At 65.6% G+C, this 115,343-nt stretch carries 99 protein-coding genes, 1 tRNA gene and 2 riboswitches (2 of these 102 only partly in view); of the genes, 66 read left to right on the top strand and 34 right to left on the bottom strand.

The genetic code is table 11. The annotated features are described in order from the left end of the window. From B0E46_RS01755 to lpxC, 12 genes are all read left to right on the top strand, one after another. Positions 1-141: the final stretch of a penicillin-binding protein 2 gene (locus B0E46_RS01755; RefSeq protein WP_077553970.1), read on the top strand. It extends 1,677 nt beyond the left edge of the window; 141 of the gene's 1,818 nt are visible here — the last part of the coding sequence; its start codon lies beyond the left edge, outside the window; it ends in the stop codon at positions 139-141. Next, positions 138-1,643 carry a UDP-N-acetylmuramoyl-L-alanyl-D-glutamate--2,6-diaminopimelate ligase gene (locus tag B0E46_RS01750; protein WP_077553969.1) on the top strand — a complete coding sequence of 502 codons (1,506 nt, stop codon included), beginning with the start codon at positions 138-140 and terminating at the stop codon, positions 1,641-1,643. Before B0E46_RS01755 ends, B0E46_RS01750 begins: the two co-directional genes overlap by 4 nt. Then, a complete protein-coding gene (gene murF / locus B0E46_RS01745; RefSeq protein ID WP_077553968.1) occupies positions 1,640-3,007 on the top strand; it encodes a UDP-N-acetylmuramoyl-tripeptide--D-alanyl-D-alanine ligase in 1,368 nt (455 codons plus the stop codon). The genes B0E46_RS01750 and murF overlap by 4 nt, the downstream gene beginning before the upstream one ends. Further along, complete coding sequence (gene mraY / locus B0E46_RS01740; RefSeq protein ID WP_077553967.1) at positions 2,997-4,097, top strand: phospho-N-acetylmuramoyl-pentapeptide-transferase; 1,101 nt, start codon at positions 2,997-2,999, stop codon at positions 4,095-4,097. The genes murF and mraY overlap by 11 nt, the downstream gene beginning before the upstream one ends. Position 4,098: 1 nt before the next feature. Beyond that, complete coding sequence (gene ftsW / locus B0E46_RS01735) at positions 4,099-5,334, top strand: putative lipid II flippase FtsW (RefSeq protein WP_077553966.1); 1,236 nt, start codon at positions 4,099-4,101, stop codon at positions 5,332-5,334. Further along, positions 5,331-6,404 carry an undecaprenyldiphospho-muramoylpentapeptide beta-N-acetylglucosaminyltransferase gene (gene murG, locus B0E46_RS01730; protein WP_077553965.1) on the top strand — a complete coding sequence of 358 codons (1,074 nt, stop codon included), beginning with the start codon at positions 5,331-5,333 and terminating at the stop codon, positions 6,402-6,404. The genes ftsW and murG overlap by 4 nt, the downstream gene beginning before the upstream one ends. Beyond that, positions 6,401-7,840 carry a UDP-N-acetylmuramate--L-alanine ligase gene (gene murC, locus B0E46_RS01725; RefSeq protein ID WP_077553964.1) on the top strand — a complete coding sequence of 480 codons (1,440 nt, stop codon included), beginning with the start codon at positions 6,401-6,403 and terminating at the stop codon, positions 7,838-7,840. The genes murG and murC overlap by 4 nt, the downstream gene beginning before the upstream one ends. Before the next feature lie 8 nt (positions 7,841-7,848). Further along, positions 7,849-8,793 (top strand): D-alanine--D-alanine ligase, encoded by a 945-nt coding sequence (locus B0E46_RS01720; protein ID WP_077554162.1) that lies wholly within the window; start codon positions 7,849-7,851, stop codon positions 8,791-8,793. Next, positions 8,790-9,524, top strand: coding sequence for a cell division protein FtsQ/DivIB (locus tag B0E46_RS01715; protein WP_077554163.1), 735 nt, complete (start codon positions 8,790-8,792; stop codon positions 9,522-9,524). Before B0E46_RS01720 ends, B0E46_RS01715 begins: the two co-directional genes overlap by 4 nt. A gap of 10 nt (positions 9,525-9,534) precedes the next feature. Beyond that, positions 9,535-10,767 carry a cell division protein FtsA gene (gene ftsA, locus B0E46_RS01710; protein ID WP_077553963.1) on the top strand — a complete coding sequence of 411 codons (1,233 nt, stop codon included), beginning with the start codon at positions 9,535-9,537 and terminating at the stop codon, positions 10,765-10,767. A gap of 130 nt (positions 10,768-10,897) precedes the next feature. Continuing rightward, positions 10,898-12,088: a cell division protein FtsZ gene (gene ftsZ / locus B0E46_RS01705; protein WP_077553962.1), complete on the top strand. Its 1,191-nt coding sequence runs from the start codon at positions 10,898-10,900 to the stop codon at positions 12,086-12,088. 457 nt (positions 12,089-12,545) lie between these two features. Further along, the gene (gene lpxC / locus B0E46_RS01700; RefSeq protein WP_077553961.1) at positions 12,546-13,460 is read left to right on the top strand and encodes a UDP-3-O-acyl-N-acetylglucosamine deacetylase; all 915 of its coding nucleotides are present in this window, start codon (positions 12,546-12,548) and stop codon (positions 13,458-13,460) included. Positions 13,461-13,702: 242 nt separating this feature from the next. On the opposite strand, the gene B0E46_RS01695 is transcribed toward lpxC, so the two are convergent. Next, positions 13,703-14,167 (bottom strand): DUF721 domain-containing protein, encoded by a 465-nt coding sequence (locus tag B0E46_RS01695; protein ID WP_077553960.1) that lies wholly within the window; start codon positions 14,165-14,167, stop codon positions 13,703-13,705. A 27-nt stretch (positions 14,168-14,194) separates the two neighbouring features. Here B0E46_RS01695 and B0E46_RS01690 point away from each other — a divergent pair, with 27 nt between their 5' ends. Together B0E46_RS01690 and secA are read left to right on the top strand one after the other, a co-directional pair. Beyond that, positions 14,195-15,124: a M23 family metallopeptidase gene (locus B0E46_RS01690; RefSeq protein ID WP_077553959.1), complete on the top strand. Its 930-nt coding sequence runs from the start codon at positions 14,195-14,197 to the stop codon at positions 15,122-15,124. 214 nt (positions 15,125-15,338) lie between these two features. After that, positions 15,339-18,068 (top strand): preprotein translocase subunit SecA, encoded by a 2,730-nt coding sequence (secA, locus tag B0E46_RS01685; RefSeq protein WP_077553958.1) that lies wholly within the window; start codon positions 15,339-15,341, stop codon positions 18,066-18,068. Between the two features lie 49 nt (positions 18,069-18,117). On the opposite strand, the gene B0E46_RS01680 is transcribed toward secA, so the two are convergent. The 9 genes from B0E46_RS01680 to B0E46_RS01640 all read right to left on the bottom strand — a co-directional run bounded on the left by B0E46_RS01680 (position 18,118) and on the right by B0E46_RS01640 (position 27,546). Further along, the gene (locus B0E46_RS01680; protein ID WP_077553957.1) at positions 18,118-18,969 is read right to left on the bottom strand and encodes a symmetrical bis(5'-nucleosyl)-tetraphosphatase; all 852 of its coding nucleotides are present in this window, start codon (positions 18,967-18,969) and stop codon (positions 18,118-18,120) included. A gap of 15 nt (positions 18,970-18,984) precedes the next feature. Beyond that, complete coding sequence (gene apaG / locus B0E46_RS01675) at positions 18,985-19,368, bottom strand: Co2+/Mg2+ efflux protein ApaG (protein ID WP_077553956.1); 384 nt, start codon at positions 19,366-19,368, stop codon at positions 18,985-18,987. 59 nt (positions 19,369-19,427) lie between these two features. Next, on the bottom strand, positions 19,428-20,228 hold the full coding sequence (gene rsmA / locus B0E46_RS01670; RefSeq protein WP_077553955.1) for a 16S rRNA (adenine(1518)-N(6)/adenine(1519)-N(6))-dimethyltransferase RsmA: 801 nt from the start codon (positions 20,226-20,228) through the stop codon (positions 19,428-19,430). Between the two features lie 52 nt (positions 20,229-20,280). Then, positions 20,281-21,291, bottom strand: coding sequence for a 4-hydroxythreonine-4-phosphate dehydrogenase PdxA (gene pdxA, locus B0E46_RS01665; protein ID WP_139350380.1), 1,011 nt, complete (start codon positions 21,289-21,291; stop codon positions 20,281-20,283). A 6-nt stretch (positions 21,292-21,297) separates the two neighbouring features. Then, complete coding sequence (locus B0E46_RS01660) at positions 21,298-22,641, bottom strand: peptidylprolyl isomerase (protein ID WP_077553954.1); 1,344 nt, start codon at positions 22,639-22,641, stop codon at positions 21,298-21,300. 25 nt (positions 22,642-22,666) lie between these two features. Continuing rightward, positions 22,667-25,099 carry an LPS assembly protein LptD gene (gene lptD, locus B0E46_RS01655; RefSeq protein ID WP_139350379.1) on the bottom strand — a complete coding sequence of 811 codons (2,433 nt, stop codon included), beginning with the start codon at positions 25,097-25,099 and terminating at the stop codon, positions 22,667-22,669. A 299-nt stretch (positions 25,100-25,398) separates the two neighbouring features. Continuing rightward, positions 25,399-26,319 carry a histone deacetylase family protein gene (locus B0E46_RS01650; protein WP_077553952.1) on the bottom strand — a complete coding sequence of 307 codons (921 nt, stop codon included), beginning with the start codon at positions 26,317-26,319 and terminating at the stop codon, positions 25,399-25,401. A gap of 8 nt (positions 26,320-26,327) precedes the next feature. Next, positions 26,328-26,900: a cob(I)yrinic acid a,c-diamide adenosyltransferase gene (locus B0E46_RS01645; RefSeq protein ID WP_077553951.1), complete on the bottom strand. Its 573-nt coding sequence runs from the start codon at positions 26,898-26,900 to the stop codon at positions 26,328-26,330. 19 nt (positions 26,901-26,919) lie between these two features. Further along, entirely contained in the window at positions 26,920-27,546 is a 627-nt protein-coding gene (locus tag B0E46_RS01640; protein ID WP_077554160.1) for a hypothetical protein, read from the bottom strand. Between the two features lie 110 nt (positions 27,547-27,656). Between B0E46_RS01640 and ubiH the strand changes: the two genes are divergently transcribed. The 3 genes from ubiH to B0E46_RS01625 are packed head-to-tail and all read left to right on the top strand — an operon-like array spanning position 27,657 to position 30,914. After that, the gene (gene ubiH, locus B0E46_RS01635; RefSeq protein WP_254425001.1) at positions 27,657-28,862 is read left to right on the top strand and encodes a 2-octaprenyl-6-methoxyphenyl hydroxylase; all 1,206 of its coding nucleotides are present in this window, start codon (positions 27,657-27,659) and stop codon (positions 28,860-28,862) included. Next, positions 28,859-30,070, top strand: coding sequence for a UbiH/UbiF/VisC/COQ6 family ubiquinone biosynthesis hydroxylase (locus B0E46_RS01630; RefSeq protein ID WP_077553949.1), 1,212 nt, complete (start codon positions 28,859-28,861; stop codon positions 30,068-30,070). Before ubiH ends, B0E46_RS01630 begins: the two co-directional genes overlap by 4 nt. A gap of 49 nt (positions 30,071-30,119) precedes the next feature. Next, positions 30,120-30,914, top strand: coding sequence for a dienelactone hydrolase family protein (locus tag B0E46_RS01625; RefSeq protein WP_077553948.1), 795 nt, complete (start codon positions 30,120-30,122; stop codon positions 30,912-30,914). Between the two features lie 125 nt (positions 30,915-31,039). Here B0E46_RS01625 and B0E46_RS01620 read toward each other — a convergent pair whose 3' ends face one another. After that, on the bottom strand, positions 31,040-32,506 hold the full coding sequence (locus B0E46_RS01620; protein ID WP_077553947.1) for a GTPase: 1,467 nt from the start codon (positions 32,504-32,506) through the stop codon (positions 31,040-31,042). A 132-nt stretch (positions 32,507-32,638) separates the two neighbouring features. Here B0E46_RS01620 and B0E46_RS01615 point away from each other — a divergent pair, with 132 nt between their 5' ends. Next, the gene (locus tag B0E46_RS01615; RefSeq protein WP_077553946.1) at positions 32,639-36,235 is read left to right on the top strand and encodes a hybrid sensor histidine kinase/response regulator; all 3,597 of its coding nucleotides are present in this window, start codon (positions 32,639-32,641) and stop codon (positions 36,233-36,235) included. Between the two features lie 201 nt (positions 36,236-36,436). Beyond that, positions 36,437-40,000 (top strand): hybrid sensor histidine kinase/response regulator, encoded by a 3,564-nt coding sequence (locus tag B0E46_RS01610; protein ID WP_077553945.1) that lies wholly within the window; start codon positions 36,437-36,439, stop codon positions 39,998-40,000. A 2-nt stretch (positions 40,001-40,002) separates the two neighbouring features. Here B0E46_RS01610 and B0E46_RS01605 read toward each other — a convergent pair whose 3' ends face one another. Both B0E46_RS01605 and B0E46_RS01600 read right to left on the bottom strand, forming a co-directional pair. Continuing rightward, the gene (locus B0E46_RS01605) at positions 40,003-40,425 is read right to left on the bottom strand and encodes a DNA polymerase III subunit chi (RefSeq protein WP_077553944.1); all 423 of its coding nucleotides are present in this window, start codon (positions 40,423-40,425) and stop codon (positions 40,003-40,005) included. A gap of 77 nt (positions 40,426-40,502) precedes the next feature. Then, entirely contained in the window at positions 40,503-41,987 is a 1,485-nt protein-coding gene (locus B0E46_RS01600; protein ID WP_077553943.1) for a leucyl aminopeptidase, read from the bottom strand. 102 nt (positions 41,988-42,089) lie between these two features. On the opposite strand from B0E46_RS01600, the gene lptF reads away from it, so the two are divergent. Further along, on the top strand, positions 42,090-43,193 hold the full coding sequence (lptF, locus tag B0E46_RS01595) for an LPS export ABC transporter permease LptF (protein WP_077553942.1): 1,104 nt from the start codon (positions 42,090-42,092) through the stop codon (positions 43,191-43,193). Then, the gene (lptG, locus tag B0E46_RS01590; protein WP_077553941.1) at positions 43,193-44,293 is read left to right on the top strand and encodes an LPS export ABC transporter permease LptG; all 1,101 of its coding nucleotides are present in this window, start codon (positions 43,193-43,195) and stop codon (positions 44,291-44,293) included. Before lptF ends, lptG begins: the two co-directional genes overlap by 1 nt. Positions 44,294-44,758: 465 nt before the next feature. Here lptG and B0E46_RS01585 read toward each other — a convergent pair whose 3' ends face one another. Beyond that, a complete protein-coding gene (locus tag B0E46_RS01585; protein WP_077553940.1) occupies positions 44,759-46,549 on the bottom strand; it encodes a glucan ABC transporter ATP-binding protein/ permease in 1,791 nt (596 codons plus the stop codon). A 166-nt stretch (positions 46,550-46,715) separates the two neighbouring features. Between B0E46_RS01585 and ltaE the strand changes: the two genes are divergently transcribed. Then, a complete protein-coding gene (gene ltaE, locus B0E46_RS01580; RefSeq protein ID WP_077553939.1) occupies positions 46,716-47,735 on the top strand; it encodes a low-specificity L-threonine aldolase in 1,020 nt (339 codons plus the stop codon). Positions 47,736-47,762: 27 nt separating this feature from the next. Here the strand turns inward: ltaE and B0E46_RS01575 are convergent, their stop codons facing one another. The 5 genes from B0E46_RS01575 to B0E46_RS01555 form a co-directional block, all read right to left on the bottom strand. Beyond that, positions 47,763-49,580: an SLC13 family permease gene (locus B0E46_RS01575; RefSeq protein ID WP_077553938.1), complete on the bottom strand. Its 1,818-nt coding sequence runs from the start codon at positions 49,578-49,580 to the stop codon at positions 47,763-47,765. 186 nt (positions 49,581-49,766) lie between these two features. Further along, positions 49,767-50,477: a tRNA (guanosine(46)-N7)-methyltransferase TrmB gene (gene trmB, locus B0E46_RS01570; RefSeq protein ID WP_077553937.1), complete on the bottom strand. Its 711-nt coding sequence runs from the start codon at positions 50,475-50,477 to the stop codon at positions 49,767-49,769. Between the two features lie 6 nt (positions 50,478-50,483). Continuing rightward, complete coding sequence (locus tag B0E46_RS01565) at positions 50,484-51,284, bottom strand: thiazole synthase (protein ID WP_077553936.1); 801 nt, start codon at positions 51,282-51,284, stop codon at positions 50,484-50,486. Positions 51,285-51,337: 53 nt separating this feature from the next. Beyond that, a complete protein-coding gene (gene thiS, locus B0E46_RS01560) occupies positions 51,338-51,538 on the bottom strand; it encodes a sulfur carrier protein ThiS (RefSeq protein ID WP_077553935.1) in 201 nt (66 codons plus the stop codon). Positions 51,539-51,643: 105 nt separating this feature from the next. Beyond that, complete coding sequence (locus B0E46_RS01555; protein WP_077553934.1) at positions 51,644-53,839, bottom strand: DUF6600 domain-containing protein; 2,196 nt, start codon at positions 53,837-53,839, stop codon at positions 51,644-51,646. Between the two features lie 300 nt (positions 53,840-54,139). On the opposite strand from B0E46_RS01555, the gene B0E46_RS01550 reads away from it, so the two are divergent. From B0E46_RS01550 to B0E46_RS01515, 8 genes are all read left to right on the top strand, one after another. After that, positions 54,140-54,213: transfer RNA gene (locus B0E46_RS01550), tRNA-Gly, on the top strand. A gap of 34 nt (positions 54,214-54,247) precedes the next feature. Beyond that, positions 54,248-54,700 (top strand): RimK/LysX family protein, encoded by a 453-nt coding sequence (locus B0E46_RS01545; RefSeq protein WP_077553933.1) that lies wholly within the window; start codon positions 54,248-54,250, stop codon positions 54,698-54,700. A gap of 10 nt (positions 54,701-54,710) precedes the next feature. Next, the gene (rimK, locus tag B0E46_RS01540; RefSeq protein ID WP_077553932.1) at positions 54,711-55,634 is read left to right on the top strand and encodes a 30S ribosomal protein S6--L-glutamate ligase; all 924 of its coding nucleotides are present in this window, start codon (positions 54,711-54,713) and stop codon (positions 55,632-55,634) included. Between the two features lie 108 nt (positions 55,635-55,742). Then, positions 55,743-56,228: a hypothetical protein gene (locus B0E46_RS01535; RefSeq protein WP_139350378.1), complete on the top strand. Its 486-nt coding sequence runs from the start codon at positions 55,743-55,745 to the stop codon at positions 56,226-56,228. 56 nt (positions 56,229-56,284) lie between these two features. Then, on the top strand, positions 56,285-56,680 hold the full coding sequence (locus B0E46_RS01530; RefSeq protein WP_077553930.1) for a BlaI/MecI/CopY family transcriptional regulator: 396 nt from the start codon (positions 56,285-56,287) through the stop codon (positions 56,678-56,680). Positions 56,681-56,709: 29 nt separating this feature from the next. Then, the gene (locus tag B0E46_RS01525) at positions 56,710-58,359 is read left to right on the top strand and encodes a M56 family metallopeptidase (protein ID WP_168171110.1); all 1,650 of its coding nucleotides are present in this window, start codon (positions 56,710-56,712) and stop codon (positions 58,357-58,359) included. Positions 58,360-58,750: 391 nt separating this feature from the next. Next, positions 58,751-59,437 carry a response regulator transcription factor gene (locus tag B0E46_RS01520; RefSeq protein ID WP_077441131.1) on the top strand — a complete coding sequence of 229 codons (687 nt, stop codon included), beginning with the start codon at positions 58,751-58,753 and terminating at the stop codon, positions 59,435-59,437. Beyond that, positions 59,421-60,704 carry a HAMP domain-containing sensor histidine kinase gene (locus tag B0E46_RS01515; protein ID WP_077553928.1) on the top strand — a complete coding sequence of 428 codons (1,284 nt, stop codon included), beginning with the start codon at positions 59,421-59,423 and terminating at the stop codon, positions 60,702-60,704. Before B0E46_RS01520 ends, B0E46_RS01515 begins: the two co-directional genes overlap by 17 nt. A gap of 72 nt (positions 60,705-60,776) precedes the next feature. Here B0E46_RS01515 and B0E46_RS01510 read toward each other — a convergent pair whose 3' ends face one another. The 3 genes from B0E46_RS01510 to metF are packed head-to-tail and all read right to left on the bottom strand — an operon-like array spanning position 60,777 to position 63,189. Next, a complete protein-coding gene (locus B0E46_RS01510) occupies positions 60,777-61,694 on the bottom strand; it encodes a branched-chain amino acid transaminase (RefSeq protein WP_077553927.1) in 918 nt (305 codons plus the stop codon). Between the two features lie 42 nt (positions 61,695-61,736). Next, on the bottom strand, positions 61,737-62,306 hold the full coding sequence (locus tag B0E46_RS01505; RefSeq protein WP_254425000.1) for a DUF4124 domain-containing protein: 570 nt from the start codon (positions 62,304-62,306) through the stop codon (positions 61,737-61,739). Between the two features lie 58 nt (positions 62,307-62,364). Further along, complete coding sequence (metF, locus tag B0E46_RS01500; RefSeq protein WP_077554159.1) at positions 62,365-63,189, bottom strand: methylenetetrahydrofolate reductase [NAD(P)H]; 825 nt, start codon at positions 63,187-63,189, stop codon at positions 62,365-62,367. Between the two features lie 148 nt (positions 63,190-63,337). On the opposite strand from metF, the gene B0E46_RS01495 reads away from it, so the two are divergent. Further along, the gene (locus B0E46_RS01495) at positions 63,338-64,300 is read left to right on the top strand and encodes a glutathione S-transferase family protein (protein WP_168171109.1); all 963 of its coding nucleotides are present in this window, start codon (positions 63,338-63,340) and stop codon (positions 64,298-64,300) included. 86 nt (positions 64,301-64,386) lie between these two features. Here the strand turns inward: B0E46_RS01495 and ahcY are convergent, their stop codons facing one another. Then, on the bottom strand, positions 64,387-65,829 hold the full coding sequence (gene ahcY, locus B0E46_RS01490) for an adenosylhomocysteinase (protein ID WP_077553924.1): 1,443 nt from the start codon (positions 65,827-65,829) through the stop codon (positions 64,387-64,389). Between the two features lie 43 nt (positions 65,830-65,872). Then, positions 65,873-65,967, bottom strand: a riboswitch (S-adenosyl-L-homocysteine riboswitch). Between the two features lie 96 nt (positions 65,968-66,063). Between ahcY and ppc the strand changes: the two genes are divergently transcribed. Further along, complete coding sequence (gene ppc, locus B0E46_RS01485) at positions 66,064-68,772, top strand: phosphoenolpyruvate carboxylase (protein WP_077553923.1); 2,709 nt, start codon at positions 66,064-66,066, stop codon at positions 68,770-68,772. A gap of 73 nt (positions 68,773-68,845) precedes the next feature. Next, positions 68,846-69,412: a hypothetical protein gene (locus B0E46_RS01480; protein WP_077553922.1), complete on the top strand. Its 567-nt coding sequence runs from the start codon at positions 68,846-68,848 to the stop codon at positions 69,410-69,412. An 8-nt stretch (positions 69,413-69,420) separates the two neighbouring features. Here the strand turns inward: B0E46_RS01480 and B0E46_RS01475 are convergent, their stop codons facing one another. Beyond that, positions 69,421-71,286 carry an ATP-binding cassette domain-containing protein gene (locus B0E46_RS01475; protein ID WP_077553921.1) on the bottom strand — a complete coding sequence of 622 codons (1,866 nt, stop codon included), beginning with the start codon at positions 71,284-71,286 and terminating at the stop codon, positions 69,421-69,423. Positions 71,287-71,623: 337 nt separating this feature from the next. Between B0E46_RS01475 and B0E46_RS01470 the strand changes: the two genes are divergently transcribed. Continuing rightward, complete coding sequence (locus tag B0E46_RS01470; protein ID WP_139350393.1) at positions 71,624-72,697, top strand: D-alanyl-D-alanine carboxypeptidase family protein; 1,074 nt, start codon at positions 71,624-71,626, stop codon at positions 72,695-72,697. A gap of 120 nt (positions 72,698-72,817) precedes the next feature. Here the strand turns inward: B0E46_RS01470 and B0E46_RS01465 are convergent, their stop codons facing one another. The 4 genes from B0E46_RS01465 to B0E46_RS01450 all read right to left on the bottom strand — a co-directional run bounded on the left by B0E46_RS01465 (position 72,818) and on the right by B0E46_RS01450 (position 76,437). Then, complete coding sequence (locus B0E46_RS01465) at positions 72,818-73,735, bottom strand: glutaminase (RefSeq protein WP_077553919.1); 918 nt, start codon at positions 73,733-73,735, stop codon at positions 72,818-72,820. A gap of 56 nt (positions 73,736-73,791) precedes the next feature. Further along, the gene (phaZ, locus tag B0E46_RS01460) at positions 73,792-75,045 is read right to left on the bottom strand and encodes a polyhydroxyalkanoate depolymerase (RefSeq protein ID WP_077553918.1); all 1,254 of its coding nucleotides are present in this window, start codon (positions 75,043-75,045) and stop codon (positions 73,792-73,794) included. A gap of 100 nt (positions 75,046-75,145) precedes the next feature. Beyond that, positions 75,146-75,892, bottom strand: a complete 747-nt coding sequence (locus B0E46_RS01455) for a class I SAM-dependent methyltransferase (protein WP_077553917.1) — start codon at positions 75,890-75,892, stop codon at positions 75,146-75,148. 41 nt (positions 75,893-75,933) lie between these two features. After that, on the bottom strand, positions 75,934-76,437 hold the full coding sequence (locus tag B0E46_RS01450) for an RDD family protein (RefSeq protein ID WP_077553916.1): 504 nt from the start codon (positions 76,435-76,437) through the stop codon (positions 75,934-75,936). A gap of 32 nt (positions 76,438-76,469) precedes the next feature. On the opposite strand from B0E46_RS01450, the gene xerD reads away from it, so the two are divergent. The 6 genes from xerD (at position 76,470) to B0E46_RS01420 (ending at position 84,897) form a co-directional block, all read left to right on the top strand. Next, positions 76,470-77,405: a site-specific tyrosine recombinase XerD gene (xerD, locus tag B0E46_RS01445; RefSeq protein WP_168171108.1), complete on the top strand. Its 936-nt coding sequence runs from the start codon at positions 76,470-76,472 to the stop codon at positions 77,403-77,405. 94 nt (positions 77,406-77,499) lie between these two features. Continuing rightward, positions 77,500-78,279, top strand: coding sequence for a DsbC family protein (locus B0E46_RS01440; protein WP_077554157.1), 780 nt, complete (start codon positions 77,500-77,502; stop codon positions 78,277-78,279). Between the two features lie 91 nt (positions 78,280-78,370). Continuing rightward, positions 78,371-82,234, top strand: a complete 3,864-nt coding sequence (purL, locus tag B0E46_RS01435; RefSeq protein ID WP_077553915.1) for a phosphoribosylformylglycinamidine synthase — start codon at positions 78,371-78,373, stop codon at positions 82,232-82,234. Between the two features lie 29 nt (positions 82,235-82,263). After that, a complete protein-coding gene (locus tag B0E46_RS01430; RefSeq protein ID WP_077553914.1) occupies positions 82,264-83,019 on the top strand; it encodes a hypothetical protein in 756 nt (251 codons plus the stop codon). A 94-nt stretch (positions 83,020-83,113) separates the two neighbouring features. Continuing rightward, entirely contained in the window at positions 83,114-84,001 is an 888-nt protein-coding gene (locus tag B0E46_RS01425; protein ID WP_254425016.1) for a glycosyltransferase family 2 protein, read from the top strand. Then, the gene (locus B0E46_RS01420) at positions 83,998-84,897 is read left to right on the top strand and encodes a DMT family transporter (protein WP_256364037.1); all 900 of its coding nucleotides are present in this window, start codon (positions 83,998-84,000) and stop codon (positions 84,895-84,897) included. The genes B0E46_RS01425 and B0E46_RS01420 overlap by 4 nt, the downstream gene beginning before the upstream one ends. Here B0E46_RS01420 and B0E46_RS01415 read toward each other — a convergent pair. Further along, complete coding sequence (locus B0E46_RS01415; protein WP_077553912.1) at positions 84,885-85,376, bottom strand: DUF2127 domain-containing protein; 492 nt, start codon at positions 85,374-85,376, stop codon at positions 84,885-84,887. The genes B0E46_RS01420 and B0E46_RS01415 overlap by 13 nt on opposite strands. A gap of 188 nt (positions 85,377-85,564) precedes the next feature. Between B0E46_RS01415 and iadA the strand changes: the two genes are divergently transcribed. The 5 genes from iadA (at position 85,565) to B0E46_RS17140 (ending at position 93,709) form a co-directional block, all read left to right on the top strand. Further along, entirely contained in the window at positions 85,565-86,728 is a 1,164-nt protein-coding gene (iadA, locus tag B0E46_RS01410; protein ID WP_217316301.1) for a beta-aspartyl-peptidase, read from the top strand. A gap of 75 nt (positions 86,729-86,803) precedes the next feature. Beyond that, complete coding sequence (locus B0E46_RS01405; RefSeq protein WP_077553910.1) at positions 86,804-87,652, top strand: cyanophycinase; 849 nt, start codon at positions 86,804-86,806, stop codon at positions 87,650-87,652. A gap of 128 nt (positions 87,653-87,780) precedes the next feature. Continuing rightward, positions 87,781-90,576, top strand: a complete 2,796-nt coding sequence (gene cphA, locus B0E46_RS01400; RefSeq protein ID WP_077553909.1) for a cyanophycin synthetase — start codon at positions 87,781-87,783, stop codon at positions 90,574-90,576. Continuing rightward, the gene (locus B0E46_RS01395; RefSeq protein ID WP_254424999.1) at positions 90,573-92,351 is read left to right on the top strand and encodes a Mur ligase family protein; all 1,779 of its coding nucleotides are present in this window, start codon (positions 90,573-90,575) and stop codon (positions 92,349-92,351) included. The genes cphA and B0E46_RS01395 overlap by 4 nt, the downstream gene beginning before the upstream one ends. 572 nt (positions 92,352-92,923) lie before the next feature. Next, positions 92,924-93,709 carry a hypothetical protein gene (locus B0E46_RS17140; protein WP_139350376.1) on the top strand — a complete coding sequence of 262 codons (786 nt, stop codon included), beginning with the start codon at positions 92,924-92,926 and terminating at the stop codon, positions 93,707-93,709. A 221-nt stretch (positions 93,710-93,930) separates the two neighbouring features. Here the strand turns inward: B0E46_RS17140 and B0E46_RS01390 are convergent, their stop codons facing one another. Together B0E46_RS01390 and B0E46_RS01385 are read right to left on the bottom strand one after the other, a co-directional pair. Continuing rightward, positions 93,931-94,134, bottom strand: a complete 204-nt coding sequence (locus B0E46_RS01390) for a YbdD/YjiX family protein (RefSeq protein ID WP_077553907.1) — start codon at positions 94,132-94,134, stop codon at positions 93,931-93,933. A gap of 10 nt (positions 94,135-94,144) precedes the next feature. Beyond that, complete coding sequence (locus tag B0E46_RS01385; protein WP_077553906.1) at positions 94,145-96,217, bottom strand: carbon starvation CstA family protein; 2,073 nt, start codon at positions 96,215-96,217, stop codon at positions 94,145-94,147. A 158-nt stretch (positions 96,218-96,375) separates the two neighbouring features. Here B0E46_RS01385 and B0E46_RS01380 point away from each other — a divergent pair, with 158 nt between their 5' ends. The 6 genes from B0E46_RS01380 to B0E46_RS01360 all read left to right on the top strand — a co-directional run bounded on the left by B0E46_RS01380 (position 96,376) and on the right by B0E46_RS01360 (position 99,410). Then, positions 96,376-96,789 carry a DUF4197 family protein gene (locus B0E46_RS01380; RefSeq protein ID WP_254424998.1) on the top strand — a complete coding sequence of 138 codons (414 nt, stop codon included), beginning with the start codon at positions 96,376-96,378 and terminating at the stop codon, positions 96,787-96,789. Beyond that, positions 96,786-96,869: a DUF4197 family protein gene (locus B0E46_RS17940; RefSeq protein WP_254425015.1), complete on the top strand. Its 84-nt coding sequence runs from the start codon at positions 96,786-96,788 to the stop codon at positions 96,867-96,869. Before B0E46_RS01380 ends, B0E46_RS17940 begins: the two co-directional genes overlap by 4 nt. A 127-nt stretch (positions 96,870-96,996) precedes the next feature. Beyond that, positions 96,997-97,533 (top strand): peptide deformylase, encoded by a 537-nt coding sequence (gene def / locus B0E46_RS01375; RefSeq protein WP_077553905.1) that lies wholly within the window; start codon positions 96,997-96,999, stop codon positions 97,531-97,533. A 1-nt stretch (position 97,534) separates the two neighbouring features. Continuing rightward, positions 97,535-97,816: a DUF427 domain-containing protein gene (locus B0E46_RS01370; RefSeq protein WP_077553904.1), complete on the top strand. Its 282-nt coding sequence runs from the start codon at positions 97,535-97,537 to the stop codon at positions 97,814-97,816. Positions 97,817-97,918: 102 nt separating this feature from the next. Next, positions 97,919-99,115: an acyltransferase gene (locus tag B0E46_RS01365; RefSeq protein WP_254424997.1), complete on the top strand. Its 1,197-nt coding sequence runs from the start codon at positions 97,919-97,921 to the stop codon at positions 99,113-99,115. Between the two features lie 61 nt (positions 99,116-99,176). Then, positions 99,177-99,410: a hypothetical protein gene (locus B0E46_RS01360; protein ID WP_077553903.1), complete on the top strand. Its 234-nt coding sequence runs from the start codon at positions 99,177-99,179 to the stop codon at positions 99,408-99,410. 72 nt (positions 99,411-99,482) lie between these two features. Here the strand turns inward: B0E46_RS01360 and B0E46_RS01355 are convergent, their stop codons facing one another. From B0E46_RS01355 to ettA, 3 genes are all read right to left on the bottom strand, one after another. Then, a complete protein-coding gene (locus B0E46_RS01355; protein WP_077553902.1) occupies positions 99,483-100,457 on the bottom strand; it encodes an MBL fold metallo-hydrolase in 975 nt (324 codons plus the stop codon). A 63-nt stretch (positions 100,458-100,520) separates the two neighbouring features. Then, positions 100,521-101,336 carry an orotidine-5'-phosphate decarboxylase gene (gene pyrF / locus B0E46_RS01350; RefSeq protein WP_077553901.1) on the bottom strand — a complete coding sequence of 272 codons (816 nt, stop codon included), beginning with the start codon at positions 101,334-101,336 and terminating at the stop codon, positions 100,521-100,523. A gap of 198 nt (positions 101,337-101,534) precedes the next feature. After that, positions 101,535-103,202: an energy-dependent translational throttle protein EttA gene (gene ettA, locus B0E46_RS01345; RefSeq protein WP_077553900.1), complete on the bottom strand. Its 1,668-nt coding sequence runs from the start codon at positions 103,200-103,202 to the stop codon at positions 101,535-101,537. Positions 103,203-103,559: 357 nt separating this feature from the next. Between ettA and B0E46_RS01340 the strand changes: the two genes are divergently transcribed. From B0E46_RS01340 to B0E46_RS01270, 15 genes are all read left to right on the top strand, one after another. Continuing rightward, complete coding sequence (locus B0E46_RS01340) at positions 103,560-104,429, top strand: DUF817 domain-containing protein (RefSeq protein WP_139350375.1); 870 nt, start codon at positions 103,560-103,562, stop codon at positions 104,427-104,429. A 77-nt stretch (positions 104,430-104,506) separates the two neighbouring features. Then, positions 104,507-105,760 (top strand): serine hydroxymethyltransferase, encoded by a 1,254-nt coding sequence (glyA, locus tag B0E46_RS01335; RefSeq protein ID WP_077553898.1) that lies wholly within the window; start codon positions 104,507-104,509, stop codon positions 105,758-105,760. Between the two features lie 10 nt (positions 105,761-105,770). Beyond that, the gene (locus B0E46_RS01330; protein ID WP_077553897.1) at positions 105,771-106,469 is read left to right on the top strand and encodes a CTP synthase; all 699 of its coding nucleotides are present in this window, start codon (positions 105,771-105,773) and stop codon (positions 106,467-106,469) included. A gap of 2 nt (positions 106,470-106,471) precedes the next feature. Continuing rightward, positions 106,472-106,981 (top strand): transcriptional regulator NrdR, encoded by a 510-nt coding sequence (gene nrdR, locus B0E46_RS01325; protein WP_077553896.1) that lies wholly within the window; start codon positions 106,472-106,474, stop codon positions 106,979-106,981. 17 nt (positions 106,982-106,998) lie between these two features. Further along, positions 106,999-107,340 (top strand): MmcQ/YjbR family DNA-binding protein, encoded by a 342-nt coding sequence (locus tag B0E46_RS01320; RefSeq protein WP_077553895.1) that lies wholly within the window; start codon positions 106,999-107,001, stop codon positions 107,338-107,340. 35 nt (positions 107,341-107,375) lie between these two features. Beyond that, positions 107,376-108,434: a bifunctional diaminohydroxyphosphoribosylaminopyrimidine deaminase/5-amino-6-(5-phosphoribosylamino)uracil reductase RibD gene (gene ribD, locus B0E46_RS01315; protein WP_077554154.1), complete on the top strand. Its 1,059-nt coding sequence runs from the start codon at positions 107,376-107,378 to the stop codon at positions 108,432-108,434. A 106-nt stretch (positions 108,435-108,540) separates the two neighbouring features. Further along, positions 108,541-108,725: riboswitch (FMN riboswitch) on the top strand. A gap of 132 nt (positions 108,726-108,857) precedes the next feature. Beyond that, the gene (locus B0E46_RS01310) at positions 108,858-109,499 is read left to right on the top strand and encodes a riboflavin synthase (RefSeq protein ID WP_077553894.1); all 642 of its coding nucleotides are present in this window, start codon (positions 108,858-108,860) and stop codon (positions 109,497-109,499) included. 126 nt (positions 109,500-109,625) lie between these two features. Then, the gene (gene ribBA / locus B0E46_RS01305; RefSeq protein WP_077553893.1) at positions 109,626-110,717 is read left to right on the top strand and encodes a bifunctional 3,4-dihydroxy-2-butanone-4-phosphate synthase/GTP cyclohydrolase II; all 1,092 of its coding nucleotides are present in this window, start codon (positions 109,626-109,628) and stop codon (positions 110,715-110,717) included. 82 nt (positions 110,718-110,799) lie between these two features. Then, entirely contained in the window at positions 110,800-111,753 is a 954-nt protein-coding gene (gene ldcA, locus B0E46_RS01300) for a muramoyltetrapeptide carboxypeptidase (RefSeq protein ID WP_077553892.1), read from the top strand. Between the two features lie 44 nt (positions 111,754-111,797). Continuing rightward, complete coding sequence (gene ribE / locus B0E46_RS01295; protein ID WP_077441365.1) at positions 111,798-112,259, top strand: 6,7-dimethyl-8-ribityllumazine synthase; 462 nt, start codon at positions 111,798-111,800, stop codon at positions 112,257-112,259. Beyond that, positions 112,259-112,705 (top strand): transcription antitermination factor NusB, encoded by a 447-nt coding sequence (gene nusB, locus B0E46_RS01290; protein ID WP_077553891.1) that lies wholly within the window; start codon positions 112,259-112,261, stop codon positions 112,703-112,705. The genes ribE and nusB overlap by 1 nt, the downstream gene beginning before the upstream one ends. After that, entirely contained in the window at positions 112,705-113,253 is a 549-nt protein-coding gene (locus tag B0E46_RS01285; protein WP_077553890.1) for a GNAT family N-acetyltransferase, read from the top strand. The genes nusB and B0E46_RS01285 overlap by 1 nt, the downstream gene beginning before the upstream one ends. Positions 113,254-113,279: 26 nt before the next feature. Further along, complete coding sequence (gene thiL, locus B0E46_RS01280) at positions 113,280-114,248, top strand: thiamine-phosphate kinase (RefSeq protein WP_077553889.1); 969 nt, start codon at positions 113,280-113,282, stop codon at positions 114,246-114,248. After that, complete coding sequence (locus tag B0E46_RS01275; RefSeq protein ID WP_077553888.1) at positions 114,245-114,769, top strand: phosphatidylglycerophosphatase A; 525 nt, start codon at positions 114,245-114,247, stop codon at positions 114,767-114,769. The genes thiL and B0E46_RS01275 overlap by 4 nt, the downstream gene beginning before the upstream one ends. A 243-nt stretch (positions 114,770-115,012) precedes the next feature. After that, positions 115,013-115,343, top strand: partial view of a hypothetical protein gene (locus B0E46_RS01270; protein ID WP_139350374.1) — the 5' portion only. It continues 455 nt past the right edge of the window; the window shows 331 of its 786 coding nt (coding positions 1-331); the start codon lies at positions 115,013-115,015; its stop codon lies beyond the right edge, outside the window.

Genomic DNA, 115,343 nt, shown 5'->3' with positions numbered 1-115,343 from the left:
CGTCTGCTCGATATCCCGCCGGACAACATCGGCCGCTGGTATGTCGGTGGCCCCTTGCAGGTGCAGAACGGGCTGACCGGGAACCAGCCGCCCGTCGCGCCGAACATCGAGGAAGCGCCGGTCGACGAGGCGACGCCATGAATACGGGCCACCTCGATCAGCTGCTGCTGGGGATTGCCGACGCGCAGATTGCCGCGACGCCGGGCGCCGGTCGCATCGTGGTGTCCGGGCTGGCGCTGGACTCGCGCCGGGTGCGGCGTGGCGACGCGTTTTTCGCGTTGCGCGGCAGCCAGGGCCATGGCATCGAGTTCGCCGCCAGTGCGGTGCAGCGCGGGGCCCAGGTGGTGCTGGCCGAGGCGCCTGCCGTCGAGGTGGAAGCACTGGATGTGCCGTTGCTGTGGATCGATGGCCTGCACGACCAGGTCAGCGAAATTGCCGCCCGCTTCCACGACCGCCCGACCGAGGCGATGCGTGTGGTCGGCATCACCGGCACCAATGGCAAGACCTCCTGCGTGCAGCTGCTGGCACAGGCGCTGACTTTCCTCGGTCGTCGCACCGCCAGCATCGGCACGCTGGGCGCGGGCGTGCATGGCCAGCTGCGCGAGGGCGAGCGCACCACGCCGGACGCGATCAGCGTGCAGGGCCTGCTGGCTGAGTTTCGCGAGGCCGGTGTCAGCCATGTGGCGATGGAAGTGTCGTCGCATGCGCTGGAACAGGGGCGCGTGGCCGCGGTCGATTTCGAGGTCGCGGCGTTCACCAATCTCACCCGCGACCATCTCGATTACCACGGCAGCATGGAAGCCTACGGTGCGGCCAAGGCCAAGCTGTTCGCGTGGCCGGGCCTGCAGAGTGCGGTGATCAACCTGGACGATGCGTTCGGTCGCGAACTGGCCACGCAACTGCCCGCCGGCGTGAAGCCCTTGCGCTTCAGCATGGCCGACGCGGCCGGGGCCGAGATCACCGCCAGCGCGGTTGCCACTTCGGCCGAAGGGCTGGCATTCCGGCTGCGCACGCCATGGGGCACACATGCGCTGAACAGCCATCTGCTGGGTCGCTTCAACGTGGCGAACCTGCTCATCGTGGTGGCCTGCCTCGGTGCGCTGGGCGAACCGTTCGAGCGCATCGTGGCGGCGGTCGAGCAACTGCAACCGGTCAACGGTCGCATGAGCCGGCTCGGTGGCCTGCATGGCCTGCCGCTGGTGGTGGTCGATTACGCGCACACGCCGGACGCGCTGGAGCAGGCCTTGAACGCGGTGCGCGCACATTGCAGCGGCCGGCTGATCTGCGTGTTCGGCTGCGGCGGCGAGCGTGACGCCGGCAAGCGTCCGCTGATGGGCGCGATCGCCGCGCGGCTGGCGGATATCGCCATCGTCACCGACGACAACCCCCGCGGCGAAGATGGCGACCTCATCGTGGCGCAGATCGTGGCCGGCATGCAGGCGCCACGCGCCATGACGGTCGAGCGCGACCGCGCGACGGCGATCGGCCAGGCGCTGCAGCTGGCGCAGTCCGGCGACGTGGTGCTGATTGCCGGCAAGGGCCATGAAACCTACCAGGAGGGCGCGGCCGGCAAGCGTCCGTTCGACGACCTGGCGGTGGCGCATGCCGCGCTGGAACGGATCAGCCGGGAGCCGCGCGCATGATGCCGCTGAGCGCCATTGCCGTGTGGACCCGCGGACAGCTTTTCGGCAGCGATGTCGAGGTCACCGGTGTCGCGATCGATACCCGCAAGCTCAAGCCGGGCGACCTGTTCGCGGCGTTCAAGGGTGAGCGCGTGGATGGGCATGATTACCTCGCCCAGGCGGCTGCGAACGGCGCGGTGGCGGCACTGGTCGAACGCAAGGTCGACAGCGAGTTGCCGCAGGTGCTGGTGGACAACGTGGAGCTGGCGCTGGGTGACCTGGCCAGCGCGGTGCGCGCGCAGCGCAGCGCACGGGTGATCGGCATCACCGGCTCCAACGGCAAGACCACGGTGAAGACGCTGACCGCGGCGATCCTGTCGCTGCATGGCCGCACCCATGTGAATGCCGGCAGCTACAACAACGAGATCGGCCTGCCGCTGACCCTGCTGGCGATGCCCGCGGACGCCGAATACGCGGTGCTGGAAATGGGCGCCGGCAAGCCGGGCGACATCGCGTACCTCGCTGCCATCGCAAGGCCCAATATCGGCCTCGTCAACATCATCGCGCCGGCGCATCTTGAGCGGATGGGCAGCGTGGAAGGTGTCGCCGAGACCAAGGGCGCGCTGTACCAGGCGCTGCCGGCCGACGGTGTGGCGATCATCAATGCGGACGATGCGTTCGCCAGTTTCTTCAGCGGCCTGGCCGGCACGCGCCGGGTGCTGCGCTTCGGTCTCGAGCACAAGGCGGATGTGGGTGCCGAGATCATCGAGCAGCGTGTGGACGGGTCGCGTTTCGTGTTGAGCACGCCGGTGGGCGATGCCGAGGTGGCGTTGCCGCTGTCGGGACGACACAACGTGGCCAACGCGCTGGCTGCCGCGTCGATCGCGCTGGCGCTGGATGTGCCGCTGGCGACGATCGCGGCCGGACTGGAACAGGCGAGCGCGGTCGCGGGACGGCTCAAGCGCGAGGCCATGCCGGCTGGCTGGACGCTGATCGATGACAGCTACAACGCCAACCCCAGTTCCATGGCGGCGGCGATCGACACGCTGGCATTGGCGCAGGGCGAGCGCTGGCTGGTGCTGGGCGACATGGCCGAGCTGGGCGCGGACGCGCGCGCGCTGCATGCGGAAGTCGGTGCCCGCGCCAGCAAACGTGGCATCGAGCGCCTGTTTGCGGTTGGTCCGCTGGGGGCCGCTGCCGTCGCGGCGTTCGGCATGCATGGCGAGCATTTCGATGACAAGGCGGCGCTGGTCGCTGCCTTGCGGTCGCGCCTGCATGGCGGCGTGACCTGTCTGGTCAAGGGCTCGCACTCGGCGGGTATGGAACAGGTGGTTGCCGCATTGCGAAACCCCGGGCAAGAGGAGGGCGCATCCGATGCTGCTTGAACTGGCGGACTGGATGGCACGGCATTTCACCGCGTTGCATCTGTTCCAGTACATCACCTTCCGCACGATCATGGCGGCGCTCACCGCGTTGGCGATGTCGCTGTTGTGCGGGCCGTGGCTGATCACCCGGCTGGCTGCGCTGAAGGCTGGTCAGGTGGTGCGCAGCGATGGTCCGCAGACGCATCTGGTCAAGGCCGGCACGCCGACCATGGGCGGCGTGATGATCCTGCTCTCGGTCAGCGTGGCCACCTTGCTGTGGGCCGATCTGCATAACCGCTATGTGTGGATCGTGCTGGCCGTGCTGATCAGTTTCGGTGTGATCGGTTTCTACGACGACTACAAGAAACTGGTGTTGAAGGATAGCCGCGGTCTGGCCAGTCGCTGGAAATATTTCTGGCAGTCGGTGTTCGGCCTCGGTGCGGCGCTGTTCCTTTATCACAGCGCGCCGGCAGCGGTTGCCGGCCTGCCGGTGGCGGAGACCGCGCTTTACGTACCGCTGTTCAAGCACGTGGTGCTGCCACTTGGCCTGCTGTTCGTGGTGGTGACCTACTTCATGATCGTCGGCTTCTCCAACGCGGTGAACCTCACCGACGGCCTGGATGGCCTGGCGATCATGCCGACGGTACTGGTGTCCGGCGCGCTCGGCGTGTTCGCGTACCTGGCCGGCAACAAGGTGTTTTCCGAATACCTCGGCATTCCCTCGATCCCCGGTGCCGGCGAGCTGGCGATCTTCTGCGGCGCGCTGGCCGGTTCGGGGCTGGGTTTCCTGTGGTTCAACACCTATCCGGCGCAGGTGTTCATGGGCGACGTCGGTGCGCTGGCGATGGGCGCGGCGCTCGGCTGCGTGGCGGTGATCGTGCGCCAGGAAATCGTGTTGCTGGTGATGGGCGGGGTGTTCGTGATGGAAACCGCCTCGGTGATGATCCAGGTCGCCAGCTTCAAGCTCACTGGCAAGCGCGTGTTCCGCATGGCGCCGATCCACCACCACTTCGAATTGAAGGGCTGGCCGGAGCCGCGGGTGATCGTGCGCTTCTGGATCATCAGCGTGGTGCTGGTGCTGGTCGGTCTCGCCACGTTGAAGGTGCGCTGAGATGTTCTTCGACACCACCCAGGCCAAACGTCGACAGGGTCCGCGCGGGCGCTTCGACCTGTGGCTGCTGGTCGCGCTGATCGGGCTGGCCAGCGTCGGGGTGGTGATGGTGACCTCCAGCTCGATCGCGGTGGCCGACAGCCAGCACCTGGGTGCGTTCTACTTCCTCAAGAAGCACCTGCTCTTTCTCAGCCTGGGCCTGGCCGCCGCCGGCGTGGCGATGCGCACCGAGCTGAAGCTGCTGGAGAAACACGCCTTTCCGCTGCTGGCGGTGGCATTCGTGCTGCTGCTGGCGGTGTTCGTGCCGCATCTGGGCATGCGCATCAATGGCGCGCGGCGCTGGCTGAACCTGCTGGTGACCAGCTTCCAGCCGGTGGAGGCGGTGAAGCTCATCCTGGTCGTGTACATCGCCAGCTATCTGGTGCGCCATCGCGAAAGTGTGGAGACGCGTTTCCTCGGCCTGATCAAGCCGATCATGGTTGCCGGCCTGATCGTGCTGCTGTTGCTGGCGCAGCCGGACTTCGGCTCGGCCACGCTGGTGATCGCGGTAAGCATCGCGATGGTCTGGCTCGGCGGCGCGCGGCCGATCTTCCTGTTCATCATGGGTCTGCCGCTGATGCCGCTGCTGTATGTCGCGGCGACCGGCGAGAGCTACCGCATGAAACGGCTGACCTCGTTCATGGATCCGTGGAAGGACCCGTTCAACGACGGCTTCCAGCTGACCCAGTCCTTGATGGCGATCGGGCGCGGCGAGTGGGACGGTGTCGGGCTGGGTTCCAGCGTGCTGAAACTGTCCTACCTGCCGGAGGCGCATACCGACTTCATCTTTGCCGTGATCGGCGAGGAGCTCGGCCTGGCTGGCGTGATCCTGGTGATCGGCCTGTTCGCGCTGGCGGTCGGACGCGGCCTGTATCTGGGGCTGAAGGGTGTCGAGATCGGCCAGCGCTTTGCCGGTTACGTCGCGTTCGGCACCTCGCTGATGCTGGCGATGCAGGCGATCGTGTCGGTCGGCGTGAATCTCGGCGCGCTGCCGACCAAGGGACTGACCCTGCCGCTGATCAGCTACGGCGGCTCGTCGATGGTGCTGACCTGCGCGATGGCCGGCGTGCTGCTGCGCGCCACCTTCGAAGTGAACCGTGCGCTGGATGCACGGCAGATGGCTACGCGCATGCCGGCTGCGGTCGCGGCGACCGATGCGAGTGTCGCCGTGCCGCCGCGCGAGGCGGTGGCCGCATGACCGCGTCCGCCCCCGTGCTGATCATGGCCGGCGGTACCGGCGGCCATATCTTCCCCGGCCTGGCGGTGGCCGACTGCCTGCGCGCGCAAGGCGTGCCGGTGGTATGGCTGGGTGCGGCCGGCGGCATGGAAACGAAGGTGGTGCCGGCGCACCAGATCGAATTGCATGCGGTGGCCGTTGGCGGCCTGCGCGGCAAAGGTTTCAGGACGCGCTTGCTGGCACCGTGGATGCTGCTGCGTTCATTGCTGGCCTCGCTGGCCGTGCTGCGCAAGGTGAAGCCGCGCAGCGTGCTGTCGATGGGCGGGTACGTGGCCGGCCCCGGTGGCCTCGCTGCATGGTTGCTGCGTCGCCCGTTGCTGGTGCACGAGCAGAACCGCGTGGCCGGTTTCACCAACCGTCGGCTGGCTGCGTTCGCTAAGCGCGTGCTGGCGGGCTTCGCCGATGCGTTGCCGCAGGCCGAGTGGGTTGGCAATCCGGTGCGCACGAGCATCGCATCGTTGCCTGAACCGGCACAGCGCATGGCCGCACGCAACGGAAAACCGCGCTTGCTGGTGCTGGGTGGCAGCCTCGGTGCGCGCGCCCTGAATCTGGCGGTGCCGCAGGCGCTGGCGCAACTGCCACCGGAGCGGCGCCCCGAGGTGCTGCATCAATCCGGCAACCGCGGCCTTGACGAGGCGCGCGAAGCGTACGCGCAGGCCGGGGTCGAGGCGCAGGTGGTGCCGTTCATCGATGACATGGCGGCCAGCTACGGCTGGGCCGATCTCGCGGTCTGCCGCGCAGGCGCGCTGACCCTGGCCGAGCTGACCGCTGCCGGGCTCGGCGCGGTGCTGGTGCCGTTTCCGCATGCGGTGGACGACCACCAGACACGCAATGCCGAAGTATTGGTGGCCGCAGGTGCCGCCGTGTTGATCCAGGAGTCCGATCTGAACGTACAGGTTCTCGCCCATCGACTGGGCGCGTTGTTGAACAAGCCGTCGCAACTCGTCGGCATGGCGACCGCCGCACGCACGCTGGCCAAGCCCAATGCGGCCGAGGTGATTGCGCGCGCCTGCCTGGAGGTGGCCGCATGACGCCGCGCCGCCTGCATGCGCATGAGGATCTGATGAGCACGTTCCGCCGCGTGCACTTCATCGGCATCGGTGGCGTCGGCATGAGCGGCATCGCCGAAGTGCTGCACAACCTCGGTTATGCGGTGTCCGGGTCCGACCGGGCCAATTCGTCGACCGCGCAGCGACTGCAGCAGCTGGGCATCGACGTGCATGTAGGGCATGCCGCCGAGCACATCGGCGATGCCGACGTGGTGGTGACCTCCAGCGCAATCCGTCAGGACAATCCGGAACTGGTGGCCGCGCGTGCCGCGCGCATCCCGGTGATCCCGCGTGCGGAGATGCTCGGCGAATTGATGCGTTTCCGCCGCGGCGTGGCGATTGCCGGCACGCACGGCAAGACCACCACTACCAGTCTCACCGCCAGCGTGCTGGCCGAGGCGGGTTATGACCCGACCTTCGTGATCGGCGGCCAGCTCAACGCGGCCGGCGCGAATGCGCGGCTGGGCACCGGCCAGTATCTGGTGGCGGAAGCCGATGAATCCGACGGGTCGTTCCTGCTGTTGTCGCCGGTGATCGCCGCGGTCACGAATATCGATGCCGATCACCTGGAAAACTACGGCGGCGATTTCGCCCAGGTGAAGAAGGCCTTCGCCGATTTCCTGCACCGGCTGCCGTTCTACGGGCTGGCCGTGCTGTGCGTCGACGATCCGGAAGTCGCCGCGCTGGCGAAGTCGACCACGCGCCGCGTGATGACCTACGGCATCGACACGCCGGACGCCGATGTGCGCGCGCTGAACCTGACCCAGCGCGGCTTCGAGATGCACTTTGACCTGTTGTTGCCGAACCGCGCCGATGCGCTGCCGGTGAAGCTCAACCTGCCGGGCCGGCACAACGTCCTGAACGCGCTGGCCGCGGCCACGATCGGTTGGCAGCTCGGTGTCGAAGCCGATGCGCTGGCGCATGCGCTGGAACATTTCCAGGGTGTCGGCCGGCGCTTCCATCGACGCGGCGAGATTGCGCTCGATCACGGCAATGTGCTGCTGGTCGATGATTACGGCCACCACCCGCGCGAGCTCGCTGCGGTGTTCGCCGCGGCGCGCGGCGGCTGGCCGGAGCGTCGGCTGGTGGTCGGCTTCCAGCCGCATCGCTACAGCCGCACGCGCGACCTGCTGGACGACTTCGCCAACGTGCTGGCCGAGGCCGACGTGCTGGTGCTGACCGATGTCTATCCGGCCGGCGAGGCGCCGATCGCCGGTGCCGACGGCCGCGCACTGGCACGTGCCGTGCGCGCACGCGGCAAGGTCGACCCGGTGCTGGTCGAGCATCCGCGCGATCTGAAGGAAACGCTGCCGGCGCTGCTGCGCGACGGCGACCTGCTGCTGCTGCTCGGCGCCGGCGACATCGGCACGGCGGCGGTGGAGCTGGCCCATGCCGGTCATCTGAGGACGAGCAAGTGAGCTACATGATGAGCGCGAACAAGATCAGCGATCCCGCCCAGTTCGGCCGCGTGGCCGTGGTGATGGGCGGCAGTTCGGCCGAGCGCGAGGTGTCGCTCGATTCGGGCCGCAACGTATTGGAGGCGCTGCTTGCGCGAGGCGTCGACGCCCATGCCATCGACGGCATCCCGGCGCTGCTCGACGCGCTGCGGGCCGGTCATTTTGCGCGCGTGTTCAACATCCTGCACGGCCAGCACGGCGGTGGCGAGGACGGCGTGCTGCAGGGTGCGCTGGAATCGCTCAACGTGCCGTACACCGGCTCGGGCGTGCTCGGCTCGGCGCTATCGATGGACAAGACGCGATCCAAGCGGGTGTGGCAGTCGCTGGGCCTGCCCACACCGAAGTTCGTTGCGTTGCCGCGCGGTGCCGACGTGCACGCGGCGGCGCGTCAGGTCGGTTTCCCGCTGATCGTGAAGCCGGCCTGCGAAGGCTCCAGTGTCGGCGTCACGCGGGTGTTCGCGGAGAAGGATCTGGACGAGGCGGTCAAGCTGGCCGCGCAGTATCCCGGCGACCTGCTGATGGAAACTCTGATCGAGGGCGACGAGCTCACCGTCGCGATCCTCGGCCGCCAGGTGCTGCCCAGCATCCATATCGTGCCCAAGGGTGCGTTCTACGACTACAACGCCAAATACGTGGCCGAGGACACCCAGTACATCTGTCCCGGCCTGGAAGGCGTGGCCGGCGAGGAACTGCGTGCGCTGTCGCTGGCCGCATTCGATGCGCTGGGCTGCTCGGGCTGGGGCCGTGTCGACGTGATGCGCGATCACAGCGGGCGCAACTGGCTGCTGGAAGTGAACACGGCGCCCGGGATGACCTCGCACTCGCTGGTGCCGAAGGCGGCCAAGGCTGCCGGCATCGATTACCAGGAACTGTGCTGGCGCGTGCTGGAAACCAGCCTGCGGGAGGGCGCGTGAAGGGAACCCTCCGCCTCGTTGCCTGGTGTCTGGCCGTCGCGCTGGTGGCGCTGCCGATCGTCGGCGTGCTGCGCGGGTGGTTTGCCGCCGGCCGTTGGCCGGTGACCCAGCTGACGCTGCAGGCCGAGTTCAAGCATGTCAGTGCGGATGAGGTCCGTGCTGCCGTGCTGCCGCGGCTGGGCAACGGTTTCTTTGCACTGGATCTGGATGCCGTGCAGAAGGCGGTCGCTGCGCTGCCTTGGGTGGAATCGGCAGAGGCGCGCAAGCGCTGGCCGGATACCTTGCTGCTGCGCATCTACGAGCGCCAGCCGTTCGCGCGCTGGAACGACAAGCAGCTAATCAGCCGGCAGGGCCTGGTGTTCGACGCGCCGGGCACGGATGGCACCAGCACGTTGCCGAGCCTGCATGGCCCGGATGCACGGCTGGCCGAGGTGGTGAGTTTTTACGCCGAAACTCAAAGGGCGTTCGCCGGCACCCACCTGCAGATCACCGGCGTGGCGCTGACCGAACGCGGCAGCTGGAGCGTCAGCACGGCGAACGGTGCGCAGATCGTGATTGGCGATCGTGCGCAGGCCGGCCGGCGGCTGCGCCGTTTCCTCGATGTCTATCCGCAGCTGATGGCGGGCCACACCGATGGCTTCGCCTACGCCGATCTTCGCTACACCAATGGATTTGCCGTGCGCTGGCCGCAAGCGGCCGCCGCCGACGCTAAAGGTTCATCCCGCACATGACTATCTCCTTATGAAACCGCGCAACGACAAGCAGCTGGTGGTCGGCCTCGATATCGGCACCTCGAAGGTGGTGGCGATCGTCGGCGAGTACGAGCCGGGCGAGCCGATCACGGTGATCGGTATCGGCACGCATGTATCGCGCGGCATGAAGCGCGGCTCGGTGGTCGACATCGAATCGACCGTGCACTCGATCCAGCGCGCGGTGGAAGAGGCCGAGCTGATGGCGGGCTGCGACATCCGCTCGGTCTACGCGTCGATCTCCGGCAGCCACCTGGAAACCCGCAACTCGCACGGCAACGCGGCGATCCGCGACCGCGAGGTGACTGCGGGCGACTTGGAGCAGGTGCTGGAGGCGGCCAGCGCGGTGGCGATCCCGGCCGACCGCAAGGTGCTCTACAAGGAGTCGCAGGAATACCGCATCGACGGCCAGGACGGCATCCGCTCGCCGGTCGGCATGAGCGGTGTGCGGCTGGAAGCGAACGTGCATCTGGTCACCGGTGCGGCGGCCGCGGTGCAGAACATCACCAAGTGCATCCAGCGTTGCGGGCTGTCGGTGGACGAACTGGTGCCCTCGGCGCTGGCCAGCGCCAAGGCCGTGCTGACCGACGACGAGCGCGAGCTGGGCGTGTGCCTGGTCGACATCGGCGCCGGCACCACCGACATCGCGATCTACACCCAGGGTTCGATCCGCTACACCGCCTCGCTGCCGGTCGGCGGCGACCAGGTCACCAGCGACATCGCCTACGGCGTGCACACGCCGACCGCGCATGCCGAGGAGATCAAGATCAAGTACGCGTGCGCGCAGACCGGGCTGGCGCATGCCGAGGAAACCATCCAGGTGCCCAGCGTCGGCGATCGTCCGCCGCGCCGGCTTGCGCGGCAGTCGCTCGCGCAGAGCGTGCAGGCGCGCTACGAGGAAATCTTCGAGATGGTGCAGGACCAGCTGCGCCGTTCCGGCTACGAGAGCCTGGTCGCAGCCGGCGTGGTGCTGACCGGGGGTGCCTCGAAGATGGAAGGTGCGCTGGAGCTGGCCGAGGAGATCTTCCACAAGATGGTGCGCATCGGCGTGCCGCAGCAGATCGAGGGTCTCGGCGAAGTCGTTTCCAGTCCGCTGCATGCGACCGGCGTCGGCCTGCTGCTGCATGGCGCACGTGCAGGCGGCATGCGCGTCAGCGGGCCGGCCGGCGGCAGTGTCGGCGGTCTGGTCGGCAAGTTGCGCGGTTGGCTCACCAAGAATTTTTGATGGTCGTTTTTGACTTTTGGGCGACGCAGGACGCGTCGCTCCGGGCGGAAGGATATCCGCCCACCACCACGGACCGACAGGAGTCGCGATCCGGAGGTTACAACGACAACAACTCTACGGAGGACGGGAAATGTTTGAACTGATCGATAAACTCGCACCCAATGCAGTGATCAAAGTCATCGGCGTGGGCGGCGGCGGCGGCAATGCCGTGGCGCACATGCTCAACTCCAATATCGAAGGCGTCGAGTTCGTCGTCGCCAATACCGATGCGCAGGCAATGACCAGCTGCGGCTCGCGTACCCACCTGCAGCTCGGTGGCAACGTGACCAAGGGTCTCGGTGCCGGCGCCAATCCCGAGGTCGGCCGTCAGGCGGCGCTGGAAGACCGCGAACGCATCGAGGCGATGCTCGAAGGCGCCGACATGGTGTTCATCACCGCCGGCATGGGCGGCGGCACCGGCACCGGCGCGGCGCCGGTGGTGGCGCAGCTGGCCAAGGAAAAGGGCATCCTCACCGTGGCGGTAGTGACCAAGCCGTTCCCGTTCGAGGGTCGCCGGCGCATGCAGGTTGCCCTGAAGGGCATCGAGGACCTGTCGCAGCACGTCGATTCGCTGATCACCGTGCCGAACGAGAAGCTGCTCAGCGTGCTCGGCCGCGACGTCACCCTGCTGAATGCGTTCAAGGCCGCCAACGACGTGCTGCAGGGCGCCGTGCAGGGGATTGCCGACCTGATCACCGCCCCGGGCCTGATCAACGTCGACTTTGCGGACGTGCGCACCGTGATGTCGGAAATGGGTCTGGCCATGATGGGCTCGGGCACTGCCCGTGGCGACGACCGCGCCCAGGCGGCGGCCGAGGCGGCGATCAAGAACCCGCTGCTGGAAGACGTCAATCTCAACGGCGCCTGCGGCATCCTGGTCAACGTCACCGCCGGTCCGAACCTGACCATGCGCGAATTCGACGAAATCGGTCGTATCATCCATGACTTCGCCAGTGAAGACGCCACCGTGGTGATCGGCACCTCGCTCGATCCGGAAATGAAGGACGACGTGCGCGTCACCGTGGTGGCTACCGGCCTCAACCGTGCCGTCGCCTCGCGTCAGCAGCCGCCGATGCGCATGGTCGAGACACAGCAGATGCAGATGCGCCCGCGCCCGGTGGTGTTGCGTACCGGCACCGGCAACGAGGTGGTCGATTACGCGAGCCCGGAGATGATGGTCAACAACCCCAGTCGTTCGGAATCCGCCGCGCCGGCCAAGAATGCCGAGCCGGGCTTCGATTACCTGGATATTCCGGCGTTCCTGCGGCGTCAGGCCGACTGAGGTTGGATCGCTCCGGTTAAGGAGATGCGAAAAAATTGAACGAATGTCCGTTATGCGGGTCAGTCCACCAGCGTGTCCATCCCGGCTGTCTGCAGCCGGGGCGGTGTTGTCCCGGTCGGTTTCAGGTCGTGGGCGGCAGGTAGGGTTGGCTGCAATCGGATCGCTGTTCGTGGGTGAAGCAGCAAGACTGTGCGTCCGGATGGCGCATGATCAGCCGTGCGGCTCTGTGCGCGCCGGCTGGTTCGATATCCCGTGCCGGACTCCCGTCCCTGGCATGGGATGTCGTGTCGATACGCCGGATGGCGGAAGAAACAGCCCTGAAAGTGCACGTGTGTCGAGCATGAAAGAAACATGAAGACTTAATCAGACTGTACGGTGCGGTTTGCTATTGTCACAGGTTAAAACTGTGTTAGCATCCGCCCCTGATTGGCTGCTGCCTCCACGGGTACCAACAAAAATGATCAAGCAGCGTACGCTCAAGAACATCATCCGGGCCACCGGCGTGGGTTTGCACACCGGTGACAAGGTGTACATGACGCTGCGTCCGGCAGCACCCAATACCGGCATCGTTTTTCGCCGCACCGACCTCAGTCCGCCGGTGGACTTCCGCGCCCGCCAGGACAACGTCGGCGACACGCGATTGTCGACCACGCTGGTGAATGGGGACGCGCGTGTATCCACGGTCGAACATCTGCTCTCCGCGATGGCGGGCCTGGGTATCGACAATGCCTACGTCGACCTGTCGGCGCCGGAAGTGCCGATCATGGATGGCAGTGCCGGTCCGTTCGTGTTCCTGCTGCAATCTGCCGGCATCGAAGAACAGAATGTCGCCAAGCGCTTCATCCGCATCCGCAAGCCGGTGAAGGTGCAGGAAGGCGACAAGTGGGCCAGCTTCGAGCCGTTCGAGGGCTTCAAGGTGGGCTTCTCGATCGACTTCAACCACCCGATCATCAGCAAGCGCACTTCGCGTGCCGAGATCGATTTCTCCACCACCTCCTTCGTCAAGGAAGTGAGCCGCGCCCGCACCTTCGGCTTCATGCGCGACATCGAGATGCTGCGCGAGCACAACCTCGCCTTGGGCGGCTCGATGGACAACGCCGTGGTGCTGGATGACTACCGCGTGCTGAATGAGGACGGCCTTCGTTACGAAGACGAGTTCGTCAAGCACAAGATCCTCGATGCGATCGGCGATCTTTACCTGCTCGGCCACAGCCTGATCGGCGCCTATCACGCGCACAAGTCGGGACACGAACTCAACAACAAGCTGCTGCGCACGCTGATGGCCGATGCCACGGCGTGGGAAGAGGTCAGCTACCAGGACGATCCGGCCACGTCGCCGATCTCCTACGCGCATCCTGCACAGGCGGTCTGAATCCGCCGCAGGGTTCAGGCGCAAGCTCCAAACGAAACGGCCGTGTCTTACGACACGGCCGTTTCATTTTTGTGAATTCGCCCGCGGATCTGATTCAGTTGCATATGAATATGCCGGGGCGGCTGTCGGCAGGCGGAACTGCGTGGTATAAACCCAAGCTTCGATTCACGCGTGACGGGTTCGATGCCCCGTCGCGCTGTAGCAGGCCAGGCGACATGGAACGCTTAAGGCGTTCCGCAGGCTCAGGAATCAGTGGTCTCGGCGAGGGACGCCAACTCCAGGAACAGCACTCGCAATTCGGGGTCTGTGAGTGATGCGGCAGCGGCCCGGAGATGGGTGGCTGCCGTTGGCGAAAGCGGTTTCGACCGATCCGGCTCGATGGTGGCCGGTGGTTGGGGGGCCACTTTCACGGTGACTGAACTGGCGCAGGTGCCGATGGCGCCTGCGGTGGCAAGGATCTGCGTCTGCATCAAACGCAGACGCGATGCCCAGGCCGGTGAAGACGCCAGAAAGACGAGGCGGTCGTTGCGCAGGTCGGCGAATCTCACCTGCTCGCGCAACGGCGATGGCAACGTCTGGCGCAGTGCGCGGTCCAGCGCTTCGAGCGCGCCAGCCTTTCTGGCCAGCGTCGCGAAGGAGCCACATTCGGCAAGGGACTTCGGTCCGTTGCCGGTGCGGCGGGAAAGGGCTGGAGCGGCTCGCTGCATGGTGCCGGAATTCGATGTTGGAAAGACATGCAAATCATACTCGTATCACGCGCCAGGAAATTGCCGAAGACCCTCGATCTGGCTGACCGGCGCCTGCGCTGGAAGCTGTTTTCGGCGCTGGCCGTGGCGATCCTCGGCTGTATCGGGGTCGGCGTGGTGCTGGCCTTGACGGTAGCCAGCCCGCGTGATCGGGCACTGGCGGAAATCCGTGATCTCCAGCAGCAGATCAAACAGCAGCACGCGCAGCTGGGCGGCGTGCGCGAGGACGCACAGCGCGGGCTGGATGCGCTGGCGGTCAAGCTGGGCCAGCTGCAGGCACAGTCGACCCGGCTGAATGCCCTCGGCGAGCGTCTGGTGCAGGTCGGCAAGCTCGATGACGGCGAATTCAATTTCGATCAGTCGCCCGCAGTGGGCGGTGTCGAGGATGTCAGCGGCGGCGCCTATGCCTTGCCGCCGGCGCTCGACAGCAGCATCAACCAGCTGGCCAGCCAGCTGGACACCCAGCAGGCGCAACTGTCGGCCCTGCAGAGCCTGCTGCTGGATGCCCGCATCGAGTCGAACCTGAAGCCGACCGGGATGCCGGTGCCAGGCTATATCTCATCCTATTTCGGTGCACGCCCGGATCCGTTCGATGGCCATTCTGCGCGGCATACCGGTATCGATATCTCGACGCCGTTCGGCACGCCCGTGCATGCCGTGGCCGAGGGCATGGTGACCTTTGCCGGTGTGCGCAGCGGCTATGGCAACGTGGTCGAGATCGACCATGGCAATGGCTACATGACGCGCTATGCGCACAACAGTGCGCTGGACGTGCATCCGGGCCAGCACGTGCAGGTCGGCGACGTGATTGCCCAGGCCGGCTCCACCGGGCGTTCGACCGGCTCCCATGTGCATTTCGAGGTCTGGTACGGCGGCCGCGTGGTCAATCCACTCGCTTTTGTCCGCAACCATCGCTAGCGCGAGGGACCAGGCCGCGCCTCCCTTGAATCCTGTCGCGGCTGGCGCCATTGGTCTTCTTGGCCCGGTCCGCAGGGCGGTGTCGGCCGTATGGCGGTGGACGGCCGGTGTCATGGCGGTTCTTTGGCATGGGTCTGCCGTGGTGGGCATGTAGTAAGATGCCCGATTGGCCCGTGACCGCCACGGGTAACCTGTTTCCCTATCCGGAAGATCGATGTTCAATCGTGCCCTGACGAGCCTGTTCGGTAGCCGCAACGATCGCGTACTGCGTCAGCTTTCCCGATCCGTTACCCGTATCAACGCGCTGGAAGCCGAGTTCGAGAAGCTCAGTGACGATGCCCTGCGCGGCAAGACCGCCGAGTTCAAGCAGCGGATCGCCGAGGGCGAATCACTGGACAAGCTGCTGCCGGAGGCGTTTGCGGTAGTGCGCGAAGCGGCCAAGCGCACGCTCGGCATGCGCCATTACGACGTGCAGATGATCGGCGGCATGGTGCTGCATTCCGGCAAGATCGCCGAGATGCGCACCGGCGAAGGCAAGACCCTGGTCGGCACGCTGCCGGTGTATCTCAATGCGCTCGCCGGCAAGGGCGTGCACGTGGTCACGGTCAACGACTACCTGGCTCGCCGTGACTCGGCGCAGATGGGCAAGTTGTACAACTTCCTCGGCCTGAATGTGGGCGTGGTGTATCCGGGCATGGATCACGCCGACAAGCACGCGGCCTACGCCGCCGACATCACCTACGGCACCAACAACGAATTCGGTTTCGACTACCTGCGCGACAACATGGCGCTGAGCAAGGAGCAGCGCTACCAGCGCGGCCTGCACTACGCGATCGTCGACGAAGTCGACTCGATCCTGATCGACGAGGCGCGCACGCCGCTGATCATCTCCGGGCCGGCCGAGGATTCCCCGCAGCTGTATCTGGCGGTGAACAAGATCGTGCCGCAGATGGTCCGGCAGACCGAGGAAGACGGCGACGGCGACTACTGGGTCGACGAGAAGCAAAAACAGGTGCATCTGTCCGAAGCGGGCATGCAGCACGCTGACGAACTGCTGCGCGCTGCGGGCGTGATCGAGCAGGACAGCGGCCTGTACGATTCGAAGAACCTGGCGGTGGTGCATCACCTCAACGCTGCGCTGCGCGCCAACGGCATTTACCAGCGCGACGTGGATTACATCGTGCGCGACGGCGAAGTGATCATCGTCGACGAATTCACCGGCCGCACCCTGCCGGGCCGTCGCTGGTCCGACGGCCTGCACCAGGCGGTCGAGGCGAAGGAAGGCGTGGCGATCCAGCGCGAGAACCAGACGCTGGCCACGGTGACGTTCCAGAACCTGTTCCGCATGTACAAGAAGCTGGCCGGCATGACCGGCACGGCCGACACCGAGGCGTTCGAGTTCCAGAGCATCTACGGCCTCGAAGTGGTGGTGATCCCCACCCACATGCCGATGATCCGCAAGGACAACTCGGACATGATCTTCCTCGCGCAGGAGCCGAAGTACCGCGCGGTGATCGAGGACATCAAGGATTGCCACAAACGCGGCCAGCCGGTGCTGGTCGGCACCACCTCGATCGAGGTGTCCGAGCTGCTGTCGGGCCTGTTGAAGAAGGCCGGCGTGGCGCACGAAGTGCTCAATGCCAAGCAGCACGAGCGCGAGGCGCACATCGTGGCGCAGGCCGGCGCGCCCGGGCAAGTCACCATCGCCACCAACATGGCCGGCCGCGGTACCGACATCGTGCTCGGCGGCAGCCTGGACGCCGCGATGGCGGCATTGCCCGAGGGCGCCAGCGAGATGGATCGCCAGCGCGTCAAGGCCGAGTGGAAGAAGCTGCACGAGCAGGTGCTCGCCGCTGGCGGCTTGCACATCATCGGTACCGAACGGCACGAATCGCGGCGCATCGACAACCAGCTGCGCGGCCGTTCCGGTCGTCAGGGCGACCCGGGTTCCTCGCGTTTCTACCTGTCGCTGGAAGACAACCTGCTGCGCATCTTCGGCGGCGAAGGCCTAATCCGCTGGATGAAGCGCTTCGGCATGAAAGACGACGACGCGCTGGAGGATCGCATGATCAGCCGGCAGATCGAGAAGGCCCAGCGCAAGGTCGAGCAGCACAACTTCGACATCCGCAAGCATCTGCTGGAATTCGACGACGTCGCCAACGACCAACGCAAGGTGATTTATCGCCAGCGCGACGAACTGCTCGAGGGCGACGATGTGTCGGCCACCGTCGCCGACATCCGCGAGGACGTGGCGCAGTCGATGGTGCGCGCACATGTGCCGGCCGAGAGCATTGACGAGCAGTGGGATCTGGCCGGTCTCGACCGCGAGCTGGAAGGTGCCTTCGGCCTGTCGCTCGATTTCAAGCACTGGGTCGAGCAGCAGCACGAAGTCGATGCCGAGATGATCCTCGAGCATGCGCGTGTCGCGATCAACGAGCTGTTCCAGGCGAAAGAGACGCAGATCGGCGCGGACACCATGCGTCAGCTGGAAAAGCACATCATGCTGACCGTGGTCGACAACGCATGGAAGGATCATCTGTCGAACATGGATTACCTGCGCCAGGGCATCTACCTGGTCGGCTATGCGCAGCAGGATCCGAAGCAGGCGTTCAAGCGCGAGTCGTTCAGGCTGTTCTCCGAGATGCTCGACCGGATCAAGGCCGAGGTGGTGCAGATGCTGGCGCGGATCCGCATTCGCAGCGAGGAGGAGGTTGCCGCGATGGAGGCCGAGCAGCAGCGCATCGCCGAGCGCCTGCAGAAGCAGATGCTGGCCACCGGTGGCGGTGCACCTGTCGACGCGTTCGGTGCGGGCGATGCGCCGCAGGCGCTGGCCGGTGGGATGCCGCGGCACTCGCCGCAGGACGGCCCCAAGGTCGGTCGCAACGACCCGTGCCCGTGTGGCTCGGGCAAGAAATACAAGCACTGCCACGGGCAGCTGTCCTGAGTGAGCCATGAAAAACCCCGCTGCGGCGGGGTTTTTCATGGGCGTTGCGTCAGTCTTCGACGCCGGGCGGCCGCTTGCGATGCGGCTCGGCATTGACCGTGATGTATTGCGGCTCTTCGCTGTCCAGCCGCAGTGCGGTGAGCTGGCCGCCCCAGACACAGCCGGTGTCGATCGCATGCACGCCGAGCCCTGCGAAACGGCCTAGTGCCGACCAGTGGCCGCACACGATGCGGGTATCGCGGCGGCGCATGCCGGGCACCTCGTACCATGGGTAGAGTCCGGGCTTCTGCGTGCCGGGAATGTCCTTGGCTTCGAAATCGATGCGGCCGTTGACGTCGCAATAGCGCATCCGCGTCATCGTGTTGATCGTGGCGCGCTGCCGATCCAGTCCCTGCAGGCGGCTCGACCACACCGCGGGCCGGTTGCCGAACAGGTTGCGCAGCAGGCGCGGATGCCGCGGGCTGGACAGTTCGCGCTCGACATCCTGGGCGCAGCGCAGGGCTTGTCGCAATGTCCACATCGGTGCCAGGCCGGCATGCACCATCGTCCAGTTGAGCTGTTCGTCGTGGTGCAGCAGTTTCTGCGAGCGCAGCCATTCGAACAGCACTGGCGCATCCTCGGCGAACAGCACCTCGCGCAGTTCGGGATTCACCCGCGCCTGCGCATCCGGGCGCCGCTGGGCGATCGCCAGCAGGCTCAGGTCATGGTTGCCGAGGGTCACCACGCTGTGTTCGCGCAGGCTGTGGATCAGCCGCAGCGTCTCCAGCGACTGGCCGCCGCGGTTGACCAGGTCGCCGCAGAACCACAGCTGGTCCTGCGCCGTGTCAAAGCGAAGCTTGTCCAGCAGGCGTTGCAGTTCGGGGTAGCAGCCCTGTATGTCGCCGATCGCATAGATGGCCATCTCAGAACAGGGCCATCAGTGCAGCGTACGCGGGATGGACAGGGTGAAGGTCGGAATCGGCGCGTCGAACTGGGTGCCATCGTCGGCCAACATCTGGTAGCTGCCGCCCATGGTGCCCACCGGGGTCTCCAGCACGGCGCCCGAGGTGTACTCGAAATCGTCGCCGGGACGCATCCATGGCTGCTCGCCGACCACGCCGTCGCCGCGTACTTCCTCCACCTTGCCGTTGGCGTCGGTGATCAGCCAGTGGCGGGTGAGCAGGCGCGCCGGCATGTCGCCGGCATTGCGCAGGGTCACGGTGTAGGCGAAAACGTAGCGATTGTCACCGGGCTTCGATTGATCGGGGACGAAGCGGGTTTCGACCTGCACGTCGATCGTGTAGGAAGATTTTTCATTCATGTCCCGATTGTAAGGCCTGTCGTCGCGAATGGGGTGGCGCGACCGACATCGGCGGCGAATCAGTCGGCGGTGCCGAGGCTGCCATAGATCTTGGCCAGTCGCACGAAATCGGCCGGCGCGAGTGTTTCCGCGCGCGCTTTCGGGTCGACGTCGGCGCGACGGATCGCATCGCTGTCCAGCAACTGCTTGAGCGCGTTGGCAAGTGTCTTGCGGCGCTGCCCAAATGCTGCCTTGACCACTGCATAAACGTGCTCGGGGCGGGCGTCATGCAGCTCGTCCGCAGGCAACGGCAACAGCCGCACCACGGACGATTCCACTTTTGGTGGCGGCCGGAAGGCTTCAGGTGGCACGTCGAACAGCGGTTCGACCCGGCATGCCAGCTGCAGCATGACGGACAATCGTCCGTAGACTTTGCTGCCGGGCTCGGCGGCCATCCGCTCGACCACTTCTTTCTGCAGCATGAAATGCATGTCCTGGATCGCCGCGGCGTGCTCGACGCAATGGAACAGGATCGGACTGGAGATGTAGTAGGGCAGGTTGCCGGCGATGCGCAGACGCGGCACGCCGTGGCTGTGGGCCAGCGCGGTGAAGTTCACCTTCAGCACGTCGGCGTGGATGATATGCAGCTCGCCCGCCGAGGCGGCCCGTGCCTGCAGACCGGGGATCAGGTCGGTGTCCAGTTCGATCGCGGTCAGTTTGCCCGCGGCAGCCAGCAGCGGGAGCGTCAGTGCGCCTTCGCCGGGGCCGATTTCGATGATGAAGTCATCCGGCCGCGGCGCGACTGCGCTGACGATGCGATCGATGTAGCGACGGTCGTGCAGGAAGTGCTGGCCGAAGCTTTTCTTGGGGCGGGCGTTCATAGAATCAGGAGTGAGCTGAGAAGTGTGGGAAGTGAGCAAGGGCCGGATTGGTTCACTCGTTTCTGACTCCTCTTGTCTCGTTCCTTCGCTGGACAAGCGCGAGCGCCATGGTAGCCGCGGCGAGCAGGCTGGCCGGATCGGCGCGCCCGGTGCCGGCCAGGTCCAGCGCAGTGCCGTGATCGACCGAGGTACGGATGAACGGCAGGCCGAGCGTGAGATTTACGGTACGGTCGAACGCTTCGCTCTTCAGTACCGGCAACGCCTGGTCGTGATACATGGCCAGCACTGCATCGTAGTGCCGGCGTTGTGCCGGCACGAAGGCGGTGTCGGCCGGCAACGGGCCGAGCAGTTGCATGCCTTCGCGGCGCAATGCTTCCAGCACGGGGATCAGCGTGTCGATTTCCTCATGGCCGAGATGCCCGTTTTCGCCAGCGTGCGGATTGAGACCCAGCACGGCGATGCGAGGGTCTGCCAGGCCGAACTTGCGCTGCAATTCGGCATGCACGATGCGCAGCGTGCGGGCCAGCGACTCGCGGGTAATGGCCGCCGAGACCGCGGCCAATGGCAGGTGAGTGGTCGCCAAGGCCACCCGCAGTTCCGGGCTGGCCAGCATCATCACCACGTCGGCATGGGCGCGCTCGGCGAAGAACTCGGTGTGCCCGCTGAAGCGGATGCCGGCATCGTTGATCGAGGATTTCTGCAGTGGTGCGGTGACTACGGCGTCATAGCGCCCGGCCATGCAGCCGTCGGCTGCCTCGGCGAGCGTGGCCAGAACATGGTGTGCGTTGCGTGGGTCAGGCTGACCGGGCACTTCGGCAACCGCCAGCGGTATCTGGCGCAGTCGCAGGGTGCCGGGGCGACGCTGCTGCTGCGGACTGCCGTCGTCGTCGGCCAGTTCGATGCGCATGCCGCAGCGTACCGCGGCACGTTCCAGCAGGGCGCGGTCGGTGATTGCGACGAGATCGGCTGCCAGCGGGCTGGCAGCCAGATGGATCAGCAATTCCGCGCCGATGCCCGCCGGCTCACCGGCAGTGACCGCGAGCCGGGGGATGTGCGCGCCCAAGCCGGCTTACGGCGAGGTGCCGGTGGCGGCCTGGCTGCCGGTCTCGCGCAGTTCGGGCACCAGGATATTGATGTAGGCGTTGGCGCGCAGGTCGCGCAGGTAGTCGTCGTAGGCCTGGTCAGCCTTGCGATTGCCGATCGCCTGGCGCGCCTGGTCGCGTGCACGCTGCACGGTCTGGTCGCTCTGGCGGGTGCCAAGGCGTTGCAGGATGTGCCAGCCAGCCTCGCTCTGGAACGGTTGCGAGACTTCGTTGTCCTTCATGCCGTCCAACTGCCTGGCGATGATCGAACCCCACTGGTCCTGTGCAAACCAACCCATGTCGCCGCCGACATTGGCGGTGGTGTCGTCCTTGGAGTACTCCTTCGCCAGGGTGGCGAAGTCCTCATGCTTGTTGACGATGCGGTTGTACAGATCCTGCGCCTTCTGCTGGGCCTGGGCCGGAGTGACCAGCTCGCTTGGCTTGATCAGGATCTGTCGTGCGTGGAACTCGGTGACCATCGAGCGATCACTCTTGCGCTGATCGATCAGCTTGAGGATGTGAAAGCCGGTCGGCCCGCGCAGGGCTGCGCTGACTTCGCCGGGCTTCATCGAATCGACCGTGTCCGCAAACGCCGGCGGAATCTCGTCCAGGCGCCGCCAGCCGAGGTCGCCGCCGTCGAGCGCATCAGGTGCGTCGGAGTAGCGGATGGCCGCAGCATGGAAATCCATGCCGCCCCTGATGGCCGCAATGGCTTGTTCGGCCTTGGCCTGGCTGGCCTGGATCGCGGCAGCGTCGGCACCGCCGGGAATGCTGATCTGGATGTGCGCCAGATGCACTTCGCCAGCCTTGTAGGTCGGGCTGTTCAGCAGGTTATCGATCTCGCTGTCGGTGACCGTGACCGAATCGTGCACCACGCTGTCATGCAGGCGCTGCACCGTGATCTGGTCGGCCAACTGCTCGCGGAATGCCGCAAAGCTGTCGCCCGACTGTTCAACGGCCGTGCGCAGCTGGTCGGGGGTGAGCTTGTTTTGCTGTGCCACATTGGCAACGGCCTGATCGACATCCGCGTTGGAAATGCGCACGCCCTGATCGCCGGCCTTCTGCAATTGCAGCTTCATCAGCACCAGGCGATCGAGTACCTGTTGCTGCAGCACGTTCATCGGCGGCAGTTGCTCGCTATGGCCGGCATACTGCTGCTGGATCGAGCGCACGGCGCTGTCCAGCTCGCTCTGCAGGATCACGTCGTCGTTGACGACGGCCACGATGCGATCCAGCGGCCGGCTGGCTGGCGCGTTCGGCGTCAACAGCTGGGCATGAACAGGAACCATGATCGCGAGTGCGAGCAGGAAAGATGCAATGAGTTGCTTCATCAGTGAAAGCCGGTGACTACTGCGATTATTGATAGCCGAGAATATCACGGCGTAGCAGGTTATCGATTTTACCGCCCGACGAGCCGAGTCCCTTGAAGACCACCTCGAACATGACGGCATTATCGCGACGATTGATATTGCTGCCGGTGGGAACCGGAATCAGCCCGTAATAAGCCTGGTTGACGTAACTGCGATCGACCAGTCGCAACGTAATGCAGCAGCTGTCGTATTCCACGCCAGCCATGGCATCGATCGTGCCGGTGGGTGCCTCGATCATGTTCTTGATGGCCACGGAGTAAGTCCAGGACCCAAGCAACCGCCAGCGGTCAGCCAGCGGGTAGACCGCCGAAACGCTGTATTGTTCCATCAGCTGACGACGGTAGTGATACGAGAAATTGATGACGCCGTCGGTGCCCAGCCGGTGCTGCAGCTCGAACGAGGCCATGTCGGTGCCCCGGCTGTTCGGATTCCACTGATACTCGCTGTTCAAGCGCCAGCGGTCGCTGAGCTGCAAATCGAGCTCGGCGACATAGTCCGAGCCGGACCAGTCGGTGACGGCGGGCACGGTGTTGGAGGTGTTTGGCAGTTGCACCCGCTGCGGCGTGAAATAGCGGATCTGCCCGAAACTGGCCGACAGCCGTTCGATACCATCGTCGTCCAGCAGGCGGGTGGTGATCGCCCCGGTGAGGTTGTTCGCATTCATCTGGCGGTCCGCGCCAGCGAACTGGTTGGGCGAGAACAGCTGCCAGTAGTCGAACGACATCAGGCTGCTGTCGAACAGCGGCAGGTCGTTCTGGTTGCGGTAGGGGACATACAGGTAGTACAGCCGCGGCTCCAGGGTTTGCGTGTAGCTGTCGCCGAACAGCGAGGTGCTGCGGTCGAATACCAAGCCGCTGTCGAGACTGACGATGGGCAGCGAGCGGCTTGGCGATTGCTGCGTGAACGGCGAGGCGGTGCCGCTGCCGAGCATCCCGTAGTAACCGTAGTCCTGGTAGTTGCCGTCCAGTTGGTAGGTGGTGTAGCGATAGGCCAGTTTCGGTCGTACGAACCACGCCGACGTGCCGAAATCGGCGGAAAGGTAGGGGTAGATGTCCGCGCGCTGGCCGTCGACGTTGTCGTCCTTGCGGAATTCCGCCACCGAGCTGTCCATGCCGAATTGCAGCCAGTGGTTCAGCGGCACGTCCATGCTGAAATTCGCATAGGGCAGCTGCTCGTAGGGCAGCGAGGAGGCCGTGGCGAACGGATTGGTGTTCTGGAACAACGTGCCGCCGAACGAGGCATTCCACCATTTGCCGCTGCCAATGATGGCGGCGTTGGAGGCAAAGGCGTAGACCACCGTGTGCGACAGTGCATTGCCGTAATCGTAGAGGTAACTGCTGTCGGACGCGTGATTGTAGGAGCCGACGAACTGCCAGCCTTGCCACAGCTGTGTGTGATCCGTGTAGCTGACCAGGTAACGGGACTTGCCCTGGGTATCGGCCAGGCCATCGCTTGCGCCATGGTCGTTCGGCACGTATTCCACGTTGAGCTGGCCGCTGCTGCCCGGGACCAGGTAACGGAATTCGCCGGCCAGCATCGATCCGCGCAGGGTATAGATGCGCGGATCCAGGGTGGCGTCGTAATTGGGTGCCAGATTCAGGTAGTACGGCGTGCTGATCTCGAAGCCGGAGCGGCTGCTTCGACCGAAGGTCGGATAGAGAAAACCGCTCTTGCGCTGGTGGTCCACCGGAAAACTGAAGTACGGCAGGTACAGGAACGGCACCTTGCCGATGCGCATGGTGGCATCGCGCGCCACGCCGACACCGGCGGCCTTGTCGATGGTGATCGTCTTGCCGCGGAACTCCCACACGTGATGGCCGAGATCGCAGGTGGAATAAGTGGCCATGGAGTAGCGGGTGTGCTGGGCGTCCAGCATCTGCCCCTGCTTGGCGACACCGTTGCCGCGCTGATCGAGCATCTGGTAACGCACGTCATCGGCAATGCCACGGTTGGCATCGGTGTTGCCGCGCATGTGGGTGCCCGCCATCAGCTGGCCGGCTTCCTGGTAACGGACGTTGCCACGCGCATCGTAGTCGGTGGTGTCGTCGTTGTAATCGATGGTGTCGGCTTGCACCCGCTGATCCGCCCGGGTCAGCCAGGCGTCGCCAGCGAGGTGATAGACCGTCTGGTTCGAGCTGTCCACGGATCTGGCCCGGGCATACACGGGGCTGGTATCGCGCAGATCGGAATCCTTGCTGAGGGTAGGGTCGTAGAACTCCAGCATGGCGTTGGGGCGGCACATTGCATAGCTGTATGGCCGCGGGGTGCAGTGAAACGAACCCAGGGGGCATACCTGCTCGGAGCCGTCCAGCGAGCTCTTGGGACGGTTCTGGCTATCCTTGGCTTCGGCTTGGCCGCCGACCAGGGCTAGGGCTGCGGCAACCGCCAGCAGGCGGCGCGGGGGGAACTTGGCCATCACGAGGGAAATCTGCCGACATTGAAGGCTGGTAAAGCTAGCAGAAAGCCCCATCAGGCGGCAGGCAAACCTGCAACCGGCCAGTGCGGGGATTCAGTCTGGGTGAGCACGGGTTGACCAGGATCGTCGCCGGGTGGCGTGTCGAACCGAATCCAGCGCAGTTCCGCGCGCGACCGCCTTGGCCAGCCACGACGACCATGGGCATGGCATGCGCGGCATCATGCAGCTCGCATCTGAACCGGGCGCTCTTCGACGGTCCGCTTCCATGGCGTTGGAGTTCAAGGCTGCCTGGGGAAGGTGATTCAGTCGGCAAGCGTGCCGGCATGTGCGCTTGCGCAGGTGCCCAGTGCGGTGAGGTCGTAGCCGCCCTCCAGCGTGGAGACCAGCCGGCCTCCGGCATGGGTATGGGCGAGGGCCGCCAGGCGCTCGGTGATCCAGACATAGTCTTCCTGGCCCAGCCTGATGTCCGCCAGCGGGTCGTTGCGATGTGCGTCGAAGCCCGCGGAGACCAGCACCAGCTGCGGCTTGAACGCCTGCAGCCGCGGCAGCAGCACGCCGTCCCACAGCTCGCGGAATTCGTGCGAACCAGCGCCGGGCGACAAGGTGCCGTTGACGATGTTGCCCACGCCGCGCTCGTCCTCACGGCCGCTGCCGGGATAAAGCGGCGACTGATGGCTGGAAGCGAACAGCACGCGCGGCTCGCGCTCGAAGATCGCCTGCGTGCCGTTGCCGTGGTGCACGTCGAAGTCGGCGATGGCGACCCGCTTCAGGCCATGCGCATCCAGTGCATGCGCAGCGGCCACGGCGATGTTGTTGAACAGGCAGAAGCCCATCGCCTGGTCGCGCGTGGCGTGGTGGCCGGGCGGCCGCACGGCGCAGAACGCGTGCTTGGCCGTGCCGGCCATGACGGCATCGACCGCCGCCACGGCGGCGCCGGCGGCACGCAGCGCCGCCTCGACCGATCCAGGCGACATCGCGGTATCGGCATCCAGCCATTGCCTGTCGGCCTGCACGGTACAGCCGAGGATCCGGTCGACATGGCCGGCGCTGTGCACCCGCAGCAATTGTTCACGACTGACCTGGGGCGCCTCGACGCGATCGAGCGCGGCATGGCGATCATGGTCCAGCGCCTGCAGCACGACCCGCAGCCGCGCCGGCTGCTCGGCATGTCCCGGACCGGGATCGTGCAGCAGACAGGCGGGGTGGGTATACAGCCGCAGCATGTGCTGGCTTACCCGGCAGGCGGGGGCTTGCGACGGCGCTCGTGCTGCCACAGCACCTCGCCGTGACCGCTGGTGCGTGCCAGCACGCGCGAAATCACGAACAGCAGGTCGGACAGCCGGTTGAGGTAGCGCTGTACCTGCGGACGCACGGTCTCGACCCGCGCCAGGGTGATCACCTCGCGCTCGGCACGGCGGCACACGGTACGCGCCAGGTGGCAGCACGCCGCCGCCATGCCGCCGCCGGGCAGGATGAAATCCTTCAGCGGCGGCAGCGGGTCGTTGAAGCGATCGAGCACCTGTTCCAGCCGATCGATGTCGGCATCCTCGATCATCGCCATGCCGGGGATGCACAGCTCGCCGCCGAGGTCGAACAGGGCGTGCTGCACCTGGCCGAGCACGTCGCTTATCGCGGCATCGACGCCATCGGCGGCCAGTACCATGCCGATCGTGCTGTTGAGCTCGTCCACCGTGCCGTAGGCGTTGACCCGCAGCGAGTCCTTGCCCACACGCGAGCCGTCACCGAGGCCGGTGCTGCCGTCGTCGCCGGTGCGCGTGTAGATCTTCGAGAGACGGTTGCCCATGGCGATCCGGCACGCCGGCTCAGTGGGGCAGATTCGGTTGGTCGGCCTGTTTCATGGCGCGCGTCAACTGGATCACCAGGACATGCACGAAGGCGCCGACACCGACATACAGGGCCGTGGTCTGCAGGAACGGCAGGTACCAGTCGCCCAGATTGGCGAACCAAGCCGCAAAGCTGCGCGGCAGCGGCACGCTGTTGCTGAGCCAGTAGAAGCTGCCATTGGACAGCAGGTAGCACATCGCCCAGCTGACCAGCAGGGCCACGGCGGCCATGCCCAGGGTCTGCAGGCGCAGGCCGACCTGGTGGCGTGCCAGCCAGCTGCCGCCCAGCCACAGGCTGAAATACGACGGGATCAGAAACCAGTAAGCCGCCGATACGCAGTAGTGGCTCCAGAAGTCGATGCCCTGGCTGGTGATCACCAGGTAGTCGATCAGCACCGCCTCGGCCATCAGCAGCGGGAACGCCCAACGAAAACCGGCCCAGCGCCCGGCGCCGCGCAGCCAGAATCCGGCCAGGAAGAAAATGCTCCAGGTGGCGTCCGGCAGCGCATCGAAATGATGCAGGAAGGAGTGGTGCACGCGGGTGACCGCCATCACCAGGGCGAGCACCAGCAGGATGCCGAGGCGTTGGGTCAGTGTCTTGACCATGAAGTGCTCCATATGGGCGTCTGCGAGGCCGCTAGTCTAGCCGAATGCACGAGGACGCAGGCAGTCTCCGCGCGTATCATCGACCCATGAATGACCTCGCATCTCCCGCCATGAACGAGCCCGGCGTCCTGATCATCGGCGGCGGCCTGGTCGGCGCCAGCCTGGCGATCGCGCTGGATGCCGCCGGCATCGCGGCCACCCTGGTCGAGACCGCCGCGCCGCGCACCGACGCCCAGCCCAGTTACGACGAACGCAACCTGGCGCTGGCCCGGGCCACCGTCAACGGGCTCGATGCGATCGGCGTGTGGCGCCACGCTGCGGCCCGCGCCACGCCGATCCGGCATATCCATGTCAGTCGATCCGGCGAATTCGGCAGTGCGCGCATCGACGCGGACCGGCAGGGTGTCGATGCGCTGGGCTGGACCTTGCCGGCGCGCGAACTTGGCGCGGCCCTGTTGCAGCGGCTGGACGCATGCACCCGCTTGACCCGGCTGGCACCTGCGACCCTGTCCGCGCTGCAACCGCTGGCCGCTGGCTGGCGTGCGCAAATCGCCATGGTCGACGGCATGCGCAGTCTCGACGCGCCGCTGCTGGTCGGAGCCGACGGCACTGGATCGTTCGTGCGCGCACAGCTCGGCATCGAGGCCGAGCGGCATGACTATCGGCAGACGCTGTTCGTTTGCACGATCATGCCGGAGCGCGACCACGCCAACCGTGCCTACGAGCGTTTCGCCGATGACGGCCCGATCGCACTGCTGCCGCTGGCCGAGCGCCGTTGCGGGCTGGTGCTGACCGTGGCGGCGGACGAGGCGGATGCGGTTGCCGCGCTCGATGACGCGGGTTTCATCGAGCTGGCGCAGCGCCGATTCGGCTGGCGCCTTGGTCGCCTGACGCGGCCTGGTCGGCGTCATCCGTATCCGATCCATCGTGTCGCCGCGGCGCAGTTGATCGGGCCGCGTGCGGTGTTGGTCGGCAACGCTGCGCAAACGGTGCATCCGATCGGCGCGCAGGGTTTCAATCTGGGCTTGCGTGACGCGCTGACGCTGGCCGAACTGGTGGCGGCAGCTCCGGATCCGGGTGCTTCGGATCTGTTGGAGCGCTATGCCGCGCGGCGTGCACCGGATCGCGACGGAACGATGGCGATGAGCCACGGCCTGGTGCGGCTGGCCTGTTTGCCGCAGCCCCTGCTGGCGCCGCTTCGCTCGCTGGCCTTGCTGGCCTGCGACCGGGTGTCGCCGCTGCAGCGTGCACTGGCACGCCGCGGCATGGGTTTTCGCGGTGAACCGCCGCACGCGGTGCTGGAGCGGCTGCCATGAGCGCGTCAATGCAGGAAGTCGCGCCGCGCCGTCGCGCATCGGCACTGGACATCGCGGTGGTCGGCGGCGGCATGGTCGGCGCCGCTGCTGCACTGGCATTGGCACGCGCCGGCTTCAGTGCCGCGCTGCTGGAGGCGCGCGCGCCGACGGCGTGGAGCATGGGCGATGAAGTCGATCTGCGCGTGGTGGGTCTCGCGCCATCCTCGCTGGCGCTGCTGGATGACTTGGGCATCTGGACGTCCATACGTGAAGCACGTGTCGGCCCGTATGCACGCATGCTTGTATGGGATGCCGAAAGTGGTGCGGCGATCGATTTCGATGCGGCCAGCGACGGACACGATCTGCTCGGCTATATCGTCGAGAACAACCTGGTGCAGTGGATGCTGTGGCAGGCGCTAGAAGCCGCCGGCGTGCGTCGCTTGTGCCCGGCCGAAGTAAAGGATTTCGAGGCGCGCGAGGATCGCATCCAGCTGGAACTGGCGAATGGTGAAACACTGGCTGCCGGATTGCTGGTGGCTGCCGATGGAGCGACTTCGCCGCTGCGCCAGCTGGCCGGCATCGCAACACGTGGTCGCGACTATGCACAGCGCGCTGTGGTGGCGCACGTCCGCACGGAGCGGCCGCACGAGAACACCGCCTGGCAACGTTTTCTGCCGAGCGGGCCGCTGGCCTTGCTGCCGCTGGCGGATGGGCGCAGTTCGATCGTGTGGTCGTTGCCCGAAGCCGAGGCGCAACGCGTGCTTGCACTGGCCGATCAGGACTTCATGAACGAACTCGGTGTAGCCAGCGATTTCCGCCTGGGCCGGATCGTTGCCGTGACACGGCGTGCGGCGTTTCCGCTGAAGCTGCAGTTGGCCGAACGCTACCAGGCCGAGCGTTTCGTGCTGCTCGGAGATGCCGCGCATGCGGTGCATCCGCTGGCCGGGCAGGGCGTCAACCTCGGGCTGCGCGACGTGGTCGAGTTGCGCGACACCTTGCTCGCAGCGCGTCATGCCGGTCGCGATATCGGCGCCGCACATGTGCTGCGCCGTTACGCACGCCGCCGGCGCAGTGCCGACACGCTCGATGCGCTGGGCTTCGATGCGCTGGCACGCATCTATGCATGGCAGTCAGCGCCATTGGTGGCTGCGCGTGGACTGGGCGTGCGCCTGCTCGATCGTCTCGCTCCACTGAAACGGCGTATCGCGGAACACGCCGCCGGACTCTGATTTTCCATATCCCGCAGTGCGGGTAAGCCAACACCTGGAGGAAACTGCCATGCGCATCGCCCGACTTTGCTTTCTGCTGTTGCTGGCTGGTTCAAGCCTGACTGCGCAGGCGAAGATGGTGCAGCGTCCGGTCGAATGGACGCTCGACGGTACACGTTTCCACAGCGTGCTGGTCTACGACGATGCGAGCATGGCGAAGCGACCGGGTCTGGTGATGGTGCCGAACTGGTACGGCATCAACGACGCCGCGGTGCGCAAGGCCGAGATGATCGCCGGCAAGGACTACGTGATCCTGCTCACCGACATGTACGGCGCCAACGTGCGCCCGCAGCAAGGCAATGCCGATCAGGCGCAGGCCGCCGTGAAGCCGCTGTACGGCGATCGCGCGCTGATGCGCAAGCGGGTCAACGAGGCACTGGCCCAGCTGAAGGCGCAGGAGGGCAGTGCGCCGATCGATCCCGGCAAGCTGGCGGCGATCGGCTTCTGCTTCGGCGGTTCGGCGGTGCTGGATCTCGCACGCAGCGGCGCCGACGTGGCGGCGGTGGTGTCGTTCCACGGCGGCCTGACCACCGACGATCCGGCGCTGGCGAAGCACATCAAGGCGCGCGTGCTGGCGATGAACGGTGCCGACGACAAGGGCACCATGCCGGACGCCGACAAGTTCATGGACGAGATGCGCATGAGTCCGGCCGACTGGCAGTTCGTGGTGATCGGTCATGCCGTGCACTGCTTCACCGAAGTGGGCGAGAACTCGGCCGGCTGCCGCTACGACGAACGTGCCGCCACGCGCAGCTACCGGCTGATGCACGACTGGTTGCGCACGGCGTTCGCCGGTACGCCATAAAGGCGATCCGCCAGTTCGTATGGCTGAGTTGGTGCCGAAGTGTTTCGCTTGTCGATCACCAGCGAAAACTTCCAGGTAGTTGGATGCACCGAGCGAACAGCCATAAGCGGAGATAGCTCGGCAATTTAGTCGGTGGTATCGCGCTGGCGCACCGCATCCATCGTCAGCGCGGCCAGCTGGCGCAGCCGCTTGCTGTCGGCGTCGGTGAGCAAGACCCTCAGGCGGGCACCGGCGTCGTGCTGGTCCAGCGCGTGGCGTTCGGCCAGCGAGGCGGCCAGCGCGCGGCCGATCGAATCGAAGATCAGCGCGTAGGCGAATGCATGCAGCACGCCGCCGCCGAGCGTGCCGAGGCCGGGGAAGGCCTTCAGCGCATTGCCGGCGACGGCCAGCACGATCGAGCTGCCGGTGCGCAGGGTAAGCCGGGCTTGTTGCACGAAGTCCTCGACCTGCACGTCGCTGACCTTCACGTTGTAGAGCTCGGCCAGGGCACGCGTGAGTCCGGCGGCGAGCACGCCCTGGATCAGCAAGTCGCTGCCCGGGGCGACCGCGGCGAGCGCGCCGACGATCGCGCGACGCGCGTATTTGCGCACGATGCGTTCGGCCTGTTCGGCACGGGTCTGCGTTTCCAGGCTGCCGGTGCGTTCATGCAGGCCTGCCAGCACGGCCTGCTCGCGCAGGTTTTCCAGCGCTTCGCCACCCTGTGAAGCAAGCCGTGTCAGTGCGTGCAGCAGCGGCTCGATCGCGGGCTTGCGCTGGCGCTCGACCGACTCGGTGCTGCCGTCCGCAAGCTGGCGCTGGTAGCGTTCGCTGCCGCCGGCGCTGATGGCCAGCACCGAACTGGTGATGCCGCGTGCATGCCGACGCAGGCGCGCCAGCAACAGCTCGCGTTCGGTGGAGTCCCATTGGTCGGCCTTGTTCAGCACCAGCAGCAGCGGCTTGCCGAAGTCGGCCAGCCAGCGCAGTTCGTCGGCCTGGCCGCGGTTGAGATCGCCGGCGCAGAGGTAGATCACGGCATGCGCTCGCAGCGCTTCCATGCGCGCCAGGGCTTCGAACGCTTCGCCGCCGGTTTCGCGGCTGCCGGGCACATCCGCCAGCACCATGCTGCGTCCATCCGGCAGGCTGCCGTCGTAATGTCCAACGTGGCGGGTGGTGCCGCCGCGTGCATCGCTGACGAGCTTGGCATGCGGCGCCAGGGCGCCGACCAGAGTGGTCTTGCCGGTGGAGATTTCACCGAACAGGGCGATGTAGATGCGCGCACTGGCGCGACGGCGATCGAGTTCGCCGAGCTCGGCGGTGAGTGTGCCGGTATCCGCACCGTGTTCGCGCAACTGGCCGATGCGCTGTTCCAGACTGCTTCGATCGGGCGCGGGCGCCGGACGCCGCCGGCGACGTGGGCGCAGCAGCCACCACAACACGCTCAGGCCGATACCTGCAAACAGGGTGAGCAGGCCGCCCAGTGTCCATTGCAGCCATGCCGGCAGGGCCAGGAAGCGTTGGGCGAGGGCCAGCGCGCGCTCGGCAGCGGCGAACAGCAGCCATAGCAGCGCGGCTACGGCCAGGGTCGTGAGCAGCAATCGAAGTCGCCGGGACATGCCGGCGAGTGTAGCGCCTGCGACGTGGATGCTCGCCGCGGGCGGCGGGTTTTGGCATGATCGGGAGACGGTTCGGGAACGGACTCCATCCTGGCTAGCCGCCGCGGCTGGCTGGGGCATCAGGGGAAGCTCATGGGGGCGGCATTTCTGCTGGGCATGGCGATGTTGCTGGGCACGTCTGCGCCTGAAATGGCGGCGCATGCGGTTCCGGAACCTACCTCGCTCAAGCTGCCGCCGCCGGCGCCGCCAGCCGTCCCGCTGCCGACTCCGCAGTTTCGCCGCTACGGTACCGCCGAGGGTTTGCCCAGCATCAATGTCTATGCCGTGGTGCAGGATCGTGAGGGCGCGATCTGGTTCGGCACCAAGGGTGGCCTGGCGCGTTTCGACGGCGCCCACTTCAAGGTGTATCGCCACGCCGAGAACGATCCGGGCTCGCTGTACAACAACGGCATCGCCACGCTGCAGATCGATCGGCTGGGACGGCTATGGGCTGCCGGCCTGAATGCTGGCCTGAACCGCTACGATTCGGACACCGACCGATTCGAGCACTGGGGTCATGATCCGGCCGATCCGGCGAGCCTTGCCAGCGATCGCGTTTGGGCGATCGCGCAGACCGGCGACGGTACCCTGTGGGTAGGCAGTGCCGGCGGACTCGACCGCATGCGACCGGACGAGCGTGGCTTCGAGCACGTGGTCAATCCGCTGTTGGGTGCACAGCCCGATGACTTCGGTACGGTCGCCGCGTTGTATGTCGATCCGCATCAACGCTTGTGGATAGGCAGCAGCCGTGGCGTGTTCGTGCGCGAGGCCGGCGGGAAGATCAGCCGCGTGCCGTCGGAAGATGGCGGCAAGACGGTGGACGCGTGGCGCATCGATGGCGATGGCGACGAAGTGCGCATCGCCGCCACCGACGGCCTGCTGGTGATCGGCAAGGATGGCGTGGCGCATCGTTTTGCCGCGGCGGTGATTCCCGCCACCAATGTGATGAGCAGCGTGCGCGATGCGGTGGGTCGACTCTGGATCGGGACGCAGAGAGGCCTGTTCCTGCAGGCCAGCGCAGATGGTCCGGTGACGGCGGTGATGGACCGGCCGTCGCTTTACGGCAATTTGCCGGGTACCTGGATCTGGCAGCTCATGACCGATCGCGAAGGCGGGTTGTGGGTCGCCCTCTACGACGGTGGCGTGGCCTATCTGGCGCCGGGCTGGAACCGCTTCAGCCGCTTCACCCATGTCCCGGATGAACCGACCAGCCTGCGCGATGCCATCGCGACCACCATGGCACGCGGCAAGGATGGTCGCCATGTCTGGGTCGGCCAGCGCGGCGGCCGGATCGACCGGCTCGACCCGGTGACCGGCCAGGTCGAACATGCGTTGTCAGGCTTGCACGGCGATGTGGTCGGCATGACCGAGGATGCCAAAAAGCGCCTGTGGGTTGCCGTGCAGGGCGCGTTGTACCGCATCACCGGCAGCAAGGTCGAGCAGGTCGATCCCGCAGCCGCGCAGTTGCAGCGGCCGCTGGAAGTCGAGCCCGGTCCGGACGGCCAGATGTATGCGCGCACCTTTGGCCGAGGCGTGTTCCGGATCGATCCGGAAACGCTGGCGGTGACCCGGGTGCCGCTCGACGGTGTCAGCGACAAGGTGCTCTGGGGCAGTCAGATGACCTTGAAGGATGGTGTGTTCTGGTACGCCAGCGACGGCGGCATGATGCGGTTGAACGCGTCGCACGACCGCTTCGAGATGGTGCCCGGTGGCCCTGCCGGGCAATCGGTTGACGCATTCGACTTCGACAAGGATGGCCTGTGGGTGGCCAACGCCGACGGGCTGTCGTTCTATCGTTATCGCGGCGATGGCCTGCTGCTGGACAAGCGGATCGACGTGGAGCACGGCTGGCCCTCGGGCAACGTGACCGACCTGCGGGTGGATGTTTCGGGCCGGGTATGGATCTTCGGCCATGACGGCCTGTGGTACTTCAATCCGCGCAGCAACCGGTTCCGTGCGTTCGGTCTGCAGGACGGCCTGACCAATGGCGAGTTCGCGCGTGGTTACGCCTACATGCCCAGCGGCTACATCTATGCGGCGACCCTGGGCGGCGTGATGGCCTTCGATCCGGATCGCGTCAGTGCGCCGGCGAGCGAGCCGCAGCTGTCGATCACCCGGGTGAGCGTGCGCCGGCACGGCAAGATACAAACCTTGCCGCTCGGTCAGCAGCCGCTCGAGATCGGCTGGCGCGACAGCCAGCTAGAGATCGAGGCGCGGGTGTTTTCCTACCTCAATCCGTCAGACAACCACTACCGGTTCCGGTTGAATGGTTTCGACAGCGGCTGGGTGGATACCGGCAATCACGGCGAGCGTGATTTCGCCGGACTCAGCGCCGGCAACTACACGCTGGATGTGATGGCCTCCGGTGCGCGCGATATCTGGACGCAACGCCCGGCACTGCTGCGCATTCATGTCGAGGCGCCGCCATGGGAGCGCTGGTGGGCCTGGCTGATCTATGCATCGCTGGCGGCGACACTGGGCTGGCTGCTGCTGCTGGCATGGCGTCGCCGGATGGCGCATCGCTACCAGATCCAGCTGGCCGAGCAACGACGCCTGCTGGCCGAGCAGGCCAGTGCGGCGAAGACCCAGTTCCTGGCCACGCTCAGCCACGAGATCCGTACCCCGATGACCGGCGTGATGGGCATGGCCGAATTGCTGATGAGCACGCCGCTCAATCAGCAGCAGCATGACTACACCGATGCCATGCAGCGTTCCGGCGGCATGCTGCTGAAGCTGCTCAACGATGCGCTGGACCTGGCGCGCATCGAGGCCGGCAAGCTGGAGCTGGAGCTGGCGCCATTCGATCCGCGCCAGCTGGTGGAGGAGGTCGCGCAGCTGGAGCGTGGCCTGGCGCAGCCCAGGCATATCCGTTTCGCGCTGGAGATCGCCGACGACCTGCCCGCGCGGGTGGTCGGCGATGCGGTGAGGATCAAGCAGGTATTGCTGAACCTGGTCAACAACGCATTGAAGTTCACCGAGCGCGGCAGCGTGACGCTGCATGCGCAGCGGGTGGCCGAGGACCTCCGCTTCAGCGTCAGCGACACCGGGCCGGGTATTTCCGAGGCGAGCCAGGCGCGGCTGTTCCAGCGCTTCGAGCAGGAGGACAGCCCGCAGCGCCGTGCCGGCAGCGGACTGGGGCTGGCCATCTGCCGCGAGCTGGTGGGCATGATGGGTGGCAGCATCGAGCTGGAGTCGCAATTGGGCAACGGCAGCACGTTTCATGTGCGTTTGCCGTTGCCCGCGCCTGAGTCGGCATCATCGTCGCCGCTGCCGGCGCAGATCGGTGCCGGTTGTTGCTATCGGCTTCTGCTGGTGGAGGACGACGCGATCGTCGCCGCCGTCATCCTTGGTCTGCTCGAACGGCAGGGCCATGCGGTGGTGCATGTCGTGAATGGCCTGGCGGCGTTGGCCGAGCTGGAGCACGGCAGTTTCGATGCGGTGTTGCTGGATCTGGATCTGCCTGGTGTGGACGGTTTCCAGATCGCCCGATTGATACGCCAGCGTGCGGGCGAGGATCGGCAGGTGCCGATCGTGGCGGTGACCGCGCGATCGGATGGCGAGGACGAGGCGCGTGCCCGCGCGGCAGGCATGGATGGCTTTCTGCGCAAGCCGTTGACCGGCGAGCAGTTGGCTGGTGTCTTGCTGCAGATCATGGTGGCACCCGTGTCGGCGTTGCGCGATCCGGCTTGAAGGCCTGGTTGCGCGGCGGCGGCACGCCCAGGTCGGTGGAACATCGTGGAAGTCATGACGCACCGGTTCGCACTGGCGTGGTGGTTTTGGCATGATGGCAAATGATGTGCCGGCAACTGGCGCGTATGGGCCAAGATCACGCGGCCACCGATCTGCGCGAACATGATGGCGAGCGCCGTCATGCCTTGGGGAGCGAATTTCATGGTGTCAGCATGGTGGCTGAGTGTGGTGCTTGGCGTTGCGGCACCCGCGCTGAGTGCGACCACGCCACCACCCGCTTCGGTCTCGGCGCAGGCCACACCGTTGCCGACGCCGCAGTTCCGGCGCTATGGCGTGGCCGATGGCGTGCCCAGCGGAGCGGTCTATGCCGTCGCGCAGGATCGCCATGGCCTGATGTGGTTTGGTTCCTCCGCGGGGCTGGTGCGCTACGACGGCATCCGCTTCAAGGTCTTCCGGCACGTGGCGGACGATCCGTCCTCACTGCCGGCCAATCAGACCTATGCCTTGTTCGTGGACCGCGACAACCGGATCTGGGCCGGCGGCGTCAGCACCGGTCTGATCGTCTACGACCAGGCGACTGGCCGCTTCCGCCAGTGGCAGCATGACGACGGCAATCCGGCCAGCCTCGCCGGCAACGAAGTGTGGAGCATCGCGCAGACGCCCGATGGCCAGCTGTGGGTGGCCACACAGGGCGGGCTCGAACGTGCACGGGCGGATGGCAGCGGTTTCGACCACGTGCCCTTGGATGTCGATGGCACGCATGCGAAATCGTTCGGCTCGACCCGGGCCCTGCTGGCCGAGGCCGACGGCAGCCTGTGGATTGGCGCCGAGAGCGGGCTGTACCTGCGGCGGCCGGATGGCATGCTGCGGCGCGTGCCGCTGGATCCGGCGTTTCATGGTGAAGTCGGCAGTGTCTGGCGTATCGATGGCGGCCGCGGCGAAGTGCGCGTGGCAGTCACCGGCGGCCTGCTGGTGGTCGGTGCCGATGGGGTGGCGCGGCCGCTGGCAGGCCAGCAGCTGTCCTCGCAGCGCATCCTGAGCAGTACGCGCGATGCGCAAGGCCGGCTGTGGATGGGCAGCCTGAGCGGCGTCTGGCTGGATGACGGCGACGGCCCGCTGCAGCACATTCCCGGTCAGACTTTGCTGCCGGGAGGACTGCCCAGCGATCGCCTGTGGCAGGTGTTGCGTGATCGCGAAGGTGGCCTGTGGTTCACCTTCGACCAGTCCAGCATCGCCTATCTGCCGCCAGGCTGGAGCGGCTTCACCCGCTTCACCCATGTTCCCGACGACCCGCGCAGCCTGTCGAACATTGCCGCCTTGTCGCTGCTGCTGGGCCGCGATGGCAAGTTGTGGGTGGGCGGTTTCAATGGCTGGGTGGACAAGCTGGATGCAGCCACCGGCGAGGTCACCCATGTCGTGCAGGGGCTGCGCGGAAACCTCGCGTCATTGGCGGAGGATGCCGCTGGCCGGTTGTGGATGGCCGGTCCCGGTGAGCTCTACCGCTATGACCATGGCCAGCTCATCGTGCTGGGGCCCGGGCAGACGCATATGCGCCGCCCCACTGCGCTGACAGCAGGCACTGATGGGCGCATCTACGCCTCGTCCTGGGGCGACGGCGTGTTTGTCATTGACCCCGATAGCCTGGCCGTAAGGCCGCTCTTGCCGGCCAACGTGGCGGCCAACGTCCGGTTTCCTGACCAGCTCGGTTTTCACGCAGGTCGCCTGTGGTATGCCAGCAGTGGCGGCTTGCTGCGCGGTGAGGGAAAGGATCAGCAGCTGGCCTTCGTGCCAGGCGTCCCGCAACAAGAGGTTCTCGCTTTCGCTTTCGATGCCAGCGGCTTCTGGATCGCGACCGACCAGGCGCTGCAGCATTACCAGGATGTGGATGGCCGTGCATTGCGCGATGAGGTCGTCGACATCAGCCGCATGGCCTTTGTCGAGAATCTGATGGCCATGCGCGTCGACCGCCAGGGCCGGCTGTGGCTGTTCGCCAATCCGGGATTGTGGCGATTCGATGCGAAGACGCATCAGTTCGTCGCCTTCGGTCCGTCACAAGGTCTGTCGAACAGCGAGTTCACCAACGGCTCGACCGAGATGGCCGCGGACGGCACCTTGTTTGCCGCGAGCAGTGGCGGGGTGATCGCGTTCGAGCCGGAGCTGTTGATGAAACCGGACAAGCCGGGGCCGACACCGCTACTGACTCTTACCAGGGTCACGGTAAGACGCGATGGACGTATCGAGTCGTTGCCGCTGGATCGGCCGTTGCAGCTGTATTGGGACGATCGCGACCTGCATGTCGAAACCCGGCTGGCCTCGTTCATCGACCCGGGCGCCAACCACTATGGTTTTCGCATGCGCGGGTTGGACACCGACTGGATCGATGTCGGCAGCGTGGGCTCGCGCGAATTTTCCGGACTGGCGGCAGGTAGCTATACGTTGGAAATGCATGCCACCGGCGCGGACGGACAATGGGGCGTGGCTGCGCCGCTGGATATCCGGGTGCAGGCGGCTCCATGGGAGCGCTGGTGGGCATGGCTGGCCTATGTGTTGCTGGTGGCTGCGATCATCGGCCTGATCCTGCGCAGTTGGCGGCGCCGGCTCGCGCAACGCCACCACGTGCAGCTGGTCGAGCAGCAGCGCCAGCTGGCCGAGGCGGCCAGTGCGGCTAAGACCCAGTTCCTGGCCACGCTAAGCCACGAGATCCGCACCCCGATGACCGGCGTGATGGGCATGGCCGAACTGCTGCTGAGCACGCCGCTGAATCCGTTGCAGCACGACTACACCCAGGCCATGCAGCGCTCCGGCGGCATGCTGCTGAAACTGCTCAACGATGCACTGGACCTGGCGCGCATCGAGGCCGGCAAGCTGGAGCTGGAGCCGGCCCCGTTCGACCCGCGCCAGTTGCTCGACGATGTCGCCCAGCTGGAGCAGGGCATGGCGCATGCCAAGCACATCCGCTTCGTGCTAGAGGTCGCCGACGATCTGCCGCCGCGGCTGATCGGCGATGCGGTGCGGATCAAGCAGGTGTTGTTGAACCTGGCCAACAACGCACTGAAATTCACCGAACAGGGCAGCGTGACGCTGCGTGCGCAGTGTGTGGTCAATGGTTTGCTGTTCAGTGTCAGCGACACCGGGCCGGGCATCCCCGAAGCCAGCCAGGCGCGATTGTTCCAGCGCTTCGAACAGGCCGACAGTCCACAGCGCCGTGCCGGCAGCGGGCTGGGGCTGGCGATCTGCCGCGAACTGGTGGAGATGATGGGTGGCAGCATCGAGCTCGAATCGCGCCTCGCGCATGGCAGCACCTTCCGCGTGCGTCTGCCGTTGGCCGAACCGGCACAGGCGCAGCCGGCATCGCCAACGGACGAGCAGAAAGGCCGTCGCTACCGTCTGCTGCTGGTGGAGGACGACACGATCGTGGCGGCGGTCATCGGCGGCCTGCTGGAACGGCAGGGGCATGCCGTGGTGCATGTCATCAATGGCCTCGCCGCGCTGGCCGAGCTGGCGCTGGCGCGTTTCGATGCGGTGCTGCTGGATCTGGACCTGCCCGGTGTGGACGGGTTCCAGATTGCCCGGTTGATCCGCCAGCGCGAGCAGGCCGGCCGGCATCTGCCGATCATCGCGGTGACCGCACGCTCGGGCAGCAGGGATGAGGCGCGCGCCCGCGCGGCAGGCATGGACGGTTTTCTGCGCAAACCGCTCACCGGTGAACAACTGGCTGTTGCCCTGGCCCAGGTTGTGGCGGGCAAGGGCGCCGAGCCGGGCTGAACCTACATGTCGTTCTTGTGCAGCTCGAAACCGCGCTGCTGGTATTCGCGCCAGCGGGTGCGCGAACCATCGCGTTCGGCCGGCTCGGCGGCGACCACTTCCAGCACACGCTGGTAGCGGCCCGTGGGGCAGGTTTCGCGCAGGTTGATCACCAAGGGGCGATCCTCGCTGTCGATGCCCGGCGGCACGATCAGCACGGCGGTCTGCGCATCGTCATCGTCGCCGGCCAGCTGGTGCGGGATCATCGCGTCCTCGTCGAACGCCCACAGCAGCTCGTCGAGTGCCTCGGCCTGCGCGTAGTCGCGGGTCAGGATCAGCGTGGGCTGCTGGGTGGCGAACGCTTTCTTCGCCAGCTCGCACACCAGCAGCAACGGCTGCTCGCGGAAGCGCGGCTTGTCGATCAGGTAGAAATCGGCACGGGGCATAGGGCGAAGAATGAGAAGTGAGAAGTGAGAAGTGAGAATAGTGGCTTTGGACTTGCTATTTTCTCACTCCTCTTTACTCACTTCTGGTTCAACAGCCACTGCACCAGCAACGCGACCGGGCGGCCGGTGGCCAATCCCTTGCGGCCTTCGTCCCAGGCGGTGCCGGCGATGTCCAGGTGCGCCCAGCGCTGGCCGTCGGTGAAGCGCGACAGGAAGCAGGCGGCAGTGATCGCGCCGGCACTCTTGCCGCCGATGTTGGCGACGTCGGCGAAGCCGGAGTCGAGCTGGGCCTGGTAGTCGTCCCACAGCGGCAGGCGCCATGCGCGGTCGAGCGTCGCCTCACCGGCGGCGAGCAGTTCGGCGGCGAGATCGTCGTGCTTGCTCATCAGGCCGGTGGCGTGCTTGCCCAGCGCGATCACGCAGGCGCCGGTGAGGGTGGCGGCGTCGATCAGGGTATGCGGCTGGAACGTCTGCGCGGTGTAGGTGAGCGCGTCGCACAGGATCAGCCGGCCTTCGGCGTCGGTGTTGAGTACCTCGATGGTCAGGCCGGACAGGCTGGTCAGCACGTCGCTGGGGCGGTAGCTGTCGCCGTCGGGCATGTTCTCCACGCTCGGCACCACGCAGACCAGGTTCAGCTTGAGGCCCATCTTCACCGCCGCGACGAACGCGCCAAGCACGCCGGCGGCGCCGCCCATGTCGAACTTCATCTCTTCCATGCCGGCGCCGGGCTTCAGGCTGATGCCGCCGGAGTCGAAGGTGACGCCCTTGCCGACAAACGCGTAGGGCTTGTCGCCTTCGTTGCCGCCCTGGTACTGCAGCACGATCAGTCGCGGCTTGTTGACCGAACCGCGGCCTACCGCCAGCAGCGAGCCGAAGCCGAGCTTGTCCATCTCGACCTCGTCGAGCACCTTGCAGCTGACCTTGTCTTTGCCTTCGGCAAAGGCCTGTGCCTGCGCGGCGATATACGCCGGGTTGCAGATGTTCGGCGGCAGGTTGGCCAGGTCGCGGGCGAAGCGCACGCCTTCGGCGATCGCGCGTGCCTGGTCCAGGCCGGCGTGTGCGTCGTCGCCTGCGGCAAACGTGATGGCGCCGAGTTCAGGCTGCTTGCTCTTGTCGCGCGGCTTGAAGGTGGCGGTGTAACGGTAGGCGGCATGGTCGCTGGCCAGTGCGGCGACACGTACGCGCCAGGCATGGTCGCGGCCCGGTACGTCGACTTCGGTCAGATACGACACGGCCTCGGTGAGCGGCAGTTTGCCCAGCACACGTGCCGCTTCGAGGTTCACTTTCTGGAAGCGCGCCGAGTCGAACGATTTCTGCGCGCCCAACCCGACCACCAGCACGCGCTTCGCGGCGACGCCGGCCGGCGCGAACAGCAGGGTGGTGCTGCCGGCCTTGCCGCTGATGTCGCCACTCTCCACCTGGCGCTTGATCAGCCCGTCGGTGGCGCTGTCGACCCGGGCGGCGGCGCTGGTCAGCACGCCGTGTTCGTACACACCGATCAGCACGCAGGCGGCATCAACGGTTTCGGGGGCGGCGGTGCCAAGGCTGAACTGGAGTGTCATCGGGGTGGTTCCGGTATGGGCCCGGCCAGGGCCGGACAGGCTAAACTCGTGGTTTGTCGGCCCAGCCGGGCCAATCAGGTAACAAGCGGACAAGTTTATCGCATGCTGAGCATTCTCGACCGCTATTTCCTGCGCGAGCTGGGGCAGACCATGCTCGCCACCGCGATCGTGCTGCTGGCCATCATGTCCGGCACCACCTTCGCGCAGGTGCTGAAGCAGGTGGCCAACGGCAGCTTCCCGGCCAGCGTGATGTTCCAGGTGCTGGGCCTGAACATGATCCAGGGCCTGCCCACGCTGCTGCCGCTGTCCGCCTTCATCGGTGTGTTGTATGGCCTCGGCCGCATGTACCGCGAGAGCGAAATGCACGTGCTGGCCTCGTCGGGCATGGGGGCGGCCGGCCTGCTGCGACCGATGTCCCTGCTGGCGATCGTGGTGATGCTGCTGGTCGGCATCGTCTCGCTCTGGCTCGGGCCGTGGGCGGCGCGCACCTCCGACGACCTGGTGGCCGCAGCCAACCGTTCCGTGATCGCGGCCGGCCTCGATGCCGGCCGATTCACGCCGCTGCCGAACAAGGGCGGCATCATTTTCGTCGACACGCTGAGTCGCGACGGCAGCGTGCTCGGCAATACCTTCATCTCGCGGGAGCGCACCAACAAGGATGGCAGCCGCGAGCTCAAGGTGATCACCGGCAAGCGCGGGCAGCTCTATCAGGAAAGCAGCGGTACCGACCGCTTCCTCGCCCTTTACGACGGCTGGCAATACGAGATACCGCTGGGTGCCGACAACTGGCGCAAGATGCAGTACGAGCGCAACGACGCCTCGCTGTCCAACGTGCAGTCGGACAACTCGGAGGATCCGGCGGCAAGCATGGATACCTTCACACTGATGCGCACGGACAATGCCGACGCGCGGGCCGAGTTTGCCTGGCGCACGGTTGCGCCCGCGATGAGCCTGGTCCTGCTGATGCTGGCGCTGCCACTGTCACGGCAAAGCCCGCGCGAACCGCGTTTCGGTCGCCTGCTGCTGGCGCTGCTCAGCTTCTACGCGTACTACCTGTTGCTGGCGCTGTGCCGCGGACAGATCGCCAAGGGCCACTGGCATCATGCCGGCCCGATGTGGTTCGTGAGCCTGCTGGTGTTCCTGTTTGCCGCCTGGATGTTCCGCAGCCAGTACGTGGCACGCAAGCTTCGAAAGGCGGCTGTCTGATGGGTATGTTCCGTGTCAAGCGCGTCGACTGGCTGATCGGTATCACGGTGCTCACCTCGCTGCTGACGGTGTGGCTGGTGCTGGCCGGCCTGGACGCGGTCTTCCAACTGCTGCGCCAGCTCGGCAATATCGGCAAGAACGGCTACACCCTGAGCAATGCCATCGTGTACGTGCTGGTGACCATTCCGCGGCGCCTGTACGAGATGTTCATCTTTGCGACGGCGATCGGCGGTCTGCTCGGCCTTGGCGGTCTCGCCGCGAGTGGCGAGTTGACGGCGCTGCGCACGACGGGCCTTTCGAAGCTGCGCATCGCCGTTTCCGCCGTCGGCGTGGTCGCGGTCGTGACGCTTGGCGTGGTGATCCTCGGCGAGACGGCGGCGCCTTGGGGCGACCAGCAGGCGCAGGCGATGGATCTGCGTGTGCGTTCGTCCGGTTCGCTCGGTGAGACGAGCAGTGGCTTGTGGGCGCGTGACGGCGACCGTTTCATCAATGCGAAGAGCAGCCTGCTGCGTCAGGTGGATGGGCATGACGCGGTGCAGCTGCAGGATGTGCGCGTTTTCACCATGACTGCCGACGGGCAGCTCAGCCGTTTCGACTGGGCGAAGACCGCCGAGCACAACGGTAAGCAATGGGTGTTCGACCAGGTGCGCAGCACCACGCTGGACGAGCACGGCACGCACACCACCACGGCGCTCAACGAGCAATGGGTATCGCGGCTCGATCCGAACGTGTTGCAGGAGTCGTTGATCCAGCCGCAATACCTGGCCATGCGCGACCTGCGCCGCAACATGAATTACCTGGAAGGCAACGGCGAGAGTCCTGGCGTGTACGCGATCGCATTCTGGGGCCGTGCGCTGTATTCGCTCAACGTGCTGGTACTGGTGCTTTGCGCGATGCCGTTTGCGTTCGGTGCGTTGCGTTCCGGTGGCTTGGGCAAGCGCATGTTCATGGGCATGCTGCTGGCGATTGGCTGGTACTTCCTGCAGAAGGCGATGGTCAGCTTCGGCACGGTCTACGGCATTCCGCCGCTGGTCGCCAACCTGTTGCCGGCAGTGATCCTGGCGTTGGCGGCGTGGCTGTATTTCCGCCGGCACGCCTGATGGTCCCGATCTGACCTGCTGTGGCAGTGGGCGACCATTTTGGTCAGTGCATCCAGTTCAGCGCAGTACTTGCAGCATGGTTGACGGCGGCTCACATCGACCTGCGTTCAGGCTGATAGCCATGAAGCGTGTGGCATAGCACACACGTAGTGTGATGGCCGCCGCGATTCTGCCGTGCCGGGTCGAAACGAGCCGAAATCCTGGAGATCTGGTACGAAGCTGGCTTGTTCCAAGTGTCGAGTACGAGCGCCTGATCGGTGCCGTGGCTCGCATACCTCGGGGGGTAGGCATGAACAAGCACATCTGGCACAAGGATTCCTTTGGTTTCTGGCTGGCCGTCTGCATCTATCTCAGCGCTTCCGCGGGCTGGTTGATGGTGCATTTCGAGATCGTTCGATAAGCGGCGTCCGTATTCCGGGCAAGCGGCGCATTCGGTGGCCACGTTCGTGCGGCCGGTATTTCGGATCAGTCGATTTTCGCGAGTGATTCGGCAGTCTCCGCGTCGACATCACCTGCAGGCATGGCATCCGGGGCGAACTTGCCGTCTTCGGCCAGTCGCGCGAACAGGCCGCCCTGTCGTATCAGTTCGTCGAAGCGGCCCTGTTCCACCAGGCGCCCTTGCTCCAGCACCAGGATCAGGTCGGCATTGCGCACAGTGGACAGCCGATGCGCGATCACAAAGGTGGTGCGGCCGCGGGTGAGCGCGTCGAGCGCACGCTGGATGCGTGCCTCGGTGGCGTTGTCCAGCGCGCTGGTGGCTTCGTCGAGCACCATGATCGGTGCGTCCTTGAGCATCGCGCGGGCGATCGCCAGGCGCTGGCGCTCACCGCCGGACAGCGAGCGACCGCGCTCGGCCACCAGCGTCTCCAGTCCTTCCGGCTTGCGTGCGATGAACGCAGCGGCTTCGGCGGCGGCCACCGCCTGCTCGATCTCGGCGAGGTTCGCATCGGGCTTGCCGACGCGCAGGTTGTCGAGGATGGAGCGGTAGAACATGCCCGGGTCCTGGAACACCACGCCGATGTTCTGGCGCAGCGAGTCGAGCGTGACGGCGCGGATGTCCTGGCCATCGATGGTGATGCGCCCCCCGGACGGATCGTAGGCGCGGTAAAGCATGCTGAGTGCGGTGCTCTTGCCGGCCCCGGTGGGGCCGACCAGCGCGATCGTGCTGCCGGGTACAGCGCGGAAGCTCAGCTCGTGCAGTGCTGGTTGCACCGGGTCGTAGCCAAAGCTGACCCGATCGAACACCACCTCGCCGCGCACGCGCGGCAGCACGCTGGCAGAAGGTGCATCGACGATCGCCGGTCGCTGGTCGAGTACCGCGAAGTAGTCGTGCAGCGACTGGGTCTGGAAGAACAGGCCGGAGATGAAGCTGGCGAATTGCTCGAGCCGGCCGATCAGCATCAGGGCGAAGCCGACGAAGCTGACGATGCCGCCCACGGTCACTTCGCCGCGTGCATGCAGCGAGGCACCGAGCGCGAAGATCGCCACGATCGTCAGCGTGCTGGCGGCGCGGTTCAGCACCGACAGGATCGCCCAGCCGCGCAGCACGGGATACTGTGCCGCCAGCACGCGCCGCATCATCTCCTTCAGCGCAGCCGCCTCGGCGCTGAGGCGGGTGAAGCTCTGCACCACGGTGACGTTGCCGAACACGTCGCCGGCGCGCGTGGCGATCTCGTGGTGCAACTCCTCCACCTCGCCCTGGGCATTGTGCGTGCGCTGTACCGCGATCGCGTTGGACACGGCGAAGCTAAGCATCAGCGCGATCATCAGCAGCGCCAGCTTCCAGTTCATCGCCAGCGCGATCGGCACCATCACGAAGATGGACAGCAGGGTGGCGAGGTGCTCGCGGAAGAAGCTCAGCCACAGGTTGAACAGGTTGCCGACGCCGTTGTTCATGATCCGCGAGAGGCGGCCGGTATGGTATTCGCCGTGGAAGGCCAGCGGCAGGGCGGCGGCATGCTCGAAAAACGCGGCGATCGCAGCCAGCCGCCGCCGGTGCGCGAGTCGGTCGGCATGCAGGGAAACCCAGACCCCGGCCAGCACGCCGCCGAAACCCGCCAGCGCCCACAACGCGATCAGCCGTGGTGCGCTGCCCGCCTGCGGCGACGCCAGCGCATCGACCACGCGGCCGAACAGCATCGGTTCGAGGAAGTAGATTCCGGCCAGGGCGAGATTGGCCAGGGCCAGGGTGATCGCCAGCTTGCGTTCGGGTGCCAGCAGCGCGAGCACGCGCAGGTACAGACGCAGGATCGACACGGCCAGAGCCCCCTTGGATGCACAACGGCATATCGCGAATGTCGCCATGCTACTACTGGAGATCGGCTGCCCAGGGTTGCCGAACGGGTATGCGCGGCGATGGCCGGTTGCTCGTTTTCGCGCGACCGATCAAGCTGGCGGGGTTTCCTGATCGAGAGGCACTGCCGTGGATGTGACCGACCTGCGCAGCGACACCGTGACCCGCCCAACTGCCGCGATGCGTGAGGCGATGCTGGCCGCTGAAGTCGGCGACGACGTCTACGGCGAGGACCCTACGGTCAATGCGCTGCAGCAGCGGATGGCCGATGACCTGGGCTTCGACGCGGCGCTGTTCGTGCCCAGCGGTACGCAATCCAACCTGCTCGCGCTGCTGGCGCATTGCGAGCGCGGCGACGAATACCTGGTCGGCATGGATGCGCACACCTACAAGTTCGAGGGCGGCGGCGCGGCCGTGCTCGGCTCGATCCAGCCACAGCCGATCGTGCAGGCCGCCGATGGCAGCCTGCCGCTGGATCGCATCGAGGCGGCGATCAAGCCGGTCGACCCGCACTTCGCGCGCACCCGCGTGCTGGCGCTGGAGAACACCTGGCATGGCCGCACGCTGTCGCTCGAATACCTGACCGCTGCCCACGATGTGGCGCGTTCGCACGGACTGGGGCTGCATCTGGACGGTGCGCGCCTGTACAACGCCGCGGTGGCCTGCAGGGTTCCGGCGCGGGAGATCGCACGGCATTTCGACACCGTCTCGGTGTGCCTGTCCAAGGGACTGGGCGCACCGGTCGGTTCGGTACTGGTCGGTTCGCACGCCTTGATCGACAAGGTGCGACGCTGGCGCAAGGTGACTGGCGGAGGCTGGCGGCAGGCCGGCATTCTCGCTGCCGGCTGCCTGTATGCGCTGGACCATCATGTCGCACGCCTGGCCGACGATCACCGCCGTGCGGCCTACCTGGCCGGACGCCTGCGCGAGATCGCCGGCATCGATCTGCTCGGACAGTTCACCAACATGGTGTTCGTCAACGTGCCCGCCGAACGCCTGCGCGATCTGGACGTCCATCTGCGTGCCGCCGGCATCCGCATCAGCATCGGCTACCTGCCCACGCTGCGGCTGGTGACGCACCTGGACATCGACGACGATGGCGTGGAGCGCACGGTTGCTGCGTTCGCGGCGTTCTTCGGACGGGATTGAGGCGCAGATGCAGCATGTGGCGCGCGGTCAGTGGAACAACAGGTTGATCGCGACCAGGGTGACGACCAGCACCAGCAGGGTCAGTGGCGCGCCGACGCGCAGGAAATCCTTGCCCTTGTAGCCGCCGGGGCCGGTGACCATCATCAGCGCAGGATGGCCGGAGCTGAGCAGGAAGGTGTTGGACGAGGACACCGCCACGATCAGTGCATAGGCGGACGGATTGCCGCCGGTGGCGACCGCCACGCTGATCGCGATCGGTACCATCATCACGGTGGCACCGACATTCGACATCACCTGCGAGAACAGCAGGGTGAGGATGGCCAGGCATGCCTGCAGCACCCATGGCGAGGCGCCGCCCAGGTGCTGCAACACGACCTGGGCGATCCATGCGGCGGTGCCGGTGGAATCCATCGACCAGCCCAGCGGAATCAGGCAGGCGGTCACGAAGATCGTCTTCCAGTTGATCGCCTTGTACGCCTCGTCCATGTTCAGCACGCCGGTCAGCAGCATGCCGATCGCGCCGGTCATCATCGCCACCGACAGGTCGAGGTTGGTGAACAGCGCCAGGCACTTGGCCATCACGAAGAAACCCACCGCCTGCCAGATCTTGCCGGGGCGTTGTTCTTCCTTCGGGATGTCGGTGACGACGACGAGGTCCTTGTCCTCGGCGGCCAGCGACAAGTCGCGCCAGTTGCTGTGCAGCACCACGGTGTCGCCGGCACGCAGGGTCACCGCACGCACGTCGTCGCGGTACACGTGTTCGCCGCGAGTCACCGCCAGCACCGAGATGCCGAAGCGCTTGCGCAGGCGCAGATCGCCCACGGTCTGCTTGATGAAACGCGAAACCGGCGGAATCACCACTTCGGAAATGCCGGCGCGGCTCGGGTTGAACAGTTCGCCGAGCTGGCGCATGCGGGTCGACAGCTTGCACAACTGGTTGTTGGCGAACTGGGACAGCTGGTCGCGCGGGCCAAGCACGCCGAGCACCGAGCCGACCCAGATCACGTGGTCGGCCGGTGGCGCCATGCGTGCATCGTTGCCGCTCTTGATCGCCAGGATCAGCGGTGCGCCATGCAACTGTTCGACTTCGCCGATGCTCATGCCGACCAGCGGGCTCTCCGCAGTGACCGTGAGTTCGGCAGTCTCGCCGCCGATGCCGTAGGTTTCGGCAAAGTAGCTCTCGGTGCGGCCGGGCGTCACCTTCAGCCGTTCGTCCTCGTGGCCCGGCAGCAGCCTGCGTCCGAAGAAATAGAAATAGCCCACGCCGATGAGTGCGAGCGCCAAGCCGATCGGGGTGACGCTGAACAGGCCGAACTTCGGGATCGTGTGCGCGCCCGGTGGCAGGTTCACGTTGGCGCTGGCGATCAGGTCGTTCAGCACGATCAGCGGCGAGTTCGCGATCAGCGTGGTGTTGGTGGCGGTGAGGATGCAGAACGCCATCGGCAGCAGCAGCCGCGACAGCGGCACGCCGGTACGCGCTGACAGCCGGCTGCTGACCGGGATCATCAGCGCAGCCAGCGCCTGGCTGGGAATCACTGCGCTGAACAGGCTGGCGACCAGGTTGATCACCAGGCCCAGGCGCGATTCCACGCCGCGCGCCATGCGCATCACGAAGCGCGCGGTGAGGTTGAGCACGCCGGCGCGGTCGAGGCCCTCGCCCATGATCATGATCGCGATGATCGCGATCACCGCGTTGCCGGCGAAGCCGTTGAACACGCGGTCGGACGGGATCAGTCCGGTCAGGCCGATCGCCACCACCACCAGCAGCGCCACCATGTCGGCGCGGATCCACTCCAGCACCAGCATCAGCATGGTGAAGCCCACCAGCCCGAGTACCAGGATCATTTCGGGGGTGAGCGAGAGTCCCACTAGCTGACTTCCCAGAAAGGCAGCTGGCTATGGCGGATACGGCGGGGCAGTGGAAGCTTCACGCTGCGTCGATTCGTCCCTGTGTGGATTGCCGCAGTATAAGCGTGCCGACGCGGCTGCTGGTGAACCTCGGCTACATGTTCGACCACACTATGGCCTTGCTCAGGTCTTGCGGTAGAGCAGATCCCACACGCCATGGCCGAGCTTCACGCCGCGCCGTTCGAAGTGCGTCTCGATGCGCCACGCGGGTTTCTCGGCGTACTGGCCCGGGCCGATCGCATTGCGCCAGCCCGGCGCGGCTTCCATCACGTCGAGCATGTGCCCGGCATACGGCTGCCAGTCGGTGGCCAGATGCAGCAGTCCATCCGGCGCCATGCGCGAGGCGAGCAGGGCGACGAACTGCGGCTGGATCAACCGCCGCTTGTTGTGACGCTTCTTGTGCCACGGATCGGGGAACCAGATGCGCGCTTCAGCCAGCGTGCCCGGCGCGATCTCGTGTTCGAGCACTTCCACGGCGTCGTGCTTGTACAGCCGGACATTGCCGGCGTCGCGTGCGGCCAGCGCATTCATCAGGCGGCCGACGCCGGGGCCATGCACCTCGATGCCGAGGAAATCGCGCGCCAGGTCGTGCTCGCTGGCCCAGGCCAACGCCTCGCCGTTGCCGAAACCGATCTCCATCACCAGCGGCGCGTGCCGGCCGAAGTCAGCATGGAAGTCGTGCGGGCTACCGCGATAGTCGATGCCGAAGCGCGACCACAGCGTGTCGAACGCGCGCTGTTGCGCAGGCGTCATGCGGCCTTCGCGCAGCACGAAGCTGCGGATGCGGCGCATGTATTCCGGTGCGCTGTCGTCGTGGTCGTGATGCTCGCTCATGTCCGCTCAGCCGATCGTGCCGTCGATGGGGCTGGACGCCGAGGCATAGCGCTTGCGCGGAATGCGGCCGGCGCGGAACGCAGCGCGGCCGGCCTGGATCGCCAGCTTCATCGCATGTGCCATCAGCACCGGGTCCTTCGCGCCGGCGATCGCGGTGTTCATCAGCACGCCGTCGCAGCCCAGTTCCATCGCGATCGCCGCATCCGAGGCCGTGCCCACGCCGGCGTCGACGATGATCGGCACCTTGGCGTTCTCGATGATCTCCAGCAGGTTGTAGCGGTTCTGGATGCCGAGGCCCGAGCCGATCGGTGCGGCCAGCGGCATCACCGCGACGCACCCGATGTCCTCGAGGCGCTTTGCCAGGATCGGGTCGTCGCTGGTGTAGACCATCACCTCGAAGCCGTCGGCGACCAGGATCTCGGCCGCCTTCAGCGTCTCGACCACGTCGGGGAACAGCGTGCGCTGGTCGCCCAGCACCTCGAGCTTCACCAGCTGGTGGCCATCGAGCAGCTCGCGCGCCAGCTTGCAGGTGCGCACCGCGTCGACCGCGTTGTAGCAGCCGGCGGTGTTCGGCAGCAGGGTGAACTGGTCCGGCGGCAGCGCATCGAGCAGGTTCGGCTGGCCGGCGTCCTGGCCGATGTTCACGCGACGGATCGCCACCGTGACGATCTCGGCGCATGCGGCCAGCGACGCGGCGCGGGTTTCGTCGAAATCCTTGTACTTGCCGGTGCCGGTGAGCAGGCGCGAGCCATAGCTCTTGCCGGCGATGATCAGCGGATCGGTGAGGTCGTTGTTCTGGAGGTTCATGGTGTTGCCTTGGAGATGCGCGGGCTGGGCGATGGGTCGACAGGTGTGCGGATTCAGCCACCGCCGATGGCATGGACGATTTCGATGCGGTCTCCATCGGCCAGCGTGCGGCTGGCGTGCTGGCTGCGCGGCACGATTTCCTGGTTGAGTTCCACTGCCACGCGTCGCCCCGCATAGCCGGCCTGTTCGAGCAGCTGCGCGACGGTGGTGGCGGTGGCGCAGTCGCGCGGGTGGCCATTGAGCATGATGTGCATCCGCGTATTGTAGCGATTCCCATGCCGGGCGCCGTCTGTGCGGGTGCGCAAAAGCAAAAGCCCGCATCGAGGCGGGCTTTTGCGTCGGGCACGGTGGCGCGTTGGTCAGTGCTGACGGTCGTCCTCCCGATTGCGTGGTTCGGCTTTGGCCGCCGGGCGTGGCTCCGCGTGTTGCGGCTGTGCCGGCGCCGCCGCACGTGGCTGTGGTGAGTATTGCGGCACGCTGCGCTGCGGCTGTTGATACTGCGGCTGCTGATAGTTCTGGCGCACCGGCTCGGCCATCGGGCGCGGCTGTTCGTTGACCATCGGACGCGAGGGCTCGTTGGAATATGCCCGCGGAGCATTGTCGTTGCGTGGCGCCTGCATATCATCGCGCGTGCCACGCTCGCTTTCGTAGCGAGGCACGGGCCGATCCGCAGCTGGCTGTGGCTGGTTGATCACGGTGGCACGCTGGATCTGTGGCACCTGGGGCAGCGTGCGATTTTCACGTGGCTGCGATCGCTGATCCTGACCAGCACCGTAGCCGGCATCCGGGCGTGGCATCGACCCACGTGCCTGCGGGGGCGTGCGTCCGGAGGCATCGCCGGCTTGCGGGTGGGCAAAGCGTGCCGACGGCAGATCACCCTGACGCGGTTCGGCATGGTTGCCTTGGTTGCCTTGCGGCATGCCCATCGGCACGCCGGCAGCCACGTTGGAGGTCGGCGGCAGATTGCGCTGCGAACGATTCCCCTGCGCTGCCGGTCCGCGAGCATTCAGCACGCGGACATTGGCAGCCGGCGTGGCGGCACGCTGTGGACCGGCCAGGTTGTTGAACGAAGCTGGCGTGCGTGTCGACGGCGGCGCATGACGGGCGACCACCTCGCGCTGGAAGCCGCCAGCGGGCAGCGATCGTGCATGTTGGCTGCGCGGCGGCGCGATGCCGCCCGGTGCGGGACGCAGGCTGGTGCCGCGAGGCAACACGGCGGCCGAGGCCAGTTGTCGCTGATCGACGCGTAGCAGGTTGCGTTGCACGCGCTGGCCGCCGGCGAACGCCTGCCCTGGCATGGCCGAGAAGCCGCGCGGCGCGTCGCGGTTGGCATAGCGTGCGTTGTTTATCGGCCGGCCGTTGCGGTAGTCGTTGTACTGGATATTGATGTTGTTGATGATCGTGTTGCGGTCGTAGCCGCGATAGCCGCGGATATTGGTGATGTTGACATTGCTGTAGTAGCCGCGGCTGGCGCGATACCACGGGTTGTAGATCTCGCCGGGGCCGAGCGGAAACCAGCCGACCGGGCCGCCGCCGATGCCGACGGACCAGCCACCGCCGCCGACGAAGGCGACCAGCGCCGGGGCATAGATGGCGCGCACGCCACGCGGCCCGGGTAGCCAGCCCCAGTGGCCGCCGACATACGCCCAGCGACCGTAGTGATACGGGGCGTAACCCCACGGCGAATCGTCCACCCAGGTCCAGCCCCACGGCGCGATATAGGCCCAGTGGCCATTGCGATAGGGCGCCCAGTCGACAGCGACACTGGCCGGAAACCAGACCGAGCCGTAATCGCTGGTGGTCTGCCAGCTGCCGTACTGGTCGAGGTCTTGCGCGCCGACCACATCATCGGACACGTACTGGCTGGAATTGGATTGTGCATAGCGGTTGTCGCGGTCGCTGCACCATGCGTCGAAGGCATCGCCGCCACCGATGTCGCTGATGGCCACCGCGCCCAGGCTGGAGTCGACGAAGCTGTAGCTGCGTCCGGCATGGACGGTGCGTTGCGCATTGTTTTCGCCGTAAACCGTGGCGTCGCCATTGAAGGCGGTTACCTGTGTGCTGCCGCCGTTGTCGCCGATATCGATCCGGAACGATCCCGGCTGATCGACCACCAGGGCCACGGTCGGCGTATCGATCTCGTAGCTCTGGCCTTGATCGAGCTGGCGCACGGTGAGGTTGAGCGTGCCCTGGGTCAGTTCGACCTGGGCCAGCTGATCGTCCAGGCTGAGCAGGCCCAGGTCGGTGCGGTCGGCGATGCGCAGCGTGCCGCCGCCCAGCTCCAGTTCGGCACGGCCACCCTGGCCGGTGGAAAGACGGTCACCGGTCGTCAGAGGGCGGTTGATGTTGGCGTCGCTCCAGTCGGTCGCGCCGGATGGCAGGAAGCCCAGGTCGCCGGCCATATACGACAGCCGTGCCACCCGGCCCGGTGGATCGGCGCTGTTGTCGTCGACAGCTTGCGCCTGGGCCAGTCCGACGGCCATGCCCAGCAGCACGATCGCCAGCGGTCGCCAGCCGCGACGCATGGGAGCAAGGATTTTGGCAAACACATGCATACGATGTTTCCCCTTGGGTGAGCGCGAATGCCATCACGCGATGAGTCCGTTCGGTCCGCCGGGCGGTTCTGAGCCACGGCGTCGATGACGACATCATTATGGGCACAAGAAAAGTTAGGTCGATCTTAGTTTTGCCGACTGCGTCGCGGACGATTCAGCTGGCCGCCATCTGGAATTCATGTGGCGTTAGGGACGTCCGCTCCCGGCGGGGAACGGGGAGGCAGTTGTTTCCACGGAACGCGACTTGGCCGGGCCGACTTTCCAAGCGCGCGTGTCACGCGCTACCATCCGCCGGCCAAGGCGGGTGTAGCTCAATGGTAGAGCTGTAGCTTCCCAAGCTACTGACGAGGGTTCGATTCCCTTCACCCGCTCCACTCCGCGATCCCCACCGAGCAATCCCGAACCCACATGGCGGATCTGATAACTCTCGGTTGGCGGGAGCGGCTGGCGTTGCCGCAGCTGGGCATCGGCCTGCTCAAGGCCAAGCTGGATACCGGTGCACGCAGCAGCTCGCTGCATGTCGACACCCTCGAGGATTTCCAGCGTGACGGCACCACCTGGTTGCGCTTCACCATGCACGTCGGCCGGCGCCAGCCGGTGCATATGCAGTGCGAGGCGCCGGCGCTGGACCGGCGCGCGGTGACCGATACGGGCGGCCGCCGTACCGAACGCTGGTTCATCCGCAGCGAGGTGCAGCTGGCGGGGCAGCGCTTCAGTACCGACATCAACCTGACCGATCGGCGGCATATGCTGTTTCCGTTGCTGCTTGGTCGCAGTGCCCTGAGCGGGCGCTTCGTGGTCGATCCGGCACGTTCCTATACCCAGTCGCGACCGCTGGTCGTGGCCACCGACTTTTCATGATGGCCTCCATATGAAGATTGCGATCCTGTCGCGCAACACGCGCCTGTATTCGACCAAACGACTGGTCGAGGCGGCACGCGAGCGTGGCCATGTGGTGCGTGTACTCGATCCCTTGCGCTGCTATGTGCGCATTGCGCCCGGTGCGGTGGCGATCCGCTACAAGGGCAGGGAGGTGCGCGACATCGACGCGGTGATCCCGCGCATCGGCACCACCAGCACGTTCTACGGCACCGCGGTGCTGCGCCAGCTGGAGATGATGGGCGTGTACACGCCCAACCCATCCGACGCCGTGCTGCGCGCACGCGACAAGCTGCGCTGCCTGCAGATACTCGCCGCACAGGGAATCGACATGCCGGTCACGGTATTCGGCGACAACCCGGACGACACCGCCGATGTGCTGGCCTTGCTTGGCGAACCGCCGCATGTGATCAAGCTCAACGAAGGCAGCCAAGGTACTGGCGTGGTGCTGGCGGAGAAGCGCAGCGCATCGCAGAGCGTGATCGAGGCGTTCCGCGGACTGTATGCGAATTTCCTGGTGCAGGAGTTCATTGCCGAAGCCAAGGGCAGTGACCTGCGTTGCTTCGTGGTCGGCAACAAGGTGGTGGCGGCGATGCAGCGCGATGCCAGTCCTGGCGAGTTCCGCGCCAACCTGCATCGCGGCGGCACGGCGACCAAGGCTGTCCTGAGCGTGGAGGAGAAGCGCATTGCGGTTCGTGCCGCTCAGGCACTGGGGCTTGGTATCGCCGGCGTCGACTTGCTGCGCTCCAATCGTGGGCCGCTGCTACTCGAAGTGAATTCCTCGCCGGGCCTGGAAGGCATTGAGGCGGCCACTGGTGTCGACGTGGCTGGTGCCATCGTCGACCTGCTGCAGGCAACTGGCATGGGTACGCGCCCGAGCGAGCGCCAGCGCAGAGATCGTCTACGAAAGTCGTAGTACGAAAATCTTCGTTGACAGCGTTTCTGTCGCCGGCCTAAGATCGGGTCCGGCCGGATCGTGCGTCAGGCGCCCGCAGTGGGGGCGGTGCGATCGAGGGGAGCGGAGATGAAATCGAAGGCATGGTTGGTTGGTATGTTCATGGGAGTGATCCTGCTGCAGGCGGGAATGGTCCATGCGACCAAGACGGAAGTCATCGTGAAGGCGGAAAACAAGGCTGACTTTGCTGCAGTGGCTCTCGCGGTGCAGGGCCAGATGAAGCCGGGTGGCCGCTATGGGTTCATGGATGCGAAGGAACAGGATGAAGTGAATTCCGGGTTGTCGTACATGCAGTCACTCTTCGACAAGTACAACACGGTGGACCAGATGGATCAGCAGACCAAGGTCGACCTGTTCAATCATCAGGAAGCGGTCAATGCGATTTTGACCCGTCGCGACAACAATCGGTTGGTATGTGAGAACGTCGCACCGGTTGGATCGCACATTACCCGGACGACGTGCCGAACCTACGGCGAGATCCAGCAGGACCATCGCGATACCCAGCAGATGCTGGACAACATGAAACGTGTGCAAACCCTCAGGGGTGGCAATTGAGCTAAATTGGACCTTTGAAGCATCCCCATGGTTCTCGCAAACGATGGTCAGATCAGATGAAGAAGCTGCCGCCCGATGCACCAAGGCCTACTGAAGCCGAGCTGGAGATATTGCACGTTCTGTGGGCGGCCGATGCATGTACGGTTCGCGAAGTGCACGACGCGCTCAACCCCAGCATCGGCACAGGCTACACCACGACACTGAAGCTTTTGCAGGTGATGCATGCCAAGGGATTGGTAGCACGCGACGATTCGCAGCGTGCGCATGTCTATCGGGCGATGTACAGCAAGGAGCGCACCCAGAAGCGGTTTCTACTCGATCTGGTGCAGCGGGTATTCGACGGCTCCTCTTCGCAGCTGGTGCTGCACGCACTTGGCAGCCAGCACACCAGCCGCGAGGAGTTGCGTCAGATCCGCAGTCTCCTCAACAAGCTCGACAAGGACGCATTGTGATGGACACGTTGCCGGTGGTGCTTGCCAGTGTGCGCGTGCTCGGCTGGACGCTGCTGCACTTCGTCTGGCAGGGCGCATTGCTGGGCTTGCTGTATGCGTTGGCGCGCAAGGTGCTGCCAAGGGGCGAGGCGCGCTACCGTTTCGGCATGGCTATCCTGGCGGCATTTGCCCTGTGTCCGTTGCTGACACTTTGGCGGCTGTTGACAGCGTCGCCGCCGGTCACGCAGATGGCCGTCGACCTGGTGACTCCCGCCTTGAGTGGACACGGCGCTGCTGTCGACGCGACTCCCTGGGCATGGGGTGCCAGCCTGAATGCCCTGCTGCCGTGGTTGGTGCTGGTCTGGTCGCTTGGCGTGCTGCTGCTCTCATTGCGCGCATGGCGGCAATGGCGTGGGGTGAAGGCGTTGGTGCGGATGGCCGAGCTGATGCCGGAATGGCAGCATCGGGTCTCCGCGATGAGCGCGCGTTTCGGCTTGCGCCGACGTGTCGTCGTGCTGTGCAGCAAGGTCATTGCCACACCGGCCGTAGTTGGTTGGATCCGTCCCGTGATCCTGTTGCCGATGGCCGTGGCGTGCAATCTTCCGGCGGCGCAGATCGAGTTGATCCTTGCCCATGAGCTGGCGCATCTGCGGCGCTGGGATCCTTTGGCAAACCTGCTCCAGATCGTCCTTGAGACTTTGTATTTCTATCACCCGGTCGTGCACTGGGTGTCGCGCGACGTACGCAATGAACGCGAGATCTGCTGCGACGAGTTGGCGCTTGCCGTCAATGGTGGCAGCAGGCATGAGTTTGTGACGGCACTGGTGGAGTTGGGTGAGTTGCGCGAGCGGCACACTTCACTGCTGCTCGCGGCCAGCGGCGGTGTCCTGCTGGACCGGGTACAGCACATGGTCATGCCGGTGCGTGAAGGAATGTCTGTACGCACACCTGCTCGTTTCGTCGCGCTGCTGCTGGGGGCGTTGCTGCTGACATTGACCCTGCAGATCGAATGGCAACACAGCCATGTGCAGCAAGACCTGAAGGGTGCCATCCTGCGGTTGCAGTCGATCCTGGCGCTACAACAGGTGCCGTTGGCGCGACCTGTTGCAAATTGGTATGCGGCCGATCTGGCGCCGAAGCATGCCGAAGCACAGCGACCGGTCGAGAACATTGCACTGATGCCAGCCGAAGCGGATGCTCGCGCGGCATTGCCGATTGCGCAGGTGGCACTGACCTTGCCGCGCGTGGCCTCGCAGGGTGTCGTCGATCTGGTGCCGATCCGACATGACGAGCTGATCACGTCTGTCGCGGTGCAGGGGATTCCAGATGAGCCGTCTTCAGGTTCGGCACCGATTCCCCTTCACATCAGCCAGCCGGTCTATCCTCGTGCGGCACTTTTGCGCGGGGTTGAAGGGCAGGTAGTGATCGAATTTCGCCTGTCTGCCGATGGTGGTGTAGTTGAGCCACGAGTGGTCAGCGCCGAACCGGCAGGTGTATTTGATCAGGCTGCAGTTGCAGCCATTCGTACATGGAGGTATGCCGTGCCCGAGGCCGGCGCCGGTCCGCGGAAATATCACCAGGCGGTGGCTTTCACGCTCACGGCGGGAGGCTTGGCCTCCGGGCAGCAAACGGAGGATGGAGCCGACGCAAAAGTGAATTGCCGCGTTCCGACCGGAACGCATATCTGCCGAGGCTTGTGATGAGATCGTGGCGCAGGCCAGGTTAAGGTCGAATGGTCGGTGCCATCCTGAATGCTTGCTGCCAAGGGACGTCACAACAGCGAGGGTGCAGCGATGCATTTAACGTTGAGGTGAGTACGGGTTAACTGCAGCGTAACCGTATACCGCCTATAAGGAGAACACTGTTTTTTGCATGGCACGCCACCGGATGGGTGCGGGTGACGGCAGACGATGGTATCGGGGCAGTAGCTTGAGCCCAGGTGTGGCGACGACGAGTCGCGCATCTGGGCTTTTTTCTTGCCCGCGCGAAGACGCGTTCAGTTTCATGCCACACATGGCGCGCTTCGTTAACGCAAGCTTGTTAAGCTTGCACCCTCAGCCGTCCCGTGTGTCGGCTGCGCAGGAGTGACACATGCGCGTATTGGTGATCGAAGACAACAGCGATATCGCGACCAACATCGGCGATTATCTGGAAGATCGTGGCCACGTGGTGGATTTCGCCGGCGACGGCGTGACCGGCCTGCATCTGGCCGTGGTGCACGATTTCGACGTGATCGTGCTGGATCTCACGCTGCCCGGCATGGATGGCCTGGAAGTGGCGCGCAAACTGCGCCACGAGGCGCACAAGCAGACGCCGATCCTGATGCTGACCGCGCGCGATGCGCTGGAACAGAAGCTGACCGGCTTCGAATCCGGCGCTGACGACTACATGACCAAGCCGTTCGCGCTGCAGGAATTGTCCGCGCGGCTGGAAGTGCTGGCGCGTCGCGGCAAAGGCCCGCAGAGCCGCGTGCTGAAGGTGGCCGACCTCACCTTCAACCTGGACACGCTCACGGTGAACCGCGAGGGCAAGTCGATCCAGTTGAATCCGATCGGACTGAAGTTGCTGCAGGCATTGATGGAAGCAAGTCCGTCGGTGGTCACCCGGCAGGACCTGGAACAGCGCGTGTGGGGCGAGGAATTGCCGGACAGCGATTCGTTGCGCGTGCATATCCACGGTCTGCGCGCGGCCATCGACAAACCGTTCGAGAAGCCGCTGATTCATACGCGGCACGGCATTGGCTATCGGATGGTAGAGCCGGATGCAGTCCAGGCGTAAGCTTCGCTTTCGATTGATCGTCTCCTTCGCGCTGTTCGGCTTCGGCCTCAGCGCGTTGTTTGCCGTGGCTGCGTTGAATGTTCGCGCCAAGGTGGAGGATCAACTGGTCACGGCGAGCCTGCAGGACGAGGTCGACAACCTCAATGCGCAGGTGCGTGCCGATCCCACGCAGATCCCGCACTTCAATATCGTCAAGGCGTGGACGTGGAGTGATCGCACGATCTACAAGGCACCGTTGAATTGGCAGCAGCTGGGAACTGGCGTACATGACATCGCCGAAACCGGTGCGGACGGCCAGGTCAAGCGTTACAAGCTGGCTGTGCGGCGACAGGACGGCGTGATCAGTTTCCTGCGCTATGACGTATCGCGCGACGAACTGGGTAAACGGCAGCTGCTGATCAGCGTGATCGGCGCGGTGTTCCTGTTCGGCCTGCTCTCGCTGGTGCTTGGCCTGTGGCTTTCGCGCAAGGTGCTCAAGCCGGTGAGCGAACTGGCCAACCGCCTGCGCGATTTCCGCAAGGCTGGCAAGGCCGAACCACTGGCGCCGCATTTTGCCGACGACGAAGTCGGTGAGCTGGCGCATGCACTGGATGAATATTCGGCGCGGCTCACGGCGATGGTCGAGCGCGACCGCGAATTCAATTCCGATGTCAGCCACGAGCTGCGCACGCCGCTGGCGGTGATCGCCAGTACCACCGAGCTGCTGCAGGGTTCACCCGACCTCACCGAGAAGCTCAGCGAGCGTCTCAAGCGCATCGAACGTGCGTCGCGCCAGGCCACCGAGCTGATCGAGGCGCTGCTGCTGCTGTCGCGCGCCGAACGGCGTGGTCCGACCCGTGGCGAAACCACCGAGGTCGGCAAGGTCGCGGCCGACGTGATCGAGAGCCAGCGTCCGCAGATGCGCGGCAAGCCGTTGACCATCGACCTGACGGTCAACGAACAGGTCAGCATCAATGCTCCGGCCTCGGTATTGTCGGTGGCGCTGACCAACCTGATCGGCAATGCGATCAAGTACACGCTCGAAGGCAGCGTGCGGGTCGAGGTGGGGCAGGGGCGCATCGAGGTGATCGACACCGGCCCCGGGATCAAGCCCGAGGATGCCGAGCGCCTGTTCCAGCGCGGCGTGCGCGGCGAAGGTGCCGGTGGCAGCGGTGCCGGTCTTGGCCTGGCGATCGTGCGCCGCTTGTGTGAGCTGTATGGCTGGGATGTCTCGATGCGTCCGCGCAACGATGCGAACGGTGCGGTCGCCAGCATCGTGTTCGGTTGAAGCCGGCCTGGACTCCATAAGAAAACGCCCCGCGTTGCGGGGCGTTTTCTTTGCATCAGGTTCAAGCCTGCCTCAGACCGGTTCCAGCCAGCCCCACTTGTCGTGGGTACGGCCATCGAACAGGCCGAAGAACAGCTCTTGCAGGCGGCGCGTCACGCGACCGGCCGTACCATTGCCGATCTGCTTGCCGTCGACCGCACGGATCGGGGTGACTTCGGCAGCGGTGCCGCACATCAGGATCTCGTCGGCCAGATACAGGTATTCGCGCGGCAGGTCACGCTCGACCACCTCGATGCCGTCCTCGCGTGCCAGCGTCTTCAGCGTGTCGCGGGTGATGCCGGTGAGGATCGAGGCGCTGGCGGGCGTCGTGTGCAGCACGCCGTCGAACACCAGGAACAGGTTCTCGCCGGCGCCCTCGCTGAGCAGGCCGCTGGAGGCGAGCGCGATGCCTTCGCCGAAGCCGAGCCGGCGCGCCTCGCGCGCGATCAGCTGGCCGGACAGATAATTGCCACCGGCCTTGGCGCCAGCCGGGATGGTATTGGGAGCGAAGCGCTGCCAGCTCGACACGCAAGCGGTGATGCCGTTCTCCAGCGCCTCCGGCCCGAGGTACGGACCCATCGGCCACGCGGCCACGGCAATGTCGATCGGCGTCTCGGCAGACAAGCCAAAGCCGCCGAGCCCGCGATACGCCACGGGGCGCAGATAGGCAGCGCCGAGCCCGTTCTTCTGGATCACCTCGCGGCAGGCGGCGGCCAGTTCGTCGGCCGAGTACGGCAGCACCATGTCGTAGATCTTGGCCGACTGGTACAGCCGGTTGAGATGGTCGGTGAGCCGGAAGATCGCGGCGCCATCCGGCGTGGCATAGCTGCGGATGCCCTCGAACACGGACGAACCGTAGTGCAGCGCATGCGACATCACATGCGTGGTCGCCTCGGCCCATGGCTTGATGCTTCCGTTCTGCCAGATCCACTCGGGGTATTGCTGCGCCATGTCGGTTCTCCAATGGGGACTGCCCATGATACCTGCTGGGGGTCAATCCGCGTTGCGCAGCCACAGGCAGCCGGCCCGGCGCACGATGTCGAAGCGCCATTCCCGCGGGGCACCGCTGCCGTCATTGCCGGTCGTGTGCAGCACCAGCTGGCTGCCGGAGGCAGGTGCGGAAACCGCCGGCTGCGGGTCGAACGGGTCGGCCAGGCTGCCGGTCGATGCCGGTCTCTGCGCACTGCTGGCGTCGGATGCCGGGTCATCGGCAGGGCTGATATCGAGCAAGGGCTGTTTCATCAAGGAGCCCAGCGAACGGATGTCCGCGATGGCTGCGCCACGACCGTAGCCACCCCACAGCATCAGGCCAGCCAAGCGGTTGGCGTCGTGGCTGGCGAACGCATCGATCACGCTCTGCCGCAATTCACCGAGGTTCGCCGCGCACATGACGGGCGGCGGCGCAGCGGATGGGTTGCCCAGGCTGCTGGTTGCAGCGGCAGGGCTGACGGGCGTGGCCTGCAAGGCCGCGCAAGGCTGGTCCGTGAACAACGGGTGGCCGTCCGCACCGACGCAGCGATGGATCTCGGTCTGCGCCACCGCAGGCGTAGTCCCGGCGAGCATGAGGAGACACAGCAAGGCGGCTAACCGGCGCATCCGGCTAGCATAACCGCCCGCCGGCTCAGGCAAGCTGTTGCAGCACCGATTGTGTCGCCCTGGCGCGGTTGAGGGTGTAGAAATGCAGCCCCGGCGCGCCGCCGTCGAGCAGGCGCCGGCACAACTGGGCCACCACCTCGGCACCCAGGGCGCGGATCGAATCGGCATCATCGCCGTGCGCCTGCATGCGCTTGGCGATCCAGCGTGGAATCTCGGCACCGCACATGTCGGAAAAACGCTTCAGCTGGGTGTAATTGGCGATCGGCATGATGCCCGGCACGATCGGCACGTTCACGCCGAGCCTGCGCACGTCGTCGACGAAGCGGAAATACGCGTCGGGATTGAAGAAGTACTGGGTGATCGCGCCGTTGGCGCCGGCGTCGATCTTCGCCTTGAAATGCTGCAGGTCGCGTAGCGCATCGTCCGCCTGCGGATGGGTTTCCGGATACGCCGCCACCTCGATGTGGAAGTGATCGCCGCAGTGTTCGCGAATGAAACCGACCAGCTCGGCGGCGTAGCGGAAGTCGCCTGCCGTGGCCATGCCCGAAGGCATGTCCCCGCGCAGCGCGACAATGCGCCGGTAGCCGGCTGCGCGGTATTCGTCCAGCAAGGCGGCCAGCTCGGCGCGGGTGCCGCCCACGCAGGACAGATGCGGCGCCACGTTGAGGCCATGTCGCGCATGCAGCCGGGCCACGGTGTCGCCGGTGTAGCTCAAGGTGGAGCCGCCGGCGCCGAAGGTAACTGAAGCGTATTCCGGCCGGTATGCCTTCAGGACCTGCGCGGCGCGATCCAGCTGCGTGCGCTGCTCGTCGGTCTTGGGCGGGAAGAATTCGAAGCTGATGGCCGGCATCGCAGGGTTCCAGATAAGCGGTGCGGGCAAGTATATATCTCTAATTCGCGATGAAGCGATATATGGCCGGCGGCATGTCGTCGCCATAGGGCGGCTTGCAGCATGGGCACGGCGACTCCATTGCAGTGATTCGGCAAGGAGAGTGCCCATGATCGAGCTGTACAAGCTGCATTGGTCGCATTACGTGGAAAAGGTGCGCTGGGCACTGGATTTCAAGCAGTTGCCGTGGCGCGGCATCGACATCGTCGCCTTCACCAAGAAGGAGATGCAGCGTTTCAACTGTACGCAGACGGTGCCGCTGATTCACGACATCGCCACCGGCGTGGCGATCAGCGATTCCTCGCCGATCATCCGCTACCTCGACGAGACCTATCCGGAACATGCGCTGTTGCCGGGTGATCCGCTCGAGCGCGAAGAGGCGTGGCAATGGATGCTGCGGCTCGACTCCACCCTCGGGCTGCATGCCCGCCGCTTGGGCTATACCCAGCTGATCATGGAGTGCCCGGACACGCTGTCGCGGCTGTTCATGCCGAAGGTCGCCGGTGGCCTGTTCACGCGGCCGGTGCTGCGCGTACTGGCCGCACCGGTGCTGGGCGCCATGCTGACCTTGCGTTTCCGCTTCCACCGCAATCGCGAGGACCGGGTATACGAGGCGCTGGAGTCACAACTGGTTCCAATTGCCGTGCAACTGGAGCGTGACGGTTTTCTGGTCGGCGCTCGCTTCAGCGCGGCGGATATCACTCTGGCGTCGCTGCTGCGGCCGCTGCGGATCGTGCCGCACTTTGCGGATCACCCGCAGTTGCAGTCGCTGTTCGCATGGCAGGAACGCTTGTTCCGCGAGCATGGGCGCGACGGGGCATTTCTGTACGAAGAGCTGATCAAGGCGCAGCGGGAGCGGCGCGGCAGCATGCGCGGCAAGGTGAGCTGGCTGCGATCCGTGCCGACCGCCGCGATGCCTGGCGAACCAGCGCATTTGCAGGTGGCGCACAACGATATCCATCCGGTAAGCCGCTGGACCCTGCTGCTGGGCCTGCCGGCCTATCTGAAGCTGCGCTGGTTCGCCGGTATCGGCAAGGTGCGCTATGTGCCGGCGGCGTTCCACGCCGGATAGCGCCGGCACCCGACCGCGCGGCGCCCCAAATTAAAGAAGGGCGCATGAATGCGCCCTTCCGGATCGTGCTTTGGTTTCAACGCGGCTCAGTAGCGGTAATGATCCGGCTTGTATGGACCTTCCACCGGCACGCCGAGATAACCGGCCTGCTCCTTGGTGAGGGTGGTCAGCTTTACGCCGATTTTCTCCAGGTGCAGGCGCGCGACTTCCTCGTCGAGCTTCTTCGGCAAGATGTAGACCTTCGGCTCGTACGTGTCCTTGTTCGCCCACAGGTCGATCTGCGCCAGCGTCTGGTTGGAGAACGAGTTGGACATCACGAAGCTCGGATGGCCGGTGGCGCAGCCCAGGTTCACCAGGCGGCCTTCGGCCAGCAGGAAGATCGCACGGCCGTCCGGGAACACGTACTTGTCGACCTGCGGCTTGATGTTGATCTTCTCGACGCCGGCCATCGCATTCAGCGCGTCGACCTGGATCTCGTTGTCGAAATGGCCGATGTTGCAGACGATCGCCTGGTCCTTCATCGACTTCAGGTGCTCAAGCGTGAGCACGTCCTTGTTGCCGGTGGTGGTGACGTAGATGTCGCCGCGGCCCAGCGTGCTCTCGACGGTGTTGACCTCGAAGCCTTCCATCGCCGCCTGCAGCGCGTTGATCGGATCGATCTCGGTGACCACCACGCGCGCACCGTAGGCACGCAGGCTGTGCGCGCAGCCCTTGCCGACGTCGCCGTAACCGCAGACCACGGCGACCTTGCCGGCCAGCATCACGTCCATCGCGCGCTTCAGGCCATCGGCCAGCGACTCGCGGCAGCCGTACAGGTTGTCGAACTTCGACTTGGTGACCGAGTCGTTGACGTTGATCGCCGGGATCAGCAGCGAGCCGGCTTCGGCCAGCTGGTACAGGCGATGCACGCCGGTGGTGGTCTCCTCGGAGACGCCCTTCCAGTCGCGCACCACGGTGTGCCAGAAGCCCGGGCGCTCGACATGCACGCGTTTCAACAGGTTCTTGATCACCTGTTCCTCGTGGCTGCCCGACGGCGAGTTGACCCAGTCGCTGCCGTTCTCCAATTCGTAGCCCTTGTGGATCAGCAGGGTCACGTCGCCGCCGTCATCGACCACCAGCTCCGGGCCGAGGTACTTGTCGGCGCCCTTGCCGGGGAAAGTCAGTGCGTCGAGCGTGCAGTCCCAGTACTCCTCCAGCGTCTCGCCCTTCCAGGCGAACACGGGCGTGCCGGTCGCGGCGATCGCGGCAGCGGCGTGGTCCTGGGTCGAGAAGATGTTGCACGAGGCCCAACGCACGTCGGCACCGATGTCCTTCAGCGTCTCGATCAGCACGGCGGTCTGGATCGTCATGTGCAGCGAGCCGGTCACACGCACGCCCTTCAGCGGCAGGGTGGCGGCGTGCTTCTTGCGGATCGACATCAGGCCCGGCATCTCGTGCTCGGCGATGTCCAGTTCCTTGCGGCCCCAGTCAGCGAGCGAGAGGTCGCGGATCTTGTAGTCGTGGTGGGTTTCTTTGGTAACGGCGTTCATGGATGTCTCCGGTTAGTGCGAGGCCCTAAGGACTCGCATACAAATCAACCGGGCGCCGTTGTGGAACGTGCCGCGCCGAGCCTGGCCGCCTACTACGGATGGATCCGCAGTCGAACGGTCGCAGCGCCCCTCGGCGGGCAGTACAAGCCGGTTATTGTAGCGGCAGATGCCGTTTGATGCCTCCTGCGCCCGGATTGGGTAGGCTGGCCGTTCACCTTGCACTGGAGTCACCGCGTGGAAGAAGAAAGTCGCGAATCTGAATTCCTGTCGCACGACGGCCCCCTGCGCGAGGATGTCAGCCGGCTTGGCACCATGGTCGGGCGCATGCTGGCCGAGCAGGGCGGCACGGCTTTCTTCGAGCGGGTCGAGCAGGTGCGTATCGCGGCGATCCGCCGGCGTCGTGAAGGTGCCACAGTCAACGAGCTGGCCGATTCGCTGGCCGGCCTGCAGGCCGAAGATGCCGAGGCGCTGGCCCGTGCTTTCGCCACCTATTTCCAGGCGGTCAACACGGCCGAGCGCGTGCATCGCATCCGCCGTCGCCGCGATTACCAGCGCGAGGGCAGCGCGCCGCAGCCGGAATCGCTGCTCGACGTGCTCGGCCGGCTGAAGGCGCAGGGTGTCGGGGCGAACGAGTTGATGGGCTGGCTCGACCGGCTGTGGATCGAGCCGGTGTTCACCGCCCATCCCACCGAGGCGGTGCGCCGTTCGCTGCTGGAGAAGGAGCAGGCGATCGTGCGCTCGCTGATCGACGGTTTCGACCAGAACCGCACGCCGCAGGAGCGCAAGGAGGACGACGACCGCATCTACATGGCGCTGTCCTCCGGCTGGCAGACCGCCGAGGCATCGCCGGTGCGGCCAAGTGTGCAGGACGAACACCATCATGTCGGGTTCTATCTGGCCAACCCGATCTACCGTATCGTGCCGGCGTTCTACGAATCATTGGCGGAATCGTTGCAGGCGGTCTATGGCGTGGCCGCGAAGCTTCCGCAACTGCTCGGCTTCGCGACCTGGGTCGGCGGCGACATGGACGGCAATCCCAATGTCGGTGCCGAGACCATCGCTGCCAGCCTGGCGACCCAGCGTGCCCACGTGATCGAGCACTACATGGCTGATGTGGCGGGACTGGCGCGTTTGCTCAGCCAGACCGAAGGCCGCGTGGCGGTCGATCCGCGCCTGCAGCAGCGGCTTGACGATTACCGCACACGTTTTCCAGTGGCTGCACAGAAAGTGCGGCCGCGACATGCCGACATGCCTTATCGCAGCCTGCTCACGGTGATCGGCGCGCGCCTGGAAGCGACCCATGCCGACGATCATCCGGAAGGCTATACGGCTGTTTCGGAGCTGCTCGATGATCTGCAGCTGATCGTCAGCAGCCTGGTCGATCATCATGGCCTGCATGCCGGCGCCTATGCCGTGCAGCGCTTGATCCGGCGCGTGCGCACGTTCGGTCTGCACCTGGCGCGGCTGGACGTGCGGCAGGATTCGCGGGTACATGACGATGCACTGGCGGCGCTGCTGGAGAATGCGGCATGGCCGCAGCTTGCATCCGACGCGCGCGCGCAGCAGCTGCGCGGCTACGCCAGCGGCAGCGCGCGCTTTCCGATCAGCCACGCCGATGTGGTCACCTCGCTTTACGATGTGTTCGCCACCCTGGGCGATGCCCGGCGCCGCTACGGCAGGGAGGCGGTCGGGCTGTACATCATCAGCATGACGCGCTCGGCTGCCGATGTCTTGGCGGTATTGGCCTTGGCGCGTTACGGAGGTCTGGTCGAGAGTGGCAGCGTTCCGCTCAACATCGCCCCACTGTTCGAGACCGTCGACGACCTGAAGAACGCGCCGGCCACCCTGCGTGCGCTGCTTGCCGATCCGGTCTATCGCCAGCATCTGGCCGCACGCAACGATCAGCAATGGGTGATGCTCGGTTACTCCGACAGCGGCAAGGACGGCGGCACGCTGGCCTCACGCTGGGGACTGCAGCGTGCGCAGGTGGAATTGCTCGAGGTGGCCAGCGAGGCGGGCATCCAGCTGGCGTTCTTCCATGGTCGCGGCGGCTCGGCCAGCCGCGGCGGCGCGCGTATCACGCCAGCCTTGATGTCGTCGCCGCGCGGTGCGGTGGCGGGTGTGTTGCGGGTGACCGAGCAGGGCGAGGTGATCCATCGCAAGTACGGCATCCGCGCACTGGCGCTGCGCAACCTGGAGCAGACCGTCGGCGCGGTGCTGCGTGCGTCCCTGCGTCCACGTGAGACCGAGTCGCGCGAGGAGCGCTGGCGCGAACAGATGAACCGGTTGTCGGTGAACAGCCGGCAGGCCTACCGTGCCTTCGTCGAGCGCGAACACTTCGTCGACTACTTCCGGCACGCCACGCCGATCGACGTGATCGAGCGGATGACCTTGGGCTCGCGCCCGGCCAGCCGCCGCAGCATGCGCGGCGTCGAGGATCTGCGCGCCATCCCGTGGGTATTCGCGTGGACCCAGTGCCGCTCGATCATCACTGGCTGGTACGGTCTGGGCACGGCACTGGAACAGGGCGCCGCCGAATTCGGCGAGGCGGAACTGAGCGAGATGGCACACGACTGGCCGTTCTTCAGCAACCTGCTGGATGACGTCGAGATGGTGCTGGCCAAGTGCGACCTGGATATCGCCGAGGCGTTCTCGAAACTGTCCGGTTCGCTGCACGAGGAGTTCTTCGGCCTGATCCGCGACGAGTTCGAGCGCACCCGGCACTGGCTGCTGCGGCTAAAGAGCGGCAACACCCTGTTGCAGGGCGATCCGCGTCTTGCCGCCTCGATCCGCCTGCGCAACCCCTATGTCGATCCGATGAGCCTCATGCAGGTCGACCTGCTGCATCGCTGGCGCGCCGGCGATCGCAAGGACGATGCGCTGCTGCAGGCGCTGGTGGCCTGCGTCAACGGCGTGTCGCAGGGTTTGCAGAATACTGGTTAGGCGCGTTGGTGCATGAGATGCTTTCGAGCGATGGATCGAGTTGGAATTTCGACATTACCAAGGGGAATCTTTGATGAAATGGTTCGCGTGTGCGATTGCCACAATTTCTTTGGGACTTGCAGGTTTCGTCTGCGCGACACCGCAGTACGAGCCGGCGAATTCGGCGGCGTCACAAGCGTCATCGGATAGCGGGCAATTGCAGCGCATGCTGGTGGACTACAGACTTGCCGAGATTCTGAGCCACTATTTCGCCAGCAACCAGGCCGCGCTACAGGGTTCGCCGATGAGAGCCGTTTTCGAGCACTTCAACATGATCCAGGAGCCGGAACTGGCCCGAGTCATGGTGCCTGCTCTCCGTGATTGCGCGACTGAGGATGAGGCGCGTCGCGTGGCCGACTTTCTGGAAACCAAGACGGGCCACACCATTATGGATTACACCATTGCCAATCTGGCTGATCCACAGCACTCATTGCCGAGGCCGCAGATCGATCCTCGGGCGATGCAGAGCTTCCAGGCAAGTGGTGGACTGGCGGCGATGAACAAGTTCGGTGCCTGCCTGCAAGCACCGGATGGTCAGCGTCGCGCGACCATTGCGTTGGTTCACTATCTGACTCGTCCGGAGGTCAACCCCGGAACCTGATCCGGGTGTCAGCCGTCAAGCTCGGCCCAGCGCGCATACGCTATCTCCAGTTCCGCCTGCAATTTCGCCACGGCTTCGTTCGCTCTGGTGATCGTTGCACTGTCCTGCTTGAAGAACCCCGGCGAAGTCATCGCCTCGCCATGTGCGGCGATCTCGGTCTCGAGCTGCTCGATGCGCTTGGGCAGCAGTTCCAGTTCGCGCTGATCCTTGAAGCTGAGTTTGCGCTTGGGCGCTGCTGCCGCCGGTGCCTGGCGAACCAGTCCCGGTTTGGCGGCAGCCGCAGCAACTGCGGTGGCGGCAGCCGGCCGCTGGCGCAGCCAGTCGCTGTAGCCGCCGATGTATTCGCCGATCTGGCCACGGCCTTCCAGTACCAGGGTGCTGGACACCACGTTGTCGAGGAAGGCGCGATCGTGCGAGACCAGCAGCAAGGTACCCTGGTAGTCGGTCAGCAGTTCTTCCAGCAGTTCCAGCGTTTCCACGTCCAGATCGTTGGTCGGTTCGTCCATCACCAGCAAGTTGGACGGCTGCGCGAACAGCTTGGCCAGCAGCAGGCGGTTGCGTTCGCCGCCGGACAGGCGAGTGATCGGTGCGCGGGCACGCTCGGGCGAGAACAGGAAGTCCTGCAGGTAGCCGATGATGTGCTTGCGCTGGCCGTTCAACTCGATGAACTCGCGGCCTTCGGCGACGTTGTCCAATGCATTGAGCTTGTCGTTAAGCTGCAGCCGGTGCTGGTCGAAGTAGGCAATCTGGATGCCGGTGCCCAGTTCCGCCGTGCCGCGCTGCGGCTGCAGCTCGCCGAGCATGATCTTGAGCAGGGTGCTCTTGCCGGCGCCGTTCGGGCCGATGATGCCGATGCGGTCGCCGCGCATGATCGTGGTGGTGAGATCGTCGATCAGCACACGGCCGTCGTAGGCCTGGTGCACGTACTCGAGATCGATCACCTTCTTGCCCGAGGCCTGCGCGTTGGCCGCGGTCATCTTCACGTTGCCGCCGAGGTTGCGCCGCTCGGCACGTTCCACGCGCAATGCCTTCAGTGCGCGCACGCGGCCCTCGTTACGGGTACGGCGGGCCTTGATGCCCTGGCGGATCCACACCTCCTCCTGCGCCAGCTTCTTGTCGAACAGCGCGTTGGCCTGCGATTCGGCGTGCAGCCGCTCCTCGCGGCGACGCAGGTAGTTGTCGTAGTCGCCGGGCCAGTCGGTCAGCGCGCCGCGGTCGATCTCGACGATGCGCGTGGCCAGCGCACGGAGAAAGCTGCGGTCATGCGTGACGAACAGGATGCTGCCGTCGAACTGCTTGAGGAAGTTCTCCAGCCAGCCGATCGCCTCGATGTCCAGATGGTTGGTCGGCTCGTCCAGCAGCAATACGTCGGGCTTGCGAACCAGCGCCTGCGCCAGCAGCACGCGACGCTTCATGCCGCCGGACAGCGCGGCGAAGTCGGTGTCGGCGGGCAGTTCCAGCTTGGTCAAAACCTCGGTGACACGGCGATCCAGGTCCCAGCCGTGCTGCGCCTCGATCTGGTGCTGCACATCGCCCAGCGCATCGAAGTCGCCCTCGTGCAGCAGGTGGTGGTAGCGGGCAAGCAGGTGGCCGAGATCGCCAAGGCCCTCGGATACGACGTCGAATACGGTGCCTTCGGTACCTTGCGGTACCTCCTGCGCCATCCGCGCCACCACGATGCCGTTCTGCACCCGTACCTCACCGTCGTCGGCATGCAGCTCGCCGGCGATCAGCTTCATCAGGGTGGATTTGCCTTCGCCGTTGCGACCGACGATGCATACGCGCTCGTTGCGCTCGATCGACAGATCGACATGTTCGAGCAGGAGGGGGCCGCCGATGCTGAAGTCGACGCTTTGCAATTGGATAAGAGACATCCGCCGATTGTAGCGGCTGGCATGTCGAAAGCCGTCTCGCCTGGCGACAGGTGCGCGGATTTGACGATCACGAAAACGCCTGAGTGCGCATGCCAACCAGCGACATAGCCCTCGCGGCACGCATATCCGCACCTGAAATCACGCGAAACACACAAATCTAACAACTCATTTAAAAACATGTGCTTGATAAGGGAAGTTCGTGCATTACCTATGGATATTCCGTCGACTATGCATTATGTTCGCGCCCACGTGCGGCGATGTCGTAGTTCAGGAACGGGGTGACAGGTTGGCTATCAAGTTCATAAAGCCAGGACGGTCGCTGCACCGGCTGCGCGGCATGTTTGCGGCGGTGATCCTGGCCGGCTTCGGCATTTTCACGGGCGTGGCCCATGCCGGCTACGCCGCCATCGTCGTCAATCCGGCGACTGGGCAGGTTCTGAGCGCGGTCAATGCCGACGAGCAGAACCATCCGGCGTCACTGGCCAAGATGATGACGCTCTACCTCACTTTTCAGGCGTTGCAGAATGGCAAGCTGAAGAGCGATCAGCTCTTGCCGGTTTCAGCCTGGGCGGCGGCGAAGGCGCCGACCAAGCTTGGTCTGCGTGCGGGTCAGACGATCTCGGTGCGCGACTGCATCCTCGGCATGGTCACGAAATCGGCCAATGATGCGGCGACCGTGATCGCTGAAGGCCTTGGCGGCTCCGAGGACCACTTCGTCGAATTGATGAATGCGCAAGCCTTGCGCCTCGGCATGGCCGATACCCGTTTCGGCAATGCCTCCGGCTTGCCCGACCCGGACGACGCGACGACGACGCGTGACATGGCGAAGCTGGCCATTGCGCTGTATCACGATTTTCCGCAGGACACGCCTTATTTCGCGACCAAGGAATTCGTGTTCCGCGGGCGGGTCGTGCGTGGCCACAACCATCTGATGGACCGTTACCCGGGCATGGATGGGCTGAAAACCGGCTTCACCGACGCGTCCGGCTTCAATCTCGCTTCGACCGCCGTCAGGGATGGCCAGCGTCTGTTTGCCGTGGTCATGGGCGGTCGTACCGCAGCGGCTCGCGATCAATTGATGGCACGGCTGCTGGACGATGGTTTCGAGAACCGCTCGACCCCCGCCATCCTGGTCGCCCAGGCCGGTGGCGCGCGTAGCGGCATCGCGCACCGGGTCCTGGCCGCGCTGTCTCCGATCGATAGCGCCGACGCGGAAACCGTGCCGGCGTCGCCGCCGCACCACCATCATCGCCGTGGCAGGTCCGTTCCGGTTGCCCGTGTCTGTACTCCACACCGGGGCGTCATCTGCCCGCGCCGCAACGTTGCGGCTCATCCCCATCCGGTGCGCAGCGCGAGCAGGCTCGCCCATCGCAATGCCAAGAAGCCGGTGGTGGTGGCGTCGAATCGCTGAATCCGTCGCATGGGTTTCGCAAGCCAACGCGGGACGTTCTGCCTGAACGCCTGTCCGTCCGACATGTGCTGCGACCACGGACTTCACGGCCTGTCGCGCACGAATCCAGAGCGCTGCTGACTAGAAGATCGACAGCCCGGTCTTGGCCGTGAAGCGCTCCAGCGCGGCACTGCCGGCCAGTGAGTTGCCTTTGGCGTTGAGTGCCGGCGACCATACCGCCACCGCCAGCTGGTTCGGGATGACCCCGACAATGCCGCCACCGACACCGCTCTTACCCGGAATGCCTACGTGATAGGCGAAATCGCCGGCCGCGTCGTACGTGCCGCAGGTCAGCATCAGCGCATTGATGCGCTTGGCCTGGTCGGTCGAGAGAATGTCGGCGCCGCTCCATGGGCAACGGCCCCGATTGGCCAGGAACAGGAATCCGCGCGCCAGATCCACGCAACTCATCGCCAGCGAACACTGGAAGAAATAGAAATCCAGGACGGCGCCGATCGCATGCTCGAGGTTGCCGAAGCTGCGGATGAAATTGGCCAGCGCGGCATTGCGGAAACCGTTGGCCTTCTCTGACAGCGCGACTTCCGGATCATCGCGTATGTCGGGATTGCCGCTGCAGCCGCGGATCGTCGTCAGTAGCTGCGCACGCGGATCTTCCCGCGTGGCGAGCACTACATCGGCAACGACCAGGGCGCCGGCATTGATGAAGGGATTGCGCGGCAGTCCGTTTTCCAGCTCCAGCTGCACCAGCGAGTTGAATGCGTTGCCGGAGGGTTCGCGGCCCACTCGTTGCCACAGGCTGTCGCCGAGGGACTGCAGCGCCAGGGTCAACGTATACACCTTAGAGATGCTCTGTATCGAAAACGCCTCGGCCGCATCGCCGGTCTGGTAGAGCCGGCCATCCAGCGTGACCACGGCCATGCCGAATTTCTCGCGCGGCACGCAGGCCAGGCGCGGTATGTAGTCGGCCACGTGGCCCTGCGACAGCAGCGGCCGCACCTCGTCGCGGATCTCGTCCAGGATGGCTTGGTAGTCGGGCATGGCTGGTGCGTGCTTCCCGTGCAAGGCACGGGGAATCATGGCGGATTTGCGGGAGATCAGCGCGCCGGGCGATCGAACTTGCGGATGAAGTCGCGCACCTGCGGGTAGACCGTCTCGCGCCAGCGCCGGCCGCTGAAGATGCCGTAATGGCCGGCGCCCGCGATCACCTGGTGCGCGCGCCGCGTGGCCGGGATGCCGCTGCACAGGTCATGCGCGGCCTGGGTCTGGCCGAGACCGGAGATGTCGTCCAACTCGCCCTCGATGGTCAGCAGCGCGCTGCGCTTGATCGCGGCCGGGTTCACCCGTTCGCCGGCCACATCCCACAGGCCGCGCGGCAGCAGGAACTGCTGGAACACCTTCTCGATGGTGTCCAGATAGAACTCGGCCGGCATGTCGAGCACGGCGTTGTACTCGTCGTAGAACTTGCGGTGCGACTCGGCATCGTCGAGATCCCCGCGCACCAGGTCCTGGTAGAAGTCCCAGTGCGAGTTGAGGTGGCGCCCGGGGTTCATCGCGATGAACCCGGCGTGCTGCAGGAAGCCCGGGTAGACCTCGCGGCCGCGACCGGGGTAGTTCGGCGGCACGGTATGGATCACGTTGCCCTTGAACCACGACAGCGGCTGGTTGGTGGCCAGGTTGTCGACGCTGGTGGGGCTGCGCCGCGTATCGATCGGGCCGCCCATCATGGTCAGGCTGCGCGGCGTGTCTTCGCCGCGCGCGGCCATCAGCGACACCGCCGCCAGCACCGGTACGGTCGGCTGGCAAACCGAGATCACATGCAGCGAACTGGCACCGATGTGCCGGATGAATTCCTCGACGTAGGCGATGTAGTCGTCCAGGCCGAACGTACCGTCGGCCATCGGCACCATGCGCGCGTCGACCCAGTCGGTGATGTACACCTTGTGGTCGCGCAGCAGGGTGCGCACCGTGTCGCGCAGCAAGGTGGCGTGATGGCCGGACAGTGGTGCCACCACCAATACCACCGGGTCGGTCTTCATCTTCTCGATCGTGCCCGGATCGTCGCTGAAGCGCTTGAAGCGCTTCAGCTGGCAGAACGGCTTGGCCAGTGCGACACGCTCGATCACCGCGATCTCGTGCTCGTGCGCGGTGGCGATGTGGATGCCGAATTCGGGCTTCTCGTAGTCCTTGCCGAGCCGGTGGATCAGCTCGTAACCCGCGGCCATGCGCTGGGAGCCGGGCAGTTGCGCCAACGGGCTGCTGTTGTCGTTGAGCATGCTCGCGTTGGCTTGCGCGAAATAACTCAGCGGGCCGAGGAAGGCGCGCTGCCATTCGTGAATTTGGTAAAGCATCGTAATGGGACAGCCGGGGACGAAAACGCTTCCATCTTAGCGCCGTTTGGCTTCGCTGTGGTGCGATGCCGCAAAGGCGGTCGCCATCCGGATCAATCACTTAACTCCAGCGGCAGCGCAGCAGCAGCTCGTCGACCCCATGCGTATCGCCGAGTCCGGCACGCCATTGCAGCGTCTTCTGGAAGCGCAGGCCCAGCGGCATGAACACCCGGTTGTACCACCACATCGCACGCTCGCGCTGGTGGGTGAGGTACCACTGGCCCAGATCGAGCAGGCGCGAGGATGCCGGCTGCATGCCGTAGACCGCGCTGTGTTCGATGCTGAAACCGTGCCGTGCCAGCCGTTCGACAATCTGCGCCGGTTCGTAGCGCCGGCAGTGGCCGACGAAATCATCGAACGCCGTCCAGGCTTGCGGGTGCAGCGGTACCGAAAGCAGCAGGGTGGCACCCGGCCTCGCCACGCGCGCCAGTTCGGCCAGTGCGCTGTTGTCGTCGGCGACGTGCTCCAGGATGTCGAAGGCGCAGACCAGGTCGAAGCGGCTGTCCCGGCAGGGCAGCGCACCGATCATGCCGTGCACGGCGTCGGCGCCTTGTTCGTGCAGGCGCTGCAGCGCGGCGTGGCTGAGGTCGACGAAGCAGGTGCCGTGCAGCGGTAGACGTGGACGCAGTCCGGGCGCCACCTCCAGCCGCTGCGCTGCGCTGGCGGCCAGTCCGCGCAACAGCGGCCAGGTGTTGAAACGCTCCGGCCCGATCAGCTTCGCTTCGGCCCACAGCGATTCGTAGAAGCTGCGATTGCTGCGGATCAGTTCCGCATCGTCGCGGTTTTCGGCAGTGCACGGATTCGGCATGGCCGCATTGAATCGGGTCCGTACTGAGTGGAATGTGAAGCTCAGCCCATCAGGCGGATTTCGGTATGCGCGGCAAGATCGTGCAGGGCGCGCCGGCGCGGATCGAACAGCCCCACGGCGAACCAGCAGGCCCACACGATCAGTACGGTCCACAAGGTCGTGTGCAGGCCGAGCATCGGTTCCAGCATCAGCAGCACCAGCGGCGCAGCGGCCACCAGCACGCGGATCACCGCCTGCTGCCGCGACGGCGTGCCGCCATCGTCGCGGGTCACCCGGATGCGCCACGGCCGCATGCCCAGGGTCTGCCCGCCGCGGCGCCATGAACTGATGAAGTACGCCGCGACCACCAGGCCCTGCAGCGCCTGGTACCAGGTTGGAATCACCGTCGTGGCGCCGGTGTGGATCAGCTGGCCGCCGGTGGCCAGCTGACACAGCAGGCCGACCACCATCACGATCGCCACCACGATCAGCAGGTCGTAGACCAGCGCGAGCAGGCGGCGCCACAACGGGCAGGGAAGATCGGTGGTGTGCAGGGTCGTCGGCATCGGTGGTCGGTCGCTTGCGTAGTGCGCGCGCAATGCCCAGCATCGTGCGCATGAAGAAGAAAGAAAGCCGTGCCAGTATCGCCGAAGCCGATCGGCTGAGCATCGCCGCGTTCCTGGAGCGGGTGTGGTCGGAGGACGGCCTGGCCGATCGCACGCTCGAAGCATACCGGCTCGATCTGGAGGCACTGGCGGCCTGGCTCGGCACGCGTGGTCGCAACCTGCACACGGCGCGGCGCGAGGATATTTCCGCGTACCACGGCCTGCCATCCGTGGCGGTCCGCTCGATCGCACGGCGGCAATCGGCATTCCGCCGCTACTACGCCTTTCTCGCGCGCAGCGAGCCGGGCTTCGTCGATCCGACCCTGCTGATCGAGCGCCCGAAGATGCCGCGCAGCCTGCCCAAGGCACTTGCCGAGCGCGAGATCGAAGGCCTGCTCAACGCGCCGGATGCGACGACCAACCTGGGTTTGCGCGATCGCGCGATGCTGGAGCTGATGTATGCCTCGGGCCTGCGTGTGTCCGAGCTGGTCGAGCTGCCGCTGATGGCGTTGAATGCGCGACAAGGCGTGCTGCGCGTCACCGGCAAGGGCGGCAAGGACCGGCTGGTGCCGGTCGGCGAGCTGGCGTTGGAGCGCATCGCGGCCTATCTGGTCGACGCGAGGCCGGCGCTGGCGAAAGGTCGCCAGCCGGCGGCGCTGTTTCTCAGCAAGCGCGGCGAGGGCATGACCCGGCAGATGTTCTGGACACTGGTGAAGCGCTACGCGCTGTGTGTCGGCATCAACCCGAAACATATCTCGCCGCACGTGCTGCGGCATTCGTTCGCCACCCATCTGCTGAATCACGGTGCCGACCTGCGCGCACTGCAGATGCTGCTTGGCCACAGTTCGCTCAGCACCACGCAGATCTACACGCTGGTGGCCAAGGAAGGGCTGAAGCGGCTGCATGCGCAGCATCATCCGCGCGGTTGATCGCCTTGCCACCGACAGCGCCATGCATCGGCTGTGCGAGAATGGGGCGGCTGCGCTGGCACGGTGCGCGCGGAACGGATGGAATGAGGTTGTGATGTTGAAGAAGCTGTTGCTGGCGCTGAGCGTCGGCGGATTTGCATTGGGTGCCTGTGCGGCCGAGACCGTCGCAACTGCGGATGCGGTCACCAGCACGGCGGTGACGCCGGCTGTCGAGCAGATGGTGCGGCAGGCGATCCACAAGCTGTCGGACAAGGTCCAGGTCGATTCGGTCGAGCTGGCGCCGATGCCGGGTTTTTACCTGGTGATCGCCTCGGGCAAGATCGTCTACCTCAGCACGGATGGTCGCTACATGCTGGACGGCGACGTGGTCGATCTGTCCAATCGCACCAATGCCAACGATGCCGCCTGGGCACGTTTCCGCAAGAACGAACTGGCCAAGCTGCCTGCCTCCGAGGGCATCCTGTTCGCGCCACCGAACCCGAAGTACACGGTCACCGTGTTCACCGATGTCAATTGCGGCTTTTGCCGGGCGCTGCACGAGCAGGTCGCCGGGTTCAACAAGGCCGGCATCGCGGTGAGATACCTGGCCTGGCCGCGCGAGGGGTTGCTCACCACCGCCGGCCGCCCCACGCCGACCTATACCGAGATGGTATCGGTATGGTGCGCGGCCGACCGCAAGGCGGCGTTCACCGCAGCCAAGCAGGGGCATGAACCGAAGCCGGCCACCTGCGTGAATCCAGTCAAGGACGAGTTCAACCTGGGTCTGAAGCTCGGGGTCGACGGCACGCCGACGATTTTTGCCCCCGACGGGCGCACCCTGGGCGGTTTCGTTACCCCGGAACAACTGCTGCAGGCCTTGCAGCAGGGCGGTTGAGCCCGTTGTGGCGGGGTTTGCCGGCGGTGTTCGTGCCGTATTGCAGCATCGGTTAGAATAGGCGTTTCCATCGCATAGCGCCGTTCCCCGCATGATCGCACTCGACGGGCAGAGCGCCCTCTCGCCGTTCCGCCTCGAACGTCTCAATGCCCGCCTGGATGCCCTGCATCGTGGCGTGCGCGTGCAGGCGTCGTGGTTCGTCTACTTCATCGATGCCGACACCGCACCGGAAGGTGCGCTGCGCCAGCGCCTGCTGACCGTGCTGGAAGCAAAGGACACCGCGCCGGAGCCGGCCACGCTGTGGGTGGTGCCGCGACTGGGCACGATTTCGCCGTGGTCGAGCAAGGCCACCGATATCCTGCATGGCGGCGGCTTCGATGTGCGCCGGGTCGAGCGCGGACTGGCCTGGCAGGTTGCCGGTCTGCCACCCGCCGAAGCGCCGGATCACGCGGCGATCATGGCCGTGCTGCACGACGCGATGACGCAGTCGGTGCTGACGCGCATCGAGGATGCGCAGGGCCTGTTCCTTGCCGGTCAGCCCGGGGATCTGGTGCATGTCGCGCGCGGCGCCGATGCGCAGGCGGCGCTCGCCGAAGCGAATGCCCGGCTGGGCCTGGCGCTGGCCGACGACGAGATCGAATACCTGGTCGACCGCTACGCCGAGCTTGGCCGCGATCCCACCGACGCCGAACTCTTCATGTTCGCGCAGGCGAACTCGGAGCATTGCCGGCACAAGGTGTTCAACGCCAGCTGGACGGTCGATGGCGAAGCGCAGGACAAGAGCCTGTTCGGCATGATCAAGCACACCCACCAGCACTCGCCGGCGCATACGTTGTCCGCCTATTCGGACAACGCCGCGGTGATCGAGGGCAGCACCGGCAAGCGTTTCTTCGCCGACCCGGCCGATGGCGTGTTTCGTGGGCACGAGGAGCGCATCGACTACGCGATCAAGGTGGAGACGCACAACCATCCCACCGCGATCGCGCCGTGGCCCGGTGCGGCCACCGGCGCCGGCGGCGAGATCCGCGACGAAGGCGCCACCGGTCGCGGCGGCAAGCCGAAGGCCGGCCTCACCGGCTTCTCGGTCTCCGATCTGCGCATCCCAGGCCATCCGCAGCCGTGGGAGGTGGAGCGTCCGCTGCCGCCGCGCATGGCCAGCGCATTCGAGATCATGCGCGACGGTCCGCTCGGCGCGGCCGCGTTCAACAACGAATTCGGCCGGCCCTGCCTGGGTGGCTACTTCCGCAGTTACGAGCACGAGACCGGCGAAGCCGGCCTGCGCCGCGGCTACGACAAGCCGATCATGCTCGCCGGTGGCCTGGCCAACCTGCGCGCCGGCGATGTGCTGAAGCGCGCGGTGCAGCCGGGCAACAAGGTGATCGTGCTCGGCGGCCCGGCGATGCTGATCGGTCTCGGTGGCGGCGCAGCCTCGTCGGTCGCCGGCGGCGCTTCCAGCGCCGAGCTCGACTTTGCCTCGGTGCAGCGCGACAACGCCGAGATGGAACGGCGCTGCCAGGAAGTGATCGACGCCTGCTGGCGCCGCGGCGCCGGCAATCCGATCGTCAGCATCCATGATGTCGGTGCCGGTGGCCTGTCCAACGCGATCCCCGAGCTGCTCAACGATGCCGGCGTCGGCGGCGTGATCGACCTCTCCAAGATCCCCTGCGACGACCCTTCGTTGTCGCCGATGCAGGTGTGGAGCAACGAGTCGCAGGAACGCTACGTGCTGGCGATCGGCCCGGAAAGTCTGGTCGAGTTCGAGGCGATGTGCGTGCGCGAGCGTTGCCCGTACGCCGTGGTCGGCGCCGCCACCGTCGAGCGACAGCTGGTGCTGATCGATCCGCGCCGCGAGCTGACCGCGATCGACCTGCCGATGGACGTGCTGTTCGGCAAGCCGCCACGGATGCATCGCGATGCGAAGCGGATCAAGCCGCGCGTCGACCTGTTGCCGGACCTGTCCGGCATCGGCATGGACGAGGCCTTGCTGCGCGTGCTGCGCCTGCCCACCGTGGGCAGCAAGAGTTTCCTGATCACGATCGGCGACCGCACCGTCGGCGGTCTGAATCATCGCGACCCGATGGTCGGGCCGTGGCAGGTGCCGGTGGCCGATTGCGCGGTGACCATCGCCGATTTCAATGGCTACGCCGGCGAAGCGATGGCGATGGCCGAGCGCGCGCCGGTGGCGCTGCTCAACAGTGCCGATGCGGCGCGCCTGGCCGTGGGCGAGGCGATCACCAACCTCGCCGCCGCGGCGATACCCAGCCTCGGCGAGATCCGCCTGTCGGCGAACTGGATGGCCGCCGTGAACCACCCGGGCGAAGACGCCGCGCTGTTCGATGCGGTGAAGGCGGTCGGCATGGAGCTGTGCCCGCAACTGGACATCTCGATCCCGGTCGGCAAGGACTCGCTGTCGATGCAGACGGTGTGGCAGGAGGATGGCAAGCCGCAGCGCACGGTGTCGCCGGTCTCGCTGGTGATCACCGGTTTCGCGCGGGTCAGCGACGTCCGTCGCACGCTTACCCCGCAGCTGCGGCTTGACCGCGGCAATTCGGCATTGTGGCTGATTGATCTCGGCGGCGGCCGCGACCGCCTCGGCGGCTCCGCACTGGCCCAGGTGTTCAACCGCAGCGGCGGCGTGCCGCCGGATCTGGATGACGCCAAGCAGCTGAAGGCGCTGTTCGAACTGGTGCAGGAGGCGAATGCCGGCGGCCTGTTGCTGGCCTATCACGACCGCTCCGATGGCGGTGTCATCACCACCTTGCTGGAGATGGCGTTTGCCGGCCACTGCGGTCTGGAAATCCAGCTGGACGGCTGGGGCGAGGCGGCATTGCGCGCGCTGTTCAACGAGGAACTGGGCGCGGTGATGCAGGTGGCCGAAGCGAACCGCGAGGCGTTCGAGGCGCTGCTGGTCAAGCATGGCCTGGCCGGCATCAGCTATCGCATCGGCCGGCCGAAGGAGAAGCTCGGTATCAAGCTGTTCCACGGTGGCGATACCTTGTTCAAGTGGAACTGGGTCACGCTGTTCAAGGCCTGGAACGAGACCAGCCATGCGATGCAGCGCCTGCGCGACAACCCGCAGAGTGCCGATGCGGAACAGGAGTGGCGGCTCGACGATACCGATCCGGGCATCACGCCCAAGCTCAGCTTCAACCCGGTCGAGGATGTCGCCGCGGCGTACATCGGCAGTGGCGCGCGTCCGCGCGTGGCGATCCTGCGTGAACAGGGGGTCAACGGCCAGGTCGAGATGGCGGCCGCGTTCAGTCGCGCCGGCTTCGATGCGGTCGACGTGCACATGTCCGATCTGGCCAGCGGCCGCTACAAGCTGGCCGATTTCCGTGGCTTCGCTGCCTGCGGCGGTTTCTCCTACGGCGACGTGCTCGGTGCGGGTCGAGGCTGGGCCACGTCGATCCTGTACAACGAGATGCTGCGCGAGCAGTTCGCTGCGTTCTTCGCCGATCCCACGAAGTTCGCGCTCGGCGTGTGCAACGGTTGCCAGATGATGGCGCAGCTGAAGGAGATCATCCCCGGCGCGCAGCACTGGCCGAAGTTCCTGCGCAACGCATCGGAACAGTACGAGTCGCGGCTGGTCACGCTGGAAGTGCTCGATTCGCCGAGCATCTTCTTCAAGGGCATGACCGGCTCGCGGATCCCGGTGGCGGTGGCGCACGGCGAAGGCCGGGTCAGTTTTCCGCAGGCATGCAGCCCGTCCAAGTCGAACGCTGCGGTGCGTTTCGTCGACAACCGCGGCAAGCCGACCGAGAACTTCCCGCTCAACACCAACGGCTCGCCCGGCGGCCTGGCCGGCTTCACCGCCGCCGATGGCCGCGTGACGATCATGATGCCGCACCCCGAGCGCGTGTTCCGCAGCGTGCAGCTGAGCTGGCATCCGGACAGCTGGGGCGAGGACTCGCCGTGGATGCGCATGTTCCGCAACGCCCGCGTGTGGTGCGGCTGATCGCGCATGGCGTGAAGCCGGGCTGACCCATGGCCCGGTATCGCTGGCCTGCGTGGAACACGGTATGGCCGATCCTGGCCTGGGCCGTCCTGCTGGCGTGGCTGCCGTGGTGGCTGGGCCTGCCGCTGCTGTTCGCGCTGGTGGCGGTGCTGCTGTTGCTGCAGCACCGGCTGGCTGCCGAGCACATGCCAGTGTGCCGTCGCGGACTGCGCTGGGGCTTGCCGGGGGTGCTGTTCGCGTTGCAGCGGGCGCTCGGCGGCGATGCCTTCGCATGGGGTGCCGCACTGCTTGGCGCGTTGGCGGGGTACACCTTGCTGGCTGGACTGGAGGCATGGCTGGACCGGGATCGGCGCGGCAGGCCCTCGTCTGCTGGAACGGTGCCGCCGGCATCGGCCGAGTGGCCCGAGCTGGCGCTGGCGCCGATCGGCCCGGCTGCCGAAATCATCGAACTGCAAGTGCCGCTCTGGCAGGCGGCCACCGACGAGCTCACCGATCCGCGCGGCGGCAGCGTGAGTTTTCGGGACGGCACGTATCGTTTCGCCGATGGCCGCGGTATCGACGCCGCCGGCCCCTGTGTCGGCTTCAGCCCGGCCGGACGCTGGCTTGCGTTTCGCGCGGCCAACGATCACGGCCTCGTGCTGTGGGATCGCGAGAGCAACAAGCAGCATCGCCTGCGTGGCTGGCAGCTGTGTGGCTGGTATCGCGAGCAGCCATGGCTGGCCCGGCGCGATGGCGACGTGCCCCTGGCGCTGTCGGCCGTGCTGGGGCGGGACGACGAGGGTTGATGCGGGCCCGATGCGGTTGTCGCGACTGGCATGTTTACAAAATTTTGCGCCCTGGAGTGTTTCGTTGGCGGGCGTCTCCGCGCATACTTGCGAGGTGGATACGTCTGCCTACCATCGTTCGCCATTCTCGCTGGCGATCAGCGTCATCGTGGTGTCCGCCGACAGTGGCCCAACACTGCGCGAATGCGTGCGCCAGCTGCTGGCCAGCAACCTGTCGCTGGAGCTGATCCTGGTCGACAACGCCTCGCGCGACGGTGTGCCGGCGGCGATCGAGCGCGCCTACGCGCATGATGCGCGACTCAAGGTGATCTACAACCACAAGAATCTCGGCTTCGGTCCGGCGGTGAACCTGGCGGCCAAGCAGGCGCGCGGGCAGGCGTTTCTGGTGCTCAATCCCGACTGCCAGCTGCAGGAGGGCGACCTGCACCGGCTATTGACGGTATTGGCCGGCAAGCCCAAGGCCGGCGTGATCGGCGCGGTCGTGTGCGATGCGGATGGCCGCCCCGATCCAGCCTCGTGGCGGCGCGATCCGTTGCTGCATCGGGCGCTCAACAGCATGCTTGGCCGTGACGGCGAGCGCGTGAACATGGATGCGGAGATTCCCGCCGAGGTCATCGAGGCCGAAGCCATTTCCGGTGCGGTGATGCTGCTGCCGCGCGCGATGTTCCAGCGGCTCGGCGGTTTCGACGAAGACTATTTCCTGCACTGCGAAGACCTCGACCTGTGCCGTCGCGTACGCGACCTGGGTTACCAGGTGCTGCTGGCCGGGGATGTGCGCGTGGTGCACGGCAAGGGCAGTTCCAGCCGGCATCGGCCGGTGTTCGTCAGTCGTCACAAGCATTTCGGCATGTGGCGCTGGTTTCGCAAGCATGACCCTGCGGCGCGCAATCCGCTGGTGACCGGCGTGGTGTGGATGGGCATCTGGGGGCATTTCCTGCTGCAGATCCCGGGCCAGTTGTGGCGGCGGTTGCTGCGCCGGTGACGCACTCCAGGCGCTTGGCCGCGCTGGCGACCTTGGGTCTGCTGGCGATGACCGCGGTGTGGGGTTCGACCTTCGTGCTGATCAAGGACGTGGTCGCGCGCATGCCGGTGGCGGATTTCCTGGCCGTGCGCTTCGCGATCGCGGCGCTGGCGATGCTGGCGCTGTTCGCCCGACCGGTGCTGCGGCTCGGTCGTCGCCAGATCCTGCGCGGGCTGCTGCTGGGCGTGGTGTATGGCGTCGGTCAGCTGCTGCAGACCTGGGGGCTGGCGCTGATCGCGCCCAGCGTCAGCGGCTTCGCCACCGGCATGTATGTGGTGTTCACGCCGATCCTGGCGATGCTGCTGCTGCGTCAGCGCATGGCTGGCGTGGTCTGGCTGGCGGTGCTGCTGTCCGCCGGCGGGCTGGCGCTGTTGTCGCTCAACGGCGTTTCGGTCGACCTTGGCGTATGGCTGACGCTGGCGGCGGCTGCGCTGTATGCGTTGCACATCGTCGGTCTCGGCCAGTGGTCGCGCCAGGGCGAGGCATTCGGCTTGTCGGCGGTGCAGATGGTGGCGATCGCCGTGGTCTGCCTGCTTGCCACCGCGCCGCATGGGCCGGTGCTGCCGCCTGATCGCAGTGCGTGGCTTGCGGTGTTGTACATGGCGCTGGTCGCCGGTGCCGGCGCGATGTTGATGCAGACCTGGGCGCAGTCGCATCTGCCGGCCACCCGTGCCGCGATCGTGATGACCACCGAGCCGGTGTTCGCGGCCATGTTTGCGGTGCTGCTCGGCAGCGACGTGCTGACCTGGCGGATGCTGCTCGGCGGTGGACTGATCCTTGCCGCGATGTACCTGGTCGAGCTGATGCCGCGACGTGGTGGTGAACTACCTGCCGAAGCGGTGCATCACGAAGTGTGAGCGTTCGACTTGCGCGACTGCAGCGCGACGTGCACCAGGTAAATGATGATCACCACGTTGCCGACCAGGGTGGCCAGCTTGAGCCAGCCGAAGTGGTGCAATGTCTCGTAGATCTCTAGCGGGATCAGCGAGCCGGTGGTGATCACCGTGAACCATTCCGCCCATGACTTGCGCAGCCACAGGCCGATGCCCTCGACGGCGAAGATCGCCGCATAGGCCAGCGCCACGATGCCGACCGCGACGAACTTGCTCGGGCCCATGTCCTCCAGCAGGTTGACCAGCTTCCAGCGCAGGCCGTTGCTGTCGGCCAGCGACAGATGCTCCAGCCAGTGCACCAGATGCTCGAAGTTCTGCGTGCGGTTGAGATGAAAGGCCGCGATGGCCACCAGGATAAGGCCGACCGTCTTGACCACCTCGTAGATCGCGATCACGCGCAGGCCGACGCTGTGCCGGGATTCGTGCTTCGGGGTTTGCTTCATGCAGGGAGTGCCGGGGTGTCGGACATGCGGGGGCTCGGTGGATTAGCTGGCCATTGTGGCGGTCGCGGCGCGATTGGTCGAGTCGTGGTGCTGGTCGCGCGTGGTTGCGGATGCATGCCGCAAGTCCGCAACTGCGGACTTGGCTTGACGCCGCTGCGGGTGATCGGCACGCTGCAGCGATGAATCTCATGCTGCTACGCAATGCGCAGGTCCATGCGCCCGAACCGCTGGGCCAGCAGCATCTGCTGCTGGGCGGCGGTCGCATCCTGTGGATGGGAGCGACACTGTCCGAGCTGCCGGCCACGCTGGCGGTGGAGACCATCGACCTGCAGGGACGCCGGCTGATTCCGGGGCTGATCGACGCACATGTGCACGTGACCGGTGGCGGTGGCGAGGCGGGCTTCCGCACGCGCGTGCCACCGCTGGGCGCGTCACGCTTCACTTGCGCCGGCATCACCACGGTGATTGGCCTGCTCGGCACCGACGATGTGACGCGTGGCCCGCGCGACCTGCTGGCGACGGTGTACGCGTTGCGCGAGGAAGGATTGAGCGCGCTGGCCTTCACCGGCGGCTATCACGTGCCGCCGCGCACGCTGACCGGCAGCGTCCGCGGCGACCTGGTGCTGATCGAGGCGCTGATCGGCATCGGCGAAGTGGCGATCAGCGACCATCGTTCCAGCCAGCCGACGCTGGACGAGTTGCTGCGACTGGCCGCCGATGCACATGTTGCCGGGCTGATGACCGGCAAGGCCGGTGTGCTGCACCTGCATCTGGGCGATGGCCCGCGCGGACTGGACCTGGTGCGCCGTGCACTGGAGCAGAGCGAGCTTCCGCCGCGGGTGTTCCATCCCACCCACGTGAACCGCCGCAAGGCGCTGTTCGACGAGGCGCTGGAGCTGGCCACACGCGGCAGCACGATCGACCTCACCGCGTTTCCGGTCGAGGAGGGCGAGGATGCGTGGAGCGCGGCCGATGGCCTGATCCGTTTCCTGGACAGCACGGCCGCGGCCGAACGCATCACGATCAGCTCGGACGCCGGCGGCTGCCTGCCGGTGTTCGATCACGAAGGTCACGTCTGCCGCATGGGCGTAGGCGAGTCCGGTGCGCTGCTGCAAACGCTGAATGAGGTGCTGCAGCGCGGCGTGCCGCTGGAGCGTGCGCTGCCGGCGTTCACCAGCAATCCGGCGCGGTTGTTGCGGCTGGCGGGCAAGGGACAGATCCGGGTCGGCGCCGATGCCGACCTGGTGGCGTTGGACGCGGACGGTGCTGCCCATCACGTGATCGCCGGCGGCGTGGTGCACCTGCGCGGCGGCCGGGTCGAGCGACATGGCATGTTCGAGCATCCGGGCTGACGCGCCGTTTTGGCGGGTTTCTGGCCATCAACGGCTAAGATGGCGTCAGTCGAACCGAAACAGGGTGAGGGTTGCATGTGTCCAAGCAAGGTCCGTGAGGGCGAGCAGCGCGGGTGGATCGTTCCGATCGGCGGCGCCGAGCAGAAGGAGAACGACGCGCGCATCCTCGAGCGTTTCGTCGGCCTGTGCGGCGGCGACGACGCGGATATCGTGGTGATTCCCACCGCGAGCCAGCTGCCCGATACCGGCGCGCGCTACGAGCGGATCTTCTCCGAACTCGGTGCCGGCCGGGTCACCGCGCTCGATTTCGACACGCGCCGCGATACCGGCGAGCGCAACCGCATGCAGCGCATCGAGCAGGCCAGCGGCATCTTCTTCACCGGCGGCAACCAGCTGCGCATCTCGACCCTGATCGGCGGCACGCCGATCGCGCAGCTGATCCGCACGCGCAATGCGCAGGGCGTGCATGTCGGCGGCACCAGTGCGGGCGCCAGCATCCTCAGCGAGCACATGATCGCGTTCGGCAAGGAAGGCTCGTCGCCGACCGCCGGCAGCGTGCGCCTGGCGCCGGGGCTGGGCCTGACCAACCGCTTCGTGATCGACCAGCATTTCCGCCAGCGCGACCGGCTCGGGCGCCTGCTCGCCGCGCTGGCGTACAACCCGTTCGCGATCGGCATCGGCCTGGACGAGGACACCGCGGCGTTCATCCGCCCGGACAACACGCTCGAGGTCGAGGGCAGCGGCGCGGTCACCGTGGTCGATGCGGGCGAGCTGCAGTTTTCCTCGATGGATCGTGCCGGCGAGGATGAACCGGTCTGCCTGCTCGGCCTGAAGATCCACATCCTGACCGCCGGGGCGACGTTCAACCTGCAGACGCGGCGTGCCTCGTCGGGCACGCTGGCGGTCAACAAGGGCGCGCACTAGGTACGTCATTGAAACTCTGCAGGAACCCGCGGCATGCTGCATGTCGTTCGCCAGGCAAGAGCGAAGGCGAATGATGAGTAATCCTACGTGCCAGTTGACCAGCCTGCGGGCTAGGGGGAGATCCGATCATGCGCATCCTGGAACGTTCCGTCTTTGTCGGCCCATCGCTGTATGCGCATTTCCCGGTGATCCGGCTGGAGCTGGATCTCGGTGAGCTGGAGCAATGGCCGACCGGTCGGCTGGGGCCGGCCTTCGTCGACGGCTTGATCGCCGCGCTGCCGGGGCTGGCCGAACACGGTTGCTCGTACCGCGAGCCCGGCGGCTTCATCCGCCGCATGCGCGAAGGCGACGGCACCTGGCTCGGCCACGTGCTAGAACATGTGGCGATCGAGTTGCAGAACGTCGCCGGCGAAGACGTCACCTTCGGCAAGACGCGCAGCATCGACAAGCCGGGCGTGTATTCGGTGGTCTACGAATACGTGCAGAAGGAGGAAGGCGTGGCCGCCGGCGAACTGGCCCTGCGCCTGCTGTCCTCGTTGCTGCCGGTGGAACTGCAGACACGCGGCAGCGTGCCGGAGGGCTGGCAATGGCCGACCGCGCGTGACGAGTTCATCCGCTATGCGCAGCGTCGTGCGCTGGGGCCGTCCACCGCATCGCTGGTGCGCGCGGCGGAGGAGCGCGACATTCCGTGGCTGCGCCTCAACGAGCAGTCGCTGGTGCAGTTGGGCCACGGCAAATACCAGCAGCGCATCCAGGCCACGGTGACCGGACGCACGCCGCACATCGCGGTGGAGCTGGCCAGCGACAAGGAAGAAACCAACAAGATCCTCGCCTCGCTCGGCCTGCCGGTGCCCAGGCAGGAACTGGTGCAGAGCGAGGAAGGCGCCCTGCGCGCGGCGCGCCGGCTCGGTGTGCCGGTGGTGACCAAGCCGTTCAATGGCAACCACGGCCGCGGCATCTCGATCCATCTGATGACCGACGAGGAAGTCGTCGAAGGCTTCAAGGCCGCGCGCGAGCATTCGCGCTCGGTGATCGTGGAAAACTTCTTGAGCGGCGACGACCACCGCCTGCTGGTGGTCAATGGCGAACTGGTCGCCGCCACGCGGCGCACGCCCGGCCATGTCATCGGCGACGGCATCCGCACGATCGCGCAGCTGGTCGAGGTGGTGAATGCCGATCCGCGTCGCGGCGTCGGCCACGAGAAGGTGCTGACCCGGATCGAGCTCGATGCGCAGGCGACGATGATGATGGAGCGCGTCGGCTACACCGCCGCGTCGGTGCCGAAGGCGGACGAGATCGTCTACCTGCGTTCCACCGCGAACCTGTCCACCGGCGGCACCGCCACCGACGTCACCGACATCATCCATCCGGACAACCGCGACATGGCGGTACGCGCGATCCGCGCGATCGGGCTGGATGTGGGCGGCGTGGATTTCCTGTCGACCAATATCGCCGAGAGTTACAAGAGCATCGGCGGCGGCATCTGCGAGGTCAATGCGGCGCCGGGCTTCCGCATGCATGTGAGTCCGAGCGAGGGCACGCCACGCGATGCGGCCGGTCCGGTGATCGACATGCTGTTTCCGCCCGGCTCGCCGGCGCGGGTGCCGATCGCGGCGCTCACCGGCACCAACGGCAAGACCACCACCGCGCGCATGCTGGCGCACATCACCAAGATGGCCGGCTACACGCCGGGGCTCACCACCACCGATGGCGTCTACATCGATGGCCAGCGCACGGTCGAGGGCGACATGACCGGGCCGGTGTCGGCGCGCATGGTGCTGTCCGATCCGCAGATCGACATCGCGGTGCTGGAGACCGCCCGCGGCGGCCTGCTGCGCGCCGGCATGGGCGTGACCAAGGTCAACGTCGGCGCAGTGCTCAACGTGCAGTCCGATCATCTCGGACTCAAGGGCATCGACACGCTGGAGCAGCTCGCCGAGGTCAAGCGCATCGTGGTCGAGGTGGCCACCGATTGCGCGGTGTTGAATGCCGACGATCCGCTGGTGCTGAAGATGTCCGGCTACACCGACGCCAAGGTGATCTGCTATGTCACCATGAACCCGTCGCACGCGCTGGTGCGCGAGCATGTGCGCGCGGGCGGCCGGGCCTGTGCGCTGGAAGCCGGCGTCAACGGCGCGATGATCACGCTGTACGACAAGGGCAGCCATATCCCGCTGTTGTGGACGCACCTGATCCCGGCCACGCTGGAAGGGCGCGCGCTGCACAACGTGCAGAACGCGATGGTCGCCGCCTCGATGGCGTTCTCGCTCGGCATCAAGCTCGACGCGATCCGCCAGGGCCTGCGCACGTTCGACACCACGTTCTTTCAGGCGCCGGGGCGCATGAACGTGTACAGCGAGCACCCGTTCAAGGTGCTGTTCGACTACGGCCACAACGCGAACGCGGTGGCGGTGATGGCCGACCTGGCCGGGCGTCTCGACGTGACCGGCCGGCGCATCGTGGTGCTGGCCGGTCCCGGCGATCGCCGCGACGAGGACCTGGTGGCGATCGCCGATGCGGTGGCCGGGCGATTCGATCACTACATCTGCCGCCGTGACGATGCCTTGCGCGGACGGGATGGCGACGAGGTACCGGGTATCCTGGCGCGCGCGCTGCGCGCGGCCGGCGTGCCGGATGCGGCAATCTCGATCATCCCGGACGAGCAGAAGGCGATCGATGCCGCGCTGGGCATGGGCCGCTCCGGCGACCTGCTGCTGGTGTTCGCCGATGCGCTGGTGCGTTCGTGGAAGCAGATCATCAAGTTCCGTCCTGAAGGTGCGCCCGAAGTCCGCGCGGAATCTGGTGCGGCGCCGATCACCCCGCCAGTGACTGAGGCTTCCTTCGACGAGGCCAGTTTTGCCGATCTGGGCGACGTAGTGCGCGACGAACGCGGCGTGCGTTTCTCCCGCGAGAGTGACGATTGAGCATTCTGCCTACCGCGTTGCCGTTCGACGATTCGCGCCGCCTTACCGGTTCCAACCTGTACTTCGACGGCACCGGCGCGGTGCTGGAAACCGTCGGTGTTGCCATCGACGACGCGTTGCTGGATGGCTGGCGCGTGCGCACGGAGCTTGCCTGTCGCGCACTCGACTGGGGTGACGTGCTGCTTGTGGTGCGTCGCCATGCCGGTGGCGCAGCGCTCGCCTTCGAAGCGCCAATCGACCAGTTGTTCAGCGCGACGGAAGTGAACGAATGGGCGTGGCTGGCGACGCTGGCCATCGTGCATGGCGTGGATGTGGGCCTGCATGCGCCGGCTCACCCCGCTGCATGGGACGAAGCTTCCGCACTGCACACGCTGCGCGCGTTCGCGGCTGCCGAACGACAGCCCGAACTGCCTGCTCTGGTGCGAGCCGCCGAGGCGCATGGGCTTGCCGTGTTGATCGACGACGAGGTGTTCTCGATCGGCGAGGGAACGGGTGTCCGCAGCTGGCCGCTGAAAAATCTTCCTGCCATCGATGCCGTGCCGTGGGCCGCGTTGCACGATATTCCGGTGGCGCTGGTGACTGGCTCCAATGGCAAGACCACCACCGTGCGACTACTCGCCGCGATGGCGCAGGCGCATGGCTGGCATGCCGGGCATAGCTGCACCGATGGCGTGTTCGTCGATGGCCGCGCGATTGACTCCGGTGACTTCTCCGGGCCGGCCGGCGCGCGCGAAGTGCTGCGCCAGCCGCAGGTCGAGGCTGCGGTGCTGGAGACCGCGCGCGGCGGCATCCTGCGTCGCGGTCTCGCCGTGCAGCGTGCGAACGTGGCTGTGGTCACCAATGTCAGCGACGATCATTTCGGTGAATACGGCATCCACGATCTGGATGACCTGACGGCGGTGAAACTCACCGTCGCGCGTGTGCTCGGTACCGATGGCCTCTTGGTCGCGAATGCGGACGACCCGGTGCTGGCCACGCAGGCCGCTGCGTTGTCGGTGCCGCTTGGCTGGTTCGCGTTCGATGATGCGCATCCGTTGCTGCGCGCCCGGCGCGAACAGGATGGCAGCACCTGCGGTGTGCGTGATGGTCATCTGCACCTGTTCCATCAAGGCGTCGATCACGACCTGGGCGTTGTCGCGCAGATGCCACTGAGCTTCGCCGGCAACGCCAGCTACAACATCGCGAATATAGCGGCGGCTGCGCTGGCTGCCGCGGCGCTCGGCATTCCTGCCGGGATCATCGCCGACGTGCTGGCCCGCTTCGGCAGCGCGCATGCCGACAATCCCGGCCGCCTGCAGCACTGGCGCTTCGGCATGCTGCAGGTGTTCGTCGACTACGCGCATAACCCGGAGGGCCTGCGCGGCCTGCTTGGTGTCGCGACGACATCGCTGGGTAACGGACGTCTTGGCCTGGTGCTTGGTCAGGCCGGCAATCGTGAGGACGCCGATATCCGCGAGCTCGCCACAGTCGCCGCCAGCTTTCATCCGCAGCGCGTGGTGCTGAAGGACATCGAGGGCTTCATGCGTGGCCGCGTAGCCGGCGAGGTCGCGGGTATTTTGCGCGATGGGCTGGTTCACAACGCGGTGCCCGTGGAGGCGATTGTTGAATGCCTCGACGAGCTCGATGCGGTGCGTGGGTTACTTGCGTGGGCGCGCGATGGGGATGTGCTGGTGTTGCCCACGCATGGAGTGCAGGCGCGGCAGGCCGTCGTCGAATTGCTGCATGGGTTGCAGGCCATGGGCTGGTCTGCAGGTGCCGCGCTGCCTGAGAATTGATCCAAGCCGGGTGCGCGCGAGAGCAACAATCTGCCTGTGGGAGCGACTTCAGTCGCGATGCTCTTGCTCTTGCGCCCGTGTAGGAGCGCACCTTGTGCGCGATGCTCTTGAGGTAGAAAACCAAGAGCTTTCACCCTCCTGCGGAGGGCGAGGTACTTCTCTTTTGCTTGTCCAAAAGAGAAGTACCTAAGAGAAAACGACACCCCGCTTGGCGCTTGCCAGGCATCCATGCCTGGCAAGTCCGTGAGCTGTGGCCGGGCTTTTCGACAGGGCATCCTGCCCTGGCGAAAAGGAGTCGACCTCCTGTCGACTCCCGCTACGCGGCCTGTCGTCCCCACCTCACCGCCGGACAGGGGCCCCGGGTAGAGCGGCGGCCCATCCTGGCCCGCACTCGGTGCGCCACCGCTACGCGGTAGCGAAGACGGAAAATCTGGCCCGGTTCGGCCTTTTGAAATTCGTCGCGTGATGAATTCAGCACTATTATCGTGTGGCGCGGAATCCCATCCATCGCTGAAGTTTGCTGAGGTCAGCGCTAATGGAATCGTTGGCTACGAATTCGTCAGGTGCCGATCATGCAAAAAGTAACACCGGGTTCGAGGGTAGGGTTGCCTCTGCACTTTTATGTCTTGCATATTTTTGGATTGATTCTGTTGTTTTTGGGTTTGGCGAGCCACGTACCTAGGTTTGAGTCACGGGTGTCGACCATTTTTCCTGATCTTGCAAATCTTTGGACTGCACGGAGTGTTGCGGGTCTTGGCTTATTGCTCGTCGTCTCCAATATCTGGCTCTACAAGCGCCGCAATGAAGCGGCCTCGCCTGATCAACCGAGTCGACGCGCAGGCAAAACGGATGTCTCTCTCTTCCTGCCAAAGAACAGATTCAAAGTCTTGGTGGCATTGCTCCTTACATCACCAATTTTTCTAGCCATTTCGCCAACGATCCGGGGAGTCAAGGATCAGAGTGCGCTCCGCGATGCCCAAAAATTTCAGACGACATCAGCGGAAGTTGTGGAGACACAAGTAGCGCCCGGGACGCGCGGGGGATTTGAGGCTAGGTATAGGTTCCAAGTCCCATCACATCCTGGATGGTTTACTTGTACGGACTCCTTTGGCCGTAGTGATCTTTGGTCGCATCTAAGCCAGCGCGACGAGGATGGGATTAATCAAGGAAGTCGCGTGATCAAGGTGAAGTACCTTCCACAAAACCCTGCCGCAAATACGCCGTATGACGTGGTAGGTAACCCATACGCGGACAACATCACCGGCGCTGGATTCGTGCTGTTTCTTTCCACACTGTGGGGGCTGGTTGGAATCGGCTTCGTCCGCAGCTTGTTCAGGCCTAAGCCAAGAGAGGAATAAGCAGATAAGGCCACCCCGTATGGCTCTTGCCGGGTATTCATGCTCGGCAAGTCTGGAGCTAAAGGCGGCGGAGGCAATTAACGCACGTCGCTTGCCGCCGGCACCTATACGTTGGCTTGCTGGAGCCGAAACGGTGTCGGGGACAATTTTGGATGGTGCTGGTGACGTCTTGTTTCGTTACGAAACTCCGGTCCTTACGGCGTGAGGTGTCCTTCACGCGCTTAGCAGCACCGTCCGCCACCTCCCTTGTAACGTGCCACTTGCCGCTCGCGGAAGAACTCCTTGTAGCTGGGCACTTCGCGTTCGGGATGATGCTCGCGCAGATGTTTCACGTAGGCATCGTAGTCGGGCACGCCGCAGCAGAGGCGGGCGGTCTGCACCGCCCACTTCCAGCTTGACCCAAGCATCTGCATCGACCTGTTCATGACGGTGCCCTCAGTGCGCGATGCTGCTCAATGCCACATACGGTTCTTCGTGCGCGGTGGGGTGATTGGTTTTCCATGCGCGGATAAGCGCGCGCAGCGAGAAGCCGAGCATCGCCACGATCAGCAGCATGAACAGTCCGGTGAGCGCCATGTCGACGTAGTTGTTGGTGACGATGCGCTGCATTTCGGCGGCACTCTTCGCCGGCGCCAGCAGCTTGCCGTCCTGCATCGCCTGCGCGTATTTCCGTGCGGCGGCGGTGAAGCTGATCGGGCCGCTGAGTTTCTGCCAACCGGCGGTGAGCGTGCACACGATCAGCCAGATCGCCGGGATGCCCGGCACCAGCACGTAGCGCTCGCGTTTCAGTTTCACCACCACCACGGTGCATAGCATCAGCGCGATCGCGGCGAGCATCTGGTTGGCGATGCCGAACAGCGGCCACAACGTGTTGATGCCGCCGAGCGGATCGACCGCGCCCTGGTACAGGAAGTAGCCCCACAGGCCCACGCAGATCGCGGTGGCGAGCAGGTTGCCGGTCCACGATTCGGTTTCCTGCAGCGGCTTGTGGATCAGCCCGGCGATCTCCTGGATCATGAAACGGCCGACGCGGGTGCCGGCATCGACCGTGGTGAGGATGAACAGCGCCTCGAACAGGATCGCGTAGTGGTACCAGAACGCCATCATGCTGCCGCCTGGGATGATGTTGTGCAGCAACTGCGCCATGCCCACGGCCAGGGTCGGCGCCCCGCCGGCGCGACCAAGGATGCTGGATTCGCCGATGTTCTTCGCGGTCCGCAGCAACTCGTCCGGAGTTACCACGAAGCCCCACTGGCTGATCGTGGTGGCGGCATCCTGCACGGTGCTGCCGACGATCGCGGCCGGCGAATTCATCGCGAAGTACACGCCCGGGTGCAGCGAGGAGGCGGCGATCAACGCCATGATCGCCACGAACGCCTCCATCAGCATGCCGCCGTAGCCGACGAGGCGTGCCTGACCTTCGTTGGCGAGCAGCTTGGGCGTGGTGCCGGAGGCGATGATCGAATGCCAGCCCGATACTGCGCCGCAGGCGATGGTGATGAACAGGAACGGGAACAGGCCGCCCTGGAACACCGGGCCTGTGCCGTCGATGAACTTGGTCACCGCCGGCATCTGCAGGGTCGGTGCGGAGAGAAAGATCGCCAGCGCCAGCAGCGCGATGGTGCCGATCTTGAGGAAGGTGGACAGGTAGTCGCGCGGTGCCAGCAGCAGCCACACCGGCAGCACCGAGGCGCAGAAGCCGTAGGCGATCAGCAGCCACGCCAGGCCCCTCGCGTCGAAGTCGAACAGCGGCGCCAGCATGGCCGAGTCGGCTACGGTCTTGCCGAACCAGATCGAGGCCAACAGAAGCACGAGGCCGATGATCGACACCTCCAGGATCCTGCCTGGGCGGAACCAGCGCAGATACATGCCCATCAGCAGCGCGATCGGGATCGTGGCGGCTACGGTAAAGGTGCCCCAAGGGCTGTGCGTGAGCGCCTTGACCACTACCAGCGCCAGCACCGCCAGCACGATCATCATCAGCACCAGCACGCCGAACATCGCCACCACGCCGGCGATCGGCCCCAGCTCCTCGCGCAGCATGTGGCCCAGCGAGCGGCCATCGCGCCGCAACGACAGGCCCAGGATCATGAAGTCCTGCACCGCGCCGGCGAACACCACGCCGAACAGGATCCACAGCGTGCCGGGCAGGTAGCCCATCTGCGCGGCCAGCACCGGGCCCACCAGCGGACCGGCGCCGGCGATCGCGGCGAAGTGATGGCCGAACACCACCCATTTGTCCGTCGGCACGTAGTCGAGGCCGTCGTTGCGCAGCACCGAAGGCGGTGCGCGGGTGGGGTCCAGCTGCAGCACCGAGTGTTCGATGAGCTTGCCGTAGAAGCGATAGCCGATCACGAAGATCGCGATCGAGGCGGCGACCAGCCAGATCGCGTTGATCGGCTCGCCGCGGCGCAGCGCGACCACGCCCAGGCAGAACGCGCCGACGATGGCGATGGCGACCCACAGGATCTTGCTGGCCGGGCTCGGCTTGGGGATGGCAGGGTGCATCGGCGGCTTCTCCTCGGGCTGATGTCCAAGGGTCGTCCCGTCCGCGACGGGGGTCAATGCCAAAACGGCGCTGCAGGCATTAGCCATTGGTCGAATGGCTGCGACCGGGCAGCCACCTCCGCGGTCAGGTGCGCCGGGTACACTGGTCTTCCTGTCGGGTGCAAGGAACCCAGTATGCGCATCACGGTACGCTAGGGTCCGCTCTCGTCGTCGCCAGCTTGCCGGTCAGTGCCACCGGGGGCGGCCAGTTCAAGGATCTGTTGAACAAGGCCAAGCAGTCGACGTCAAGCTCCTCGCAGCTTGGCAGCGGCTTGCCCAACAGCGACATCGCTTCCGGCCTCAAGCAGGCACTGGCCAAGGGCACCACCGATGCGATCAACAGTCTCGGACGCAAGGACGGTTTCTGGAAGAACGCCAAGGTGCGCATTCCGCTGCCGGGCAAACTCGAGCAGGCCGGCAATCTCGCGCGCAAGATGACGCTGAGCGACGCACGCAGCATCCTTGCCGGCGGCGACCATGCGGCCACCGATTTCTTCCGCCGTGTGGCTGGCGATATGGCCTGTTCACCATGATCGGCGAGGAGGAGCAGTCGATCCGCCACAATCCGGCTGCGCGCAGCAGCGACCTGCTGAAGAAGGTGTTCGGCGGCTGAGCGTCGGACTGTCGCTGCTTCCATCATTCCGGCCAGCGCCGGAGTGATGGAAAACCAGGTTGGGGCTTGTATTCACGCTGCGAAAGCCACAATCAATGGGTAGGCGCTAATTGATTGTGAGGTTTCCATGATCCGCGACATCCTGAAAATGGGCGATCCGCGCCTGCTGCGCATTGCGCCGCCAGTGCCCGACGCGATGCTGGGTAGCGCAGAGCTCGACGCGCTGATCGCCGACATGTTCGACACCATGCATGCCGCCGATGGCGTCGGTCTCGCCGCACCGCAGATCGGCATCGACCTGCAGCTGGTGATCTTCGGCTTCGACAGCAACGAGCGTTATCCCGATGCGCCGGCGGTGCCGCGCACAATCCTGCTCAATCCGGTGATCACGCCGCTGTCGCAGGACATGGAAGAGGGCTGGGAAGGCTGTCTCTCGGTGCCTGGCCTGCGTGGTGCGGTGAGTCGCTACTCGCTGATTCGCTACGAAGGCGTCGACCCGCAAGGCCAGCGCATCGAGCGCACTGCCGAAGGTTTCCATGCCCGCGTGGTGCAGCACGAATGCGATCACCTGATCGGCCGGCTGTACCCCTCGCGCATCACCGACTTCGGCAAGTTCGGCTACACCGACGTGCTGTTTCCTGGCCAGGACATCGGAGACGACTGACATGCGAGCGATCTGGAAAGGCGCCGTGCTGGCTGAAAGCGATGACACCGTCGTCGTCGAAGGCAATCACTATTTTCCTGCCGATGCGTTGAGCCAGGAGCACTTTCGTGCCACCGATCATCAGAGCGTCTGCCCGTGGAAAGGCACGGCCAGCTATTACGACGTGATCGTGGATGGCGACGTCAATGCCCATGCCGCGTGGTATTACCCGACACCGAAAGAGGCCGCCCGCGAGATCAAGGGCCGCGTGGCCTTCTGGCGTGGGGTGGAAGTCACCGGGTGATTCCCGGGCGACGGCATTGATGCGATGCCACCTGTGCATGGATGATGCTGCTCTTTGACGACAGGGCGGCCGATGTCAGCGATGGAATCCATGCAGCCTTCGATGATGGTCGGGACAGATGCGCCATCCATGCAGGCACGCCGCAATCCCGGCATCGACCTGCTGCGCGGTCTGTCCATCCTGTTCGTCATCCTCAACCATCTCGGCCTGCGCATTCCGCTCAAGAAAACCGCGCTGGCCGATGTGCTGCCGCCCTGGTTCCTGAGCCGGCTCAACTACAACGGCTACGAGGCCGTGTTCGTGTTCTTCGTGGTCTCCGGTTTCCTGATCGCCGGCAACGCGCTGCAACGCTGGGGTGGCCTGGAACGGATCGACCTGCGTGCGTTCTATGCGCGTCGCTTCGCCCGCATCGTGCCCTGCCTGCTGGCGCTGCTTGCCGTGCTCGCGGTATTGCATCTGCTGGCGGTACCGGGCTACATCATCAGTCGCCCGGGCCAGTCGCTGCCGGGTGCGCTCTGGGCAGCGCTCGGGCTGCATCTGAACTGGTACGAAGGACACACCGGCTACCTGCCGGGCAACTGGGACGTGCTGTGGTCGCTGTCGATCGAGGAAGTGTTCTACATCGGCTTTCCGTTGATCTGTCTGCTGACGCGCCGGCGCTGGGTGCTGGTGCCGCTGCTGGCGTTGCTCGCGCTGTCGATGCCATGGACGCACGCCGCCTTGCGCGGCAACGAGATCTGGCAGGAGAAGGCCTACCTGCCGGGCATGTCGGCGATTGCGATCGGCGTGCTTGGTGCGTTGCTGGCAGCACGCTCCGGTACGCTGCCAGCGCGCACGGCCGCCTTGCTGGGATGGCTGGGCGCCATCGGTCTGGTGGCGACGACGATCGACGGGGCGCTGATGTGGCATCTGCTGCGCGACGGCTACATGCTGCTGCTGGCGCTCTCCGCGCTGTGTCTGCTGCTGGCCTGCGAGCAACGCCAGCGCCGCGGAGACTGGCGGCCATGGCGGGTGCTGGACTGGCTGCGATCCTGGGGACGGCTCAGCTACGAGGTCTATCTCACCCACATGTTCGTGGTGACGCCGGCGGTGTGGCTGTTCAGGCTCAGCGGCGCGGACTACCGGTATGGCTTGCTGTGGTATCTGCTGGTGTTGCCCCTGTGCTGGCTGCTGGGTGCGGCCGTGGAACGCTGGCTGTCGACGCCATGCGAGCGTTGGCTGCGTCGCCGGTTGGCCAAACAGCCATACGCCGAGCCGCCGGCAACGCCTCCAACAACAGTGGAACTCCCGGTAGCGTAAGCTGCAGACGGGCGGATATCCGCCCGGGAGAAGTTCGGTGAAGAAAGAAGACGAAACGCACATGCAGATTGTCTCTGCGGATATCAGTTCGGAATCGCTCACCGGGATGGTGATCTTCCGGCCGCATTGCGTATCGCGCACGGGTCGCAACGTGGCCGAAGACAGCAAGACCGGGAACTGGTATGCCTTGCGTCCTACCGAGGTGCGCAGCTTTGCACGTGCGTTGCTGGATGCGGCCGATGCGCTGGATCTGAAGACGAAGATGCTGCAGGCGGCCAAGACCGCGACTGGATGACGGGTATGCCCGTATGCCTGATATGAGGTAGAACACATTCGCGCAGTGATCGGCGATTGCAATCGCGGAGCTTCAGATTTCCAGCAGGTCGTGCCCCACGATCAGGCGTCCCTTGAAGTGGGGCGTCACGGCATCACGCCACACCTCATCCGGAATCGGCGGATAACCGCCGGGCACGAAGTGCGACAGCACCAGGGTCTTCACCCCGGCGTCGGCAGCGATGCGACCCACCTGTTCGGTGGTGGTGTGGCTGGCCAGCAGGTGTTCGCGCAGGCGGCTGGCGTTCGGCTCGGTGGCGATCAGCTTGTCCAGCGCGGGCAGGTACATCACCTCGTGCACCAGCACATCGGCACCACGAGCGAGCGCCACCAGGTTTTCGGACGGCCGCGTGTCGCCGGAGAACACGATGGAGCGGTCCGGGCAGTCGAAGCGATAGGCGAACGCAGGCCTGACCGGTGGATGCTGCACCAGTACGGCGGTGACCTTCACCCGCGCATCCTGCATCACCATGCCCGGGGTGGTCAGTTCATGCGGCACGATCAACCGCGCCAGGGATGGTCGACCCTCGTCAGCCATTCGAATGCGGATGTCGTAGTGGTTCATTTGCAGGAACAACCGCGTCATCTCCTTGAGCGGCGGTGGTCCCCACGTGTCGACCCGGCTGTGCAGCGGTCCCGCCCAGGCCAGCAGCAACAGGTTGCCGTAGTCGGCGTTGTGGTCGGAGTGCTGGTGTGTGATGAACACGTTGCGGATCGCGCCGAGATCGAGCCCCGCTTTCACCATCTGCCGTGCAACGCCGTTGCCGCAGTCGATCACGTAGATCACGCCATCGACCACGATGGCATTCGCCGGCGCGGAGCGGTCCGCTTTGGGCGTTGGGCCACCGGCCGTGCCAAGCAGGATCAGGCGCGAGCGCGCAGCGGGGGCGCTGGCGCGTGCGAACAACGGGAAGGGGCAGGCGAACGCTGCCAGTGACACGCCCGTTGCGTGCAGCAAGCGGCGACGCGCGTGATCGATCGGGCTGTCGCCTTTTACGGGAGTGCGCATGCGTCGCCCTCGGGGATCCGAGGGTCGACTATGTCGCGATCGACAGGGTGAGTAAAGCCGCCGTCAGCCGCGATAGCGATTGATCTTGTCGCGCAGTTCCTGCGTCGCGATACGCGCGGCCTGCGCGTAATCCTCGCCATTGCCGGCGTAGAGGATCGCGCGCGATGAGCTGATCAGCAGGCCGCGGCCATCGGCACGGCGACCGTTGCGCACCACCGCTTCCACGTCGCCGCCCTGCGCACCGATGCCGGGCACCAGCAGCGGCATGTCGCCGACCAGCGCGCGCACTTCGCGCAGTTGTTCCGGCCACGTGGCGCCGGTGACCAGGGCGCAATTGCCGTTCGTATTCCAGTCGCGCGCGATGATCTGCGCCACGTGCTGGTACAGCGGCTTGCCGCCCACGTCGAGATCCTGCAGGTCGGCGGCGCCGGGATTGGAGGTGTGGCACAGCAGGATCACGCCCTTGTCGGCGCGATCGAGGAACGGCTGCACCGAGTCACGGCCGAGATACGGGTTGAGCGTCACCGCGTCTGCCTTATAGCGGTCGAACGCTTCGCTGACGTAATGCTGTGCGGTGCTGCCGATATCGCCGCGCTTGGCGTCGAGGATCACCGGCACGTCCGGGTGCTTCTGGTGGATATGCGCGATCAGCCGTTCCAGCGCGTCTTCGCCACGCAGTGCGGCGAAATGGGCGATCTGCGGCTTGTACGTGCAGACCAGGTCGGCAGTGGCATCGACGATGGCGCGGCAGAACTCGAAGACTGCATCCGGGTTGCCGCGCAGATGCGCGGGGAACTTCGACGGCTCCGGATCGAGGCCGACGCAGACCAGCGAGTTGTTGCGGGTCCAGGCCTGTTGCAGGGCTTGCATGAAGTGCATCGGAGTCTCCGGTTGAGAAGTGAGTGATGAGGTGCGATGAGTGAGAGAAAGCGGGTTCGCCGATGCCGTCCTCTCTTTTCTCACTTCTCTCCGCTCACTCCTGCTGTTCGAGAAGCGAGGGAATGGGAGTTAGGAGTGAGAGGGCTTGCAAGCTGTCGCCTTCTCTTGCTTCTCACTCCTCTTCCCCCACTCCTGCTCTCAAGCCAGCTTCTTGTACTTCACCCGATGCGGGCGCGCGCCTTCGTCGCCGAGACGGCGCTTCTTGTCGGCCTCGTACTCGTTGTAGTTGCCGGGGAAGAACTCGACGTGGGAGTCGCCTTCGAACGCGATGATGTGGGTGGCGATGCGGTCGAGGAACCAGCGGTCATGCGAGATCACCATCGCGCAGCCGGGGAACTCCAGCATCGCGTCTTCCAGCGCGCGCAGCGTCTCGACGTCCAGATCGTTGGACGGTTCGTCGAGCAGCAGCACGTTGCCGCCCTGCATCAGGGTCTTGGCCAGATGCAGGCGACCGCGCTCACCGCCGGACAGGCTGCCGACCATCTTCTGCTGGTCGGTGCCCTTGAAGTTGAAGCGGCCGATGTACGCGCGCGACTGCAGCTCGTATTTGCCGATCGTGATGATGTCGGCACCGTCGGAGATTTCCTGCCACACGTTCTTGTTCGGATCGAGACTGTCGCGCGACTGGTCGACATAGGCCAGCTGCACGGTATGGCCGAGCTTCACTTCGCCCTTGTCCGCGGTTTCCTGGCCGGTGATCAGCTTGAACAGGGTGGACTTGCCGGCGCCGTTCGGACCGATCACGCCGACGATCGCGCCCGGTGGCACCTTGAACGAGACGTCGTCGATCAGCAGGCGATCGCCGAACTGCTTGGACACGTTCTTGAACTCGATCACTTCCTGGCCCAGGCGTTCGCCCGGCGGAATATAGAGTTCGTTGGTCTCGTTGCGCTTCTGGTATTCGACCGAGTTCAGTTCCTCGAAGCGGTTGATACGCGCCTTGCCCTTGGACTGACGGCCCTTGGCCGCCGAGCGCACCCACTCCAGCTCGCGCGCCAGTGCCTTCTGGCGGCCCTTCTCGGCCGCTTCTTCGCGGGCCAGGCGCTCGCTCTTCTGCTCCAGCCAGTCGGTGTAGTTGCCCTTCCAGGGAATGCCGCGGCCGCGGTCGAGTTCCAGAATCCACTCGGCGGCGTGCTCGAGGAAGTAGCGGTCATGGGTGACCGCCACCACGGTGCCGGGGTAGTTCTGCAGGAACTGCTCCAGCCAGTCCACCGACTCGGCGTCCAGATGGTTGGTCGGCTCGTCGAGCAGCAGCATGTCCGGCTTGGACAGCAGCAGGCGGCACAGCGCCACGCGACGCTTCTCGCCACCGGACAGCGGGCCGATCTTGGCGTCCCAGGGCGGCAGGCGCAGCGCATCGGCGGCCACTTCCAGCTGGCGCTCCAGTGCGTGGGCGTCATTCACCGCAAGGATGCTTTCCAGCTGCTCCTGCTCCTTGGCCAGCTTGTCGAAGTCGGCGCCTTCCTCGGCATAGGCGGCATAGACCTCTTCCAGGCGCTTCTGCGCGTCCAGGATCACCGAGACGCCTTCCTCGACCGCTTCGCGCACGGTCTTTTCCGGATCGAGCTGCGGCTCCTGCGCCAGGTAGCCGACCTTGATGCCCGGCTGCGGGCGTGCCTCGCCCTGGAAATCGGTATCCACGCCGGCCATGATTTTCAGCACCGTGGACTTGCCTGCGCCGTTCAGGCCGAGCAGGCCGATCTTCGCGCCAGGGAAGAAACTGAGCGAGATGTCCTTGATGATCTGGCGCTTCGGCGGGACGATCTTGCTGACCCCGTTCATGGTGTAGATGTATTGCGAACTCATGGAGCCTCCGGAGGCATGCGCGTCGCCGGCCCGGAAAGGCAGGCGCTGCGTTGGGCGTGGGTATCAAACCGCGCATTATAGCGGCTTGTGATGCCATGCCGGCGACGCTGCGAAGACGCCGTCCCCGGCCGGCTGCGTTCACTGTGCAGCGACGCCCTGTCGGCCGGCCACATGCTGCTTCAAGGGGCGACCTGGGACGAAGCGGCGCGCCTGGGTGCCCGCCTTGCGGCGAAGGCCGGATCCCGCCCGGCACTTCACCGCGGATGCCCGCGTCAGGCCAGATCGCTGCATGTGCGGCGCCAGAACCTGCCTTCACGCTCCACAGCCTTGTAGTGCTCGCCGGGATGCATGATGAGGATGACGAAACCAGCGACATGGCCGGCGACCATGCTGATGCGGCGCCTGGCGGTGCTGGACCAACGCATAGCGCGGCAGTTGCGGGTCCGCGGGCGATGGGCCGTGGGCATGCACGAGCTGGTCTGCTTCGGCCTGAAGCAGGCCTCGGCCTGCCTGTTCGGCGGCTTGATGGTGGCCTTGCTGCTGGCCACGTGGCGCTGGTATCCGGCCACGGCGCCATTGGCCCGCTACGACTTCCTCACCCTGGCGGCCATTGCGATCCAGCTAAGCCTGCTCGCGCTGCGGCTGGAAAGCGTGGAGGAGGCGAAGGTGATCCTGCTGTTCCACGTGGTCGGCACGCTGATGGAACTGTTCAAGACCGCGATGGGGTCGTGGAGCTATCCGGAGGCGTCGCTGCTGCGCCTGGGCGGCGTGCCGCTGTTCAGCGGCTTCATGTACGCATCGATCGGCAGCTACATCGCCCGTGCGTGGCGGCTGTTCGACTTCCGTTTCAGCCGGCATCCGCCGTTTGGCGCGACCGTGTCGCTGGCGGCGGCGATCTACCTCAACTTCTTCACCCATCACTTCCTGCCGGATGCGCGTCCGCTGCTGTTCGCGGCCCTGGTGCTGCTGTTCGGCCGCAGCTGGGTGCATTACCGCATCCGCCGCGTGCACCGGCGCATGCCGCTGTTGCTGGGTTTCGTGCTGGTGGCGCTGTTCATCTGGTTGGCGGAAAACGTCGGCACATACACCAAGGCGTGGCTTTATCCGGCCCAGCGGCACGGTTGGAGCATGGTGCCGGCCGGCAAGCTGGGGGCGTGGCTGTTGCTGATGATCATCAGCTACGTGCTGGTCGCGGCGGTGCACCGGCAGGGTCGGCATGGTCGCTGAAGCCGGGCGGTGGCCGCAAACGCCCGGCAGCGCTACACTTTCCGGCTATTCCCCGCTCCCTATCTGCCGAGGCCAGAATGTTTCCGAAGAACTGCACGATCGCCGGTTATGACGATGAACTGGCCAAGGCCATCGCCGATGAGGGTCAGCGCCAGGAAGACCACGTCGAGCTGATCGCTTCGGAGAACTACGCCAGTCCGCGGGTGATGGAAGCGCAGGGCTCCAAGCTCACCAACAAGTACGCCGAGGGTTACCCGGGCAAGCGCTATTACGGTGGCTGCGAGTACGTCGACATCGCCGAGAAGCTGGCGATCGAGCGCCTGAAGCAGCTGTTTGGCGCCACCTACGCCAACGTGCAGCCGCATTCGGGCTCGCAGGCCAATCAGGCGGTGTACCTCGCGCTGCTCAATCCGGGCGACACGATCCTCGGCATGAGCCTGGCGCATGGCGGCCATCTCACCCACGGCGCCAAGGTCAACATCTCCGGCAAGCTGTTCAACGCGGTGCAGTACGGCGTCGACGCCGATGGCCGGATCGACTATGACGAGGTGCAGCGCCTCGCCACCGAGCACCAGCCGAAGATGCTGGTCGGCGGCTTCAGCGCCTACTCGCAGGTGGTCGACTGGGCGCGCATGCGCCAGATCGCCGATTCGGTCGGCGCGCTGTTCTTCGTCGACATGGCCCACGTCGCCGGCTTGATCGCCGCCGGCGTGTACCCGAGCCCGCTGCCGCATGCGCACGTGGTGACATCCACTACGCACAAGACCCTGCGCGGTCCGCGCGGCGGCATCATCGTGGCCAAGGGCGCCGGCGAAGAGATCGAGAAGAAGCTGCAGTCGATCGTGTTCCCCGGCATCCAGGGTGGCCCGCTGATGCACGTGATCGCGGCCAAGGCGGTCGCGTTCAAGGAAGCGCTGGAACCCGAGTTCAAGGCCTACCAGACCCAGGTGGTGAAGAACGCCAAGGCGATGGCCAAAACCTTCATCGAACGCGGCTACAAGATCGTCTCCGGCGGCACCGAGAACCACCTGATGCTGGTCGACATGATCGGCAAGGACGTCACCGGCAAAGATGCGGAAGAGGCGCTGGGCAAGGCGCATATCACGGTCAACAAGAACGCCGTGCCGAACGATCCGCGCAAGCCTTTCGTGACCTCCGGCCTGCGCGTCGGTACCCCGGCCGTCACCACCCGCGGCTACCAGGAAGCGGACTGCATCGAGCTGACGAACTGGATCTGCGACGTGCTGGATGCGCCGGGCGACGAGGCGGTGATCGCCAAGGTGCGCGCGAACGTCACGGCGCAGTGCAAGAAGTACCCGGTGTACGGCTGAGTCCACCGGCATGCATGCCTTGCAGATCGGACTGATCGGCGACCGCAACGATGATGTGGTCGCCCATCGCGCCATTCCGCTGGCCTTGGGGATGGCGGCGGATGCCTGCGGTGCAGAGGTCGAGTCGATCTGGGTGCCGACCGAACAGGTCGGCGACGGTGCGGCGTTGGCCGAGTTCGATGGACTCTGGTGCGTGCCGGCCAGCCCCTATCGCAGCATGGATGGTGCGCTCACCGCGATCCGCGTGGCACGCGAGCGCCACATTCCGTTCCTGGGTACCTGCGGCGGTTTCCAGCATGCGGTGATCGAATACGCACGCAATGTGCTGGGCTGGACCGATGCCGAACATGCTGAAACGGCGCCGCAGGCACAACGACAGGTGATCGTGCCGCTGCTGTGCTCGCTGGTCGAGGTCACCGATGCGGTGCAGCTCGTCGCCGGTTCGCGGCTGGCGCGGGCCTATGGAGCGACCTCGATTGTCGAGGGTTATCACTGCAACTACGGCCTTGGCCCTGATTTTCGTCAAGCGCTTGTCAATGGCCCGCTGCATATCAATGCCGTGGATGATGCCGGCGACGTGCGTGGCATCGAGCTGGACGGTCATCCTTTCTTCGTTGCCACCCTGTTCCAGCACGAACGCGGTGCGCTGCAGGGGCGGTTGCCGCCGGCGGTACGTGCTTTCGTGCAGACGATGATCGACACTTACTGAGCATGCATTGCCCCTTCTGCCAGCACGAAGACACCCGCGTGATCGATTCCCGGCTGGCCGAGGACGGCTCGACGGTGCGTCGTCGACGCGAATGCCCGCAATGCGGTGAGCGTTTCAACACGTTCGAGACGGCGGAGCTCAAGCTGCCGACGATCGTAAAGAGCGGCGAACGCCGCGAGACGTTCGACGAGCGCAAGCTGCGGGTGAGCTTCGAGCGCGCACTGCAGAAACGCCCGGTGGCCAGCCACGATGTGGACAGTGCGGTGCGCACCATCATCAACGACCTGCGCCGCAGCGGCGAGCGCGAGATATCGTCGCGCCAGCTCGGCGAGCTGGTGATGCGCGAACTGAAGAACCTCGATCAGGTCGCCTACGTGCGCTTCGCCTCGGTCTACCGCAAATTCGAGGACGTGCACGCATTCCGCGAGGAGATCGAGAAGCTGGAGCGCGACCTGCCGGGGCTGGACGAGATGCAGTTGCCGCTGCTGGGTGGCGGTCGGCGCGACAAATGAGCGCGGGCTGACTGCGCATGGTGACGCTGGATCGCTTCCGCGAACTTGCCATGCAGCTGCCGCAGGCGGAGGAGGTCGATCACTTCGGCACGCCATCGTTCCGCGTGCGCGGCAAGATCTTCGCGCAGTTTTCCCGTCGCGACGATCGCGCCATTTTCAAGTTTTCCCTCGACGAACTCGACGTGCTGCGCATGTCGGCCGACGATCTGTTCGAGCCCGACCCGAGCTGGGGCAAGCATGGCTGGACGCATGTGCGCATTGCCGCGATGGAAGAGGTCTGGGTGAATCAGTTGCTGCGCGATGCATGGCGGCGTGTCACGCCGAAGAAACTTCACCTTGAGCTGGAATCCGGCACATGAACGCGGCTGCCTTCTCGGCGCTCGATCACACGCATATGGCGCAGGCGCTGCGGCTGGCCGAGCGCGGCCTGTTCACCACCCAACCCAATCCGCGGGTGGGCTGTGTGATCGCGCATGGCGCGGAAATCGTCGGCGAAGGCTGGCACCAGCGTGCCGGCGAGCCGCATGCGGAAGTGTTCGCGCTGCGTGCGGCGGGCGATCGCGCACGTGGCGCGACCGCCTACGTGACGCTGGAGCCGTGCGCGCATCAGGGGCGCACGCCGCCGTGCGCCGATGCGCTGATCGCTGCTGGGGTGAGGCGGGTGGTCGTCGCCGCCGAGGATCCGTTTCCCCAGGTGGCGGGGCGTGGCATCGGCAAGCTGCGTGCGGCCGGCATCATGGTCGACGTGGGCCTGCTGCGCGAAGCAGCGCGCGAGCTGAATATCGGATTCTTCAGCCGGATCGAGCGCGCACGGCCGTGGGTGCGGCTGAAACTGGCGATGAGCCTGGACGGCCGCACGGCGCTGGCCAACGGCGAGTCGAAGTGGATCACCGGCGAAGCGGCGCGTGCCGATGTGCAGCGCTGGCGTGCACGCAGCTCGGCGATCCTCAGCGGAAGCGGCACGGTGCTGGCCGACGACCCCCGACTCACCGTGCGCCCGTCCGGCGACGAGCAGTTCATGCCGCCACTGCGCGTGATTCTGGACCGTGGCCTGCGCACCCCTGCCGGTCACCACGTGCTGGATGGTTCGGTGCCCACGCTGGTGCTGCATGCAGCGTCGTTCTATCCGGGCAAGCACTTCGAGCATGTCGAGTGCGTGGCGGTAGCCACGTCCGGCGAGGTGCTCGATCTGCGTGCCGTACTGGCGCTGCTGGCCGGACGCGGCTGCAACGAAGTGCATGTCGAGGCCGGCCCGACGCTTTGCGGTGCCTTGTTTGCCGCCGGTATGGCGGATGAGCTGCTGCTGTATGTGGCACCGCTGCTGCTGGGCGACAGCGCCCGCCCCTTGCTGCAGCTGCCCACGCTCAGTGACATGGCGAGCCGCTGGCAGCTGCAGCCGATCGAGCAGCGTCAGCTGGGCCACGACTGGCGCCTGCGCCTGCGTCCGCTCTGAGCGCCGACTGTATGCTGCGGTGAACGCTGCATTTCGGCGTGCATCCGCAGCCAGTTCCTGCGTCGGTGCTAGACTGCGCCAGCCGGCCAAGCCGGCAAACACCACATAGCGTCTTCAGGGCGGGGCGAAATTCCCCACCGGCGGTAGGTTGAAGGGTTCATCCCCGGCAACGAGCCCGCGAGCGCCTTGGTCCGGAGCGGGCCAGGGGTCAGCAGATCCGGTCAGATACCGGAGCCGACGGTTGGAAGCTGGCGACAGTTTCCTCACAGTCCGGATAAAGAGAAGACGGTCGGACGCGTGGCCTAGCGGCTGTGCGTCGACCTCATGCCTTGGGGCGTTTTTCGCAGCTTTTCGACGCGGGAAACGTTTCATGAAAGCCATTGCATCCATGCGGTTCATCGCCCTCCTGCCGGAGCTGCGCTGATGTTTACCGGCATCATCCAATCCGTTGGCCGCATCGCGCGGATCGAGCCGCGCAGCGGCGACGTGCGTCTGGCCGTCGATACGGCCGAGCTTGATCTCGCCGATGTGCAACTGGGCGATTCGATCGCCGTGTCCGGCGTCTGCCTCACCGCGGTGGGGCTGCAGCCGCGCGGCTTCAGTGCGGACGTCTCCAACGAGACGCTGTCGCTGACCTCGCTGGGCAAGCTGAAGGCCGGCGACCCGGTGAACCTGGAGAAGGCGCTGCGCCTGGCCGATCGGCTCGGCGGCCATCTGGTATCGGGTCATGTCGACGGTCTCGGCAAGGTGGTGTCGATCACGCCGGACGGCCGCTCGCAGCGCTGGACGTTCGAGGTGCCGGCTGCGATCTCGCGCTACATCGCCGCGAAGGGCTCGGTCTGCATCGACGGTACCAGCCTCACCGTCAACCAAGTTTCGGGTCATCGTTTCGGCGTCAACCTGATTCCGCATACGGTCGAGCACACCGCTTTCCATGTGCGTCGCGTCGGCGATGCGGTGAATATCGAAGTGGACGTGGTGGCGCGCTATATCGAACGGCTGCTGTCCAGCGGCGAGACGCCGCGGCTGGACGAGGCGTTTTTGAAGCAGCACGGCTTCGCGTGAACTCCTCTACCGTCATTCCAGCGAAAGCTGGAATCCAGTGCCTTGGTCGATGTGCCGGAGTCACTGGATTCCGGCTTTCGCCGGAATGACGATTTCCCCTATTCCCCCGTTTCCTGGACCTTGCCCATGAGCTTCAACACCATTCCCGAAATTCTCGAAGACATCCGCGCCGGTCGCATGGTGGTGATCCTCGACGACGAGGACCGCGAGAACGAGGGCGATCTGATCATGGCCGCACAGATGGTGCGACCGGAAGACATCAACTTCATGGTGCGCGAGGCGCGCGGGCTGGTCTGCCTCACGCTGACCGAGCAGCGCACGCGCCAGCTCGGCCTGCGCCCGATGGTCAGCGACAACACTTCGGCCTACCACACCAACTTCACCGTCTCGATCGAGGCCGCCGAGGGCGTCACCACCGGCATCTCGGCGCACGACCGTGCACGCACGATCCAGGTGGCGGTGAAGGCCGATGCGAAGCCGCAGGACCTGTCCCAACCCGGCCATATCTTCCCGCTCACCGCGCAACCGGGTGGCGTGTTGACTCGCGCCGGCCATACCGAGGCCGGTTGCGACCTGGCTGCGCTGGCCGGACTGGAGCCGGCGGCGGTGCTGATCGAGGTGCTGCATGAGGATGGCTCGATGGCACGCCGCCCCGAGCTGGAAATTTTCGCGGCGAAACATGGCCTGAAGATCGGCTCGATCGCCGACCTGATCCGCTACCGGCTGGAAACCGAGAAGACCGTGCAGCGCGTCCACGAGGAACAGGTGGAAACCGAGTTCGGCCCGTTCCGCCTGATCGCCTATCGCGACGCGATCCGTCATGGCCTGCACTACGCGCTGGTGCGCGGCAAGGTGAATGACGGCGCACCGGTGCTGTCGCGCGTGCATGTACGGAACACGTTGTCGGACGTGCTGCATCTCAAGCGCGATGACCTCGGCCTCACCGTGACTTCGGCGCTGCGCCGCATCGCCGACGAGGATCGCGGCGTGCTGCTGGTGCTGTCTGGCGAGGATACGCCGGAGGCCTTGCTGGCCCGGTTGAATCGCCAGCCCAGCACGCAGGCGCCGGAAGAGGCGCAGCAGCAGGAATGGCGCCAGCTCGGCCTCGGCGCACAGATGCTGGCCGACTTGGGTGTGCACAAGCTGCGCGTGCTGGGTACGCCGCGCAAGCTGGTGGGCCTGGCCGGGTTCGATCTGGAAGTGGTCGAGTACGTGTAGCCTCGGGGTGGACAGGGTTTTGCCACGACGAGACTATGTTCGGCCATCCATACTCAGGCTTTCCCATCACCGACGACGCGCCATGTCCGATATCGCCATTCGCCTGATCGCTCCCTCCGGCTACCCGCACGACCGCGCTGCGATGATGCGCGGCGTCGAGCGGCTGCAGGCGGCGGGTTGTGCCGTGAGTGGGCTGGATGTGCTCGAACGCACCGAGCTGCGTTATGCCGGTGGTGACGCACAGCGTGTCGCCGACCTCCATGCGCTGGCGACCTGCGAGCAGCTGCCGGATATCGCGTTGTCGATCCGCGGTGGTTACGGCGCCACACGGCTGCTTGAGTACATCAACTACGACGCCTTGCATGAGCGTCTCGGCGGCATGAACACCGTGCTGGTCGGCCACAGCGATTTCACGGCGCTGCAGATGGCATTGCACGCACGGAGCGGGTTGGTCACCTTCGGCGGCCCGATGCTGGGGCCGGATTTCGGTGCTGCGGCCTTCAGCAATTTCACCTGGCAGCACTTCTGGCAAACGGTCACCGCGCCGCAGGCCACAGCCAGCTGGAACGCGGCTGGCGAGACCGAGCTGGATGTCGAAGGGCCGCTGTGGGGCGGCAACCTCGCGATGCTGTGCAGCCTGCTGGGCACGTCATATTTTCCGAAGATCGACGGCGGCATCCTGTTCGTCGAAGACATCGGCGAACCGCCATTCCGCATTGAGCGACTGCTGTACCAGTTGCACCTGTCCGGCGTGCTGGATCGGCAGCGCGCCCTGCTGCTGGGCGACTTCAGCGCGTGCCGGCCCAGTGCCTACGACAACGGTTACGACCTCGCCGCCGGGTTTGCCCAGATCAGCAAGCTGACCCGGGTACCGGTGATCGCCAACCTGCCGTTTGGCCACGAGCCGGACAAGTTCACCTTGCCGTTCGGGGTCCCCGCGCGGCTGCGTGTATCCGGTGGTCAGGCGCGGCTTGATTTCCACGGTTATCCCCATCTCGCCCGACCGGTGCCGGCCAGCCCGCTCGAAAACCCGTAAAATAGCTGGCCCGCATGGGCTTGCGCCCACAGGAACTGCAATCCATGAAGATCATCGAAGGCGATTTCGCCACGCCGAAAGGCCGTTTTGCCATCGTCGCCGGCCGCTTCAACGGCTTCGTCGTCGAGCCGCTGGTGGCCGGCGCCCGCGACGCCCTGGTGCGTCATGGCGTGAAGGACGACGCTATCGATCTGATCCGCGTGCCGGGCGCGTGGGAGATCGCGCTGGCCGCGCACAAGCTGGCGAACTCCGGCAAGTACGCCGCGGTGATCGGGCTCGGCGCGGTGATCCGCGGCTCCACCCCGCATTTCGACTATGTCGCCGGCGAATGCGCCAAGGGCCTGGCCCAGGCAGCCTATAGCTCCGGCGTGCCGGTGGCGTTCGGTGTGCTGACCACCGACAGCATCGAGCAGGCGATCGAGCGCTCGGGCACCAAGGCCGGCAACAAGGGTGCCGATGCGGCGATCGCCGCACTCGAGATGGTCAACCTGTACGGGAAGCTGTGATGAACCAGCGTCCGCAAGGTATCGATCTCGCTGCACGCTCGCGCGCACGGCGCCGCGCGCTGCAGGCGCTGTACGCGTGGCAGCTGAGCGGCAGCCACATGAACGCGGTGATCGACCAGTTCCGCCACGAGCAGGACATGGAAGTGGCCGACCTCGAATACTTCGAGGATCTGTTGCACGGCGTGGAGCACAACGTCGATGCACTCGACGCCAGCCTGCGCCCGCACATCGATCGCGAAGTGGCACAGATCGATCCGATCGAACGCGCCGCACTGCGCCTGGCCGCGTATGAGCTGAAGTTCCGCCCGGACGTGCCGTATCGCGTGATCATCAACGAGGCGATCGAGGTCACCAAGCGATTCGGCGCCGACCACGGCCACAGCTACGTCAACGGGGTGTTGGACAAGCTGGCCGCCGAGCTGCGTGTCGTCGAGAAGCGGGGCTGATGTCCGCCGCCGGGGCAGGTTGGCCGTCGGTCGAACTGGTGCCGGTGATCGAGACCGAACGGCTGCGGCTGCGTGCGCATCGCGCGGAAGATCATGCTGCGTGTACGGCGATCTGGTCCGATCCCGAGGTGGTCCGTTACATCGGTGGCCGCCCGTCCACGGCCGAGGAAGTGTGGAAGCGCCTGCTGCAGTACGTCGGCCTGTGGAGTCTGCTCGGTTACGGCTACTGGGCGGTCGAGGAGAAGTGCAGTGGCCGTTACATCGGCGATATAGGCTTTGCCGATTTCAGGCGCGACATGCAGCCGTCGCTGCAGGGCATGCTGGAATTCGGCTGGGTGCTGGCGCCGCACGCGCATGGCAACGGCTATGCGAGCGAGGCAGTGGCGGCGATCGCCGCCTGGGGCCAGGCGCATCGCCCCGAGCTGCGCGTGGTGTGCATCATCTCGCCCGGGAACCTGCCGTCGATCCGGGTGGCCGAAAAAGCCGGGTTCCGGTTGTGGCAGCAGACCGTCTACCACGACAGTCCCACCCTCGTTTTTACCCGCTAGCCAGTTTCCCGCCGGGCGATCCGTTGATGGAATTCGATCTGATTGAACTGATCCGTCGTCACACGGCGCAGTCGCGCGACGATGTGCGGTTGGGTATCGGCGATGACGCCGCCGTGCTCGCCGTGCCAGCCGGCCAGGAACTGGCCGTGGCGATCGACAGCCTGGTCGATGGCGTGCATTTCCCGCGTGGTACGGCCGCGGCCGACATCGGCTGGAAGGCGCTGGCGGTGAACCTGTCCGATCTTGCGGCGATGGGCGCGAGTCCGGCCTGGGCATTGCTGGCGCTGACGCTGCCCACGCCCGATGCCGCCTTCGTGGAAGGCTTTGCCGAAGGCTTCGCCGAGCTGGCACAACCGCACCGGCTTGCTCTGGTCGGTGGCGACACCACCCGCGGACCACTTTGCATCAGTGTGGCGGTGCACGGCTTCGTGCCGCCGGGCAAGGCGCTCACGCGCGCCGGCGCGCACGTCGGCGATGCGGTGCTGGTCACCGGTACGCTGGGCGATGCTGCCGCCGGGCTGCACGCCCTGCAGCATCCGTGGCGCGACGACGACCCGCGCAGCAGTCTGCGCGAATTCCTGATCGAACGGCTCAATCGCCCCGTGCCGCGGCTGGCTGCAGGCGCCGCCTTGCGTGGGCAGGCGAGTGCCTGCGCCGATATCTCCGATGGCCTGCTCGCCGATCTCGGGCACATCTGCACGGCCAGTGGCGTCGGTGCCGAAATCGAGGCGGCATTGCTGCCGCGTTCCTCGGCCTTGCTCGGTCTGCACGATGAGGCGACCGCGCTGCATTTCGCGCTCAGCGGCGGCGACGATTACGAATTGTGCTTCACCGTGCCGGTGCAGCGGCTGGCCGACGTGCAGGCGGATCTCTCGCGGCTTGGCTGTGGCGTGACGCGGATCGGTCGCATCGTGGAAGGCAGTGGCGTGCGTGTACGCGGCTCGGACGATGAATGGTTGAACATGGGCCGATCCGGCTGGGAGCATTTCGCTTGAGTGCCAGGAAGACCCTCGGCGCCGAACAACGTCGGGCCTTGCTGGCCACGCCAGCGGGTTGGCTGGCGTGCGGTTTCGGTTCGGGATTGACGCCGGTGGCGCAAGGCACGTTCGGCTCGCTGGCGGCGTTGTTGCCATGGCTGTTGCTGCGTGAGCTGCCGTTGCCGATCTATCTGGCTGTGCTGCTGATCGGCTTTGCCGTCGGCGTGTGGGCATGCAATGTGGCCGGCCGTGCACTTGGCGTCGACGATCATCGCAGCTTGGTGTGGGACGAATTCATCGGACAGTGGGTCGCGCTGATCCCGCTGTTGCTGCCCGCGCTGCTGCCAGCCAGCGGATTCGCATGGTGGATGCTGCTGGCCGGTTTCGTGCTGTTCCGGCTGTTCGATGTGTGGAAGCCGTGGCCTATCAGCTGGCTGGACCGGCATCTGAAGGGCGGCATGGGCGTGATGGTCGACGATGTGGTTGCTGGTGTGTTTGCTGCGATCCTGCTTGGTTGGCTGTTGCACGCACTGATATAGAGCGCCGTCCATTTTCGGAATAGGCAGTGTTGAGATGAGCGCATCGGACTCATCGCGGTTTCCGTATAATCCAGCCCGGCTGGCCGATCCAGGCTTGCAGGCGCAATAAATTGCGCGACGAATTTTGATGACGGCAATCTTTGAAAGGCTTGGCAGAGATTATCGATTCGTCGAATGGTTGTGTGTTGCAAAGTTGTTTCGACTTTGCTCTTTCATCGAGTTCACAGGGGATCCACGATGCACATGGGAAAGACTACGGGTTGTGTAATGGTCGTGGCAGTGGTCGGCCTGCTCAATGGGTGCGTGCAAAATGCAGCGAGGCCGGTCAATCAGAGCTTGGTTCCAGTCAAAACGATCATGCAGGATCTCGATGGCTATGCGAGTCGCGAATTCACCCCTGCAACGCTGCCGGACCAGGTTCAAAAAACCGTCGTCAATGCGGATAGTCAGGCCGTCGGCTTTCACCGCCTGGTGCTGGATATGACTACCAGCAGCACACAGAATGGAGGCACGGGCGTGTCTCACTACACGAGCCATGGCGTATACCAGAATGAGGGTAACGGTTTCGTGCGAG

Origin of the sequence: Rhodanobacter sp. B04 (genome assembly GCF_002001125.1) — a bacterium.
GTDB lineage: Bacteria > Pseudomonadota > Gammaproteobacteria > Xanthomonadales > Rhodanobacteraceae > Rhodanobacter.
Note: the sequence above shows the minus strand (reverse complement) of the source record. Positions and strands in the feature narration are given on the sequence as shown.

Coding starts and splice junctions, on each gene's coding strand:
- B0E46_RS01750 (WP_077553969.1), top strand. CDS start 138: ATGAATACGGGCCACCTCGATCAGCTGCTGCTGGGGATTGCCGACGCG.
- murF (WP_077553968.1), top strand. CDS start 1,640: ATGATGCCGCTGAGCGCCATTGCCGTGTGGACCCGCGGACAGCTTTTC.
- mraY (WP_077553967.1), top strand. CDS start 2,997: ATGCTGCTTGAACTGGCGGACTGGATGGCACGGCATTTCACCGCGTTG.
- ftsW (WP_077553966.1), top strand. CDS start 4,099: ATGTTCTTCGACACCACCCAGGCCAAACGTCGACAGGGTCCGCGCGGG.
- murG (WP_077553965.1), top strand. CDS start 5,331: ATGACCGCGTCCGCCCCCGTGCTGATCATGGCCGGCGGTACCGGCGGC.
- murC (WP_077553964.1), top strand. CDS start 6,401: ATGACGCCGCGCCGCCTGCATGCGCATGAGGATCTGATGAGCACGTTC.
- B0E46_RS01720 (WP_077554162.1), top strand. CDS start 7,849: ATGAGCGCGAACAAGATCAGCGATCCCGCCCAGTTCGGCCGCGTGGCC.
- ftsA (WP_077553963.1), top strand. CDS start 9,535: ATGAAACCGCGCAACGACAAGCAGCTGGTGGTCGGCCTCGATATCGGC.
- ftsZ (WP_077553962.1), top strand. CDS start 10,898: ATGTTTGAACTGATCGATAAACTCGCACCCAATGCAGTGATCAAAGTC.
- lpxC (WP_077553961.1), top strand. CDS start 12,546: ATGATCAAGCAGCGTACGCTCAAGAACATCATCCGGGCCACCGGCGTG.
- B0E46_RS01695 (WP_077553960.1), bottom strand. CDS start 14,167: ATGCAGCGAGCCGCTCCAGCCCTTTCCCGCCGCACCGGCAACGGACCG.
- B0E46_RS01690 (WP_077553959.1), top strand. CDS start 14,195: ATGCAAATCATACTCGTATCACGCGCCAGGAAATTGCCGAAGACCCTC.
- secA (WP_077553958.1), top strand. CDS start 15,339: ATGTTCAATCGTGCCCTGACGAGCCTGTTCGGTAGCCGCAACGATCGC.
- B0E46_RS01680 (WP_077553957.1), bottom strand. CDS start 18,969: ATGGCCATCTATGCGATCGGCGACATACAGGGCTGCTACCCCGAACTG.
- apaG (WP_077553956.1), bottom strand. CDS start 19,368: ATGAATGAAAAATCTTCCTACACGATCGACGTGCAGGTCGAAACCCGC.
- rsmA (WP_077553955.1), bottom strand. CDS start 20,228: ATGAACGCCCGCCCCAAGAAAAGCTTCGGCCAGCACTTCCTGCACGAC.
- B0E46_RS01660 (WP_077553954.1), bottom strand. CDS start 22,641: ATGAAGCAACTCATTGCATCTTTCCTGCTCGCACTCGCGATCATGGTT.
- B0E46_RS01650 (WP_077553952.1), bottom strand. CDS start 26,319: ATGCTGCGGCTGTATACCCACCCCGCCTGTCTGCTGCACGATCCCGGT.
- B0E46_RS01645 (WP_077553951.1), bottom strand. CDS start 26,900: ATGGGCAACCGTCTCTCGAAGATCTACACGCGCACCGGCGACGACGGC.
- B0E46_RS01640 (WP_077554160.1), bottom strand. CDS start 27,546: ATGGTCAAGACACTGACCCAACGCCTCGGCATCCTGCTGGTGCTCGCC.
- ubiH (WP_254425001.1), top strand. CDS start 27,657: ATGAACGAGCCCGGCGTCCTGATCATCGGCGGCGGCCTGGTCGGCGCC.
- B0E46_RS01630 (WP_077553949.1), top strand. CDS start 28,859: ATGAGCGCGTCAATGCAGGAAGTCGCGCCGCGCCGTCGCGCATCGGCA.
- B0E46_RS01625 (WP_077553948.1), top strand. CDS start 30,120: ATGCGCATCGCCCGACTTTGCTTTCTGCTGTTGCTGGCTGGTTCAAGC.
- B0E46_RS01620 (WP_077553947.1), bottom strand. CDS start 32,506: ATGTCCCGGCGACTTCGATTGCTGCTCACGACCCTGGCCGTAGCCGCG.
- B0E46_RS01615 (WP_077553946.1), top strand. CDS start 32,639: ATGGGGGCGGCATTTCTGCTGGGCATGGCGATGTTGCTGGGCACGTCT.
- B0E46_RS01610 (WP_077553945.1), top strand. CDS start 36,437: ATGGTGTCAGCATGGTGGCTGAGTGTGGTGCTTGGCGTTGCGGCACCC.
- B0E46_RS01605 (WP_077553944.1), bottom strand. CDS start 40,425: ATGCCCCGTGCCGATTTCTACCTGATCGACAAGCCGCGCTTCCGCGAG.
- B0E46_RS01600 (WP_077553943.1), bottom strand. CDS start 41,987: ATGACACTCCAGTTCAGCCTTGGCACCGCCGCCCCCGAAACCGTTGAT.
- lptF (WP_077553942.1), top strand. CDS start 42,090: ATGCTGAGCATTCTCGACCGCTATTTCCTGCGCGAGCTGGGGCAGACC.
- lptG (WP_077553941.1), top strand. CDS start 43,193: ATGGGTATGTTCCGTGTCAAGCGCGTCGACTGGCTGATCGGTATCACG.
- B0E46_RS01575 (WP_077553938.1), bottom strand. CDS start 49,580: ATGATCCTGGTACTCGGGCTGGTGGGCTTCACCATGCTGATGCTGGTG.
- trmB (WP_077553937.1), bottom strand. CDS start 50,477: ATGAGCGAGCATCACGACCACGACGACAGCGCACCGGAATACATGCGC.
- B0E46_RS01565 (WP_077553936.1), bottom strand. CDS start 51,284: ATGAACCTCCAGAACAACGACCTCACCGATCCGCTGATCATCGCCGGC.
- thiS (WP_077553935.1), bottom strand. CDS start 51,538: ATGCACATCATGCTCAATGGCCACCCGCGCGACTGCGCCACCGCCACC.
- B0E46_RS01555 (WP_077553934.1), bottom strand. CDS start 53,839: ATGCATGTGTTTGCCAAAATCCTTGCTCCCATGCGTCGCGGCTGGCGA.
- B0E46_RS01545 (WP_077553933.1), top strand. CDS start 54,248: ATGGCGGATCTGATAACTCTCGGTTGGCGGGAGCGGCTGGCGTTGCCG.
- rimK (WP_077553932.1), top strand. CDS start 54,711: ATGAAGATTGCGATCCTGTCGCGCAACACGCGCCTGTATTCGACCAAA.
- B0E46_RS01535 (WP_139350378.1), top strand. CDS start 55,743: ATGAAATCGAAGGCATGGTTGGTTGGTATGTTCATGGGAGTGATCCTG.
- B0E46_RS01530 (WP_077553930.1), top strand. CDS start 56,285: ATGAAGAAGCTGCCGCCCGATGCACCAAGGCCTACTGAAGCCGAGCTG.
- B0E46_RS01520 (WP_077441131.1), top strand. CDS start 58,751: ATGCGCGTATTGGTGATCGAAGACAACAGCGATATCGCGACCAACATC.
- B0E46_RS01515 (WP_077553928.1), top strand. CDS start 59,421: ATGCAGTCCAGGCGTAAGCTTCGCTTTCGATTGATCGTCTCCTTCGCG.
- B0E46_RS01510 (WP_077553927.1), bottom strand. CDS start 61,694: ATGGCGCAGCAATACCCCGAGTGGATCTGGCAGAACGGAAGCATCAAG.
- B0E46_RS01505 (WP_254425000.1), bottom strand. CDS start 62,306: ATGCTCGCCGGGACTACGCCTGCGGTGGCGCAGACCGAGATCCATCGC.
- metF (WP_077554159.1), bottom strand. CDS start 63,189: ATGCCGGCCATCAGCTTCGAATTCTTCCCGCCCAAGACCGACGAGCAG.
- B0E46_RS01495 (WP_168171109.1), top strand. CDS start 63,338: ATGATCGAGCTGTACAAGCTGCATTGGTCGCATTACGTGGAAAAGGTG.
- ahcY (WP_077553924.1), bottom strand. CDS start 65,829: ATGAACGCCGTTACCAAAGAAACCCACCACGACTACAAGATCCGCGAC.
- B0E46_RS01480 (WP_077553922.1), top strand. CDS start 68,846: ATGAAATGGTTCGCGTGTGCGATTGCCACAATTTCTTTGGGACTTGCA.
- B0E46_RS01475 (WP_077553921.1), bottom strand. CDS start 71,286: ATGTCTCTTATCCAATTGCAAAGCGTCGACTTCAGCATCGGCGGCCCC.
- B0E46_RS01470 (WP_139350393.1), top strand. CDS start 71,624: ATGTTTGCGGCGGTGATCCTGGCCGGCTTCGGCATTTTCACGGGCGTG.
- B0E46_RS01465 (WP_077553919.1), bottom strand. CDS start 73,735: ATGCCCGACTACCAAGCCATCCTGGACGAGATCCGCGACGAGGTGCGG.
- phaZ (WP_077553918.1), bottom strand. CDS start 75,045: ATGCTTTACCAAATTCACGAATGGCAGCGCGCCTTCCTCGGCCCGCTG.
- B0E46_RS01455 (WP_077553917.1), bottom strand. CDS start 75,892: ATGCCGAATCCGTGCACTGCCGAAAACCGCGACGATGCGGAACTGATC.
- B0E46_RS01450 (WP_077553916.1), bottom strand. CDS start 76,437: ATGCCGACGACCCTGCACACCACCGATCTTCCCTGCCCGTTGTGGCGC.
- xerD (WP_168171108.1), top strand. CDS start 76,470: ATGCCCAGCATCGTGCGCATGAAGAAGAAAGAAAGCCGTGCCAGTATC.
- B0E46_RS01440 (WP_077554157.1), top strand. CDS start 77,500: ATGTTGAAGAAGCTGTTGCTGGCGCTGAGCGTCGGCGGATTTGCATTG.
- purL (WP_077553915.1), top strand. CDS start 78,371: ATGATCGCACTCGACGGGCAGAGCGCCCTCTCGCCGTTCCGCCTCGAA.
- B0E46_RS01430 (WP_077553914.1), top strand. CDS start 82,264: ATGGCCCGGTATCGCTGGCCTGCGTGGAACACGGTATGGCCGATCCTG.
- B0E46_RS01415 (WP_077553912.1), bottom strand. CDS start 85,376: ATGAAGCAAACCCCGAAGCACGAATCCCGGCACAGCGTCGGCCTGCGC.
- iadA (WP_217316301.1), top strand. CDS start 85,565: ATGCTGCTACGCAATGCGCAGGTCCATGCGCCCGAACCGCTGGGCCAG.
- B0E46_RS01405 (WP_077553910.1), top strand. CDS start 86,804: ATGTGTCCAAGCAAGGTCCGTGAGGGCGAGCAGCGCGGGTGGATCGTT.
- cphA (WP_077553909.1), top strand. CDS start 87,781: ATGCGCATCCTGGAACGTTCCGTCTTTGTCGGCCCATCGCTGTATGCG.
- B0E46_RS17140 (WP_139350376.1), top strand. CDS start 92,924: ATGCAAAAAGTAACACCGGGTTCGAGGGTAGGGTTGCCTCTGCACTTT.
- B0E46_RS01390 (WP_077553907.1), bottom strand. CDS start 94,134: ATGAACAGGTCGATGCAGATGCTTGGGTCAAGCTGGAAGTGGGCGGTG.
- B0E46_RS01385 (WP_077553906.1), bottom strand. CDS start 96,217: ATGCACCCTGCCATCCCCAAGCCGAGCCCGGCCAGCAAGATCCTGTGG.
- B0E46_RS17940 (WP_254425015.1), top strand. CDS start 96,786: ATGATCGGCGAGGAGGAGCAGTCGATCCGCCACAATCCGGCTGCGCGC.
- def (WP_077553905.1), top strand. CDS start 96,997: ATGATCCGCGACATCCTGAAAATGGGCGATCCGCGCCTGCTGCGCATT.
- B0E46_RS01370 (WP_077553904.1), top strand. CDS start 97,535: ATGCGAGCGATCTGGAAAGGCGCCGTGCTGGCTGAAAGCGATGACACC.
- B0E46_RS01365 (WP_254424997.1), top strand. CDS start 97,919: ATGATGGTCGGGACAGATGCGCCATCCATGCAGGCACGCCGCAATCCC.
- B0E46_RS01360 (WP_077553903.1), top strand. CDS start 99,177: ATGCAGATTGTCTCTGCGGATATCAGTTCGGAATCGCTCACCGGGATG.
- B0E46_RS01355 (WP_077553902.1), bottom strand. CDS start 100,457: ATGCGCACTCCCGTAAAAGGCGACAGCCCGATCGATCACGCGCGTCGC.
- pyrF (WP_077553901.1), bottom strand. CDS start 101,336: ATGCACTTCATGCAAGCCCTGCAACAGGCCTGGACCCGCAACAACTCG.
- ettA (WP_077553900.1), bottom strand. CDS start 103,202: ATGAGTTCGCAATACATCTACACCATGAACGGGGTCAGCAAGATCGTC.
- B0E46_RS01340 (WP_139350375.1), top strand. CDS start 103,560: ATGACGAAACCAGCGACATGGCCGGCGACCATGCTGATGCGGCGCCTG.
- glyA (WP_077553898.1), top strand. CDS start 104,507: ATGTTTCCGAAGAACTGCACGATCGCCGGTTATGACGATGAACTGGCC.
- B0E46_RS01330 (WP_077553897.1), top strand. CDS start 105,771: ATGCATGCCTTGCAGATCGGACTGATCGGCGACCGCAACGATGATGTG.
- nrdR (WP_077553896.1), top strand. CDS start 106,472: ATGCATTGCCCCTTCTGCCAGCACGAAGACACCCGCGTGATCGATTCC.
- B0E46_RS01320 (WP_077553895.1), top strand. CDS start 106,999: ATGGTGACGCTGGATCGCTTCCGCGAACTTGCCATGCAGCTGCCGCAG.
- ribD (WP_077554154.1), top strand. CDS start 107,376: ATGGCGCAGGCGCTGCGGCTGGCCGAGCGCGGCCTGTTCACCACCCAA.
- B0E46_RS01310 (WP_077553894.1), top strand. CDS start 108,858: ATGTTTACCGGCATCATCCAATCCGTTGGCCGCATCGCGCGGATCGAG.
- ribBA (WP_077553893.1), top strand. CDS start 109,626: ATGAGCTTCAACACCATTCCCGAAATTCTCGAAGACATCCGCGCCGGT.
- ldcA (WP_077553892.1), top strand. CDS start 110,800: ATGTCCGATATCGCCATTCGCCTGATCGCTCCCTCCGGCTACCCGCAC.
- ribE (WP_077441365.1), top strand. CDS start 111,798: ATGAAGATCATCGAAGGCGATTTCGCCACGCCGAAAGGCCGTTTTGCC.
- nusB (WP_077553891.1), top strand. CDS start 112,259: ATGAACCAGCGTCCGCAAGGTATCGATCTCGCTGCACGCTCGCGCGCA.
- B0E46_RS01285 (WP_077553890.1), top strand. CDS start 112,705: ATGTCCGCCGCCGGGGCAGGTTGGCCGTCGGTCGAACTGGTGCCGGTG.
- thiL (WP_077553889.1), top strand. CDS start 113,280: ATGGAATTCGATCTGATTGAACTGATCCGTCGTCACACGGCGCAGTCG.